Raw genomic sequence first — 110,820 nt, 5'->3', positions numbered from 1 at the left:
CGCCGGGACGCGGCCCGCCTTGCGGATCAGGTCGATGATCTCCAGGCGGTTGGAGCGGTGCTTGGCACCGGCCGAGGAGACCACGTTCTCCTCCAGCATGATCGAGCCGAGGTCGTCCGCGCCGTAGTGCAGCGAGAGCTGGCCGACCTCCTTGCCCGTGGTGAGCCAGGAGCCCTGGATGTGCTGGATGTTGTCCATGAACAGCCGGGCGATCGCGATCATCCGCAGGTACTCGAAGAGGGTCGCCTGGGTACGGCCCTTCAGATGGTTGTTCTCCGGCTGGTAGGTGTACGGGATGAAGGCCCGGAAGCCGCCCGTGCGGTCCTGTACGTCACGGATCATCCGCAGGTGCTCGATGCGCTCGGCGTTCGTCTCGCCGGTGCCCATGAGCATCGTGGACGTCGACTCCACACCCAGCTTGTGCGCGGTCTCCATGATCTCCAGCCAGCGCTCGCCGCTCTCCTTCAGCGGGGCGATGGCCTTGCGCGGCCGCTCGGGGAGCAGTTCGGCGCCGGCGCCCGCGAAGGAGTCCAGGCCCGCCTCGTGGATGCGGGTGATGGCCTCCTCGACCGACACCCCGCTGATCCGGGCCATGTGCTCGACCTCGGAGGCGCCCAGCGAGTGGATCACCAGCTGCGGGAAGGCGTCCTTGATGGCCTTGAAGTGCTTCTCGTAGTACTCGACGCCGTAGTCCGGGTGGTGGCCGCCCTGGAACATGATCTGGGTGCCGCCCAGTTCGACGGTCTCCGCGCAGCGGCGCAGGATGTCGTCGAGGTCGCGGGTCCAGCCCTTCTCCGTGTCCTTGGGGGCCGCGTAGAAGGCGCAGAACTTGCACGCCGTGACACACACGTTCGTGTAGTTGATGTTGCGCTCGATGATGTACGTGGCGATGTGCTCGATGCCGGCGTACCTGCGGCGGCGTACGGCGTCGGCGGCGGCGCCCAGTGCGTGCAGCGGGGCGTCGCGGTAGAGGTCGAGCGCCTCTTCCGGGGTGATCCGCCCACCGGCGGCGGCACGGTCGAGGACAGACTGGAGGTCGGCCTTCTCGGTCACCAGGGCGTCCCTTTCGTCAAGACAAGTAAAAGGTGCGCGCGAAGCGCTCAGTTCAAGGGTGATGGTGGGAGACGGGTGGGCGGACCGACTCAGCCTACGCCAGCCGGTTTCCGAGGCAGACCTCAGGCCGCGTACGCGCCGATCAGCAGCCCGGTGAAGGCTCCGGCCATGAGGAACGGGCCGAACGGGATCGCCGTCTTGCGCCCCGCCCGCCGGGCCACGACGAGCGCGCCGCCGTAGAGCGCGCCGAACAGGAACCCGGCGAAGCTGCCGAGCAGGACCGTGGACCAGCCGTACCAGCCGAGTACGGCGCCCATCCCCACGGCCAGCTTCACATCGCCGAAGCCCATGCCGGCCGGGTTGACGAGGTACAGCAGGTAGTAGCCGGCGCCGAGCGCGAGCGCGCCGTACAGCGCGGTGGGCCAGTGGCCGGCGTGCTCGGGCAGCAGGGCGGCCGGGCCGAGCAGGGCGAGGGCGGCGACGGCGAGCGGCAGGGTCAGCGGGTCGGGCAGCCGCCGTACCCGGAAGTCCACCACGGCCAGCAGCACGCCGACGGGGGCGAGCAGCAGCCAGACCGCCAGCTCGGGCCGGGTACCGGTGGCGGCGGCGAGGGCCGCGCAGGTCAGGGCGGTGGCGGCGGCGAGGAGGGGAACGGAGGGGGTGGACGACGCCTCGGGGGCGTCCGCGTCGCCTCGCGGGCACCGGTCGCAGCGCGCCGGGCCGAGCCAGCCCCGGAGGGCATGTCCCCGCGGGCACCGGTCCCGCCACTCCTCCCCCTCCGGGACGGCGAAGCGGTACGCGGCCCTGGGGAGCAGCACGCCCGCCGTCGCGCCCCACAGCGCGGCAACGGCCCACAGCAGCACGTCACTCATGGTGGGGAGAGCCTACCGAGCGCGGGGCCGGGCGGAGGACCGAACCGGCGTCCGCAGGCGTCGGCCACCGCCGTATCGTTACGGCGCATGTGGCCAGGAGAGCAGCCGCCGGGGGGCGGACAGAACCCGCAGCAGCCCCCGGTCGGGAACCAGCCGAACCCGTACCGGCAGCCCGGGTATCACCAGCCGAACCCCTACCAGCAGCCTCAGCCGTGGGGCACGCCCACGCAGCCGGTCGGCGCTCCCGTGCCGCCGCCGGGGGGTGGCGGCCCGAACCGGACGAAGCTCGCCGCCGTGATCGCCGCGGCGACGGTGGTGCTGGCCGCGGTGGTCACCGGGATCGTGATGCTCGGGGACACCCGGCACGACGGGCCCGGCCCCGGGCCCACCGGCACCGCGTCCCCCTCGCCGAGTTCGACCGACGCGCGGAACTCCGGCACCGAGACCGCCACCGTCAAGGGCTGGAAGGTCGTGGCGAACCCGGGCGAGGGCATCGAGTTCGACGTCCCGCCGGGCTGGGAGATCCAGTCCTCCAACTGGGTCACGTGGGTCTCCAGGAGCGGGGACCCGGACGACAAGCCGCTCATCGCCATGCGCGCGCCCGCCTTCCTGAAGAAGACGTGGTGCGCCTCGGACGACGACAAGAACGGCACGCTGGACTACTCACCGCTGGCCGCGGTGGGCAGCAGGGGCAACGAGAGCGGCCTGAGCACCCAGGAGGTCGCCGGCGCCGATCCGAAGACCTGGGTGTACGGGCAGTACACCCAGCCGGACAGGAGCAAGGTGAAGACGGGCCCCGTCGAGTCGTTCACGTCGGTCTCCGGGCTCAAGGGCAGTCTGGGCAGCGCCTGGTCGGTGGGCGTGAAGAAGTCGACGAAGTGCGCGTCGGACGGCAAGGCGTGGACGTTCGCCTTCGAGGGCACCGACGGGAAGGTGGCCTCCTGGTCGTTCTTCGGCGCCAGGAACGTGGCCGGGGAGGTGCCGGACGCGACGATACGGAAGATCGCCGGGACGGTACGGAAGTACAAGGTCCCCTCGGACTCCTAGAGCCCGCTCCCGAGGACGGGCTCCTGGGAACGGAAACGGATTCCTGGGAACGGACTCCTGAGAACAGGCTCCCGGAACCGGCCGTGTCTAGCCGACCTTCGACATGCGCGCGACCGGGTTGCCCTCGTCGGAACTGTCCGACGTGAACCTCAGATCGTCGCCGACCGGGGTCAGCTCCACCTGGTGCGGGGTCGGTACGCAGTGCCCGGGGTTGTCCTCGGCGCCCACGGAGGTCGCGAGAATCTGGGTCTTCGTCACCTTCTTCAGGGTGAGGACGTCGGTGCAGACGCCGCCGATCTGGTCGGTCTGACGGAGCCGTCCCAGCTCCGCGCCGACCGCGGCCTGACGGACGGTGAGCCTGAAGGTGCCCATGGGCAGGTTGCCGTCGAGGCCGGTGGCCCGGCCCTCCCAGGTCCCGAGGTAGCGGGCCGGGACGGCACCCTTGCCGGTGCCGGTACCGGGGCTGCCGGTGGTCGGGCCGGGCGCCGGGGAGTTCACCTTGGCACCGCCTGCGCTGTCACCGTCGCTCTGCCCGAACCAGGGCCGCAGGATGCCGGCCCCCAGGGAGACGGCGGCCAGCGCGCCGGCGACGGCCAGCACCACCGTGCAGCTCACCCGGCGCCCACGGCCGCCCGGTGCCGGTGCGGAGTCCGCCGCCACGGTCACGGAGACCCGGCCGGGTGACGGGACGTCCCGCTGCGCGGGCACGACGGCAGGCGGGGCGGGCAGGTCGTTCGGGGCGCCGAGCGACACGGCGGGTGGGCGGGCGGGCGGAGCTTCCCCCGGTGTCATCACGGGAGCCGGGCCGAACGCTCCGACGCCGGGGGGCGGGGTCGGCCGGGGCAGGACCGACGGTCCGTCCACCGTGGGGTCGGTGAAGGGGACGGGGCCCGAGGGGGCCGTCTCTCCCGTGTCCAGGTTGAGCAGGCTCACGGCGCTGCGGCTGACCTGTTCCACCAGGGGCCCCGGCAGCCAGCCGCCGGCGACCAGACGGGCGGCGCCTTCGGGGGCGAGCCGTCGGCCGGCCTCGGCGGGGGCGGGACGGGCCGCCGGGTCCTTGGCCAGGCAGGCCGCCGCCACCTCCCGAAGCTCGCCGCCGAGGGAGCCGAGTTCGGGTTCCTCGTGCACGACCTTGTAGAGCAGGGCGGCCGAGGAGTCGCCGCGGAAGGGCGGTTCACCGGTGGCCGCGTGGACGAGGACGGCACCGAGCGAGAAGACGTCGGCGGCGCCCGTGACGCCCTTGCCGAGGATCTGCTCGGGCGACATGTAGCCCGGGGAGCCGATCGACACACCGGTGGAGGTCAGGGACGCCGTGCCGTCCATGGCCCGGGCGATGCCGAAGTCGATCAGCAGCGGCCCGTCCAGGGTCAGCAGGACGTTGGACGGCTTCACGTCCCGGTGGACCAGGCCCCGTTCGTGCACGGCCGTCAGCGCCTCGGCGAGGCCCGCGCCCAGGGCCCGTACGGTGTGCGCGGGCAGCGGGCCGCCGTCGGCGACGGCCGCCGCGAGGGACGGGCCGGCCGCGTAGGCGGTGGCGACCCAGGGCACCCGGGCGTCCGGGTCCGCGTCCAGGACGGGCGCGGTCCAGGCGCCGCCGACCCGGCGGGCGGCCTCCACCTCACGCCGGAAGCGGGCGCGGAACTCCTCGTCCAGCGCGAAGTGCGGGTGGACGATCTTCACGGCGACCGTACGGCCGCCCGTGCTGCGGCCGAGATAGACCCGGCCCATGCCACCCGAGCCGAGCCGGCCGAGCAGCCGGTAGGGCCCGACGGTGGCCGGCTCGTCGACTTCCAGCGGCTGCATGGCGCACTCTCCCCCCAACGCCTTCCGTGCAGCAGGGTAGTGACGTGTGCCTACGGCTGCAGCAGGTCCACCTTCACGTCCGCGGGGAAGCCGGTCGTCGGGCCCACGCGGCGGGCGAACTCGGCGACGGCCGCCAGCTGCGGGGTGCCGAAGCTGAAGTCGAGGGTGGTGAAGTACTGCTCCAGGGTGGCCTCGTCGAAGTCCTCCCAGCGGGAGGCCTGTTCGGCGACCTTGCCGACCTCCTCCAGGGAGAGGTTGCGGGAGGCGAGGAAGGCCTCGTGGACCTGGCGGGTGAGGGACGGCTCGCGCTCGGCGTAGTCCCGGCGGGCGGCCCACACCGCGAAGACGAACGGCAGGCCGGTCCATTCCTTCCAGAGCGCGCCGAGGTCGTGCACCTGGAGGCCGAAGCGCGGGCCGTCGAGGAGGTTGGCGCGCAGGGCCGCGTCGCCGATGAGGACGGCGGCGTCCGCCTCCTGCATCATCAGGCTGAGGTCGGGCGGGCAGGTGTAGTAGTCGGGCCGTACGCCGTACCGCTCCTCCAGCAGGAGCTGGGCGAGCCGGACCGAGGTGCGTGAGGTGGAGCCGAGGGCGACCCGGGCGCCGTCGAGGTTCTCCAGCGGGACCTGCGAGACGATCACGCAGGACATCACCGGGCCGTCGCAGCCGACGGCGATGTCCGGGAAGGCGACCAGGTCGTCGGAGTTCTTCAGGAACTCGACGAGGGTGACGGGGCCGATGTCGAGGTCGCCGCGCACGAGCTGCTCGCTGAGCTTCTCCGGGGTGTCCTTGGTCAGCTCGAAGTCGAGGAGCGTGCCGGTTCTCGCGAGCCCCCAGTAGAGGGGCAGGCAGTTCAGGAACTGGATGTGGCCGACGCGCGGCCGGGTGCGAGAATTGTCCACATCGCGAGACTAGACCCCGTGCTGTACGGTGCTCGGACCGGCCCCGCCGTCAAACGGGTTACAGACTTTCAAACATCCGAGTGAAGTGATCTTGCCCTCTATTGCTTTCGGCTGCCCGCGTGCTAGGCTCGCCGCAAGTTGCAGTTTGGTTTCCCTTGCAGTACAGAGCCTGCGGAGCATGTGACCGCGGGCTCTCGTCGTTTTCAGACGTATGCAGTTGTGCAGCACCGTTTCGCACGTGCAGGTTCTGGAGCAGGGCAACCCTTTTGAGCCCAAGGAGGGCTTATGGCTACCGGAACCGTGAAGTGGTTCAACGCCGAAAAGGGCTTTGGCTTCATCGCCCAGGAGGGCGGCGGCCCCGACGTCTTCGTTCACTACTCCGCGATCAACGCCTCCGGCTTCCGCTCCCTCGAGGAGAACCAGCAGGTGAGCTTCGACGTGACGCAGGGCCCGAAGGGTCCGCAGGCGGAGAACGTCACCCCCGTCTGATCACTGCCTGATCGCAGAACCTGAGTGCAGTACCCAAGGAGCCCCGCGCCTTCCGGCGACGGGGCTCCTGCCTTTTCCCGTTCATTTCCGGTTCACATGTGCTGCATGACGAGCACGAATTTCGTTCCGGCGGCGAGCGCCTCGTAGGCGTGCGCGACGTCTCCCCGGTAGGACATGTAGTCACCGGGTCCCAGCTCCACCTCTTCCCCCCGTGGTCCCGCCTTCACCGCCCCTTCCGTGACCACGATGTGCTCCACCGTCCCGGGAATGTGCGGTTCGGAATCCCGGACGGTTCCGGGCTCCAGCCAGACGTGGTAGAGGTCCCGCCGCACGTTCGGCGGGCTCGCCGAGAGCAGTGCGGCCACGTAGCTGGACCGGTCCGAGCGGACCGTGGGGCCCTCGCCGGCCCGGATCACCTGGACGGCGGGCGCGGGCGACTCCACCAGCGCGCTGAACGGCACGCCGAGCGCCACCGCGAGCGCCCAGATCGTCTCCATGCTCGGATTGCCGCTCGCAGCCTCCAGCTGGGAGAGCGTGGACTTCGCGATCCCGGCGCGCTTGGCCAGCTCGGACAGGGACAGCCCGGCGCGACCGCGTTCGCGCTTGAGGGACGCGGCGATCCATTCCATGGGGAGCCGGGCGGGGACGTCGGCCATGTCGTTCGCTCCATCGGTACGATCGTTCGCCTTGACGGACAGGGCGCTCGCTGTCCATTGTAGAAAACATGCGTTCGCCACAACGAACACCCCGCGTTCCCTCTCCCGCCCTCTCCCACGACCGCTCGCTCGTCCGGGACAGCTCGCTCGTCTGGCTGGCCGGCGGGATCGTCGGCGTCTCCTTCGGTGCGGTCTCCGTGGCCGGGGGGCTGCCGGTGTGGGTGCCGGTGGTGATGTCCCTCGTGGTGTACGCGGGATCGGCCCAGTTCAGCGCGGTGGGTGTGCTGCTCGCCGGGGGCGGGCCGGTCGCCGCCGCGGCCACCGGTCTGCTCCTCAACACCCGGACCGCCGCCTTCAGCCTGGCCGTGGCCGGGATCATCGGCTCCGGGCGCGCGAGCCGGTTCCTCGGCGCGCATCTCGTCACCGACGAGACGGTGGCCTTCGCCCTCGCCCAGTCCGACCCGGTCCGGCGGCGGCGGGCGTTCTGGATCTCCGGGCTGGGCCTGTTCGCCGTGTGGAACGTCGGCGTGGCGGCGGGTGCGCTGGCCGGGAGCGCGCTGGGCGACACCGCGCGGTACGGGCTGGACGCGGCGTTCCCGGCCGTGCTGGTGGCACTGGTCCTGCCCGTCGTCCGTGCGGACACGCGGGTACGGCGCTGTGCCCTGGTCGGCGCGGCCGTCGCCCTCGCGGTCACGCCCGCCGTCCCGGCCGGGGTGCCGGTCCTGCTCGCCCTCGCCGGACTGTTCCTGCACCGCCGGCCGGCCGGGACGGGAGCCGCAGCATGAACGCGACACTCGCCATGGTTCTCGCCCTGGCCCTGGGCACGTACGCCTTCCGGCTGGTGGGGCCGGTACTGCACGGAAGGGTGACCGTCCCGCCCCGGGTGCAGGAGCTGGCGTCGGCCGGTGCGGTGGTGCTGCTCGTCGCGCTGCTGGCCACGGGCGCGCTGACCGAGGGAGGCGGCTTCGCGGGCTGGGCCCGCCCCGCCGGGGTCCTGGCCGGCGCCGTACTGGCCTGGCGCCGGGCCCCCTTCGTGGTCGTCGTCCTGGCCGCGGCGGCGACGACGTCGGCGCTGCGGCTGGCGGGGGTGGGCTAGGACGTCAGAGCGGCTGGATCCGGCTGCGCAGGAGGCAGAACTCGTTGCCCTCCGGGTCGGCCAGGACGTGCCAGCTCTCCCGGCCGGTCTGGCCGACGTCGGCGGTCCTGGCGCCGAGCGCGAACAGCCGCTCCAGCTCGGCGTCCTGGTCGCGGTCGGTGGCGTTGACGTCGAAGTGCAACCGGAGCTTCCTGGGCCGCGGGTCGCTGGTGGGGCCGATCACGAGAACGGGCTGCGGGCCGCCGAAGCCGGTGTCGGGCGGCCCGATCGCGATGCTGCCGTCGGCCTCCCGTTCGATCTCCACGTAGCCGAGGACCTCGCGCCAGAACGCGGCGAGACGCTCGGGGTCGGCGGCGTCGATGACCAACTCACTGATGCGGCAAGCCATGCGCGTCAGTCTACGGACCGGTCCGCCTTCCGCCAGACGGTCAGATCGCCGTCGAGGAAGGCGAGGTCCGCGATGGCGGTGGACTTCGTCTGGATCTGGTACAGCCCGATGTTCCCCTCCTCGTCCTTCATGCAGATCTCGGTGCCGGCCGCCGACGCGGCCAGCGACCAACTGTGTTTGTGGGCGCTTCTGAGGAAGAGCCGGCACTCGTCGAGGGTGGTGCCGTGCGCGCCCATCATCTGCATGAACACCGTGCCGTCGCTCTTCAGTTCGCAGCTGGGGTCCTGGCAGTCGAAGCGGATGTCGCCCTTGGTGTCCTCCCGTTGGGGGTTCTCGTCCTTGAGGCTGATCGAGCTCTTCGCGTCCAGGCGCACCTGGGGGAACCCCTCCGGCCACGGATCGCGGGGCGAGGCCGAGGGGGCACCGGTGCCGGTGCCGGCACCGAGGTCCGACGCGTCCGGCGAACCCGAGGAGTCCGGCGAGGAACCCGACGCGGAGCCCGAGCCTGACGCCGAGGAGGAGGAGCGTACGGCCGGTCCCGTCGAGGACGTGACGGAGCCCGCCCTGCCCAGGTCACCGAACGGGTTCTTCGCGTCCATGACCGTCCAGGCCAGGGCCGTCACCAGCACCGCTCCCCCCACCACACCGGCGGTCGTGAACAGCGCGGTGCGCCGTCCGCGGGCCTTGCGCTGCTCCGCCGTCGGCTGCGGCCACCCGGCCGTCGGCGGCGGCGCGTACGCGATCAGCGGCTGCGGGACGACCGGGGTGGGGTCGGGAACCGGTGCCGGCACCACGACCTCCGGCCCGGTGATCTCCCGCCACACGGCCGGCCCCCCGCCCGCGCCGGCGTCGGCCCCCAGCCGCTGCCGGCACCACTCCACGACCTCCGCCGGGGTGGCCCGCTCCGCCGGATCGGCGGCCAGGCACCGGGCGAGCAGCGGACGCAGTGGCTCGGGCAGGGCGGGGAGGTCGGGTGCGGAGTGCACGATCCGGTACAGCACGTTGAGGGCCGCGCCCTCGCCGTAGAGCGGCCTGCCCAGTGCGGCGAAGGCCGCGGTCTGGCCGAGTGCGAAGACGTCGGTCGCGGCCGTGATCTCGTCCCCGGACGCCTGCTCCGGAGCCATGAACGAGGGTGTGCCGATCGTGCCGCCCGTCGCAGTGTACGAGGTTCCGTCGGCGGCGAGCGCGATACCGAAGTCGATCACTCGTGGCCCGTCGGCGGCCAGCAGGACGTTCGACGGCTTCAGGTCCCGGTGCACGATGCCCTCGCCGTGGATGGCCTGGAGCGCCTCGGCCACCCCCGCCATCAGCCACAGCACCGCGGGCACCGGGAGCGGGCCGCGCCGGGCCACCGCCTCCGTCAGGGACGGACCGGGCACGTACAGCGTGGCCAGCCAGGGCGGTACGCCGTCCGCGTCCGCGTCGATCAGCTCGGCGGTGTACGCGCCCCGGACCCGCCGGGCCGCCTTGATCTCCCGGCCGAACCGCCGTCGGAAGTCCGGGTCGTCCGCCAGCTCCGGCCGCACCACCTTGATCGCGACCGGTCGTCCGCCCTGGGTGTGCGCGAGGTAGACCCGGCCCATGCCGCCCGCGCCCAGCCGCGCGGCGAGCCGGTAGCCCGCCACCACCGGCGGATCGTCCGCCTGGAGCGGTTGGAAGACCTCCGTCGCCCGGTTCATCGGCCACAACCCCCCACGTACATGCATTGGCCAAGGGCAGCAGCCTAAAGGGGGGTTGTCAGTGCCGCCCGCTACGGTCCCTCCCCGTGACCGACACCGAGGACTTCCTGACCGCCACCCGCACGTTCTACGACGCCATCGCCGAGGACTACGCCGACCGCTTCCGGGACCAGCTCGTCGACAGGCCGCTGGAGCGGGGGCTGTTGAGCGCCTACGCCGAGTCCGTCGGCCCTGGCGGCACGGTGGCCGACCTCGGCTGCGGCCCCGGCGTCGTCACCGCCCACCTCGCCTCCCTCGGCCTCTCCGTCTTCGGCCTCGACCTCTCGGAGTCCATGCTCGCCATCGCCCGCCGCGAGAACGCCGCGCTGCGCTTCGAGCAGGGCTCCATGCTGGACCTGGACCTGGCCGACGGCTCCCTCGCGGGAGTCGTCTCCTGGTACTCCAGCATCCACACGCCCCTGGACGAACTGCCCCGTCTGTTGACCGAGTTCCACCGTGTCCTCGCTCCGGGCGGCCATCTCCTGCTCGCCTTCCAGGCCGGTGACGTGCCGCGGCGCCACGAGCGCCCGTGGGGGCATGCGGTGACCCTGGACTTCCAGCGGCGCCGCCCCGAGTTCATGGCGGGGCTGCTCGCGGACGCCGGCTTCGCCCTCCGCTCCAGCACGGTGCGGGAACCGGCGGAGGAGCTGGCGGAGTCAGTGAGCCAGGCGTTCCTTCTCGCCCAGAAGAGAGGCTGACCAGGCGGCGGGGGCGACGGTGAGGTGAGGGGCGGTGGGCTGCTTCGAGTCCCGGACGTGCATGGCTGCGGGGCGGGCGGCCACCTCGACGCAGTCACCGCCTTCGCCGTCGCTGTAGCTGGACTTCCGCCCTGCGTATCGAGCTCAGTGCCCCGCGAGGAGACAGGGAGCCGCGGACGGCGGGCCGGCGGCGGAGGGCGGACGCGGACTCGTGGTCGTAGGCGTGCTGTCGTCCCGCTGGGGCGTGACGCGGCGCACCGTCGGCAGGACCGTCCGGGCCGAACTCCCGCTCAGCCCGCGGCAGCGACCCTGCGCTCCAGGACGATGTCCGCGAAGGCCCGGGCCGGAGGGCTGAGGGCGTCCCAGCGGCGGACGGCCCAGCCGACGGGGAGCGGGCGCAGCCCGGTGACCGGGACGAGGCGCAGGCCGCCCTCCCCGGGCACCGGAAGGCCGGGTACGGCGGGGACGACGGCCCGGCCCACACCCAGTTCGGCGAGGAGCAAAGCCGTGTCCCAGTCGGCGACGCTCGGCTCGTGGCGGAGGCGGACGCCCAGCTCGGTGCAGGCGGTGTCGAGGTGGACGGCGGAGGTGGAGTTCGGGGGGAGGCGGATGAGCGGGATGTCGGCCAGGTCGGCGGCGTCCAGGTGGGGCCGCGCGGCGAGCGGGTCGTCGGTGCGTACGGCGAGCAGCCAGGGCAGTTCCGCGACCGTCCGCTGCTCGATGCCCCGGACCGGCGACCCGATGGTGATCCAGGCCAGGTCGAGGGTGCCGTCGGTGAGCGCGTCGAAGCTGCCGCGGCCCGAACTGACCGTGCGGAACTCGAGGTTGACCTTGGGGTGGCGGCGGCGGAACGTGACGACGGCGTCGGACATGAAGTGGCGGACCGTGGTGGCTCCGGTGGCGACGCGGACCTGCCCGCTGTGGCCGTCGAGGAGGTCGTGGAGCTGCCGTACGGCGAGGTCCAGGCCGGAGATGCCCTCGGCCGCCGCCGCCTCCAGTATCCGGCCGGCCTGGGTGGGGACCACTCCGCGAGGCCGGCGCTCCAGCAGGGCGACTCCGGTCTCCTTCTCCAGCCGCTTGACGTGCTGGCTGACGGCGGACTGGGTGCAGCCCAGGTCCCGGGCGACGGAGCTGAGGCTGCCCGCGCGGCACACGGCCACGAACACGCGGAGGTCTTCGAGCGTCATAACCACCAAGTTAATACTTGGAGTTGGTGAGGAATCCCAAGGATTGACTGGCTCACGTGCCGGTACGAGGATTCTGGGCGGGCCGCGACCGACCCAGGCGGCAACCCGCTCCCCGCCCCCGCCGAGTCCGGACGACGCGAGGCAGCACGGGAGCGGGTGCCGACCCCTTCTCACGCCTTGGCGTAGAGCCCCTCCACCTCGCGGGCGAAGTCGGTCATGATCTGCTCGCGCCGCAGTTTCATGGACGGGGTCAGGTGGCCCGCCTCCTCGGTGAAGTCCACGGGCAGGACGGCGAATCGGCGGATGGACTCGGGCCGGGACACCAGCCGGTTGGCCTCGTCGATCGCGCGCTGCAGGAGGGCCCTCAACTCCTGGTCGTCGAGGAGCAGTTCCGGCGGGACGGGGTGCTTGCCGATCATCTGGCGCCAGTGGGTGACGCCGTCGGGGTCGAGGGTGATCAGGGCGGCGACGTAGGGGCGGGCGTCGCCGACCAGCATCACCTGGGAGATCAGCGGGTGCTGGCGCAGCCAGTTCTCCAGCGGGGCCGGTGCCACCGACTTGCCGCCCGCCGTGATCAGCAGCTCCTTCTTGCGGCCGGTGATGGTCAGATAGCCCTCGTCGTCCAGTTCACCGAGGTCGCCGGTGGGCAGCCAGCCGTCCCGGGTCGCGGGGACGACCCCGCCGGCCTGCGGGTCCCAGTAGCCGCGCAGCACATGGTCACCGGCGACGAGGATCTCGCCGTCGGCCGCGATCCGGACCCGGGTGCCGGGCAGCGGCCAGCCGACCGTGCCGAGGCGGGGCTTCAGGGGCGGGGTGACGGTGGAGGCGCCGGTCGTCTCCGTCAGACCGTAGCCCTCGAAGATCTCGATGCCGGCGCCGGCGTAGAAAGCGGCGAGGCGCCGGCCGAGCGGGGAGCCGCCGCAGATGGCGTACCGGACGCGCCCGCCCATGGCGGACCTGATCTTGCGGTAGACGAGCGGGTCGTAGAAGCCGCGCGCGGTCTTCAGGGCACGGTTCGGGCCGCTGCCGGTGCCGGTCCGGCGAACCTGCAGGGCCTCGCCGTAGCGCCGGGCCACGGCCGCCGCCCGGTCGAAGACCGCCACCCGGCCGCCCGCCTCCGCCTTGGCCCGTGCGGAGTTGTAGATCTTCTCCAGCATGTAGGGGATGGTGAGCAGAGCGGTCGGCCTGAAGGCTGCCAGGTCCGGCAGGAGGTCGTCGGGCTTCAGGCTGGGCGCGTGGCCGAGGCGTACCCGGGCGCGGACGCAGGCGATGGCCACCATGCGGCCGAAGACGTGGGACATCGGCAGGAAGAGCAGGACCGAGGGGTCCTCGTCCTTCGCCTTGAAGACCGGATGGAGCAGCTCGATGGCGTTGTCGACCTCGGCGAAGAAGTTGCCGTGCGAGAGGGCGCAGCCCTTGGGGCGACCCGTGGTGCCCGAGGTGTAGATGAGCGTGGCGAGGGTGTCGGGGCCGAGCATGCCCCGGCGTACGGCGACCTCGCCGTCCGGCACCGGGGCGCCGGCCTCGGCGAGCCGGTCCACGTGCTCCTTCTCCATCACCCACAGGTGGCGCAGGTCGGGCAGGTGCTGGAGTTCCGGGCCGATCGCGGAGGCCTGGGCGACGGTCTCGGTGATCAGGGCGACCGCGCCGGAGTCGTGCAGGATCCAGCGGGTCTGGAAGACCGAGGAGGTCGGGTAGACGGGCACGGTGACCAGGCCTGCGGCCCAGGCGGCGAAGTCGAGCAGCGTCCACTCGTAGGTGGTGCGGGCCATGACGGCGACGCGGTCGCCCGGGGTCAGCCCTTCGGCGATCAGCCCCTTGGCCACCGCCAGTACCCGCTCGGCGAACTGCGTGGCCGTCAGGTCCTGCCAACTGCCGTCGGGGAACCTGCGGCTGAGCACGGTCCGGCCGGGAACCGCCTCGGCGTTCTCGAACGGCAGGTCGGCGAGCGAGCCGTGCCGGACCGGGGGCGCGAAGGGGGGTACGGCGACCTCCCGTACGGCGCCGTCCAGCCGCTGGACGGCCGGTTCGACCAGGACCGGGCGGCCGTCGTAGTCGGTGGCGGAGACGGGGGCGCCCGAGGAGACGGGGGTCGGGTACGGGGTGGACACGGGCGACTCCTCTGGCGTTCGTGCACCTGCGGTGGGCCCCGGAGAAAGGGGTTACCGCTGGTTGGGCAGGTGATCGTACGGGTCCGCTGTGAGGGGGTTGTGCAAGTTCCGGGGGCGTTCGGGGCCGGGGATGTGCAGCCTCACGGGTTATGTGACAGAGGCTCACGTTGCGTGGATCACGCCCGCTCCAGGATCGCCGTCACACCCTGGCCGCCCGCCGCGCAGATCGAGATCAGGCCACGGGACGGGCCCTCCCGTTCCGAGAGCAGCTTGGACAGGGTGGCCACGATCCTCGCGCCGGTCGCGGCGAAGGGGTGGCCGGTGGCCAGGGAGGATCCCGTGACGTTCAGCCGGCTCCGGTCCACCGGCGGCAGCCCCCGCTCCTCCCAGGCGGCGAGCGTGGCCAGCACCTGGGAGGCGAAGGCCTCGTGGATCTCGATCAGGTCGAAGTCGGCCAGGTCCAGGCCGGTGCGCTCCAGCAGGCGCGGGACCGCGTGCACCGGGGCCATCAGCAGGCCGTCCTCACCGCCGGCCGCGCCCGCGTGCACGAAGTCCACGGCCGCCGTCTCGTACGCCGTCAGGTGGGCGAGCGGGGTGAGGCCGCGCGCCGACGCCCACTCCTCGCTCGCCAGGAGGACCAGGGCGGCGCCGTCGGTGAGGGGGGTCGAGTTGCCGGCCGTCATGGTGGGGTCCGGGTCCTTCAGGCCGAACACCGGCTTCAGGGCGGCCAGTTTCTCCGGGGTGGAGCCGGGCCGCAGGTTCTGGTCGCGCTCCAGGCCCCGGAAGGGAACCACCAGGTCGGCGAAGAAGCCGCGGTCGTAGGCGGCGGCGAGCCGCTGGTGGCCGGTCGCCGCCAGTGCGTCCTGCGCCTGCCGCGTGACGCCCCAGGCGCGGGCGGTCACGGCCGCGTGCTCGCCCATCGACAGTCCGGTGCGCGGCTCGGCGTTGCGCGGGACGTCCGGGACGAGGTGGGAGGGGCGGATCCTCGCCAGGACCTTCAGGCGGGCGCCGGGCGACTTCGCCCGGCGGGCCTCCAACAGGATGCGGCGCAGCGCGTCGTTGACGCCGAGGGGTGCGTCGCTCGCGGTGTCCGCGCCGCCCGCGACGGCCGACTCGGTCTGACCGAGGGCGATCTTGTTGGCGGCGGCGACGACCGCTTGGAGGCCGGTGCCGCAGGCCTGCTGGATGTCGAAGGCGGGGGTGCGCGCGTCGAGCCGGGAGGCGAGGACCGTCTCGCGCGCGAGGCTGAAGTCCCGGCTGTGCTTGAGGACGGCCCCGGCGACGAACTCGCCCACCACACCGGGCCCTTGGAGCCCGTAGCGCTCGGCCAGGCCGTCGAGGGCCGCGGTGAGCATCTCCTGGCTGGAGGCCGTGGCGTACGGCCCGTCGGAGCGGGCGAAGGGGATACGGGTGCCGCCGAGCACCGCAATCCGGCGAGGGAACTGAGCAGCGGACCTCAGGGGGCTCATCTCGACCTCTCCTCACCCGGTGACGTAGGCTTACCACCGGTAACCTTACTCCAGAGTAAGCAGTGAGGGCAGGACATGGCAGACCGCTGTCTCAGCTTCACCGGCACGACGCCCGGCCGTTTCCTCACCCGGCGCCTGGGCCTGCCGCAGCCGGCCGAGCTGCGGCGGTGGACGCGCGAACGGCCCCTGCTGGGCGGCCCGCTGCTGCACCGCACGGCCGGCACGTCCGCCCTGGACCTGACGCCCGTGCTCGCCCGTACCGGCCTCACGCCCGGCGACCGGGACCCGGCCGCCGTCGTCCTGGACGCCACCGGCGTACGGGACGTCGACGCGCTCGCCGAGGTGCACGCGGCCCTCCACCCCGTCGTCCGGTCCGTCGCCCCGAGCGGCCGGATCCTGGTGCTGGGCGCCCCGCTCGACCCCGCCGACCACCACCAGTCGGCCGCCCAGCAGGCCCTGGAGGGCTTCACCCGCTCGCTCGGCAAGGAGATCGGCCGGGGCAGGACCGTCAACCTGGTCCGGCTGACCGACGCCACCGCCGCCGAGTCCACCCTGCGCTTCCTGCTCTCCCCCAGGTCCGCCTACGTCAGCGGCCAGGTCGTCGAGGTCGGCGCCGGGGAGGTGACCGTCCCCGCCGACGGGGACGAGCCGCTCGCCGGGCGGACCGCGCTGGTCACGGGGGCCGCGCGCGGGATCGGCGAGGCGGTCGCCGGAACCCTCGCGCGGGACGGCGCCCATGTCGTCGTCCTCGACGTGCCCGCCGCCGAGGCCGACGCCCGCCGGGTCGCCGAACGGCTCGGCGGCACCGCCGTCGCCCTCGACATCACCGCCGAGGACGCCGGCGAGCGGATCTCCGCCGCCCTCCCCGACGGCCTGGACGTGCTCGTCCACAACGCGGGCATCACCCGGGACCGGCGGCTGGTCAACATGCCCGCCGAGCGGTGGAGTCCGGTCCTGGAGGTCAACCTGGGCAGCGTGCTGCGCACCACGGACGCCCTGCTCGCCCGGGGCACCCTGCGCCCCGGCGGCCGGATCGTGGCCACCGCCTCCATCGCCGGGCTCGCGGGCAACGCGGGGCAGACCAACTACGGCGCGAGCAAGGCCGGGGTCGTGGGGCTCGTACGGTCCCTGGCGCCGCGCGCGCTCGCCGAGCACGGAGTGACCGTGAACGCGGTGGCGCCCGGGTTCATCGAGACGAGGATGACCGCCTCGATCCCGTTGTTCATCCGGGAGGCCGGGCGCCGGATGAACTCCCTCGCGCAAGGAGGGCTGCCGGCCGACGTCGCCGAGACCACCGCCTGGCTCGCCCACCCGGCCTCCGGCACGGTCAACGGCCAGGTCGTCCGCGTCTGCGGCCAGAGCCTGCTGGGGGCCTGATGACCGGCGCCGTCACCCTCACCCGCCCGCCCGCGCTCGGGCCCGTGCTGGCGCGGGGCGCCCTGCGCTCCCCGTTCAAGCGGCCCGCCCCGGACGCCGGCTTCCCGCGCACCCGGCTGGTACTGCCCGGCCTCCGCGTCGACCTGGCGGAACTGGCCGCCTACGAGCGGGTGTGCGGGTTCCCCGGGGAGACCGACCTCCCCGTCACCTACCCGCACGTCCTCGGCTTCCCGCTGGCCATGCGCCTGATGAGCGGCCGGGACTTCCCGCTGCCGCTGCTGGGCCTGGTGCACACCTCGATCGAGATCGTCCGGCGCACCGGCCTGCCCGCCACCGGGGAGTACGAACTCTCCGTCCACATCGGCGGCCTGGCCCCGCACCGGCGCGGGACCGAGGCCACGGTGGTGACCGAGCTGCGGGCCGACGGCGAGCCGGTGTGGGAGTCGCGGAGCACCTATCTCGCCCGGCACCGGGTCGAGGGCTCGCAGTCAGTACAGGCGGCCCGCGCGTCCGCGTCCGAGAACGCCCAGCTGCCCGTCGTCGCCGAGTGGCGGCTCGCGGGGGACGTGGGCCGGCGGTACGGCGCCGCGTCCGGTGACCGCAACCCCATCCACCTGTACCCCCTCACCGCCCGCCTCTTCGGCTTCCCGCGCGCCGTCGCCCACGGCATGTGGACCGTGGCCCGCTGCCTGGCCGCCCACGGCACGGGGGCGTCCGCCGGGGTGCGGGCGGAGTTCCGGGCGCCGGTGTTCCTGCCCGGGACGGTGACGTACGGGGCGGATGAGGGCGGGCGCTTCGAGATACGGGGCGCGGGGGGCCGGCTGCACCTGTCCGGCGAGGTGCGGTCGCTGGAGGGCTAGGCGGGTTCCATCGGCGGGGTCCACGGGTTGCCGCTCATCAGATTGCCCAGGCCCGACCAGGCGAAGTTCATCAACGTGGCTGCCGCCTGGCGGGCGGTGATACCGGGTGTGGCGTTGGCCCACGCGGCCAGGGACTCGGCGGCACCCACCAGTGCCTCCGCCAGCCCGGCGACCTCGTGCTCCGGCAGGTCCGGATCCCTGTGCGCATCACGCGCGGCGACGGCGACCAGGCGGGTGACGAAGGCGACGATCTCCTCCCGCATCGCGGCGACCTCGGCCGCGAAGGGATCGCCGTGGGTGCGGGCCTGGAGGTGCAGTACGGACCAGGCGTCGGGATGTGCGGCGGTGTGGGCGAAGAACGCCTGGAGGCCGGCCCAGAGCCGGCGGTCGGCGGGCAGGTCCGGGCGGACGGCGGCGCGAACGGCCGCCGTGAGGGCGGTGGCCTCACGGCGGATGCAGGCGGTGAAGAGGTCTTCCTTGGAGTTGAGGTACAGGTACACCAACGGCTTGGAGACACCCGCGAGTTCGGCTATCTCGTCCATGGAGGCGGCCATGTACCCGCGTTGGCCGAAGATCTGTACGGCGGCGTCGAGCATCTGCTGCTCACGGACCGCCCTCGGCATCCGTTTGGTCTTCACGGCACCCATGGGGCAAGCCTATGGCGCCCCGGGGCGGCCCCGGGTCAGGAAGGCTGGCCCTGCGCTCGCGCGGTCTCGTCGGCGCCGTCCTCCTGGCTGCGGTTCGCCTCCAGGTTGGCCTTCATCCGGTCGACCTTGGTCACGATCTGCACCGAGGCGCGGTCCCGCTCCTTGCGCAGCACCACCCAACTGATCGGAGCCGACAGCACCAGGGCGAGCAGCAGCACCCACAGGCCGTTGGAGTTGCCGAAGCCGCGCGGGAAGAGGCCGGCGTAGACGGCTCCCCAGACGACGGCGAGGCAGCCGGCGAAGACGCCGAGGCGCATCAGCGTGTAGCGGAGCATCTCAATCCACTCGTCCGATTCCAAAAGGGGTCATCGCCCAGTGAAGCACGAGCGCGCGGAGATCTTGCACGGGGGTCAGCCGAGCGGCAGGAGCATGGTGATGTCGTCGCGGTCGTCCCCCGGGGCGACACGTATCGCGCCGGGCACCCGGCCCACCTCCTTGTAGCCGCAGGAGGCGTAGAACCGCTCCAGGCCGAGGCCGCCCCGGCAGCCGAGCCGGATCGCGTCGATGCCCTCGAAGGTGCGGGCCGCGTCCGCGGCGGCGGCCAGCAGGTCGCGGCCGTACCCCTTGCCCTGGTGCCGGGGGTGCACCATCACCGTGTAGAGCCACAGCCAGTGGCGCTGCAGACGGTGGGTGTTGAAGGAGAAGAAGGTGGTCGCGGCCACCTCGCCCGCCTCGTCGTACCCGACGAGCAGCCGGTGGCGCCCCTCGGCCATGGCCACGAAGTGCCTCACCAGGTCCGGCCGGATCTCCTCGCGCGTCACCGGGGCCACGAAGCCGACGGCTCCGCCCGCGTTGGAGACGTCCGTCCACAGGTCGAGGATGCCGTCGCGCAGGGCAGGGGTGACGGCCGGATCCAGAGTGAAGGTAAGGGGCATGCGGGGATGGTATCTATTACCCAAGGGTGCGTGCAGCCACTTTCAGATCGGCGACGAGTCCCTCGTAGGCGGCCTTGCGGTCCGCGTCGTCCTGCGACCGCAGCACCGACGAGGGGTGCACGGTCGGCACCAATCGCTCGGGCCGGCCGTGGATCTCCCGCTCCAGCACCGTGCCGCGCACCTCGCCGACCCGGAACGACGAGCCGAGCAGGGCCTTGCCGGCCGTGGCACCGAGGATCACGATCAGCTCGGGCTCGACGATCGCCAGTTCCGCGGCGAGCCAGGGCCCGCACGCCGTCATCTCGCGCAGGCTCGGCGCCTTGTGGATCCGGCGCTTGCGGGGTTCGGCCCGGGTGAACTTGAAGTGCTTCACCGCGTTCGTCACGTAGGCCTCGCCGGGGTCGATGCCGGCCTCGGCGAGCGCCTTGTCCAGGAGCTTGCCGGCCGGGCCGACGAACGGCCTGCCCTGCCGGTCCTCCTGGTCGCCGGGCTGCTCCCCCACGAGCATCACGCGCGCGTGCGCGTCCCCGGCACCGAAGACCGTCTGCGTGGCGTCCCGGTGCAGGGGGCAGCCACGGCAGCCGGCAGCGGCTTTCCGGAGGGCGGTGAGATCAGCACCCTCCGGAACGAACGGCTCCGCGGTGTAGGCGTCCTCAGGGGCTTTCGTGCCGGCCATGCCGGCCGGGTACCCCCGGAGGTCCCTCAGACCCGCATCGCCTGCGGGGACTCCCTGCGGGCCGGGTCGGGGCCCTCGTACTCGCGGATGATCTCGTAGCGCGTGTTCCGCTCCACCGGGCGGAAGCCGGCGTCGCGGATCAGGTCGAGCAGGTCCTCGCGGGTCAGCTTGTTCGGCGTGCCGTAGTTGTCCGCGTCGTGCGTGATCTTGTACTCGACGACCGAGCCGTCCATGTCGTCGGCGCCGTGCTGAAGGGCCAGCTGAGCGGTCTGCACGCCGTGCATCACCCAGAAGACCTTCACGTGCGGGACGTTGTCGAAGAGCAGGCGGGAGACGGCGAAGGTCTTGAGGGCCTCGGCGCCGGTCGCCATCTGGGTGCGGGCCTGAAGACGGTTGCGGATCTTGCCGTCCTGCATGTCCACGAAGTCGTGCTGGTAGCGCAGCGGGATGAAGACCTGGAAGCCGTTCGTCTCGTCCTGCAGCTCGCGCAGGCGCAGGACGTGGTCGACGCGGTGCCGGGGCTCCTCGATGTGGCCGTAGAGCATGGTGCACGGGGTCTTCAGACCCTTCTCGTGCGCCAGGCGGTGGATGCGGGACCAGTCCTCCCAGTGGGTCTTGTGGTCCACGATGTGCTGCCGGACCTCCCAGTCGAAGATCTCCGCGCCGCCACCGGTGAGCGACTCCAGGCCCGCGTCGATCAGCTCGTCCAGGATCTCGGAGGCCGAGAGACCGGAGATCGTCTCGAAGTGGTGGATCTCCGTCGCCGTGAAGGCCTTGAGGGAGACGTTCGGGAGGGCGGCCTTCAGTTCCCTGAGCGAGCGGGGGTAGTAGCGCCACGGCAGGTTCGGGTGCAGGCCGTTGACGATGTGCAGCTCGGTGAGGTTCTCCGACTCCATCGCCTTGGCGAGCTTGACGGCCTCCTCGATGCGCATCGTGTACGCGTCCTTCTCCCCCGGCTTGCGCTGGAAGGAGCAGTAGGCGCAGGAGGCCGTGCACACGTTGGTCATGTTGAGGTGGCGGTTCACGTTGAAGTGGACGACGTCACCGTTCTTGCGGGTCCGCACCTCGTGCGCGAGGCCGCCCAGCCAGGCCAGGTCGTCCGACTCGTACAGCGCGATGCCGTCCTCGCGGGTCAGCCGCTCACCGGAGCGGACCTTCTCCTCCAGCTCGCGCTTGAGCCCGACGTCCATGCCAACACCTTTCTACGACAGCCCGACCAACGGTATCCCTAGACCTCTTCGGGCAGCTCTCCGACCCGGTTCTCCCACTTCGTGGACAGCACGATGGTGGTACGGGTGCGGGAGACGCCCTTGGTGCCGCTGAGCCGGCGGATGGTCCGCTCCAGGCCGTCGACGTCCGTCGAGCGCACCTTGAGCATGTACGAGTCGTCGCCGGCGATGAACCAGCAGTCCTCGATCTCCGGCAGGTCCCTGAGCCGCTGGGCGACGTCCTCGTGGTCGGCCGCGTCGGAGAGCGAGATGCCGATCAGCGCGGTGACGCCGAGGCCGAGGGAGGCCGCGTTCACCGTGGCGCGGTAGCCGGTGATGACACCGGCCGCCTCCAGCCGGTTGATGCGGTCGGTGACGCTGGGTCCCGACAGGCCGACGAGGCGCCCCAGCTCCGCGTAGGAGGCCCGGCCGTTCTCCCTCAGGGCCTGGATGAGCTGCCTGTCCACCGCGTCCATGCGATCGAAGCCTTCCGGTGAAAGTTCTCGAAGTGATGAGAGGTACTGCTAGTTGCCCGCCGCGCCGCCGCCCAGCTCACCCTGCCAGCGCCGGTACAGGCCGTGCTCGACGCCCGCCGCGTCCAGCACCCGCCCCGCGACGAAGTCCACCAGGTCCTGGATGTGGGTGGCACCGGCGTAGAAGGCGGGCGAGGCCGGTACGACGCTCGCGCCGGCGTCGTCCAGGGCGACCAGGTGCCGGAGTGTCTGGCCGTTCAGCGGGGTCTCCCGTACGGCCACCACCAGCGTGCGGCGCTCCTTGAGGGTGACGCTCGCCGTGCGCTGGAGCAGGTCCTTGGACAGGCCGAGCGCCACGCCGGCCACACAGGCCGTGGAGGCGGGCACGATGAGCATGCCTTTCGCCGGGTACGACCCCGAGGACGGCCCGGCCGCGAGGTCGCCCGCGCTCCAGTGCCGTACCCCGCTGATGTCCACGTCGAAGGTCCCGGGCTTGCCGTCGGCCCCCCGGGCCAGCCATTCCCGCAGGTCGTCCCGCCAGTGGGCGTCCCGGAACGAGATCCCGGTCTCGTCCAGCAGCGTCAGCCGCGAGGCCCGGCTGACCACGAGGTCGACCGCCTCCCCCGCCCCCAGCAGCGCCCGCAGCACAGCAGCCGCGTACGGCGTCCCGGAAGCTCCGGACACCCCCACGATCCAAGGCACGCGCTGCCTTTCTCCTGCGTTCACACCTTGAGCGTACCGGCGCGCGGCCCACAGCTCAGGCCGGGTGGGGGGCCTTCGGGCCGACCGGGAGGCGGGAGGTGTCGACGGTGAGGCTTCCGAGCTTCGTCTCGACGGTCAGCTTGCCCCCTTACGCGAGCGTGTCCCGGCCCAGGTGGCCGTCCGGGCCGGGATTCCAGAGCGTGACCAGGTGCCCGGTACGGGGATCGAAGACCGGGTGGTTCGGGATACCGCGAGCGGCGTACTGCTTGTTCTTGACCTCGCAGTCGTCACGATGTTGCCTTCGACAATCTCCATCCGGTACCCGCGGAACATGTCCTCGTACCGGGCGAGCTGCGAGTGCAGGCGGTCGCTGTCCGAGACGGTCACGTCGGCCTCCCCCTCTCTGCACTCGATGGGAGGCCGCACCGTATTCAGACAGTCAGACCCCGAACCAACAGATCCAGCAAGGCACACACGAACAGGGCAATCCCGATGAAGCCGTTGACCGAGAAGAACGCCCTGTTCAGGCGGGACAGGTCGTGGGGGCGGACGATGCGGTGCTCGTAGACGAAGGCACCGGCGACGATCACCAGGCCCAGCCAGAAGAAGGCGCCGGCGTGGGTGGCCAGGGCGTACCAGACGAACAGGGCCGTCGTGACGGCGTGGCAGGCGCGGGCGCCCCGGATCGCGGCCGGGACGCCGAAGCGGGCCGGGACCGACATGACGCCGATCTCGCGGTCGGTCTCGACGTCCTGGCAGGCGTAGATCAGGTCGAAGCCGCCGATCCAGACGCCGACGGCGAGGCCGAGGACGACCGCCTTCCACGACCACTCGCCGCTGATCGCCAGCCAGCCGCCGATCGGGCCCATCGCCTGGGCGAGACCCAGGATGGCCTGCGGGAAGTTCGTGAACCGCTTGCCGTAGGGGTAGACCACCATCGGGATCACCGCGACGGGTGCCAGGGCCAGGCACAGGGGGTTCAGGAGGGCCGCGGCCCCGAGGAAGACCACCAGGGCGATCAGGGCGCCGGTCCAGGCGTGGCGGACGGACATCGCGCCGGTGACGAGCTCCCGGTGGGCGGTGCGCGGGTTCCGGGCGTCGATCTCGCGGTCGATGATCCGGTTCACGGCCATCGCGAAGGTGCGCAGGCCGACCATGCAGACCGTGACCAGCAGCAGCCGGCCCCAGTGGATGTTCCTGTCCCCCTCGTACATCGCGGTGAGGGAGGCGATGTAGGCGAAGGGGAGCGCGAACACCGAGTGCTCGATCATCACCAGCCGGAGGAAGGCTTTGGTCCGTCCCGGCCGGGGGATCGCTGCCGACGCGCTGCTCACAGGCCGTACTCCTTCCAGCGGCGGTCCACCAGGGCCGCCGTATCGGGGTCGGAGAGGACCATGTCCGGCCAGCCCCCGTCCCGGGTGTAGCCCTCCTCGGGCCACTTCTTCGTGGCGTCGATGCCTGCCTTGCCGCCCCAGAACTGCTGGTAGGAGGCGTGGTCGAGGTGGTCGACAGGGCCTTCGACGACCGTGAGGTCACGGGCGTAGTCGGTGTTGCCGAGGGCGCGCCAGGCGACCTCGTGCAGGTCGTGGACGTCGCAGTCGGCGTCCACGACCACGATCAGCTTGGTCAGGGACATCATGTGCGCCCCCCAGATCGCGTGCATCACCTTCTGCGCGTGCTTGGGGTACTTCTTGTCGATCGAGACGATCGCGCAGTTGTGGAAGCCGCCGGCCTCGGGCAGGTGGTAGTCCACGATGTCCGGGACGATGATCTTCAGGAGCGGGAGGAAGAAACGCTCCGTGGCGCGGCCCAGCGGGCCGTCCTCCGTGGGCGGGCGGCCGACGACGATCGACTGCAGCAGCGGTCGCCTGCGCATCGTCACGCAGTCGATCTTCAGCGCGGGGAACGGCTCCTGCGGGGTGTAGAAGCCGGTGTGGTCGCCGAAGGGGCCCTCCGGCAACATCTCGCCCGGCTCCAGCCAGCCCTCCAGCACGACCTCGGCGTTGGCCGGTACCTGGAGCGGGACCGTCTTGCAGTCGACCATCTCGATCCGCTTGCCCGCGATGAACCCGGCGAACAGGTACTCGTCGATGTCGCCGGGCAGGGGCGCGGTGGAGGCGTACGTCACCGCCGGGGGGCAGCCGAAGGCGATCGCGACGGGCAGCCGCTCACCTCGCCTCGCCGCGACCTGGTAGTGGTTGCGGCTGTCCTTGTGGATCTGCCAGTGCATGCCGATGGTGCGCTTGTCGTGGCGCTGGAGGCGGTACAGGCCCAGGTTGCGGATGCCCGTCTCGGGGTCCTTGGTGTGGGTCAGGCCCAGGTTGAAGAAGGAGCCGCCGTCCTGCGGCCAGGTGAACAGGGCGGGCAGCCGGTCGAGGTCGACCTCGTCGCCGTGCAGGACGACCTCCTGCACGGGCGCGCTGTCCGACTTCACCTTCTTCGGCGGCACGTGCGTCATCGCGCCGAGCTTGCCGAACGCCTCGCGCACGCCGACGAAGCCGTGCGGCAGCTCGGGCCGCAGCAGGCCGCCGATCTTCTCGGAGATCGCGCCGTAGGACTTCAGGCCGAGCGCCTTCAGCAGCCGCCGGTCGGTGCCGAAGACGTTCATCGCGAGGGGCATGGCGGAGCCCTTCACGTTCTCGAAGAGCAGGGCCGGACCGCCGGACTTCTGCACCCGGTCGACGATCTCCCCGACTTCCAGGTAGGGGTCGACCTCGGCCTTGATGCGCTTGAGGTCTCCCTCGCGCTCCAGCGCCCGCAGCAGGGAGCGAAGATCGTCGTAAGCCATGCGTCCCAGTATCGGCCACCTGGGGGCCCGGACCGGTCACCGGGGGCCGCTCCACACGGGCGGCGGCGGGCTGGGATACTCGTCGATCATGAGACGTCACCGTCGGCTGCCGGTCCTCGCCCTGCTGCTCGCGGTCGCCGCGTGCACGCCCGCGCAGGAGTCGGCCGACACGCCGGCCGACTCGCTGCCGAGCCCCGCCCCGGCCGCGGACCGGCCCGTCGCGCCCGACCTCACCGGACCGGGCCTGGACGGCCGGCAGGTCCGGCTCTCCGACTACCGCGGCAAGGTCGTCGTGCTCAACGTGTGGGCCGCCTACTGCGGCCCCTGCCGCGCCGAGGCCCCCGAACTCGCCCGCGTCCACAGGGCCCTGGCGGGCAAGGGGCTGCAGGTGCTGGGCGTCGACACGGACGCCGACCGCGCCCAGGGCCGGGCGTTCCAGAAGGAGCACGACCTGCCCTACCCCAGCCTGCACGACCCCAGCAGCAGGCAACTCCTCCGGCTGCCCAGGAAGTACCTGACACAGGCGCTGCCGTACACGCTGTTCCTCGACCGGGACGGCCGGATAGCCGCCCGCTCCCTCGGCGGGCTCACGGAGGCGGACGTCCGCAGCGTCACGCGCACGCTGCTGGAGGAGAAGGCGGGCTGAGCGCGTCAGCCGCCGTCCAGGCAGTGGTCGTGCTGCGGCAGCGGCGCGACCAGCCGGCTCAGCTCGGTCAGCACGGTGTCGGGCTGCCGTACCGAGTCCGCGAGGGACACCTCCACGGCGGGGCTGCGGCCGTAGGTGACGAGGACTTTCCGCCCGTGGCGCCAGCCGGCCTCGTGCAGCACCCAGTCCACGCCGTTCACGGCGACGCACCGGTCCTTCTGCACGGCCGGCGGGGTCAGTCCGCAGCGCAGCTCCACCTGACCGTGCCCCCACGCCGCGAGCCCCTCGAAGCCGGCCCGGTCGCGGCGGTCGCCGGCCAGGCGGTCGGGGTAGCGGTCGGCGATCCGCGCGCACTCGGGGGACCGGGCCAGCGGGCCCTGCCGCATCCCGAACACCGGCGAGTCCAGCTCCCGTGCCACCAGCACCCCGGCGACCAGCAGGCCCCCGACGGCCACCCCGGTCGCCGCCCACCTCCTGCGAGACCTGTCCCCCACCGCGGTCACCCCTCCCCCGCTTCCCCAGAACCCGGCACCGTCCATCATGGCCACCCGCTACCCTGGCCGCGTCACCGGGGCCGCCCGCACCGATCGTCGGGAGATCGCACGACCATGCTCAGGTATCTGCCCTTCCTGCTGGTCCTGGCGCTGTGGATCTACGCCTTCGTGGACTGCCTGAACACCCCCGAGGAAGAGGTGCGCCACCTGCCGAAGGTGGTGTGGGTGATCATCATCCTGCTGTTCGGCGAGGTCCTGGTCGGGCCGCTCGCCTGGCTGATCACCGGCAAGGTGCGGCACGCCCCGGCGAACGGCTCCACCCCGGCGGAGCGGCACCGTGACGCCGCCGAGCGCTGGGTCGCCCCGGACGACAACCCCGAGTTCCTCAAGTCCCTGGAGCGGGACGACCCCAGGAGCGACGGCTGACCGGCGCCGCCGCGCTCAGCGGAAGACGGCCACCGGGTACTGCAGGACGATCTCCCGGGCCTCGGGGTCCCAGCTGGTCACCTTGCCCAGGCAGTGCGCCTGGAACTGGCCCTCGGGCAGGGCCCGGTCCGGGGTGAGCAGCCCGTCGCCGCGCAGGACGACCCGGAGATGGGCGGCCGGGCCGCCGTCGCCGTAGGGCGCCCGCATCACCAGCGTGTCGCCGCGCGGGCCACGGCGCTCGAACCGGCCGGTGACCATGACGAACTCCCCTATCTCGCTGAGCGGAACGGCCGGCGCGGGTACGCCGCCCGCACTGCCACGGGCCAGCTCCCGCACGAGCGCCCGGTTCGGGGTGACCGTCCCGGCGTCCGGCCGCAGCCGCACCTCGACCAGGGCGTCGCCCCGTCTCAGCACCGACAGCAGCAGGCCGATCACCGAGATCGGCTCGCTCTTCTCCACGTACTTGGCGACCACCTCGGTGCTGCTGCCCCCGGTCACCTTGAACAGCAGGGACACCAACGGGATCACCGCCAGGCACCCGGCGTTGCGGATGCGCCGCTCCTCGACCTCCTTGCGCAGCGCCGTCCGGTAGTTGCCCATCTTGAACAGGCCCATGACGGCGTCGTTGTCCAAATACAGCGGAAGGTAGTTGGGGTCCTGGGGGCCCTTCCTGAGCTGGGCGATCCCACGCCGCAGCGCGTAGCCGGCCAGTACGAGCAGGCCGGCGAGTGCGGCCAGCCACCATGTCATCGCGCCCCACCAGGCGCTCCACCAGGTGCCGTCAAGAACAGCCACGGATCTCCTTGAACGCGGTGGACAGGGACGAGGACTCGGCATCGACCATGCGGCCGCCGGTCACCGAGGCGACCTGGCGCAGTTCGGCGGCGTCGGCGTCGCCGAAGTGGAGGGGGTAGGTGGGCACGGCGCGCACGTCGGCGGGGCGGGCCCGGTAGCGGCTGACGAAGCCGGCGCGGTCGAGGCCCGCGTTGTTCTCGCCGTCGGTCATCAGCACCACGGACACCGCGCCGCCCGGGGTGTCCCGCAGGGCCCGCTCGGCGATGCCGTAACCGTCGTCCAGGGCCGACCAGACGGCGGTGGAGCCGTCGTAGCCGCCGTGGGCGACGAAGTCCTGCAGGGCGGTGAGGTCGGCGGGGCCGCGCACGGTGACCGTGCGCCGGTCCAGCGGCCGGCCGCCGAAGCGGACCACGGTCAGCCGCTCGCCCTGGTAGAAGCGGACGAACTTGGCCGTGGCGGAGGAGTCCGCGCCGCTGAGACCGGCGAACGCGGCCCGCAGCGCCGTCGTGCGGGCACCGCGCATCGAGGTGGAGAAGTCGAGCAGGAAGATCACCTGGTCGGCGATGCGGCGCCGGGGGTCGCCGTAGTCGTCGAGGAGCCGGTCGAGGACGGCCGGGTCGTCGGGGAAGTACAGCGCGTTGTCCAGCGGTGCCCTGAGCCGGGCGTCACGGGTGACCGCCGTGCTGACCGGGCGGCGCAGCGTGCGCCGCATGATGTCCCGCTGGTGGCCGGCCTCGGTGAGCCAGGTCACGACGCGGTCGTAGGCGTCCCGGCGGGCCGGGTCGAGCAGGAGCAGCGGGTAGTCGGACAGCACCATGCCGTCGGCGGGGTGGACGATCTCCAGAGGCTGCTTCAGCCGGCCGGAGGCGTTCAGGGTGAGCAGTTCGGACTCGTAGGTGATCAGGGCGTCGGTACGGCCGGGACGGGCGGCGAAGTCGTCCAGCAGGGCGTGCGAGCTGTCGGCGGTGAGGGTCTGGCCGGAGCGGAAGCCGCGCAGCCGGTCGCAGCTGACGTCCGAGGGCCGCAGCGCCCCTCCGGTGCCGGCCGCCGCGGTGGCGACGCCGACCAGCGCGGCGAGGCCGCTGTTGCTGTGCCGGGGGTCGGCCATGCCGAAGTGCACGGTGCCGGAGGCGGCGGCGTCGGCGATGTCCGCCCAGGACAGGCGGCCGCCCGGGGCCCGGGCGCGCAGGCGCCGGGCGACGTCCGGGGTGAGGCCGACGACGACCGGGGAGCGCATGATCGAGGTGCTCTGCACTCCGGTGGCGGGGTGGGTCCCGGCGGGCGCCTGCTTGGCCCTCAGGCGCAGATAGCGGTCCGAGGAGAGCCAGGCCAGGTCGTAGGAGCGGCGACCGGTCAGCAGGGTGTCACTGGCGTCGTTGGTCGCCCTGTAGTCCATGTCCAGGCGGACCCCGGTGTCCTCGCGGAGCTGGTCCAGCAGGGGTTTCATGTCGGTGAGTTCGTCGCTGGCGAGGACGTGCAGGGTGGTGTCGGGGCCGCCGTCCTTCCCGGAGCAGGAGACCAGGCCGCCGAGCGTGGCGAGCAGGACGAGGCACAGGGCCGCCCTCAGGCCGCGGGTGTTCACGGCGCCTCCCCGCCGGCCGCCGACCGTGCGACCGGGTCGCAGTCGCCGACCACCTCGATCATCCGCTCCAGCAGGTCGAGCCGGGGCAGCACGGCCTTGGTGTCGTCGTCGGACAGGACGGGTGCCTGGATGCCGCGCTCGTGCAGGAAGCGGGTCAGCGCGTCGCTGGTGGCCGAGGCGCCCTCGGCGTCCCGGACCCGGAAGCCCAGTTCCATCGCGCGTCTCTGCAGCGCCGGGTCGGTGCTGATCAGCTCGCCGAGCCGGTCGCCCTGCGGGGTGAGGGCGATGAGCTGGGGCTCGGTGACGAACCGGGCCGACGGGTAGAGCAGAACGCGTTCGCCGTCGACGTGCCCGGTGTCGGCCCGGGTGGCGATCTGATGGGTCAGGAACTGGTGCTCGTAGATCACGGCGATCGGCGCGATGCCCTTGCCCTCGGCGGAGACGTAGGTCTCGTTCTTCTCCGAGGACGGCATGCCCTGGTCGTTGAGGAGGAGCCGGATCCGTTCGGCGAACCGGGTGGCCTCGGCCGTGTCCTGCGGGATGTTGTCGTGGTTCCAGACGTAGGAGACCAGTCCCAGATAGGTGCCGGCCGAGTTGGCCTCGCAGAGGTCGGAGGTCTGGGCGAGCACCTTGTTGCCGTTGTGGATGCCGTGCCGGCCGATGCCGAGGCCGTCCCAGCGGCGTCCGTCGGCGGTCGCCCGCAGGAACTTCCCCATGTCGAGCGAGTAGTAGAGCGGCCGCTGCCCGGCGGGCACGCCGGGCAGCGGGGTGGCGATCCCGGCCTCCTGGAGCGTCTCGGCGTACTCGCGGTAGGTGCCGAGGACGATGGGGCTGACGAAGGGGCGGTACGTCGTCGCCGGGTGGCCCTCGGCCGCGCGCTTCTTGGTGATCAGGTCGGCGGCGGGCTGTCCGGACGGGAAGACGACGTCGTAGCCGTCGTAGCTCTGGGCGGCGATCCCCCGCGATCCCATGCGGGTGATGTGCACGCGGAAGCCGTGCCGCACCAGCAGCCGCTGGACCTCGGGATCCTCGAAGTAGTCGGCCTTGGAAGCCATCTTGGCCTCGATCGTGACGATGCGCGTGAAGGGCAGCGCCGCGTGGCCCTGGGCGAGGACGACGATCGCGCAGAGCGCGGTGGCGGCCGCGACGACGCGCGGGATCAGCCTGCGCGCCCTGGAGCGCGGCGGCGGTACGACCGTCGGGGCGCCGACCCTCAGGCGCGGCTCGCCGGTCTGACGGGGTCGGTCGGTCTCGGCTCTGTATGTGGCCACCCGTGTCTCCTGCGTCAGCGGGGGCAGGATCGTGCTCCTCCCGGACGGCGCCACAGGGAACGCCCAGCCACCGTTGCACCAACACGATGTGAAGGTCCGTCAGCGAAAAGCGGAATACCGGATGCCCGGGGTCAGCGGTCCGTGCCGCCCTCGCGCAGCACCAGGGCGAGGAGCCCGGGGAAGCGGGCGTCGAACTCGGTCCGGCGCAGCCGGTTGACCCGCCGGGGCCCCTCGTCGCGCTGCTCCACCAGCCCGGCCGCGCGCAGCACCGAGAAGTGATGGCTGAGGGCGGCCTTGCCGACCGGCACGTCGAAGCTGCCGCAGCTGCGGGCCCAGTCGGCGGAGCCGGCCAGTTCGCGGACCAGGGTGAGGCGCACCGGGTCGGCGAGGGCGGCGAGTGCGGCCTCCACGGGCACGTCGTCGGGGTGGGTGTGCTCGGGGGCGGCTCGGTGTCTGGCGCCGGTCACGCTGCCTCCTCGATCCTGTGGTCCGCTTGCCGACTGTTCGATGAAAACCATACACTCACGAGTGTTCGCATCCGATTGAACACGTGGTCCGAGCCGGAGGTACGGCATGCGCGCGGTGGAGTTCCAGCAGTACGGCGAACCCGAGGTGCTGACGGTGGTGACGGCCGAGGTGCCCGAGCCCGGACCCGGGCAGGTGAGCATCGACGTGGCCTGGACGGGCGTGAACTTCGCCGACCTCAAGGCCCGTGCGGAGGGGTACCGGGTGCCCGCGCTGCCGTACGTCCCCGGGCTGGAGGTGTCCGGGCGCGTCCGGGCGCTCGGCGACGGGGTCACGGACCTCGCCGTCGGCCAGGAGGTCGTGGCGCTGACCGAGGGCGGCGCCTACGCGGAGGTGGTGGCGGCCGACGCGGCGACCGTCTTCCCGCTCCCCGCCGGCCTGGACCTGCGCACCGCGGCGGCCCTGCCGACGGTCCTGCCCACGGCCTACGCGCTCGTCCACACCGTCGGCCGGCTCCAGCCCGGCGAGTCGGTCCTCGTCCAGGGCGCGGCGGGCGGTGTCGGCACCGCGGTCGGCCGGCTCGCGCGGGCGGCCGGCGCCGGGGCGGTGTACGGCGTGGTGTCCTCGGCCGCCAAGGCCGCCCACGCCAAGGAGCACGGCTACGACGAGGTGTTCGTCGGCGCCTTCGAGGACCCGGTGCGGCAGGCGACCGGCGGGCGCGGGCTCGACCTGGTCCTGGACCCCGTCGGCGGTGACACCCTGCGCGCCGGCCTCGCCTCGCTGGCCGTCTTCGGGCGCCTGGTCTCCTTCGGCAACGCGAGCGGGGCCGCGCCGTGGAGCGTCGGCCAGCCCGAGCTGTACCCGCTCGGCGTCTCCGTCTCCGGCTTCTCCATCCTCACCCTGGCCGGCACCGCCCCGGACGCCCTGCGCCGGCTCACGGAGCAGGCGTTCGCGAAGGTGACCGACGGGACGGTGACGCTGCCGGTGACGGCCGAGTTCCCCCTGGAGGACGCGGCGGAGGCACACCGGCTGATGGGAGGGCGGACGAGCACGGGGAAGCTGCTGTTGCGCGTCGGCGGCTGATTTTCCGTCAGTTCCACTCCGCGCTCCGGGACTTCGTCGCACCCACCGACTTGCCATCACCCAGCCACGATGGGGTTAATGGTCGTCACTGAGCTTCGAGGGACACCTGACCTGTGGGGGACGGAGAAAGATGCAGAACGGCCAGCCACCCGAGCACCCGGCCCAGGATCCGCCGGCCGCCCCGGCCGCCCCGGCCGCCCCGGCCGCCCCGCCGGCGGGACCGGCCGCCCCGCCGCCCGCGCCGGCCTCGGCACCGTCCATGCCGGACGTTCCCGCACCGCCGGCGCACCCGGCGCCGGCCGCCGTCGAGATACGGGTGAGCAAGCGGATCCTGTGGATCGGCGCGGCGGTCTACCCGCTGCACAACATCGCCCGCGTCTACAGCTTCGTCCTGCGCCCCAAGCGCAAGGAGGCGGTGCTGCGGTTCCTGCGGTACACCGCAGGAACGCTGGCCGTCGGGTTCATCGCGATGCTGCCGGGGCTGCCGTCCCTGGCGCTGGGAGGCGCGGAGCAGAACTCCGGCGCCGCCGGCTACGTCACGTTCGTCTGGCTGGTGGCCGTCTGCGCCGAGATCTTCTTCCTCATCGACATGATCTCCGTCCTCGGGGCGGCTCCCCATCACGTCCTCGCCGTGGAGACCTCGGGCGCGTCCACCGCGCTGGTGACCAGCCGGGACCCGCGGTACCTGGACCAGCTCGTCGGCCAGATCTCCTACGCCATCGACCACCCGGACACCGAGTTCAAGGTGACGGTGGAGAGCCTCACCTTCTCCCCGAAGAACTACTACTTCGGTGACAACGTGAACATGTACGGCGGCAACGGAAACGTGGGGATCGCGGCATGAGCGGCAACAACTACTACTACGGCGACAACGTCACCATGTACGGCGGCCAGGGCAACCAGGGCATCGTCAAGAACCTGGGCGGCGCGGGCGCGGACCGGCAGGACCCGGCCCTGGTCGCGGCCCTCGCCGAACTGCAGCGGCTGGTCGCCGAGCTGCGCGCCCAGGTGCCGGCGGTCAGCGCCCAGCTCCTCGACGAGTCCCTGCCCGCCGTCAGCGCCGACGCGACCGTGCCCCAGCAGGAGCGGCACCGTGCGCTGATGGCGATCGCCGGCATCGCCGCCACCGTCGGCGCGGTCGGCCAGCCGGTGGCCCAGGCGGTGCAGGCGATCATCGGCATGCTGGGCGGCTAGGGCTCCTCCCCCGGATCTTGCCGGGCCGGCCGGTGGCGGCGCGCGAGCGAGCGCGGTGCCGCGCCCCGGGAGCCACGGACCCCCGCCGAGCCGCGGTGCCCCCCGGCGGGTCCGTTGCCGTGGGGGCGCCGGTGCCGCACAGTGAAGCCATGGATCAGCAGCAGGCCCGGGGCTGGCTCGGTACCGCGCTCGCCGAGGCCCGGTCGGGGCTGGCCGAGGGCGGTGTACCGATCGGCGCCGCCCTCTACGGCTGCGACGGCGCCCTGCTGGGCCGCGGGCACAACCGCCGCGTCCAGGACGGCGACCCCTCGATGCACGCCGAGACGGCCGCGTTCCGGGCGGCGGGGCGGCAGCGGTCGTACCGGGGCACCACCATGGTCACCACGCTCTCCCCGTGCTGGTACTGCAGCGGCCTGGTCCGCCAGTTCGGCATCTCCCGGGTGGTGATCGGCGAGGCCACCACCTTCCACGGCGGCCACGACTGGCTGGCCGAGCACGGTGTGGAGGTCGTAGTGCTGGACGATCCCGAGTGCGTGGCCCTGATGAGCGGCTTCATCGCGGAGAACCCCGCCCTGTGGAACGAGGACATCGGTGAGTGAGTCAGGAACGCCCCGTACGCCCCGTGTCCCGACCATCGATCTGCAGGCCTGGACCGAAGGGGACGCCGAGGCGCGCGCCGCGCTGGCCCACACCGTCGACCAGGCCCTCGAGCGGGCCGGGTTCCTGCTGGTCAGGGGGCATGGGGTGGACCCGGGGCTGCGGGCCGGGATCCGCGAGGCCGCCCGGCGGTTCTTCCTGCTCCCCGCCGCTGTCAAGCAGCCGTACGCGGCCAGGGTCGGGGGGCGGGGGTGGCTCGGACCGGGGGCCGAGGCCAACGGGTACGCCGAGGGCACCGAGACACCGCCGGACCTGAAGGAGTCGCTGACCTTCGCCACCCGGGAACCCTTCGACGACCCGGCCGTCGACGCCGAGTGGTACGCGCCCAACGTGTGGCCCGCCGAAGTCCCCGGCCTGCGGCCGCTGTGCGAGGAGTACCTCGACCGGATGGCCGGGCTGACGGACCGGCTGCTGACCCTGCTGGGGTACGCGCTGCAGGGCGAACCCGCCTTCTTCACCCGGCACATGGGTCATCCGACGTACGGCTTCAACATCAACTGGTACCCGGGCACCGAACGCGTCGGCAGCCCCGAGCCGGGGCAGTTCCGCATCGGTCCGCACACCGACTTCGGCACCGTCACCGTCCTGGACCGGCAGGCCGGGAAGGGCGGGTTGCAGGTGTGGACCGAGGAGGGCGGCTGGGAGGACGCGCCGTTCGACCCCAACGCGTTCACGGTCAACCTCGGCGATCTCATGGCCCGCTGGACCGGCGACCGCTGGCGGTCGGGCCGGCACCGGGTGCTGCCGCCGCCCGTCGACGCGCCCCACGAGGAACTGATGTCGCTCGTCTACTTCGGCGAGTGCACCCCGGGCACCCGGGTGGAGTCCGTCCCGGCGCCGGTGGGCCGGGTGGCCTACCCGCCCGTCGACTCGCACGTCTACCTGCGCGCCAAGCTCGACTCGATCACCGTCGGTTAATCACTTCCGCGTTCGGCCCACCACCCGTTCCGACGAAATGAACGGCACGGGCATGTCCCGGCCGCGTCCCACGGCATTTGCGCTGAGGGGGCCCGTATCCAAGGGCCCCCTTCTGCGATGGGAGACGCGTGCGAATCACTGACATCCAGCGCTGCGAGGTCCGGCCGGGACGGCTCGTCGAGTGGACGCTGAGCCCGGCGACCGTCGCGGCGGCCACGGCACTGCCGGAGGACTCCCGGCCCCCCGCCTACATCCAGGAGTCGCACATCAGGACGGCCAAGTGCGTCCGCGACGGCGGGCTGTTCGTGCCGACCTGGCTCGGCACCGCCTTCGACATCCCGGGCCCGGTCGACCTCGACGTGCTGCAGGAGGCGCTGCGCGCCTGGACCGTGCGGCACGAGACGCTGCGCAGCGGCTTCCGCTGGGCGGGCGCCTCGGGCGACGAGCTGCGCCGCTTCACGCTGGACCCTGCCGACGTGTCCCTGCGCCGGGAGGAGGTCGGCGACTTCCCCGACGCCGACGCGCTCGTCCGGCACCTGCAGGACCGCTTCGACGCCGTAGCGGACGCCCTGCGCTGGCCCAACCTCATCTACACGGCGGTCGTCCGGGACGACGGCGCGAGCGTGTACCTGGCCTTCGACCACAGCAACGTCGACGCCTACTCCGTGCACCGGATCGCCGCCGAGGTGCACGAGCTGTACGCGGCCGGCCTCTCCGGGCGCCCCGCCGACTCCCGCACCCCGGCCGCCAGTTACGTCGACTTCTGTGAGATCGAGCGGGCCGACGCGGACGGCATCGACAGCGGGCACGAGATCGTCGCCCGCTGGCGGGAGTTCATCCGGCGCTGCGACGGCACCCTGCCCGGCTTCCCCGTCGACCTCGGCCTGCCGCCCGGCGGTCCGCTGCCCCCGCAGCGGATGCTGAGCGAGCCGCTGGCGGACGCGGACGAGGCCGCCGCGTTCGAGGCCTACTGCAGGCCGTACGGCGGCAGCCTGGTCGGACTGCTGGCCGCGACCGGGCTCATCGTCCACGAGCTCGGCGGGCAGCCGGTGTACCGGACGGTGGTGCCGTTCCACACCCGGGTGAAGTCGCGCTGGAGCGAGTCGGTGGGCTGGTACGTGGGCGCCGCCCCGATCGAGGTGCCCGTGGACCGCACCCCAGGCTTCCCCTACGCCCTGCGGGCCGTCCGCGCCGAGCTGCAGGCCAACCGGTCGCTGGCCCGGATGCCGCTGGCCCGGGTGCTGCGGCTGCTGGGCGCGGAGTTCCGTCCCACCTCGCCCGACCTGTACTCGATCGTGTCGTACGTCGACACCCGGGACATCCCCGGCGCCGCGCACTGGGCCGAGCAGCGGGCGTACGGACTGCTGCGGGTGTCGTACGGCGACCAGGTGTGCGTGTGGGTGAACCGGCTGCCCGAGGGGCTGTGGCTGGCGAGCCGCCACCCGGACACGGACGTGGCGGCGAAGACCATGCGGCTGTACGTCGAACGGTTGCGGGACCGGATCGCCGCGGTGGCCCACGGCAGCCTCCCGGCGGTCTGCTGACGGGCGGCCGCATGCGGAACGCAGCCCCGCAGAATTCGTAACCCAACGGACATCACTGACCCTGGTCCGAATCAACTCGCCCTTTCTAAACTGCTGTTGAGGGGGGCGATGCGGTGCACAGACGGTTGCACGGGCGCGGGGCGCTGTTCGACGTCGATCCGGCCGGTCTCGCGCCGCGGCTCATCGGCCTGCGCCCCTACCACCATCGCGCCCATCCCTACGAGCATCCGCACGAGCCGCCGTTCGTGCTGCTGACCGGGGCCCGGGGGCTGGGCAAGAGCGCCGTCCTCGCCGAACTGCGCGACGCCTACCAGGGGCACACCCCGGTCGCGCTGATCGACTGCGCGGAGCGGCAGCTCGCCGGACCGCCCCCGGACCGGCCCGCCGAGTCGTGGTCCCCGCTCGCGCAGGCGCTGCTGATGATCGCCGAGCGGCTCGCGGAACCGGTGACCGGCGCCGGCCGGATCACCTTCCCGCGGCTGATGTCAGGTCTGGTCGCGGTGGCCGCGGGCGGCTGGGGCGACGCCGACTCGGAGCGGATCCGCCGCGAGGTCGAGCGGATCCTGCTGCTGAACGAGAGCGGGTCGTGGATCAGCGGGTTCGCCGGACGCTGGGCCGGGAAGGTGGCGGCCAAGGTGGTCGCCGCGGCCACCGGCACCGGACCGCTGGTCTCGGGCGCCATCGAGGCGACCCTGGAGTCGGTCGCCGAGGGCTTCTCCAGCCGCCGGCACCAGAAGGCGTCGGTGTGGTACCGGACGTACCCGAACGCGGGCGGGCACGCGCAGCGCGGACTGATCCTGCTGTCCGGGCACTTCCGCGCGGGCGGCGGCTCCCGGGAGCACGCCGAGCGGTACCTGGTGCGGGCGCTGCTGGCCGACCTGACGGAGGCGTACGCCGGGATGCTGCCCCGGATGCAGCGGCTCGGCCGCCCCCTGGTGCTGGTCGACAACGCGCAGTCCGCCCCCGGCCCGGGACTGGTGGCGGCGGTGCTGCGCGAGCGGGCCGAGGGCATCGCCGACCAGGTCGCGTTCGTCGCGGCCCGGCGCGGCGAGGCCCGCGAGGAGCTGCGCAGCGCGGTGCGGCGGGAGCTGCCGGAGGTGGCCCGGCGCACCGACTGGGCGCCGGACGCGACGCCGTCCTCGCGAGCACTGCTGATCGCGCTGCCCCCGCTGAGCCCGGACGACACCCTGCACATCGTCGGCGCGGTCTGCGCGGACACCGCCGTACCGCCCCCGCTGCCGCCCGCCGCCCACCGGCTGACCGGCGGCAACCCGCTGGGCATCGAGCTGCTCGCCGGGTCGGCCGCGCAGCACCTGCCCGGGGTGTCCTCGCTGGGCGAGCTGCTCACCGCCGGGATACGGCCCGCCGAGGACCTGCCCGAACTGCCCGCCTACCAGGCGCTGCTGGACCGGCTGGTGCCGGCCGAGCGGCTGGAGGAGCTGACCGTGCTGGCCGCCGCCCACGACCACGGCTCGGCCTGTGCGCTGGCCGCGGAGCTGCTCCCGGACACCTTCGGACCGGCGAGCGTACGGGCCCTGCAGTCGCTGCTCGTCGAGGAGGGGCTGCCGGCCGTGCCGGGGCAGTTCGTCGGCGACCCGTTCGTGCGCACCCTGCTGCTGCTCCGGCTGCACCTGCGCGACGCGGACCACACGGCGTGGCGTACCGCGCACGAGACGCTGGCCGCGCACTACGCGACGCCGGAGGACGCCCGCTACCGGCTGCACCACGAACTCGCCCTCGGCGTCACCGAGCCGGCGGTCGCCCACCTCCGGGACACCTTCCCCACCACGGACACCCGTGTCTGGCTGCGCACCCTGCGGTTCGTCGCCTCCGCCCCGTACTTCCACGCGCACGACGCCGAGGGCCGTGACTTCACCGGCCGCGACGACCGGCGGGCGGCCGTCGCGCTCGGCCGTGACGACGCCGGCCACCCGGTGCCGGAGGGCGCGGACGCCGTGCTCCACCTGCGGATACGGCGGCTGCTGCACGCGGTGTGGCTGCTGACGGATCCGCTGGTGCTGCCCGACCCGACGGTGTGCGACCGGCTCCGCTTCGAGCTGGAGCAGCTGTCCAACCTGCAGCTGGCGGGCAACGCGCTGCTGTGGGCGGCCTCCCGGGACTGGCCGGCGGCGGCGCTCGCCGGGCGCCCGCCGGCCGGCCCGCAGGACGCGGACGACGGCGCGGACGACGACCGGAGCGGGGTGGCGTGATGGCGCGCAGGGCTGCGGGGACATGGGTGCGCGAGCACGTGTGGGAGATCCCGCTGCGCCGGTATCTGTCCCTGCTGGTGGCGGCGGCCGTGGTGGCCGGGCTGGTGTTCGCCGTAGGGACTCTGATGCACGACGACCGGTCGTGCGCGCCCGGAGTGGCCCGCCCTGAGGGCAGCGGCGAGTGCGTGGGCGTGGCGAGCGGCCCGTACGACTTCGGGCAGGCCCAGCTGCGGGACACGGTCCGGGCGATCGGCCGGGAGAACGACCGTCTGAAGCCGGGCAGCTATGTGACGGTGGCGCTGATGCTGCCCTACACCTCCACCACACCGACCAACCTGAACGACATCCAGCACCAGCTGCAGGGCGCCTATCTGGCCCAGTACCAGGCCAACCACGACGCCAACGGCGAGTCCCCGCAGATCCGGCTGGTGCTGGCCAACCCGGGCGCGACGGGCCAGTACTGGCGGCGGACCGTGGACCGGCTGACCGCGATGACGACGAGCGCGGACCGGCTGCGCGCGGTGGCGGGCGTCGGGCAGAGCACCGACAACAACAAGAAGGCCGTCCAAGCGCTCACCAGCCGCCACATCCCGGTGATCGGCTCCTCGATCACCGCCGACGACCTCGCCAACGGCCTGCACGGCAAGGACCCCTACCCAGGGCTCGCCCGGGTCTCACCGACCAACACCGACGAGGCTCGCGCGCTGACCTCCTTCGCCAAGGTGAGCGCGGGCAAGGCGCTGCTGGTGTACGACAAGCCCGGCGACCCGTACACGCGCACGCTCCAGGAGTCGTTCGCGGCGCTGATCAAGGGCTCGCCGTACGAGCCGCAGCCCTTCACCCCGCCCGCCGACCGCAGCCAGGAGGGGACGACCGCGAACACCTTCCGGCAGATCACCCACCTGGTGTGCGACACCTCCCGGGAGACCGACACCATCCTGTTCGCGGGCCGGCACACCCAGCTGCGGCAGTTCATCAACGCGCTCGGCGGGCGCGGCTGCCAGGACCGCGGATTCACCGTGCTGACCGGTGACGAGGCCTCCTACCTGACCCACGAGAAGGAGCTCGACCGCAGCGCCCTGCGGCACCACCTGTCCGTGCGCTACACCTCGCTCGCCCACCCGGACGCCTTCACCGGGGATCCGGCGCGGACGGGCGGCTCGGCGGCGGACTTCCAGGCGCTGAGCGGGCTGCTGACGGCCGCCGCGCGGGAGCCGGTCGGCCCGATCGGGCCGGTCGCCCTGGACGACGGCCAGCTGATCATCGGCTACGACACCCTGCGCCTGGCGGTGCACGGCATCCGCGAGGCGGTGCCGGACGGGCGGAAGGTCCCGGCGCTCGGGGACGTCGGACTGCAGTGGCCGCAGGTCAAGGGCTCGCTGCGGGTGGACGGGGCGAGCGGCTGGATCTGCCTGGACGTGCACGGCAACCCGTACGACAAGGCCGTGCCGATCGTGGAGCTGACCCCGCAGGGCGGCTCGCGGTTCGTGCGGATCGCCTGGCCGGAAGGGAAACCGCCGGGCAAGGAGTGCCTGCCGCCGTCCTAGGCGACCGTCCTGGGTGACCGTCCCGGGTGAGCCGGCCTAGGTGAGCTGGCCGGGGAGGGGCTCGACGGGCTCCTGCCCGGGGGCGCCGGAGGCGGGCTGCGCGGGCTCCGGCCCGGTCGGGGGTTCCCCTGACTCCAGGACCTCGATCAGGCGCTCGAATCTGGTGCGCCAGCGCTGCTCCGACTCCGCCTCGCCCTGGAACTCGTGCGTGAACCGCAGCGCGCTGCTGTCCTCCCCGTCCCGCTCCAGGTGGAACCGGATCCGGCCGCCGCCCCCGACCGTGTACTCCGCGACCCGGTCCACGTCCCATGCGGTGACCTGACCGCTGCCCAGGTCACCGAACATGACCGCGCCGCCGAGCCGGGGCTCCAGTACGCCGACGGCGGTGCACCACGCCCCGAGCCCCTCGGGGGTGGCCACCGCCGGCCAGACGTCCTCCATGCGCCTCGGGATCCGCACCACGAAGTGGAGGATGTGCGTGTTCCCGTGGGTCTGACTGATGCCCTGTGCGATGGAACCGCTCATGACACCAGTGTGGGCGACCCCGGGCTCAGACGCCCGCGTAGGAGTGCTTGCCGCTGACGAAGATGTTGACGCCGTAGTAGTTGAACAGCCAGCAACCGAAGGCGATCATCGCCAGGTAGGCGGCCTTGCGGCCCTTCCAGCCGGCGGTCGCGCGCGCGTGCAGGTAGCAGGCGTAGGCGACCCAGGTGATGAAGGACCAGGTCTCCTTCGGGTCCCAGTTCCAGTAGCGGCCCCAGGCGTCGCCCGCCCAGATCGCGCCCGCGATGATCGTGAACGTCCACAGCGGGAAGACGGCCGCGTTCACCCGGTAGGCGAACTTGTCCAGGGACGCCGAGGCGGGCAGCCGCTCCAGCACCGAGGTCGCGAAGGCGCCGGGCTTGCCACCGGTCTGCAGCTTGTTCTCGTAGGAGTCCTTGAACAGGTACAGGATCGTGGCGACCGCGCCGACGTAGAACACCGCGCCGCAGAAGATCGCGGTGGAGACGTGGATGTACAGCCAGTACGAGTGCAGCGCGGGAACCAGCTGGTCGCTCGCGGTGTACAGGACGGTGACGGCGAGACCGAGGTCGAGGAGGACCGTGGTGATCAGGAACAGCCCGAGCCAGCGCACGTTCTTCTTCAGCGCCAGCAGCGCGAGGTACACGCCGACGGCCACCGTGGAGAAGGTGATGTTGAACTCGTACATGTTGCCCCACGGCGCCCGCTGCACGGAGGCCGCGCGGGCCACGACCCCGCACAGCTCCACCAGGAAGGCGAGCACGGTGAGCGAGACGGCGATACGGCCGTAGAGGTCGCCCTGGACGTCACCGCCGTGCGCGCCGGGCCCGTCCGGCACGTCCCGGGCGCCCGACGCCGACCGCACCACGACCTTGGGCCGCTCCAGCACGGCGGTGCCCCCGCCGGCCTGCTTGACGGTGACGGCCGGGCCCTTGGCGGCCCCGGTCTCCGCCGTGAGCGCGGCGGCCGTACGGGCCACCTTGCTGCGGCTGCCGAAGAGCCACTCGGCGATGTAGGCGAAGAAGGCCAGGGTGTAGACGGCCATCGACGAGTAGATCAGCGTGTTGCTGATGCTCGCGAGGTGTTCGTTGGTTGCGGCGGCGAGAGTCACTTCTCAGCCCCTTCGGCAGGTACGACGGGAGATTCGGTGGAGTCGTCGTCGGGTTCGGGTGCCCCCGGCGCCTGGTCGTAGAGGGTTCCGGCGAGATGGCCGAGTTCCTCGGGCACCTTGGCGGACTCGCTGCGGCCGAGCCCGGCCATCTCGACCACCGTCACGCCGTCGGCACCGCGCACCGCCCGCACCCACACGCGGCGGCGCTGGATGAACAGGGAGCCGGCGAGACCGAAGATCGCCACGACGGCACCGCCGAGCGCCCAGCCGCCGCCCGGCTCCTGGACGATCTCGAAGCCGGCCCACTCCTTGATGTCCTTCTCGAAGGTGATGGACCCGGCGCCGTTCGGCAGCTTCAGGGTGTCGCCCGGCTGCAGCAGCTTCTTCAGCAGCTGCCCCTTGCCGTCCTTGAACGCCTTCATGTGCGTCTTGTCCAGCTGGTACACGTTCTGGCTGCTCGTGTCGACCCCGAGGTCGCCGTGGTAGGCGTTCACCGCGAGCAGCGGGCTCACCAGCGCCGGGAACTGCGAGAGCATCGTGCCGCTCTTCGGGTCGAAGGTCGGCACGAAGAAGGCCTGGAAGCCGAGCTGCTCCTTCTTGCCCTGCCCGTCGCGGTAGCCGTCCATCACCTTGATCACGCCGTTCGACGTCTCGTTGCCGTCGAGCGGAAGCAGCGGCACGGCGTCGTGGTAGACGACCGTTCCCTTGCCGTCGCGGACGGTGATGACGGGGGCGTAGCCGTGGCTGACGAGGTAGACCTTGGCGTCGTCGATCTTCAGCGGCTGGTTGACCTTGACGGTGGTCGACCGCTCCTTGCCGTACGCGCCCTCGCTGTACTTGATCTTCGCCTCGAAGGTGCGCGGAGTGCCCTTGTTCGGACCGCTCACCTCATAGGTGGCCTTGAAGTCCTTGAGGTCGAAGCTGAACGGCACGAGGTCGTCGTTGTGGAACATGCTGCCGGACTTGAAGTCGTCGTACATGAGCAGCGTGTTGGAGAAGCCGTCGCCCTCGACCATCAGCTTGGTGCCGTCCGACTTGAACATCTGGCCGGAGGCGAAGGCGACGAGCAGCACGATCAGCGCGATGTGGAAGGCCAGGTTGCCGACCTCCCGCAGATAGCCCTTCTCGGCGGCGACGGCGTCACCGGCGAGGTGGGCGCGGAAGCGGCGCTTCTTCAGCAGGGCGAGCGCGGCCTCACGGACCTCCTCCGGGTCCGCCGTGGTGCGCCAGGTCGTGTACGCGGGCAACCGGGTCAGCCGCTTGGGCGCGCCCGGCGGCCGGCCGCGCAGCTGGCCGACGAACTGCCAGGTGCGCGGGACGATGCAGCCGATGAGGGAGACGAACAGCAGGATGTAGATCGCGGAGAACCACACCGAGCTGTAGACGTGGAACAGGCCGAGCTTGTCGTAGACCGGCGCGAGCGTCCTGTGGGCCTTGCGGAACTCGTCGACCTTGTTGAGGTCGGCGCCGGTCTGCGGGATCAGCGAGCCCGGGATCGCGCCGAGCGAGAGCAGCAGGAGCAGCAGCAGCGCGACCCGCATCGAGGTCAGCTGCCGCCAGAACCAGCGGATCCAGCCGATCACGCCGAGGCCGGGGACGGAGGAGAGTTCCTCCCTGGGCGCGGTGGACAGCTGGGAGCCGGCCGCACCGAGGTCCTCCTGGCGGTCCTCCTGGTCCGGGTTCTTGTCGGTTTCGGTCTTGCTCATCGGTCAGATCCCCACATCGAAGCCACCGGACCAGGTCTGCATCTGCTGCACCAGACTGTCCCAGGCACCGGTCAGCAGCAGCACACCGGTCACGATCATCATCGTCCCGCCGATGCGCATCACCCAGACATAGTGGCGCTTGACCCAGGCGAAGGCGCCGAGGGCCTTGCGGAACGCCACGGCGGCGAGCACGAAGGGCAGGCCGAGCCCGATGCAGTAGACCACCATCAGCAGGGCACCGCGCTCGGCGTTGGACTCGCTCATGGCGAGCAGGTTCACCGACGACAGGGTCGGGCCCAGGCAGGGGGTCCAGCCGATCCCGAACAGCGCTCCCACTATCGGCGCGCCCACCAGGCCGGTCGTCGGCCGCCTGTGGAAGCGGAACTCGCGCTGGGTGAACCAGGGCAGCAGCCCCATGAAGAAGACGCCCATGAGGATCATGACCACGCCGAGCACCTTGGACAGCACGTCCTTGTGCGCCTGCAGGGTCCAGCCGAAGGAGCCGAACAGCGCTCCGGTGGAGACGAACACGGCGCTGAAGCCGAGCACGAACAGGGAGGCGCCGGTGACCATCCGGCCGCGCCTGGCCTCGCCCAGGTCCGTGCCGGCGACGCCGGTGACGTAGGAGAGATAGCCGGGGACGAGCGGCAGCACACAGGGCGAGAAGAAGGAGACGAGCCCGCCGATGAGGGCGATCGGCGCGGCCACGAGCAGGGCGCCGTGCAGCACGGTCTGGTTCTGGCCGACCGCCAGCGTCAGCATCGCGCTCACGTCACTTCTCCGCGAGGACCGGCTTGAGCATCTTCAGCAGGGTGCTGTCGTCCAGCGCCTCCAGGGCCCGCGCGGCGACCTTCCCGTGCTTGTCGATGACGAGCGTGGAGGGGATCAGCTGCGGGTTGAGTGTGCCCTTCTCGAAGCGGAGCATCAGCTTGCCGGTCGGGTCGTACAGGCTCGGGTAGGCGATCCCGTGCTCCTTCTCGAAGGCGAGCGCCGGGGTGGTGCTGGTGTCCCGGGTGTTGATGCCGACGAACTGCACGCCCTTGCCCTGGTACTGCTTCGACACCTTGGAGAAGTACTGCGCCTCCTCGCGGCACGGCCCGCACCACGAGCCCCAGACGTTGACGACGACGACCTGGCCCTTGTAGTCGGCGACGTCCAGGGTCTTGCCGTCGATGGTCTTGCCGGACAGGTCCGGGACCGTGGCGCGCTTGCCCGCGGGGGCCGTGTCGATGCCGTTGTGGCCGGTGACGAAGTTGGTGTTGCCACCGCCGCCGGAGGTGCCGCCGTTGCCGCACGCGGACAGGGTCAGGGCCGCGACGGCGGCCACGGCGCTGAGCAGGACGGCGCGGCTACGGGTACTCATGTGAAAAGTTTCGCATGCCTGTTCCGGGGATCTCGCGCACCCCCCTGCCGGGTGGAAAACCGCATTTCAGGGCGTATTTACACGGGACATTTCGGACGACTTGCCCCGAGCGGTCTCACGCGGCGTCCGAGGAGGCCGACTTGGTGCCCCGCAGGAACTCCTTCCAGCCGCCGGCCGGCCGCTGCCCGACCTCCAGGGTGCGCAGCTTGGCGAGCACCTCGGGCTTCTGCACGTCCATCCAGTCCACGAACTGCCGGAAGGAGACCATCCGCACATCGGCACCCTTCTCCTTCTCGCGCGCGATGTGCTTGAAGGCCTCCTCGACGGAGTCCATGTAGATGCCGCCGTTCCACTGCTCGAAGTGGTTGCCGACGAAGAACGGCGCCCGATTTGTCTCATATGCCCGCTGAAAGCCCGCTATGTACGCCTGCGCGGACTGCTTGCGCCAGCCCGGGTAGTTGTAGGCGGGCGCCTTGGTGGAGTTCACGGACTGGTTGGCGAGCATGTTGTAGTCCATCGAGAGGACCTCGAAGGAACGCCCGGGGAAAGGAATCTGCTGCAGGGGCAGGTCCCAGATGCCCAGCTTCTTCTCCGGCCACATCTGACGGCCGCCCGGCGAGGAGGCGTCGTAGCGCCAGCCCAGCTTCCGGGCGGTGGGCAGCAGCTGGTTCTGGCCGAGCAGGCACGGCGTACGGCCGCCGACCAGCTCCTTGTCGTAGTCGAAGGGCAGCGACGGCAGATCGGTCCAGCCGGTGTTGGTCCGCCACTCCTTCACGAACTTCTTGGCCTGCTGGATCTCGCTGAGCCACTGCTGGGACGTCCAGTTGGCCACCGTGCCGTGACCGGCGCAGAAGTGGCCGTTGAAGTGGGTGCCGATCTCGTGGCCCTCGAGCCAGGCGCGGTGGACGTTGGTGAGCGTCGCCTTGATGTGCTCGTCGGTGAGGTAGCCGATGTCGGAGGCGCCGACGGGGTTGTTCGGCGGGGCGTAGAGCCGCTTCTTGGACTCGGGCAGCAGATACAGCCCCGAGAGGAAGAAGGTCATGCTCGCGCCGTGCTGCTTGGCGAGGTCCAGGAAGCGCGGGAAGAGGCCGTTGCCGACCTCGCCCGCGCCGTCCCAGGAGAAGATGACGAACTGCGGCGGCGTCTGTCCCGGCTCCAGCGGCTCGGGCCGGGCGGGCTGGTGCGGCTGCTTGCCGGTGAAGGAGGTGGAGCCGTCGCCGATGGGCCGGGCCGGCTGCCGCGTGCGGCCCTTGCCGTCCTTGTCGGTGCCGGAACCGTTTGCGTGCCCCGCGCCGTCCGAAGTCGTGTGACTCCCGCAGCCGGCGAGAGTGGCGGCGGCCGCCGCGCCCGCGCCGAGGCCGAGCATTCCCCGGCGGGAAAAGTTCCGGGAGACGGTGCGCATGGAAATCCCCGATTCGTCGCGCCTGCTGGTGGTCACCCAGTCAGAGGGCGCGACGATCGGGGGGGTTCCTCAGATTTGTATGGTTTTCGTAACGGATTCCGCAAAAGCGCGCTAAGTCACTTCAAACGGACCGTCAGCAACTGCTGTCACCCGGGCGTTGAGGGCTTTCGGGACGTTCAGGCCCCGAAGGCCTTCCCCTGGGCCGTGCCCTTGCCCTTCTGCGGCTTGGCACCGGCACGCAGATGAGCCGGGACGAGATCGATGGCGGGCTCGCTGTACCCGACGGAGACGATCTTGTCACCCTGGTAGGTGAAGGTCGTCAGGGAGGCGAGCGTGCACTGGCGCTTGCGCGGGTCGTGCCACAGCCGCCGCCGCTCGACGTACGACCGCACGATCCAGATCGGCAGCTGATGGCTGACCAGCACCGCCTCGCGCCCGCGCGCCCGGTCCTTGGCCGCGTTCAGCGCGCCCATCATCCGCACGACCTGGTCGATGTACGGCTCGCCCCAGGACGGCCGGAACGGGTTGACGAGGTACTTCCAGTTCTCGGGCCGCTGCAGCGCGCCGTCGCCGACACCGAAGGTCTTGCCCTGGAAGACGTTGTCGGCCTCGATCAGCCGTCCGTCGGTGTCCAGGTCGAGACCGTGCGCCTTGGCGATCGGGGTGGCCGTCTCCTGCGCCCGCTCCAGCGGCGAGGCGCAGACATAGGTGACGTCCCGCGAGGTGAGGTGCTCGGCGACCCGGTCGGCCATCTTCCGGCCCAGCTCGGACAGGTGGTAGCCGGGCAGCCGCCCGTACAGGATGCCGTCCGGGTTCTCGACCTCGCCGTGCCGCATGAGGTGGACGACGGTGACGTCACTGTTCCCGCCGTTGCCGTTGCCCGTGGTGTTGTCGCTCACGCGGTGGCCTCCGCAGCCGCCCGGGCCGCCGCCGGAAGGGCGTCGGCGATCTTCTGGATGGCCCGCTCGTCGTGGGCCGTGGACACGAACCAGGACTCGAAGGACGACGGCGGCAGGTAGACGCCGTTCGACAGCAACGAGTGGAAGAACGCGGTGAAGCGGAAGGATTCCTGCCGCTTGGCGTCCTCGTAGTTCCGCACCTTCCGGTCGGTGAAGAACACGGAGAACATGTTGGACGCGGTCTGCAGCCGGTGCGCCACGCCCTCCTTGCTCAGCGCCTCCGTGACGAGGGACTGGATCTGCTGCGACACGGCGTCGACGGTGTCGTAGGCGGCGTCGTCGAGCAGCCGCAGCTGGGCGAGTCCGGCGGCGGTGGCGACCGGGTTCCCGGAGAGCGTGCCGGCCTGGTAGACGGGCCCGGCGGGAGCCAGGTGCGCCATCACATCGGCGCGCCCGCCGAAGGCGGCGGCGGGGAACCCACCGCCCATGACCTTGCCGAACGTCATCAGGTCCGGCTTGACCCCGTCGATCCCGAACCATCCGGCGCGGCTGGTGCGGAACCCGGTCATCACCTCGTCGGAGATGTACAGGGCGCCGTTCTTCCGGCAGGCGTCCTTCAGCCCCTGGTTGAAGCCGGCGTCCGGCGGGACCACGCCCATGTTGCCCGGGGAGGCCTCGGTGATCACGCACGCGATCTCACCGGGGTGCCGGTGGAAGGCCTCCTGCACGGCCTCCAGGTCGTTGTACGGCAGCACGATCGTGTCGCCGGCCTGCGCACCGGTGACGCCGGGCGTGTCGGGCAGCGCGAAGGTGGCGACCCCGGAGCCGGCGGCGGCCAGCAGCGCGTCCACGTGCCCGTGGTAGCAGCCCGCGAACTTGATCACCTTGGACCGCCCGGTGAACCCACGGGCGAGCCGGATGGCGGACATGGTCGCCTCGGTGCCGCTGCTGACGAGCCGCACCTGCTCGACGGGCTCGACCCGGGCGACGATCTCCTCGGCGAGCGCGACCTCGCCCTCACCGGGCGTGCCGAAGGACGTACCGCGCGCTACGGCCTCCTGCACGGCGGCGATGACCTCGGGGTGCGCGTGCCCGAGGATCATCGGACCCCAGGAGCACACCAGGTCGACGTACTCCCGTCCGTCGGCGTCGGTGAGGTACGGCCCACGGCCGGACACCATGAACCGGGGCGTGCCGCCGACGGCGCGGAAGGCGCGCACCGGGGAGTTCACGCCCCCGGGCGTGACGGCGGAGGCGCGGTCGAAGAGCGCCTGGGAGGCGGGCGCGTCGTAGGGATAGGGCGTTTCGCTCAGGGCACTCATGGTGTGCGACTTCTCCGACTTCTCGGACTCCGGTTGCGTGGTGACCTCCTCAGGGTAGGCCGCGCCCAGGCCGGAGAGCGGCCCGCCTCAAGATCAAAGCGTTGTCATCCGCCATCTGCGAGACTGACACCTGATACACACAGCTCGTACGCACGTAATGATCAGGGGCCGGGCTGATCCCCGTGGACTGTTGTTCCACCGCACGTTTCGGCGGGCGGCCGTGGGGGAGGTCACTGACACGATGATCGGGTTGCGCGGCGGGGGCCACGCGTCCTAGAAAAGCAGTCGGGTGGAGATATGCATCGCGGTGGCGGACTGGGCGAGGGGACTGATGACCTGGGTCCTCGACGTGCCCGGCGGGGAAGGCACCGGCGCGACGCGGAGGAAACGACCGAAGCACGTCAGACACGGAGTGGACCCGGTGAGCCCGCGCGGGACGACCGCGACCGGGCGGGGAGCAGGAATGGTGGTCGGGTGGGGGTGACATACAAATACTTCGGCGCGCCGGACGGAGCGACCGCGGCCCGCGTCCCCATCTCGATGCGCCCCGAGGAACTCGGCGGCGACGAGCTGGGCATGAACGGCATGTTCACCAAGATCAAGCCGGAGACGATGGCGGCCATGGTCCTGACCGGCATCGAAGGCGTCCCCCTGCACAAGGTGCCGCCCCTGGAACTGGTCGTCCTGCACCCCGACTACGCGGTCGTCAAACTCCCCATGACGGTCGTCGACCCCCTGCGCGGCATCGGCGAGGAAGCGGTCGGCGCGGCAGCCTTCATCTGGTCGACGGTCCCGGACCGGGGCGGCCCGCGGGACGCGTTCAACGTGTACCAGCTGCTGCACGAGTGGCAGGACTTCTCGCACCGGCTGCATGAGGCGGGGCATCAGCCTTACTGCCTTGTCTGGCCTTGAGCCTCAGTCGCGGTGGCGGGGACGGGGAACAGTCGCTGAGCGGCTACGGCTCCCCCACCCTGAGCTGACCCCACGCGACATGTCCGGCGCCCCGCACCAGGCCGCAGAGGCGCAACAGTGAGCACGGCTTCGACGGGGCAGGCGGCGCCGGCCCGGCACATGTGGCCGCTGTACGCCGCCGGGTTCACCACCGCTTTCGGTGCGCACGGGATCGCCGCCAACCTCGGCGGCCACACCAGGGGTGCGGTCACCTCGCTGCTCATGCTCGGCGGTCTGCTCGCCCTGTACGACGGTGCCGAGGTACTGCTCAAGCCGGTCTTCGGCACCCTCGCCGACCGGATCGGTGCCCGGCCCGTACTGCTCGGCGGGCTCGTCGCCTTCGCCGCCGCATCCGCCCTGTACGTCGTCGTGGACAGCCCCGGCTGGCTGTGGGGCGCGCGGCTGGGCCAGGGCGCGGCGGCCTCCGCGTTCTCTCCGTCGGCCTCCGCACTGGTCGCCCGCCTCAACCCGGCGGCCAAGCGCGGCCGGGCCTTCGGCAGTTACGGCTTCTACAAGTCGATCGGCTACACCCTGGGGCCGCTGCTGGGCGGGGTGCTGGTGTGGGCCGGGGGTCTGCGGCTGCTGTTCGCCGTCCTGGCCGTGCTCGGTGCGGCGGTCGCCGTGTGGGCCGTGATCGCCGTCCCGGTCGTACCCCCGCTGCCCAGGACCCGGCAGACCGTGCTGGATCTGGCCCGGCGGCTGGCCGATCCGGCGTTTCTCGCACCGACGTCGGCGCTGGCCGCGGCGACCGCCGCCCTGTCGGTCGGGGTGGGCTTCCTGCCGGTGTCCGGGCGGGCGGCCGGTCTGGGCACGGTGGCCACCGGTGCCGCCGTGTCGGTGCTGGCCGCCTGCGCGGCCGTGGTCCAGCCGAAGGCCGGACGGGCACTGGACCACCGGCGGCTCACGGCCCGTACGGGCATCATGGCGGGACTGCTGCTCGCCGCCGCCGGACTGGGGTGCGCCATGCTGCCGGGCCTGGCCGGCGTCCTCGTCGGCGCCGCCCTGATCGGTGCCGGGACCGGTCTGATCACCCCGCTCGGCTTCGCCGCCCTGGCCTCGGGCACTCCCGCCGAGCGGCTCGGGCAGACGATGGGGGCCGCCGAACTCGGCCGCGAACTCGGCGACGCGGGCGGCCCGCTGCTCGTCGCGACGGTCGCCTCCCTCACCACCCTCACCCACGGCTACGCCGTCCTCGGCGCCATCCTCGCCCTCGGTCCGTTCTCCACGGTCGTACGGCGCCGTCGCGTCGCAGGGTGAGAGCCGCACGGCGGCAGGCGCCGAGCACGACGGCAGGCGTCAACGCCCGCTGGTCGTGAGTTCGTAGTCGCCGATCAGGTCGCCGCCGAGAAGGGTGCCGGCGGTGCCGGCGCCGATTGCCTCGGCCGCGTTCAGTGCGGCCTCGAGCTCTGCCTTCTCGGTCCTGCCCTGCCGGGCGGGGACCAGTTCGCGCTGGTCGTGGAGGCGAAAGCTGCCAGATGTCCGGCGAGCGCAGTCGGATCGCGACGAGCCTCGCGACGGGCCGGGGGCGCCGCGCACCCGCGCCCGCGACCCCGCTTCGAGATGCGGTCATCCGCACCTGCTGGATACGCTCGCTGAGTGGTCGGGTGCTTCCTTTCCCAGGCCGGGCACAGCAGTCGCCCCACCCCGACCAGCGGAAACGAAGACTTTCGCACTCCCAACCTCTGCAGGGTTCACGCCTCCACGGGAGGAAGGTTGCGATGAGGTTCACCCGTATGCGTACAGCAAAGGCTGCCGCGGCAGTTGTGGTCGCCGTCCCGCTCGCGCTGGGAGGTCTGGCGTCCCAGAGCCACGCACAGGACGCGTCTCCCAGCCCCTCGGGGACGTTCGGTCCCGGCTGTTCGGGGCTCGCTCAGAAGGCCGACACGGCCAAGGACAAGGTCGTCGAGGCTGCGTCTGCGTACCCGCAGCTCAGCCAGCTGGTGTCAGCCGTGGTCAGGGCAAAGCTGAGCGACGCCCTCGACGGGAAGCCCGACATCACCGTCTTCGCCCCCAACCAACAGGCCTTCCAGAACATGACGACGTCGCAGCTGATTTCCCTGCTCGGCAACGAGGGGCAGCTGAAGAAGGTGCTGACCTACCACGTCGTGGACAAGCAGATCACCCCGGACCAACTGTCCGACGGTTCCTTCACGACGCTGGGAGGCAGCAAGCTGACCACGTCGGGCTCGGGCACCGACTTCAAGGTCAACGGCAAGGCGAACATCGTCTGCGGCAACATCAAGGCCGCGAACGCCACCATCTACGTCGTCGACTCGGTCCTCCAGCCTCCGTCCTGAGACTCGACAGGCCGGGTACGCACACCACTTCATCGGTCTCCAGGGCGGCGAGGGAGGCGGTGACGACGTCGGCGGCAGGCATGCCGCCGACGTCGTGCGTGCGGGCCTCCCCGGGCACGGGCTCCTCGCCCGTGCCGAGGTGGAACTCGGTGTGGAACTCGGTACCGGTGAGGCACGGCAGAGGGGTTGTTCACCAGCAGCGCCCCGTCGTCCGCGGCGACCCGCTCCGCGCCCCGGGCGAGGGCCGGGGGCCGGGCGAGGTCGCACACCATCGCCTCCGCCGAGACCCCGGTCTCCGCCGCAGCCGGTCCCGCCAGAGCGCCGTCCGGACACGCGGGTCCAGGAGCCGGGGACGGGTGCGCTGCCACCGTGGGCGCGCGTCGCCGCCGCGGCGTCCGGCGACGGAGGCGCAGCGTCGGCACACGCGCCGACACGGCGGCAGGCACCGGGTGCGCCCGGTCCGCCGCGCCTGCGGACGCCGGGAGGATGTCCGGCCGGCCCTCGTCGGTCCACTGCCCGAAGGCGGCGACGACGTATGGCGTGCCGCGTCTCATGGCATGCGGGAGGACTCGTCCGCGGTCATCGGGGCGCCGTCCTCGACTCGGGACGCAGGACTTCAGCCATCGGTCGCACGAGGCGGGGCATCGGCCTCGTCACCCGGTTTCGCCCAGAGCCGGGGCCGGTGCCGGGGCCGGGTGCGGTCCGCCGCAGCCCGGCCGGATGCCCTGCACTCGGGGTTCCGGCACGGCCCGGGGCTGTGCACCGGCACCCAGACGCCCAGGGTCTTGTGCCGCCGGACGACCGACTCCAGGGACTGACCGCAGACGGGGCAGACGTGTCGTTCACCGTCCATGCCCTCAGGCTAGGACCGGCGGGAGGTCCGCGCCATCGCCCGCCGCCCCGCTCTCGGCCGTCGGCCCGTCGAGACGCCCGGCTCGCCCCGGGCCGGGCCGCCCGGCTCGCGGTGTGAGCGCTCCCGGTGTCCGCGCCCCACGTGCTCCGGGGTACGCGCCCCCTCGTGTCACCGAGCGCCCGGGGTCGCACCGATGATTCGCGCGTGCCGCATCCGGTAAAGCTCCGGGATACGCACAGCCCGTGCGCCAGGCGCATGCGGTTCGTACGCTGGGTCATTGGTGGAGCCGTCCGTCGACGGATCCACGCGGGGGAAGGGACGTGACAGGTGGGGAACGGGGACACGGCGGAGGCGTCGGCGTTAGGGAGGGTGCGCATCCTGTCATCGGGTGGGGTCCTGCGGGGCGCCGGCATCCTGGTGCTGCCCGGAACGGTGCTGACCTGCGCGCACGTCGTGGCGGCGGCCGTCGGTCCGGGCGACGGCGGTGCGGCGGGGGGCCCGGCACGGTCCGTGCTGGTCGACGTGCCGGGCCGGCCGGACGTACCGGCCGGTGAGGCGACCGTCGTACCGGGCGGCTGGTTCCCGGGGCCGCTCGCCGGCGGTTCCGGCGGTGATCTCGCCGTGCTGCGCACGGCGTGGTCGCCGCCCGACGGGACGGCCGTGGCGCGGCTCGGGCCGTGCGGTGAGCCGGACCGGCGCGAGGTGGCCATGTACGGCCATCCCGCCGGGTCGCCCGACGGGCTGTGGTCCAGCGGGCGGCTGGTGGGCCGCGGTGGTCCGCACCCGGACTGGGTCCAGCTGGACGGGCTCGGCGCCACCGGTGCGCGGGTCAGCCAGGGATTCAGTGGTGCCGGGGTGTGGGACCCGGTGGCCCGCCGCGTCGTCGGCATGGTCACCGCCGCGTACACCGACCAACAGGCCAAGGTGGCCTGGATGCTTCCCCTGGAGGCCGCGGCGCGCATGTGGCCGGAACTGGCCCCCGCGATGGGGACGCCGGCGGAAGAACCGGTGCCGGGAGCTGTGGCGGGGCCGTGGGCCGGACCGCCCTCCGACCAGGACCAGTTCACCCTGGCGGAAGCCCTGCTGAACGTCCCTCAGATCGAGGACGACGGCGGGGCCGCGCTGCGCGGCCTGCTGCCGGCCCGCGTCCGGCGCACCATCCGCACCCACCCCCGGCCCCGGCTCCAGCTCTTCTTCCTCGTCCAGGCCTGCGCCGAGCACCCGTACGGCAGGCAGGCCCTGGTCGAGGCGCTGCGGCTGCTGGACGACGAGTCGCGGCCCGCCCGGACCGCCCTCGAACTCCTCGACAGGCTGTGGCCGGCCGCCCCGGGGGGCGGGTCGTCGTGACGCTCTCCCCGGGGTCCTGGGGGCCGCCCAAAGTGCTGCTCGACGCGCTGGACGCCGTCCCGTGCTTCGAGGAGCCGGCGCTGCTGCACGAGTGCGCGCGCCAGGTGGGCCGGATGCTCGGCACCAGGGTCGAGCTGCCCGAGACCAGCCGCCGGCGGTTCGCGCTGCTGTCCCTGCTGCGCGCCGTGATGCCGTATCCGGAGGGCCTGCAGGTGCTGGGCGGCGTGGTCTCGATGCTGGAGGGGGAGACCCGCGACATGGCGCGGCTGCGCACGGCCATCGCCCTCGCCGAGGTGCCGCTCTTCCCGGCCGGCACCTGGGAGCGGCTGATGACGCTTCTCGGCGGCCTGGAGGTGCTCGACATCGCCGGGGCCTACCGCGAGGCCCTGGGCGACCGCCCCGATCCGATGCCCGCGCACTGCGTGGAACCGTGGTCGGCGGTGCTGCACGCCGCGACCCTCAACGCCCGCCCCGGCGAGCCGCTGCCCTGTGTCCTGCTGGTCGAGCACCTCGCCCGCTATGCGAAGGGGCAACAGCAGCAGGACCTGCTCGAATGGGCGGGAAAGCAGCGCAGTTGCCCGCAGGCGTACCCGCTCGTCGCCGCCGCCGACAGCGGCACGGCCACCGCCCTGCCCGCTGCCGCCGGCGCGGAGGCCGACCCCGCACCCGGCCGTCCGGTGCAGGACTTCGGCCCGGTGCGCAGTCCCGCGCCGCCGGTGCCGCTGCCGGGCATCGACAGGAGCGGTGTCTGGGCGCCGTCCACCTGGCTGCTGATCCGGTTGCGCCCGCTGTTCTACTCCGAGCACGAGGGCGTACGGCAGTTGACGTACTGGTGCCAGAACGGCAGCAGCCCGGACCCCTATCCGGTGAAGGGCGGGGATCTGGAGGTCGACGTGTCCGAGCTGCCGGAGCGGGTCAAGTCGCTGGTGCAGGACGCCGAGACCGGGTGGGCCTATCTGTGCAAGGACGACCTCGCCCTGGAGTTCGTGCTGCCGAGGGACCTGTTGGACCTGCCGGTCGAGACGTGGGCGAAGGAGGGCTTCGGGAGCGCGGACGCCACCCTCGGCAAGGACCACCCGGTCGTCCTGCGCAGTCTCGAAAGAGTGGAAGGCAGGGCGACGCATGGACGCTGGGCCAGACGCTGGGACGCGCTGAAGCCCGGGTGCCGGGGGCCGGTCCACCTGTTCCCGGACGCGCACGCCGACCGTCTGCTGTCGGAACCGCACCCGGTCATGGTCGTCCTGAGCGAACCGCCCGGCAGCCAGGAGAACGTGAGCTCAGGGGTGGACGAGCTGGATGCGTCGCTCCGGGCGGGCGTGCCGATCGTGATCTGGGATCGTCGTGGGGGCGTGGATCCAGTCTTTCGTAACGAATTGCTGGAACTGGCCTCGAGCAAGGGCATACACCGGTTACCTGACGAAGTCAGGTCGTTGCGCATAGCGGCCGGGGGCGGGGATCCTGACGGGGGTGGCTTCTCTACGCTCGGTCGCCACGCGGCATTGCTCTGGGACGACCCCGACCGCCTTCCGGGCGGACGGGGAGAGGCGGCGGATTCATCCGCGCAGCGGGAAGGGTAGGACGAGATGCTTCCAGGGGACGGTGCGTCCGGGGGGACGCGTCCGGCCGGAGACCCGCAGGCGGGCGGCCCCACGGCCGCCACGGACACGGACGGTCTCACGGCCGCCTCGGACCGGGACGGCGCCACGGCCACCGCGGGTGCGAACGGCTCCGGCGGTGCGGGACGCAGTGCCTCGGACAACCGGTGGTGGATCTACCGGGGCACGGGGCAGCCCCTGTACGACACCAGCCTCGCCGACCTGCTGCCGCCCCCGCCGCCCTGGCGCCGCTTCACCGGTGGCCCGGTCGTGGCCCCGCCCCCCTCGGACGACGAGGAGATCGAGCGCCGGCTGGGGCGGGTCGGGGTGTCGTCGGGCGGCTCCGAGCAGCTCAGACGAGAGGCCGACATGGTGAACGCGGCCCTGCTGCTGCGCCGGCCGCTGCTGGTCACGGGGCGCCCGGGGACCGGGAAGTCCTCCCTCGCCTACCGCATCAGCCGGGAGTTGAAGCTGGGGCGCGTGCTGCGCTGGCACATCACCAGCCGCACCACGCTGCGCGGAGGGCTGTACGAGTACGACGCGATCGGGCGGGTCCAGGACTCGGCGGCGTTACGCACCCTGCGGCAGACGGACGGCGGGGAAGCACCCGAGGACGGTGCCGCGGCGGGTGCGGAGCAGCTTCCCGGGATCGGGGACTACCTCCAACTGGGCCCGCTCGGAACGGCGTTGCTGCCCTATGCGACGCCCAGGGTGCTGCTCGTCGACGAGCTGGACAAGAGTGACCAGGACCTGGCGAACGACCTGCTCAGCGTGTTCGAGGAGGGGCAGTACCCGATCGCCGAGCTGGTGCGGGCCCGGCGGCTGCATCCCCGGGTGACCGTGATGACCGACGACCCGGGCGGCACGGCCGAGATCGTCGACGGTGTCGTCAAGTGCCGGGCGTTCCCGATCGTGGTGATCACCTCCAACGGGGAGCGGGAGTTCCCGCCGGCCTTCCTGCGCCGCTGTCTGCGGCTGCAGATGCCGGACCCCGACCGGCCGCTCCTCGTGGACATGGTCATGGCCCACTTGCGGGAGACGGCGGGCGGACCGTCGGGCGCCGTGTGGGCCGACGGCCTGATCGACCGGTTCCTGCGCAACAGCCGGGAGCGGGGCGGCCTCGCGGTGGACCAGCTGCTCAACGCGGTGTTCCTGGCGACCTCGGGTCGCTTCCCCGGTGACGACGAGGAAGCGCTGGAACACCTCGTGGACGCGCTGTGGCACCGGCTCGACGGAGCGGGGACGGAATCGAGGACCGGATGACCGCGGCGTCCTCCGCACCCCCTCCCCCGGCCGACCCGCCGGAGGGAGGGCGCAGCCGTGCCCCGGACCAGGACCTGCCGGCCTGGACGGAGCTGGCGGACGCCCTGTATCTGGCGGCGTACCAGGACGCCGCCGTACCGCTGTTCGACGTCCCCGGGCGGGCCGCCCTGCAACGGGGGGAACGGCCCCGGCGGGCCGGACGCCGCCCCGACGCGCGGCCGCAGCCGGCGGGACAGGGCAGCGGCCGGCCGGAGGACGCGACACCCCCCGAGGGGCAGGCCGGCGACTCGCCCGCGGGGCGGGACGGTGACCACCCGGACGACCGGACACCTCCCGAGGGGCCGGACAGCGGTCGCCCGGACGCCCCGTCGCCATCAGACGGCCGGGACGACGGCCGACCCGACGACTCCGCGACGGCAGGGGACCGGCGGGCCGTCGAAGTCCTCCCCGCGCTCGGTGTGCTCCCGTCGGGGCGCGTGTCCCGGCCGGGCGCCCTCGGCTCCGGCGGCGAGCCGGAGCCGGAGCAGACCGGATGGCCGGCGTCGCCACGGCTGGCCGACGCCCTCGCGCTCGGCCGGTCACTGCGCCCGCTGCGGCTGTTCCGCGACTCGCCCCACGACGTGGAGCTGGACGAGGAGGCGACCGCCGAACAGACGGCGATGGCCGGGGTGTGGACGCCGGTGTGCCGGTCGCTCCCGGAACGCCGGCTGGACCTGCTGCTGCTGGTGGACGAGAGCCCCTCGATGGCCCTGTGGTCGCACACGACGCGCCAGGTCGCCGAACTGCTGGAGCAGACGGCGGCGTTCCGCACCGTACGGCTGGTCCGCTGGGACCTGGACGACGGCACCTCGACGGGTCTGCGGGCGGCCGGGATCCGGTCGAGCGAGCGGCAACTGCTGCTGGCGGTCACGGACGGCGGCCACGGCGCCTGGCGTACCGGCCGTGCGGCGGCGGCGCTCCACCGGCTGGCCCGGTTCTCACCGGTCGCCGTACTGAGCCTGCTGCCGCAGCAGTTGTGGGACCTCACCCTGCCCACGGTCGTCCGCACCCGGTTACGGGCTCCGGCCCCCGCCGCGCCCAACCGTGCCTACGACGCCGACGGCAAACACCCGCACACCGACCCCCTGGGCCTCCAGCCGCCCTCCGCCCCGGAGGCCGGCCGGGACGCGATCCCGGTGCCCGTCGTCGAGCTCCGGCCGACCTCGCTGGGCCGCTGGGCCCGCCTGGTGGCCGCGGCGGGCGGCGGCGAGTGGCACGCGCTGGCGGCCCTGTGGACCGCCCCCGGCCGGGACCTGCGCTCGGTGGCGGTCGGTCCGGTGGCCGAGGAGCTGGCCGATCTCGTGGCCGAACCGGTGGGCGGCGAGGCGGACGGCTCCGGCCGGGTCGAGTCGACCGCGGTGCGGCGGGCCAAGCGCGCCGCGGCCGTGGTCCGCCGCTTCCGGGCCACCGCCTCCCCCGCCGCCTACGTCCTCGCCCAGCGGCTCGCGGCGGCCCCGCTCAACCTCCCCGTGATGCGGCTGCTGCAACAGGCGCTGCCGAACACGCAGTTCTGGAACCTCGCCGAGATCATGCTGCTGGGCCTGGTGCGCCGCAGCGACGACACGGCCGACGCCGAGGACGCCCACCGCGTGTCCTTCGACTTCCAGGAGGGGGTGCGGGAGGAACTGCTCGCCCTCGGCTCCCGGGCCGAGACCATCCGCGCCCTGCGCCAGGTCGAGCGTCATCTCGGCCCGCGGCTGGAGGCGCTGTGGGGCGAGGGCGGAGGTGCGCTCGTGGCACCGGAGGGCGATGCCGTGGACCCGCCGATGACGGAACAGACCCGCCCCTTCGTGGCTCACCTGTACACGGCGCTGTGCGCGGTGTCGGGACCCTACCTCGCGCACGCCAACCACCTGGGCCGGCTGCTGCAGCGCACCGGCTCCCGGCAGGCCAGGCAGCTCACCACGGCCGGCGGCGGAACACCCCCGCCGGGGCACAGGCGTCCATCAGGCTACACATCCCCTGAAAAGGGGTCAAAGTTGGATATTCCTCCCGCGAACGCGCTACATTACCCGCGCCCCGCGGCTTCACCCACGGCGCCGCCCCCCGCCGCCGTCCCACCCACTCCGCCCGCCCCCTCCCCCGCGCCAGTGCCTGCGCATCCACGACAAGGAGGCACCCCCGTGTCTGCCGGTCTGCCCGTTGCCACGGGTCCGCGAAGCCCGCACGACCCACCCCGCATCTGGGGGAACGTCCCGCAACGGAACCGGAACTTCACGGGCCGGGAAGCGTTGCTCGAACGGCTCCAGGAACGGCTGCGCAGCGGTGTCACCGCGGTCCTGCCGGAGGCCCTGCACGGCATGGGCGGTGTGGGCAAGTCCCAGATCGCCATCGAATACGTCTACCGGCACAGCCGCGAGTACCGGCTGATCTGGTGGATCCCGTCCGAGCAGGAGAGCCAGATCGTCCAGTCGCTCATCGAGCTGGGCGACCACATGGGCCTCCAGGCGGGCTCCGAGATGAGCGCCGTACCGACCGTCCTGGACGCCCTGCGCCGGGGCGAGCCGTACAGCGACTGGCTGCTGGTCTTCGACAACGCGGAGAACCCGCGGGAGGTGCGCAAGTACTTCCCCGTCGACGGACCGGGACGCATCGTGGTGACCTCGCGCAACTCCCAGTGGGCCACCGACGTCCGCTCGCTGGAGGTGGACGTCTTCGCCCGTGAGGAGAGCGTCGCCCTGCTGCGCCGCCGCAGCCAGCACCTCCCGGACGACGCCGTGGACCACCTCGCCGCCGCGCTCGGCGACCTGCCGCTGGCGGTCGAACAGGCCGCGGTCTGGCTGGCCGAGACGGGCATGCCGGTGCAGCAGTACCTCGAGGTGTACGAGCGCAACTTCACCGAACTCATGCAGTCCGACCCGCCCGGCGACTACAACCACTCGGTGGCCGCCGCCTGGAACGTGTCGCTGGGCCGGCTGAGGGAGACCCGTCCGGACGCGCTCCAGCTGCTGCAGGTCTGCGCGTTCTTCGCCCCCGAGCCCATCGAGTGGGACCTGTTCTCCGCGGTGCGCGGCATCTCGGTGCCGCAGGAACTGCAGTCCGCGCTGGACGACCCGGTCAAACTCGGCCGTGCGGTGCGCGAGATCGGCCGGTACGCCCTGGCCCGCATCGACCACCGCCAGAACACGGTGCAGATGCACCGACTGGTGCAGCGCGTGCTGATCGAGCAGATGAACCCGCAGGAACGGGCCACGATGCGGCACGCGGCGCATCAGCTGCTGTCCCACGCGGACCCGCGCAACCCCCGGCGGGCCGTGTACTGGCAGCGCTACTCCTCCCTGCTGAGCCATCTGCGGGCCTCCAACGCGGTGGAGTGCGAGGACCCCTGGGTCCGCCGGCTCGTCCTGAACCAGGTGCAGTTCCTGCGCGCCCGGGGCCAGCACCCGGAAGCCCTGGAGCTGGGGGAGCGCGCCGCGGAGATCTGGCGTGCGCGCCTGGGCGAGGACCATGAAGAGGTCCTCGCCATCGATCAGCAGATCGCCGAGGGACTTCGTGAGCAGGGAGTCGATCTCCCGCGCGCCTACACCCTGCAGTCCGGGCTCGTCGAGCGGTACCGCAGGGTCCTCGGCGAAGGGCATGAGGACACCCTGCAGGCCCAGAGCTTCCTGGCCATCCACCACCGCAACCGCGGCCACTTCGAAGAGGCCCGGGAGATGGACCAGCGAGTCTACGAGACCAGCCTGCGGGAGTTCGGCAGGGACGACCCGGCCACCCTCCTCGCCGCGCACAACTACGCGGTGAGCCTGCGCCTGGCAGGCTCCTCGGACCAGGCCCGGGAACTCGACTACGACACCTGGCAGCGCAGGATCGAGGTCCTGGGCGAGGACAACCTCTCCACGCTGGCCACCCGGGAGGCCTACCTGCTCGACCTCCAGGAGGTCGGCCGGTACGAGGAAGCGCTCGAGGGCTACGAACTGCTGGCCGAGGAGATCACCGACAAGCTCGGCGATCAGCATCCCTTCACCGCGCTGACGAACCGCAACCGCTGCGTGACCCGCCGCAAGATGGGCGATCACGAGGGCGCGTACGCGCTGTCGCGCCGGTACATCGAGCTGGTGAGCGAGACCTTCGGCAGTGACAGCCGCAACTACCTGCTGATGGCGGTCAGTCACGCCAACGACCTGCGCCAGGTCGGCAAGCTCCAGGAGGCGCGCGCACTGAGCGAGCAGGCATGGCAGCAGCACAGCAACAGGTACGGCCGGGAGCATCCGCACACGTATGCCTGCGCCATGAACCTCGCCGTGACCCTCCGGCTGCTGCAGCAGCCCGAGGCCGCGATGGAACTGGACCGTGAGGCGGTCGAGGGCCTGACCCGCTCGCTCGGTCCGGGACACCCCCGTACGCTGCTGGCCCGGATGAACCTGGCCAGCAACCACTTCGCGCTCGGTCGCCCCGAGGAGGCCTACGCCATCGACGAGGCCGTGGCCGAGGAGTCGGCCCGGCTGCGCGAGTACCACCCGGCGAACCTGGCCGTCCAGCTCAACCTGAGCCACGACCTGAAGGCGCTGCGCAGGACCGAGGAGAGCGAACAGCTGTACGCCGGGGCCCTGGAGCGGTACCGGGACGTCCTGGGCCCCTCCCACCCCGCGACGCTGGACGCCGAGAAGGGACTCCGCGCCAACGCCGACATCGACCTGATCTCGCTCTAGGTCCTGTCGTCAAACGCCCGTCGCGGGAGTTTGACGACAGGGCCTGGTCCCCGATCCGCACGCCTACACGGTCCAGGCGGGGCCGGACACGGCCCCGCCGAGCCAAGCGGCGACCCGGAACGGGTCGGGGAAGCGGCCTGCCGCCGAGGCGACGGCCCGGCAGACGCCGGCGACCGCCTCGGGCCGGTCCAGCACGACGGCGGCACCCGCCGTCCGGGCGGTCTCCGGACACGACAGCGCGGTGCCGATCCACGCCTCGACATCCTGCGGGTCCCGGGCCGTCCACTCGGCGCAGCGGAGCGCGGCCTGCTCGGTGTCCCCCACGATCATGGCGTACTCGGCTCGGCGTGCCGGGTCACCGCCGTCCTCCGCCTGCCGGCGGCGCCGGGTGAAGCGGTCCGGTGTCGACAAGTGGTACCTGGCCAGCGGCCCGAACGTGTCGAGGCGGACCAGATCCAGGCGGGGACGCAGGGCCGAGGGCGGCACCGGAGGAGCCGGCTGTGCCGCCACCCACGCCGCGGCGAACCGCTTCGCCACGGCCGGCTCCATCTCCAGGTGCCGCGCCCGCCACACGGCACGCCGCAGCAGGCCGTAGTGGTCGGCCAGCCGCCCCGGAACAGCCGGTACGTCTTCCACCAGCCACTTCCGGACGTGCTCCGCGATCTCGTCGACGAACAACCGGCCCGCTTCGGTCAGGCAGCCGGCGCTCGTCAGCGCGGCGACAGCCTCGTGCAGTTGGTCCCTGAGCACGGCGAACTCGAAGGCGGCACGCTGGGCTTCGGGCCCTGTCACATGCCCGCGGTGCGCCCGCCAGAACCGGGCCACCCCCGAGAAGGCGAACAGGCCGTGCAACAGCCCCAGCGCCGGCCGAGGGTCGCTGCGCCACGGGGCGTAGTAGAGCCGCTGCGCCGGCGGCTCACCGGGCCGCTCCTCGGGATCCTCGATCAGGGGCACCAGGTTGAGAAGCGCGTTCAGCTGCTGGTGCCGGGTCTCGTGCACGAGGACGGCGGCCGTCTGCGTCGCGTCGTACGGCAGGGACATCGTGATCGCACCGAAGGAGTCGACGGAGGACGCGCTGGCCACCAGGCCGCCCCTCGCCGTCTGGAAGGGCCGCGGTACGAGCACCTTCACCAGCGTCCGCACCGCCGAGGCATCCGCCGTGGACTCCCGCTCCAGCAGCGCGTACGCGTCGGCCAGGCGGTCCTCCCACAGTCGTAATCGACGTTCGCCCAGCCGGCCGGGGGACTTCGGGTACCGCGCGAAGTCGCGGTAGGGCGTCACCGTGTCCAGCCACGGCCCGGCCGCGACCGTGGCGCCGCCGGTGCGGGGCGTACGGCCGTGCACCGTCCGCAGGGGGCGCCATCCGGGCGCCGCCTCCTCCGTGCGGCGCGGCAGCCGTACGCGCGCGAGTTCTCCCCGTACGACGGCGTCGCCCCGGCCCACGCGGATCTCCGCCTCGCTCCAGCGGCGTCGTGCCACCGGGCCCGCCACTCCCACACCGGGCAGCCAGACCAGGCCACGATGGGCGGGCACCCGCAGCACGGCGGGGATCCGGGCCTGCAGGGCGGCCGCCGCGGCCACCGCCTGGAAGTGTCCGAGGTCGGCCCACAGAGGCACGGTGGACGCTGCCTCGGACGATCCACCGAGGCGTCTCAGCAGACGCAGGGCCCACGCCATGACGGCAGGATCGGTGAGCACGATCTCGACCGCCTCGGGGACCAGCCGCTGCGCCGTGCAGAGCAACCGCCAGGCCTCCTCCACCGACGGCACGCCGTCGGGGCGCCGGGCACGCCGGGCCGCGTCGTCCTCGTGGTCCAGCACGGCGCGCAGCACCAGCAGGAGTTGGCTGCGCTGGGCGGAGCACAGCAGGCGCAGGTCGGCCTCATCGGCGTCGCCCGCGGCAATGGCTCTGAGCGACTCACGCGACACCCGGTGCACGTCCAGCGACGGCGCCGTCATCGTCGTCGCTGACCCGGCCGGTGCCCGCGCAGGAACCGCATTTCCTCACTGTTGGATTCGTTGAGCGTCCCGAAGGCGAGGCTGACCCTGTGCTCCGCTCGGCGCAACGCGCGTCGCAACAACGGATCGTCACTCGAGTACAGCTCCGCCAGAGAGATCCCGGACAGATCGAGCAGGTCGGAACAGAAGTCCTTCGCAGACTCTGCCATACCGTGGTTCCCCCTGACGTGGTGGTTCGGCGGCTCGGGGTGCGCTTCCATGGTGGCTGCAATGGCTCGCCAGTGGAAGACGGCCGCAGGTCATAGAGCGTGGGGCCGTTCCTGGCTCGGAACAGGCGCCCGAGCAGGCGTCAGGAGGGGGAGGACATGACGCGGTTACTGCGGTTCCCGTCGCAGGACGGCGACGGTTTCCTGGTCGTGGAGGTGGCGGAGGACGAACCGGGGGTCATCGAGGTCTCCCGCCTGGGCAACGCGGTGGCGGAGGCCACCGCTTCCTTCGAGGAGGGCGTCGACCGCATCCGGAACGCGGCGGCCTCCGCGCTGCGGCGGCTGCGGGACATGCCGAGCCCTCCGAGCGAGGTCAGCCTGGAGTTCGGGATGCGGCTGAACGCCGAACTCGGCGCCGTCATCGCCAGGACGGAGGGCGAGGCCCACCTGAAGGTGACGATGACATGGCGCGCGGACGACACGAGCTGACCGGTTCACGCCGGCGGGGGGCTCGTCGCGGTGGACCACCGTGAGGTGGCGTTCGGCACCGGGGTTCTCGAGCTCGTCGACGACGGCGACGCCCGGGTCCTCGGCGCTGATCCACCAGCGCCCGTCGGCGGCGGTGGGCAGGGTGCCGGTGCCGCGCCGGTGGTGGCCGGTTCGCGCTCCGGACTCCAGCAGGGCCGGCGGGCGCTCGCCGGGTCGGGCCGGGGACATCGCCGGGAAGACGTTCGTGGACCTCGTGGCCGGGCTCGGGGTCCGGTCACCGACGCGGCCCCGCATCGGCCGTGCTCGGCATCGGCACGGTCGTCGGCGGTGCGCTCGCCCCGCGGATCATCGGCAGGACCGGGGCCACCCCGGCGCTCGTGGCGGGCGGCCTGGTGCAGGCCCAGTTCACGGCGGCCCTGCTCGGTCTCGGCCCCGACCGGTCCTCGCTCTGGCTCCTGCTGGCCGCCACCTTCGCCGGCGGGGTCGGCAACATGCTGGTCATCGTCGGTTTCATGGCACCGCCACGTCGGGCCTGGCCGACGAGGAGCAGGCTCTGGCGACCGGGCCGGCCACGATGACCCAGACACCGCCTGCGGCTCCGCCCCCTGCAACCGCTATCTGCTGCGCCACGGCCGCCGCCACCGGTGCTCCACCCGCCGCGGCGACCGCGCGCGGCCCGCGCCTACGCTCGCCACACCGCGACGGCCGACGCGGACGCCGGCGCAGGGGACGACTGAACGGGGACGGGGACCGCCCGAACGGAACGCGAAGACCGACGCGTCAACCGGAGATCCCCGGGGCATCCGCGCGGGAGTGACACCCGACACACATGTCCGCCGCGCCGACCGGCGGGCCGCACGACAGGGACGCCCTCGGACCCTACGTATTGTAGGTTCCCAACCGCCACGGCCACACGTCTGTTCATCGGGGGACGCATGCAGGACACGGAAACGGCACCCAGCGGGACGGCCGACGTCTGCGTACGCAGCCTCGCACCGACGCTGACCCTGCTGGTCGTCAGCCTCGTCATCGCCGCCGTCGGCGTGTACGAGCTGTGCGGATTCGGGCTGCACAGCCTCGACCGGCGCCCCCATCTGTTCAGCGACGGCCTCGCGACCGGCGGGGTCATCGTCGCCGCGGTGGCGGCCGGAGCGGCGGTGGGGAACCTGGCGTGGACCCTTGCGGCGGCCCGGCGCGGAGCGGGCCGCTCGGGATGAGACCCTGTGCTGCGGCTGTGCGGATCCCCGCACCGGCGCTACCCTACAAGCTGTAGGGTCAGCGTTGCCCCGTCCCCCTCCCCCAAGGTGACCAGTCACCATGCCCGCTCGACAGTCGACCCTGATCTCCCCACAGGTTCCGGCCCAGCGCAACCCCCGGCGTGTCATCCCGCTCCCGCCGGGCGGCGACGACCGGCTGCGCAAGCGCGCCGCCACGGCCACCGTCTGGTACCTGCGCCTGCTGGCCGTCCTCAACATCGTCGCGGTCATGTCGCTGCCCTTCCGCGAGGAGGTGCACGAGCACAACGCGGGCGAGTTCTTCACCCCCTACCTGGCCACCGCCGGTCTGGTCTCGGCCGCACTCGCCCTGTTCCTCGCGGTGGTGATGCGCCGCCGCAAACGCGCCGCCTGGGTCTTCAACCTCCTCCTGGCAGGCCCCCTGTTCTGCCTCTACGTCCTCGCGCTGACCCGCGACCCGTTCGGCGACCACGTCTTCAACTGGATCTCCGCCGGCCTCACCGGCCTGTTCGTCGTCGCCCTGCTGATCGGCCGCCGCGAGTTCGACGCCATCGGCGACCGCTCCAACCCGCGTCTGGCCCTCGTCGCCGGCGTCGGCGGCAACCTGGCCGCCGGCACGCTCGGCACCCTCCTCGTGCACGCGACCAACAAGCTGCCCGGCGCCTCCCTCAAGGAGGAGATCGCCTACACGCTCCTGCGGGGCGTCAGCGTCGGCCCGCTCGCCGACCGTGTGGACGCCGTACACGCCCCCCGCTGGGCCGACGTCACCGTCAACATCCTGATGGCGGCGGCCTTCCTGCTGACCCTCTACGCCTGCTTCCGCGCCCCGCGCGGGCAGAGCCTGCTGGGCGCCGAGGACGAGAGCCGGCTGCGTGCCCTGCTGGACCGGCACGGCGACCGTGACTCCCTCGGCTACTTCGCGCTCCGCCGCGACAAGGCCGTGATCTTCTCCCCGAGCGGCAAGGCCGCCGTCGCCTACCGTGTCGTCGGCGGGGTCAGCCTCGCCTCCGGCGACCCGATCGGCGACCCCGAGGCCTGGCCCGGCGCCATCGACGCCTGGCTCGCCGAGGCCCGCCGGCACGCCTGGACCCCCGCGGTGATGGGCGCGAGCGAGGAGGCCGGCACGATCTACGCCCGGCACGGCCTGGACGCCCTGGAACTCGGCGACGAGGCGATCGTCGACCTCGCCGACTTCACCCTCGAGGGCCGCGCCATGCGCGTGGTCCGCCAGGCCCACAACCGGGTCAAGCGGGCCGGCTACACCGTCCGCATCCGCCGTCACGAGGACATCCCCGCCGACGAGATGGCCGTCCTCGTCGACCGTGCCGACCACTGGCGCGACGGCGCCACCGAACGCGGCTTCTCCATGGCCCTCGGCCGCCTCGGCGACCCGGCCGACGGCCGCTGCGTGATGCTGGAGTGCCGCGACGCGGACGGCGAACCGCGCGCCCTGCTCAGCTTCGTCCCCTGGGGCGAGCACGGCCTCTCCCTGGACCTGATGCGCCGCGACCGCGCCTGCGAGAACGGCCTGATGGAGTACATGGTCGTGGAGCTCCTCGTACAGGCCGAGGCGCTGGGCATCCAGCGGGTCTCCCTGAACTTCGCGATGTTCCGCTCGGTGTTCGAACGCGGCTCCCGGCTCGGCGCCGGTCCCGTCCTCCGTGTCTGGCGCTCCACCCTCACCTTCTTCTCCCGGTGGTGGCAGATCGAGTCCCTGTACCGCGCCAACGCCAAGTACCGCCCGGTGTGGGAGCCCCGGTTCCTGCTGTTCGCCAAGAGCAGCGACATCCCGCGGATCGGTCTGGCCAGCGCCCAGGCGGAGGGCTTCCTCACCCTGCCGAGGCTGGGCGGCCGGCCCTGATCAGCCGCCGCCCCGCGCGCTCGTGCTCGCCACGATCCCGCCGCCCACGGTGAACCCGATGACCGCCCCGCCGCCCTCGCGCCGGAAGGCGAACGGCGCTCCGCCGTGGGCCATGGCGACCTCGCGCACGATGGAGAGCCCGAGGCCCGACCCCGGCAGGGAGCGGGCGTCGGCGGCCCGGTAGAAGCGGTCGAAGATACGGATCAGATCGCCCTCGGCGATCCCGGGCCCCCGGTCCAGCACCTCCACCCGTACCGTGCCCGCCCGGTCCGGCCCGGTGATGTCGAGCTCGATCGGCGCCTTCCCGTCCCGGTCGAACTTCGCCGCGTTCTCCACCAGGTTGGACATGGCCCGCTGGAGCATCCCGGGCCGCCCCTCGGTCGTCGTGTCACCGCTCACGCGCAGCACGATCTCGCGCCCGGTACGGCGTCTGGCGAGCCCCACGACGTCCTCGCCGATGTCAGCGAGGTCCACGCGCTGCGGCGGCTCGGCGTCGGACTGCCCGGCGGCGAGGTCGACCAGCTCATTGACCAGGTCGGTCAGCTCACGGGCCTCCTGACCGAGGTCGGCGACCAGCTCCTCGCGGGTCGCGGGCGGGAGTTCGTCGATCCGCCGCAACAGGGAGATGTTCGTACGCAACGATGTCAGCGGCGTCCGCAGCTCGTGCCCCGCGTCCTGCACCAGCCTGCGCTGGTCCTCCTCCGACTGGGCGAGTCGGCCCAGCATCCGGTCGAAGGCGCGGCCGAGCCGGCCCACCTCGTCCAGACCCGCCACCGGCACCTCGATCCCCAGCTGCCGGGTGCGGGCCACGTTCTCCGCGGCCGAGGTGAGGATCACCAGCCGGCGGGTGATCCGCCGGGCCAGCCACCACCCGAACAGACCGGCCGCCACCACGACCGCCGCCATCAGGATCAGCGTCCGCTGCTGCAGCGTGCGCAGCAGGTCCTCGGTGTCGCTGAACTCCTGCGCCACCTGCACCGCGCCCCTCCCGTCACCGAGCGAGACGGTGGCGATGCGGAACAGGTCCTCGCCCACCCGGACGTCCTTGTACTCGACCGCCCTCCCGGCCGTCTCCGCCAGGGCCATGGCCCGGTCGCGGGAGGTCACGGGCAGCACCGGGCTGCCGTGGTCCATGATCTGGCCCTGCGCGCCCAGCACCTGCACATCGGTCCGGGCGGGCCGCACCAGGTCGTGCCCCGGCCGCGAGGAGGAGAAGTCCTCCGGGACCATCTCGTGCTGCCGCACCTCGTCCCGTACGTCCTGCACGACCTGCGCGAACACCGACTGCTCGTCGACGCGGACCAGCCGGGCGGCGGAACCGTACGACAGGATGCCGACGAGGATCGTGACGGCGGCGGTGACGGCCGCGAAGGACACCGCGAAGGTGGTGCGCAGCGAGACCAGCTTGGGCCGGCCCGGCGCCAGCAGCCGCCGCAGGCGGCCCACCTAGTCCTCCCGGAGCACGTAACCCACGCCCCGCACGGTGTGGATCAGCTGCGGGGAACCGGGCTCGTCGAGCTTGCGGCGCAGGTAGCCGACGTAGACGGCGAGGTTCTTGGAGCCGGGGCCGAAGTCGTAGCCCCAGATCCGGTCGTAGATCGTGGAGTGGTCCAGCACGATCCCGGCGTTGCGCACGAGCAGTTCCAGCAGCTCGAACTCGGTCCGGGTCAGCTCCAGCTCGCGCGGGCCGCGCCAGGCCCGGCGGGCCTGCAGGTCCATCCGGATGCCGGCGGCCTCCACCTGCCGGTCGGAGACCTGGGCCTCGCCCCGGACGGCCTCACCGGCGCCGCCCGCGCCGCCGGCGGCGGGCACCGGGCTGGTGCGGCGCAGCAGCGCGCGCAGCCGGGCGAAGACCTCTTCCACGTCGAACGGCTTGACCACGTAGTCGTCGGCGCCCGCGTCCAGGCCCGCGATGCGGTCGGCGGTCTCCACCAGGGCGGTGAGCATGAGGATCGGGGTGCGATCGCCCTCGGCGCGCAGCACCCGGCAGACCTGGAGCCCGTCGATGCCCGGCATCATCACGTCGAGGACGAGGACGTCCGGCGGGGTCTTGTGGGCCTGCGCCAGCGCTTCCACGCCGTCGGCGACCGCCGTCACCTCGTACCCTTCCAGGGCCAGGGCACGCTCCAGGGCATGACGGATGGCACGGTCGTCTTCGGCGAGCAGCACAGTCTGGGGCACGCACCCAGTCTGCCAAGGCGAGGGGGCCTTCGGCCGGGGCGGGCGGGCCTACGATCACCCTTTTTACCCGCCTCTCACCGTCACCCGGACAACCCGGCCCGGGGCTCCACCGTCCTCTCACCCCGCCTGAGCACCGAGCCGGGCGAGCTGTTCCTCGAACGGCACGACGTGCAGCCTCGCCGGGGTGTCCGCGCGGGCCGACGACAGCCCGGTCATCAGGGCGGCCAGCTCCTGCGCCGCCCGCTCGATCCGGCCCGGGAGTCCTTCCTCGCCCCAGTCCTCCGAGGCGGCGTACACCCCGGTCGGCACGACCACGGCCCGCAGGTGGGCGAAGAGGGGCCGCAGCGCGTGCTCCAGCACCAGCGAGTGCCGGGCCGTACCGCCGGTCGCCGCGATCAGCACGGGCATGCCGACCAGCGCGTCCTTCTCCAGCACGTCGAAGAACGACTTGAACAGCCCGCTGTAGGAGGCGCTGAACACCGGGGTGACGACGATCAGGCCGTCGGCCCCCGCCACCGCCTCCTGCGCGGCGGCGAGGTGCTTGCCTGCGAACCCGTTGGTGAAGTTGTGCGCGATCTCCACGGCGAGGTCCCGCAACTCCACCACCTCGATGTCCACCGGCGTCCGCCGGTCCACCGCGGCGGCCAGCCGGTCGGCCAGCAGCCGGGTGGAGGACGGGACGCTCAGCCCCGCCGAGACGACTACGAGCTTCATACGGCGGTCGCCTCCTTCGCGGCGAGCAGGGACTGGTGGGTCGGCGCCTCGGGCACGTCGGCCGGGCGCCCCTTCGCGAACTCCTCGCGCAGCACGGGCACGACCTCCTCGCCGAGCATGTCGAGCTGCTCCAGCACGGTCTTCAGCGGCAGCCCCGCGTGGTCCATCAGGAACAGCTGGCGCTGGTAGTCACCGGCGTACTCGCGGAAGGACAGGGTCTTCTCGATCACCTGCTGCGGCGAGCCGACGGTGAGCGGGGTCTGCTCGGTGAACTCCTCCAGCGACGGCCCGTGGCCGTACACCGGCGCGTCGTCGAAGTACGGGCGGAACTCGCGCACCGCGTCCTGCGAGTTCTTCCGCATGAAGACCTGGCCGCCGAGCCCGACGATCGCCTGCTCGGGCGTGCCGTGCCCGTAGTGGGCGTACCGCTTCCGGTAGAACTCGACCATCCGCCTGGTGTGGTCGGCCGGCCAGAAGATGTTGTTGTGGAAGAAGCCGTCGCCGTAGTACGCGGCCTGCTCGGCGATCTCCGGGGAGCGGATGGAGCCGTGCCAGACGAACGGCGCCACGTCGTCCATCGGGCGGGGCGTCGAGGTGAAGCCCTGGAGCGGCGTGCGGAACTTGCCCTCCCAGTCCACGACGTCCTCGTTCCACAGGCGGCGCAGCAGGGCGTAGTTCTCGACGGCGAGGTTGATGCCGTCCCGGATGTCCTTGCCGAACCAGGGGTAGACCGGACCGGTGTTGCCGCGGCCCATCATCAGGTCGACGCGCCCGTCGGCCAGGTGCTGGAGCATCGCGTAGTCCTCGGCGATCTTCACCGGGTCGTTGGTGGTGATCAGCGTGGTGGACGTGGAGAGGATCAGCTTCTCCGTCCGGGCCGCTATGTAGCCGAGCATGGTGGTCGGCGAGGACGGCACGAACGGCGGGTTGTGGTGCTCGCCGGTCGCGAAGACGTCCAGGCCGACCTCCTCGGCCTTCAGCGCGATGGCGACCATGGCCTTGATCCGCTCGCGCTCGGTCGGGGTACGCCCCGTGGTCGGGTCCGGCGTGACGTCGCCGACCGTGAAGATCCCGAACTGCATGGCCGCTCATCCTCCAGGTGGTTGACCATTCAACTACATCCCGTCGAACGGTACCCGGTCCCGGACTATTCCCGGCTACGGCACCAGCACCAGCCGCCCCCGCACCCCGCCCTCCGCCAGCCGGGCATGCGCCTTCGCGGACTCCTCCAGGGCGTACGTCCGAGCCACCCGCAGCGTCAGCACCCCCTCGTCCACCAGCCGGACCAGCTCCGCCAGCTGCGCCGCGTCCGGCCGCACCGACACGGAGGCGGTCCGCACCCCGCGCACCGGCCCAGGATGCCCACCGGGCCGTACCCCCATGAACGCACCGCCGTCCCGCACCCACTCCAGAGCCGGCTCCCCGAGCACCGCCGCGTCCAGCACCGCGTCCACACCGCCCGGCTCGACCCCGTCGGCCGTGAAGCGCGCGGCCCCCAGCGACCGCACCAGCTCCTCGTCACCCGCGCGGGCCTGCCCCACGACCTCGATCCCGCGCCGCGCTGCGAGCTGCACCGCGAACCCGCCGACCGCGCCCGCCGCCCCCGTCACCAGCAGCGACGCACCCGGCGCCAGCTCCAGCTGGTCCAGGGCCTGCAGCGCGGTCAGCCCGTTCAGCGGCAGGGTGCCCGCGTGCACCGCGTCCACCGAGACCGGCGCCTTCGCCACCGCGTCCGCGTCCACGACGACGTACTCGGCGTGCGCACCCAGCGGGTCGGTCACGCCGGGCACCAGCGCCACCACCGCGTCCCCCACCTCCCACGCCGTGGGTGCCCCGACCGCGTCCACCGTCCCGGCCACGTCCCAGCCGAGCCCCAGCACCTTGCCGGCCCCACCGAAGAAGCCGGCCCGCACGGCCACGTCCACCGGGTTGAGCGCACCGGCCGCGACCTTGATCCGCACCTGCCGCGGCCCCGGCTCGGGCACCGCCACGTCCGCGACCTCCACGACCTCCGGCCCACCGAACGTCCGCACCACCACAGCACGCATGACAACTCTCCTGATGTGTAAGGGATTTGATGCTCTCCGCAGCGGTTTCCCGCCCGCAGCACCAACCCTAGGAGAGGTACTATCCATCAGTAAGTAGTTACCTCTGAGTGCGTAGGTGACCCGAAGGAGAGCCCATGGCGACCATGACGGCGGCCCAGCGCCGCGAACAGGCGCGGATCGAGTACGACGCCTTCCTGCGCAGCTGCCCCAGCCACCAGCTGCTCGGCCGCCTCAGCGACAAGTGGGTCGGCCTAGTCATCGCCGCCCTGTCCTCCGGAACCATGCGCTACAGCGACCTCGGCCGCAGGATCCCGGGCGTCAGCCCCAAGATGCTCACCCAGACCCTGCGCGCCCTCGAACGGGACGGCATCATCAGCCGCACGGTCACCCCGTCCGTGCCCGTCCGCGTCGACTACGCCCTCACCCCGCTCGGCATCGGCCTCGCCGCCCTGCTCACCGCCGTGAAGGACTGGGCGGAGACCCACTTCGACGAGGTCCGCACGGCCCGCGAACGCTATGACGCGGAGAACGCCGAGGACGCCGAGAACGCGGAAGGCGCGTAGGGCGCGCAGGGCGCGGGAATCGCATGCCGGCACCCGCGTGCGAAGCTGCGTCCATGCCCGTCCTCCGCTCCGCCGCCCTGTTCGTCGTCGCCGCTCTCTTCGAGATCGGCGGCGCCTGGCTGGTCTGGCAGTGCGTACGGGAACACCGCGGCTGGCTCTGGGCGGCGGGTGGAGTCCTCGCCCTGGGCGCGTACGGCTTCGTCGCCACCTTCCAGCCCGACGCCCACTTCGGCCGCATCCTCGCCGCCTACGGCGGGATCTTCGTCGCCGGCTCGATCGTCTGGGGCGTGATCGCCGACGGCTACCGCCCCGACCGCTGGGACATCACCGGGGCGCTCATCTGCCTCGCCGGGATGGCCGTGATCATGTGGGCGCCGAGGAACGGCGGCTGAGACTCACTTAGGCTGGACGAAGCCGCAGACCTTCCTCCCAGGAGCAGCCCATGGCCCCCGCCGCCCCGTCCGCCGCCTCCCGCATCGCCGTCGTCACGGGCGCGAGCAGCGGCATCGGCGCCGCCACGGCCCGGCAGCTCGCCGAGGCCGGCTACCGGGTCGTCCTCACGGCCCGCCGCAAGGACCGAATCGAGGCGCTGGCCGAGGAACTCACCGCGGCGGGCCTCGCCGCGACGGCGTACCAGCTGGACGTGACGGACCGCGCGGCCGTCGACGAGTTCGCGACCGCCTTCAAGACCATCGGCGTCCTGGTCAACAACGCGGGCGGAGCCCTCGGCGCCGATCCCGTGGCCACCGGCGACCCGGCGGACTGGCGCAGCATGTACGAGACGAACGTCATCGGCACCCTCAACCTCACCCAGGCCCTGCTGCCCAAGCTGGAGGCGAGCGGGGACGGCGTGGTCGTGGTCGTCTCCTCCACCGCCGGCCACGGCACGTACGAAGGCGGCGGGGGTTACGTCGCCGCCAAGCACGGAGCCCACGTCCTCGCCGAGACCCTGCGCCTCGAGATCGTCGGCCGGCCGGTCCGCGTGATCGAGGTCGCCCCCGGCCTGGTCAAGACCGACGAGTTCGCCCTGACCCGCTTCGGCGGCGACGCGGCGAAGGCCGCCAAGGTCTACGAGGGCGTGGCCGCGCCCCTCACCGCGGACGACGTGGCCGAGACGATCACCTGGGCGGTCACCCGCCCCAGCCACGTCAACGTCGACCTCCTGGTCCTGCGCCCCCGCGCCCAGGCGTCCAACACCAAGCTCCACCGGGAGCCCTGATGCCGCAGGACGGCCCCGACGACTCCCTGGAACAACGCCGCCTGGCCCAGGAGACCAAGGACGAGCGCAAGGTCTGGTACTTCCTGGGCTACTTCCTCTTCGGCATCCACTTCGTGGCGTTCGTCATGATCTACGCGGTGCGCCACGCGAAGTGATCAGCGGGAGCGGCAGGACGGGTCGTCGACGATGACGGCGTTGGCGGGAACGATCTTCACGTCGTCCTCGTCCTCGGCCCGCACGAACTTGGTGGTGGCGTAGCCCCGCTTCCCCTCCCCCACACACTTGGTGGCGAGATTCCCGAACCCGTCGGGGAAGTTGTAGACCTCGGCGGGCGAGTCCTCCCCGGCTCGTCCCGCCACCGGAGCGTCGGCCTTGCCCCGCTCCTCGTAGTGCTGCCGGGAGCACCCGCCGACCAGCAGCAGGACACAGACGGCCACCGCGGCGTTCAGCCGGCGCACGCCTTGTCCTCCACGATCTGCACATTGGAGGGCCCGCTGGCGTTGGTCGTCACATACGCCCGGAACCCGTGCCCGACGCACTTGGTGGCGAGGTTCCCGAACCCGTCGGGCATGTTGTAGACCTCGGCGGGCGTGTTGTCCCCGGCCTTCCCCCTGACCGGCGCGTCCCCCTTCCCCCGCTCGTCGTCGTACTTCTGCGAACACCCCGCGACGAGACTCCCCACGACGACCACCCCGACGGCCCATGTCCCCAGCCGCGTACGCCTGCGCTTCATCACGTGACCCCCCTCGACGCCGCTCCGGTGCCCGGAAGGACACCGTGAAGGCCCGGTCCAGTTCCGGCCGCCGCGTCATCGGGGTCCCGCGGCGGCTCGTCCACCCCCTGGAGGAGGACGAACAGGAGCTGCTGTGCGTGCTCCTGGAGCGCTTCGTCTCGGGGCCGGGGGCCTAGCCCTTCACGCAGACGACCTGCTTCAGCTTGGCCACGACCTGCACCAGGTCCCTCTGCTGGTCGATGACCTGGTCGATCGACTTGTAGGCGCCCGGGATCTCGTCCACGACGCCGGAGTCCTTGCGGCACTCCACGCCCCGGGTCTGATCCTCCAGGTCCTTGGTCGAGAACCGACGCTTGGCCGCGTTACGGCTCATCCGCCGACCTGCACCGTGGGAGGCCGAGTTGAAGGCGTTCTCGTTGCCGAGGCCCTTGACGATGTACGAACCGGTGCCCATGGAGCCGGGGATGATGCCGTACTCGCCGGTGCCGGCCCGGATCGCACCCTTGCGCGTCACGAGCAGGTCCATGCCCTCGTACCGCTCCTCCGCCACATAGTTGTGGTGGCAGGAGATCTCCTGCTCGAAGGCCGGCTTCGCCTTCTTGAACTCCTTGCGGATCACGTCCTTCAGGAGCGCCATCATCAGCGTGCGGTTGTACTTGGCGTACTCCTGCGCCCAGAACAGGTCGTTGCGGTAGGCGGCCATCTGCGGGGTGTCCGCGACGAAGACGGCCAGGTCACGGTCGACCAGCCCCTGGTTGTGCGGGAGCGTCTGGGCCACGCCGATGTGGTGCTCGGCGAGTTCCTTGCCGATGTTGCGGGAGCCGGAGTGGAGCATGAGCCACACAGAACCGGTCACATCCGTGCATATCTCAATGAAGTGATTGCCACCGCCGAGCGTTCCCATCTGCTTCCAGGCCCGCTCCTGCCGGAACTTGACCGCTTCGGCCACCCCGTCGAACCGGCCCCAGAACCCCTCCCACCCGGCCGTGGCCAGACCGTGGAAGTCCCCCGGCTCGACCGGGTCCTCATGCATCCCCCGCCCCACCGGGATCGCGGCCTCGATCTTCGACCGCAGCCGCGACAGGTCCCCCGGGAGGTCATCGGCGGTCAGCGACGTCTTCACCGCCGACATCCCGCACCCGATGTCCACGCCCACCGCGGCCGGGCACACCGCGCCCTGCATCGCGATGACCGAGCCGACCGTCGCGCCCTTGCCGTAGTGGACGTCCGGCATGACCGCGAGGCCCTTGATCCACGGCAGGGTCGCCACGTTCTGGAGCTGGCGCAGGGCCACGTCCTCGACCGTCGCCGGGTCCGTCCACATCCGGATCGGGACCTTCGCACCCGGCATTTCTACGTACGACATAGCGTCCTCATTCCCCCGAAAACATGACAGAAGTCTTAGATCGCAAAACCGGTGCCAAGGTCGACGAAAGGTACAGCGGACCGGCGTTCACGGCAGTGCGTGCGATACACATTGTCTCCAGGGGGCGCCCCCGCGCGGCAAGCGAATAACCAGCGGGGACACTGGCCCATCGAGCGAGCGCACACCGTCGAGAGGAGCCTGACCGTGCAGCGGAAGGCGTACGTAACCGGCACCGCCGCCCTCCTCGCGGCGCTGCTGGCCGGCTGCACGAGCGGCTCGGGGGACAAGAGCCCGGCGGACAACGCCAACCCGGGCGACGCCGGCACGGCCACCGTCGCCGCGCAGCCCGGCAAGTACCAGACCCTCCCCGAGCCGTGCGGCGCGGTCGGTCATGACGCCCTCGACTCGCTGCTGCCCGGGATCAAGCAGATCACGGACCCGGACCAGCGCGACAAGGCCTACCAGGGCGAGGCGGCGCTCACCTACGACACGGAGCGCAAGGTCGGCTGCCACTGGAAGGTGGAGTCCGCGGACGCCACCGACCGGCTCTCGATCGACTTCGAGCGCGTCGTGTCGTACGACAACACGGTCAGTGACGACGCCCAGGCGCAGAAGCTGTTCGAGGAGAAGGAGACGGCCGCCGATCTCCCCGAGCCGGCCGGCACCGCGACGGCGAGCGGGTCCGCGACGCCGACCCCCACCCCGTCGGGGTCCGCCACCGGTTCCCCGTCCGGCTCGCCGAGTGACGGGGCGTCCCCCTCGGACGGGACGTCGTCTCCCGTCGGGGCGTCGTCCCCGGCCGGTACGCCGAGTGATCTTCAGCCTCGTACGCTCTCCGATCTCGGTGACGAGGCGTACATCGACGACCAGCTGAGCACGTCCGGTTCGACGGCCGAGCAGCGGACGGTGACTGTGGTGTTCCGCACGTCCAACGTCGTCGTCACCCTGGAGTACGAGGAGCAGCCGACGGCCACCGGAACGGTTCCGGACAGCAAGGAAATGCAGGACAGGGCCCAGAAACTGGCCTCTCAACTGGCCGACGCGCTCAATGGATGACGGCCTCCCCGGCCCCGTCCGTCGTGTTCGGCAAAGCACTCGAAGGGAAACCGCACGGCTCCTTCACCGCGTACCGTGGCCCCGCAGGAACCCGCACGAACACCGAGCGTCATGAGTGAAGGAACCATGCAGCGAGCAGCCCAGCGAGACGACCGTGCCCAGCAAGAGAAGCGCAGCCGGCGCCTGAGCCGTGTTCTGGTCTGCGCGGCAGCCGTGCCCGCGGTGCTGATCACCGCGGCCTGCTCCTCGGACTCGGGTGATGCCAAGAGCAAGGGCGTCGACAGCGGTCAGCAGCAGTCGGCGAGCAGCGCCGCGCCCTCGGCGAGCGCTTCCCCGACCGTGCAGGCGGCCGCTTACCGGAAGCTTCCGGACTCCTGCGCGGTGCTGACGAAGAAGACGCTGGGCGATCTGGTGCCCAAGGGTGTCTCGTCGGCCAAGAAGGGCAGCTCGGACGACCCGTCGTCGCGCTCTTCCTGCTCCTGGAACAGCCTGGACAACAACGGTGTCAAGGGTTCGCAGTTCCGCTGGCTGAACGTCTCCCTGCTGCGCTTCGACTCGGACGCCACGCGTGGCACGGGTGAGGCGCAGGCGCATGCGTACTACGGCCGGCAGATCAAGGACGCCCAGGCGGTGGAGGGCGCGAAGAACGCGTCGTCGCAGCCGGTGTCCGGGGTGGGCGCCGAGGCGACGGCCGTGCGCTACGACCTGAAGAAGAAGGAAGGTCTGTTCAAGCAGCAGACGGTGGTCGCGCGGGTCGAGAACGTGGTCGTCACGCTCGACTACAACGGCGCCGGTCTGGCCGGTGAGAAGACTCCGGACGCCGGCGATCTGGCGAAGGCCGCGGAGAAGGCGGTGAAGGAGGCGGTGGCGTCGGTGTCGTCCGCCAACGGCGAAGGCTCCGGGTCGGGTTCGTCGACGTCCTCCGCGTCGCCCTCGAAGTCGGCGTCGGCGTCCCCGTCGAAGTCTCCGTCCACGTCCCCGTCGAAGTCCGCTTCTTCGAGCGCTTCCCCGTCCAAGTCGGCCGCGCAGAAGCGCTGACGGGGCACCCCGCCACAGCAGGCCGGGGCGCCGTCCGTGCTGGGATCCTTCACCCCTGACACCACCTCTCCCCACCCTCTCCCGACCGGAACGACCGACCGCTGCCGCGTTCGCCGGACACATGTGCCACTCTGTTGCGCGCAAGAACAGGCAAGGGGAGGGGAGTACGAGTGGCCGCGCCACTGCAGCTGACTCGGATGCACCGCGTACTCATCGGCGTGGTCGTGACCGGCGCTTTGATCATCGCCGGCATCGGCTTCGCCGGCTCGTACGCGGCGGTCCGCGCGCTGGCCTTGAAGAAGGGCTTCGGGAACTTCTCCTACGTGTTCCCGGTGGGTATCGACGCAGGTATCTGTGTCCTGCTGTCCCTGGACCTGCTGCTGACCTGGATCCGCATCCCCTTCCCGCTGCTGCGCCAGACGGCCTGGCTGCTGACGGCGGCGACCATCGCCTTCAACGGTGCCGCCGCCTGGCCGGACCCGCTGGGCGTGGGCATGCACGCGGTGATCCCGATCCTGTTCGTGGTCGCGGTCGAGGCCGCCCGCCACGCGATCGGCCGCATCGCCGACATCACGGCCGACAAGCACATGGAGGGCGTCCGCCTCACCCGCTGGCTGCTCTCCCCGGTCCCGACGTTCCTGCTCTGGCGCCGCATGAAGCTGTGGGAGCTCCGCTCCTACGACCAGGTCATCAAGCTGGAGCAGGAACGTCTCGTCTACCAGGCGAGGCTCCGTTCCCGCTTCGGCCGGGCCTGGCGCCGCAAGGCTCCGGTGGAGTCCCTGATGCCGCTGCGGCTGGCGCGGTACGGCGTACCGCTGGCGGAGACGGCCCCGGCGGGCCTGGCGGCGGCGGGTATCGAGCCGAGCCTGATCCCCGCCGTGGCCGCGGGCGGTCGTGCCGCCGGTCCGGCACGCATGGGCGCGGCACCGCACAGCGAGCGGCGCCCCCAGTTGCCCGGCCAGCCCGCCGGTCAGCCGGACCACGCCGCCGTGGACGAACAGAGCCCCTGGTTCCAGGCGCAGCGGGAGATCGAGTACCACGGCGGCTACGACCCCGCCTACGACCCGATGATGCAAGAGCCTCAGTACGCCCCCGAAGAGGAGTACGAGGAGTGGTACGAGGACCAGCCGCCCGAGCAGTTCCAGCAGCCCTCCCCCGAGGAGACCGGCAGCTTCCCCATTCCGGTGGGCCCGAACCGCACCCGTGAGCTCGGCGAGGGCGGCGGCGTCCCCGAACCGGAGCCGACGGAGGACGACTACTACCAGGTCTTCCGCAAGTCGATCGACGGCAGCTATCCCACGGCCGCCCAGCTGAGGGACGACGTGGAGGCGACCTTCGGCGTGGCACTCCCCCAGCCGGAAGCCGAACGCATGGTCAAGGTCTTCGCCGACCGCCACTCCCGGGAACTCCAGGAAGAACCGCACATCGCATGACGGCATGAAAAAAGGGGCCCTCGATCCGAGGGCCCCTTTTCCATGAGCGCTTACTCCCCGAGCAGCGCCCGCACCCGCTCCTGACCCACGGCCAGCAGCAGCGTGGGCAGCCGCGGCCCGGTGTCCCGCCCGACCAGCAGGTGGTACAGCAGCGCGAAGAACGACCGCTGAGCCGTCTTGATCTCCGGCGGCAGCTCCTTCGGCGTCGCGTCCGCCGAGAACCCGGCCTGCACCTTGGGCACGCCGTAGACGAGGTGGGTCAGCCCGTCCAGCGACCAGTTCTCGGCGAGCCCGTCGAGCAGCAGCCGCACCGACTGCTGGGACGCATCGTCGAGCGACTTCAGCAGCTCGGCGTCGGGCTCGTCGCGCACGATGGTCCGCTGGTCGGCGGGGACGTGCGTGTTGATCCACGCCTCGGCCCGGTCGTAGCGCGGCCTGGCCTCCTCCAGGGAGGCCAGCGGCTGCTCCGGGTCCAGCTCGGACAGGATCCGCAGCGCCTGGTCCTCGTGCCCGGCGGTGATGTCGGCGACGGACGCGAGCGTGCGGTACGGCAGCGGGCGCGGCGTCTTCGGCAGCTCGGCGGCGGCCGTGCCGACGGCGCGGGTGTAAGCCGCCACGTCCGCCGGCAGGGCGGAGCCGTCGGCGACCTTCCCGGCGAGCTTGTCCCACTCGTCGTACAGCCGCTGGATCTCCTGGTCGAAGGCGATCTTGAAGGACTGGTTGGGCCTGCGGCGGGCGTAGAGCCAGCGCAGGATCTGCGGCTCCATGATCTTCAGCGCGTCGGCCGGGGTCGGCACCCCGCCGCGCGAGGAGGACATCTTCGCCATGCCGCTGATCCCCACGAACGCGTACATGGGCCCGATGGGCTGCTTCCCGCCGAAGATCCCGACGATCTGACCGCCCACCTGGAACGACGAACCCGGCGAGGAGTGGTCGACACCGCTCGGCTCGAAGATCACGCCCTCGTACGCCCAGCGCATCGGCCAGTCGACCTTCCACACCAGCTTGCCGCGGTTGAACTCGCTCAGCCGGACGGTCTCCGTGAAGCCGCACGCGGTGCACGTGTACGCCAGCTCGGTGCTGTCGTCGTCGTAGGAGGTGACGGTCGTCAGGTCCTTCTCGCAGTTGCCGCAGTACGGCTTGTACGGGAAGTACCCGGCGGAGCCGGAGCTGCCGTCGTCCTCGGACGCGGCGCCCGAGCCCTCCTCGGCCTCCAGCTCGGCCTCGTCGACGGCCTTCTGCTGCTGCTTCTTCGGAGCCTTCTTCGTGCGGTACTGCGCGAGGATCGCGTCGATGTCACCGCGGTGCTTCATGGCGTGCAGGATCTGCTCGCGGTAGACACCGGAGGTGTACTGCGCGGTCTGGCTGATCCCGTCGAACTCGACGCCCAGCTCGGCCAGCGACTCGACCATCGCGGCCTTGAAGTGCTCGGCCCAGTTCGGGTACGACGACCCGCGCGGCGCCGGGACCGAGGTCAGCGGCTTGCCGATGTGCTCCGCCCACGACTCGTCGATCCCCGCGATGCCCGCCGGGACCTTCCGGTACCGGTCGTAGTCGTCCCAGGAGATCAGGTGGCGGACCTGGTACCCGCGGCGGCGGATCTCGTCGGCGACCAGGTGCGGGGTCATGACCTCACGGAGATTGCCCAGGTGAATGGGCCCGGAGGGAGAGAGTCCGGACGCGACGACGACGGGTTTGCCCGGGGCTCGGCGCTCCGACTCCTCGATGACCTCATCCGCGAAACGGGAGACCCAGTCGGTGGTCTCGGTGCTCTGAGCCACGATCGGCACGTCCTTCTTTCTGAACGGGGTGACACCCCATTCTCACAGACCGGCTCGCGCCCGCGAAAACGGCTTTACCTCCCATGGGATACTGGCTGGGACTATCCATCCCCACGAGGAGAACGGCACCCATTCCTATGGCCTCGGTCACGTCCCTCAGCGACAACGTCCAGCAGCACCTCGCGTCCGCCCTCTCGGCCACCCTGCCGGAGGCCGCAGGCGCGGACCCGCTGCTGCGACGAAGCGACCGGGCCGACTTCCAGGCCAACGGCATCCTGGCGCTCGCGAAGAAGGCGAAGGCGAACCCTCGGGAGCTGGCGACGCAGGTCGTGTCCCAGGTGGTCACCGGGGACGAGCTGATCAAGGACGTCGAGGTCTCGGGTCCCGGCTTCCTCAACATCACGATCGCGGACAAGGCGATCACCGGGACCCTGGCCGCCCGGTACGCGGACGAGACGGGCCGCCTCGGCGTGCCGACCGCCGCGCAGCCGGGCACGACGGTGATCGACTACGCGCAGCCGAACGTGGCGAAGGAGATGCACGTCGGCCACCTGCGGTCGGCGGTGATCGGCGACTCGGCCGTCCAGCTCCTCGAGTTCACCGGCGAGAACGTGATCCGCCGTCACCACATCGGCGACTGGGGCACCCAGTTCGGCATGCTCATCCAGTACCTGGACGAGCACCCGCACGAGCTGGACCACAAGGCGTCCGCCGGGGACACCGCGACTTCGGGCGAGGAGGCGATGTCGAACCTCGACCGTCTCTACAAGTCCGCGCGCAAGTTCTTCGACTCCGACGAGGAGTTCAAGACCCGGGCCCGCCGCCGGGTGGTCGACCTCCAGGCCGGTGACCCGCAGACGCTCGCCATGTGGCAGAAGTTCGTGGACGAGTCGAAGATCTACTTCTTCTCCGTCTTCGAGAAGCTGGACATGGAGATCCGCGACCCCGACATCGTCGGCGAGTCGGGGTACAACGACATGCTGGCGGAGACCTGCCGCCTCCTGGAGGAGTCGGGCGTCGCGGTCCGCTCCGAGGGCGCCCTCTGCGTCTTCTTCGACGACGTCAAGGGCCCGGACGGCAACCCGGTCCCGCTGATCGTGCAGAAGTCGGACGGCGGCTACGGCTACGCGGCCACCGACCTCTCCGCGATCCGCGACCGCGTCTTCAACCTGAAGGCGAACACCCTGCTGTACGTGGTGGACGCCCGCCAGGCCCTGCACTTCAAGATGGTCTTCGAGACCGCGCGCCGGGCCGGCTGGCTGAACGACGACGTCAAGGCGCACCAGCTGGCCTTCGGCACGGTGCTGGGCAAGGACGGCAAGCCGTTCAAGACGCGTGAGGGCGAGACCGTCCGCCTGGTGGATCTGCTGGACGAGGCGATCGACCGCGCGTCGGCGGTCGTCCGCGAGAAGGCCCAGGACCTCTCCGAGGAGGAGATCGCCGAGCGGGGCGCCCAGGTGGGCATCGGCGCGGTGAAGTACGCGGACCTGTCGACGTCGGCGAACCGCGACTACAAGTTCGACCTGGACCAGATGGTCTCCCTCAACGGCGACACGTCCGTGTACCTGCAGTACGCGTACGCCCGTATCCAGTCCATCCTCCGCAAGGCCGGCGAGACCCGTCCGGCCGCGCACCCGGAGCTGGAGCTGGCGGACGCGGAGCGCGCCCTGGGCCTGCACCTGGACTCCTTCGCGGAGACGGTGACGGAGGCGGCGGCGGAGTACGCCCCCCACAAGCTGGCGGCCTACCTCTACCAGCTGGCGTCCCACTACACGACCTTCTACGACAAGTGCCCGGTCCTGAAGGCCGAGACGCCCCAGCAGGTGGAGAACCGCCTCTTCCTGTGCGACATCACGGCCCGCACCCTGCACCAGGGCATGGCCCTGCTGGGTATCCGGACGCCTGAGAAGCTCTGACGACGACAGAGCGCGGCTCGGGGTGGGTCTCGCCCGCTATCCCTGAGCCGCGTTCTCGTCGGCGAGCTCCCGGGACCGCCGCACCAGAGCTTCCCGTACGGCGTCCGGGGCGAGGACCCGCAGCGGCGTCCCCAGGCCGATGAGATAGCGATGGGCCGGTCGGAGTGGCCCAGGGGCAGATTCGTTCCAGGCGGGCTGGAGGGTGGGGGGACTTTCCTCGAGCTTCGACGCCGGGGTGTCTCGGCGGGGGTGGAACATAGCTGCCCATCACGCCCTCCGTGTGACGGGAGAGGCCGCTCCCAAGCCGCGCCGCCCACTCGTCGTGCGTGCGGCACGCGGCCGCGCGCCCCGGCCGCCGCGAGGTGCCCTCTGTGGCCAGAGCAGGACGTATGCCGCCGAGCCGACTCCGAATGCGAGGCGGATGAAGCCCTGGGCGGAGTCCGACGGGACCAGGAGGGCGCTGCCGTAGAGGGAGATCAACGCGACCCAGCTCACCCACGGCACCAGGCGGCGTTGGCCTATCGAGTCCCAGAGCAGGGTGCCCAGGAGGACCGAGGCGTTGTAGTACGTGTAGACGCTCGGGTCCAGCAGGATGCGCGCGTCGGCGGCGAGGAAGACCACCGCGGGCCAGCGGTGCCGGCGTACCGCGAGCGCGCCCAGGGCGATGCCGAGAGCCATCTGCGCGGGCCGGTCCCACCACGGCGTCGCGGGGTCGTGGACGCCGAACCAGCGCAGTGAGGAAGCCGGTTGGTTGGGGATGGTGAAGCGGGCCGCGGCCAGGGTGTCCAGATGGGTGAGGTAGAAGGGGAGCCAGGCGATCGCCACCAGGCCGACGGCCCACGCCACCGAGCGGAGACGGGACGGGCGGGGTAACGCCAGCAGCAGGGGCAGGAAGCCCACCGCCCAGGGTTTGGAGTCGACCGCCAGGGCCAGGAACACACCCACCGCCGTGGCCTGGCCGCGGACCAGTGCGCGGACCGCGAGGGTGGTGAAGAACAGGGCCAGGACGTCGTCGAGGTGGGCGAAGCGGACCGAGACCTCGACCCACATGGGGATGAAGGCGGCCCCGGCGATCAGGACGCGCTGCTGAAGGCGTTTGTGATTGAGGCCGGTGCCCCGGTTGTGGTCGGCGGCGGCTCTGCCGATCAGGACCAGCATGTACAGGCCCAGGCCGGACATGAAGGCGTCGGCCAGCTTTTCGCCGACGTCGGCGGAGAACGGGGCGAACAGGCCCGCGACCAGGAAGCTGACGGGGCCGATCTGGAGCTCGGGGTGGTTGGCGTAGAGGGCCAGTCCACCGCCGGGAACCTCGTTGAACAGAAGCTGCTGGCCGGTCCTCAGGTAGTGCCAGGAGATCGCGGCGTGACGTTCGGCCACCACGAACCAGACGGCCGTCCACAGGCTGAGCGACACGATGTGCCACCGCACGGGAGAACGCCCGGACCGCCCGTACCGACCGGATCGATCGGTTCGGTCGCTCGGTTCGGTTCGGTCGGTCCGATCGATCCCCCCGAACCGATCGGACCGACCGCCCGAACCGGACCGATCGGTCCCCCCGAACCGATCGATCCCGTCCAATGGCCCCGCTTCCCCCGCTCCCCCTATCCGCCCACGCCGCACGCTCCGTCCTTTCCCACCCGCCCCCGACACCTCAGCACCACCCATGAAGAGGGCTTGCAGCCGCCTCGGGTTCATCGGGAAGGGCCGTCAACGGCGTTGTCAGTGGAGCGGTTTACAGTCACCGGCATGGCGACTCTTCCCAACCCGCTGCCCAGGCTGGCCACCGATCCGAGTGGACGTTCCCTGGGGCTGCAACTGCCGCCCGGCAGGCTGTTCGACCTGGCCCACGACGGCCCGTGGCACGAGCCTCTGCTGTGGTACGCGGAGAAGCCGGCCGCGCCCGGCACCTGGAAGGCCCTGGGTGCCCGGGCGTCCCGGGTCGGTCTGCTGCCGGTGCTCCTGGACCTGGGCGGTTCGCCGGGCAGCCCGCAGGACTGGGTGTTCCTGCCCGGCGAGACGTCGTACCCGGGGGACCACGACGCCGAGGAGGTCCTGGAGGAGTACTGGGAGGCGGAGACCGAGGACGGTGAAGTCACCGAGGAGATCCAGCCGTTCGGGGACGACTGGCCCGGGCTCGCGTCGGCCCTCGCCCTCTCCGCCGACCCGGACACCCGTGCCGCCCAGGTCGCCGACGCGCTGGCCGGCGACCCGGACGCGGAGGTCGAGGAGCCGCACCTCGCCCTGGTCCCGGCCCGCCGGTCCGCCGACATCCCGGCGGCACTGGGCTGGACCGGCGCGGTCGACTACGAGGGGGACGCGGCCCGGCTCTGCGCGGTGCTGCGCTCATGGGAGGACCGCTTCGGCATACGGGTCGTGGCCCTCGGCCTGGACACCCTGATCGTGTCCGTCGCGGCCCCGCCGGCCACCCGGGAGGACGCCGAGGCGGTGGCGGCGGAGCACTTCGCGTTCTGCCCGGACACCGTCCTCCAGAGCGACCAGGACACCCTCGGCGCCTACGCCAAGGACCTCGTCGGCTCCCCCACCTGGACGTTCTGGTGGGACTGAAGCCCTCGTAGCGCGCGGCAGGGCAGGCCCCGGGCCGGCCGGCAGACGGCGTATGCGTCCCTCAGCCGCCGAGCCCCCGGCCCAGCCTGCGCAGCCCCTCCGCGATCTCCTCCGGTGTCTGTGTGACGAAGCAGAGCCGGAGGGTGGAGCGGTCGGGTTCGCCCGCGTAGAAGGGCGCGCCGGGGACGTAGGCGACGTTCTGCTCGACGACGCGCGGCAGCAGCGCGAGGGTGTCGTACGACTCCGGCAGGCGGACCCAGAGGAACATGCCGCCCTCGGGCCGGCTCCACACCGAGCCGGCCGGGAGGGCGTCCGGCAGCCCGGCCAGCATGGCGTCACGGCGTGCGCCGTACACCGCCCGCACCCGCGCCACATGTGCGTCCAGGACGTCCAGGTAGCGGGCGGCGGCGAGTTGGTTGACGGTCGGGGTGTGCAGGTCGACCGCCTGCTTGGCGACCGCGCAGGCGCGCCGCAGTTCCGCCGGTGCCCGCAGCCAGCCCAGGCGCAGGCCGGGGGCCATCACCTTGGAGAAGGAGCCGAGGAGGACGGTCCGGTCCTCGGCGCCGGGGCAGGAGGCGATCCAGGGGACGGTCCGGCCGTCGTAGCGGAGTTCGCCGTACGGGTCGTCCTCGACGATCCACAGTCCGCTGCGGGCGGCGACGGCGGCGATCTCCTCGCGGCGCGGCGCGGGCATGGTGCGGCCGGTGGGGTTCTGGAAGGTGGGGACGAGGTAGAGCAGCTTGGGGCGTTCGCGCCGGACCGCCTCCTCCAGGGCCGCCGGGTCCACGCCGTCCGCGTCGCCGGGCACGGGCACCACGCGCGCGCCCGCGAGCCCGAAGACCTGAAGTGCCGCAAGATAGCAGGGGCTTTCGACGAGGACCGTGTCGCCGGGTTCCAGCAGGGCCGTCGCCAGCAGGGACAGGGCCTGCTGGGAGCCGGTGGTGACGAGGAGGTCGTCGGGGTCGGTGGGCAGTCCCCGCCCGGTCACCCTGGCCGCGATCCCCGCCCGGAGCGCCGGTTCGCCCTCGGTGGTGGAGTACTGGAGCGCCTGTGCCGCGGACTCCGCCAGCACCGCGTGGAAGGCGGCGGCTATGCCCTCGCGGTCGAAGAGTTCCGGTGCCGGCAGTCCGCCCGCGAAGTTGATCATCTCGGGGCGTGCGGTGACCGCGAGGATGTCCCGGACGGGCGACCCGCCCACCGACCGGGCACGGACGGCGAGGGGCGGAACGGGGGCGCGGGGCGGAGCGGGCTCGGCGACGGTCATGGCACGGCTCTCCTTCGGCTCGGGGAATCGTCAGGCTAGAGAAGTACGTGCCGTCTACACCGGTGATTCCGCGATCCGGACGCTCAGCCGGCGTCCGTCCCCGACGTCGGCTGCCACTTCTCGCCGCCCAGCGGGAAGGCGTACGCGGGCCGTCCGTTGTTGCCGCTGGTGCGGAACGGGTGGCCGTTGTCGTCGATGCGCAGCGTGCCGTGGCGCGTTCCGCTGGACCACGCCAGCTCCAGGTACCAGCTGACGTCGTACGCGGAGGCGTCGGCCGTGATGTGGAACTCCTCGGGGTCGGACCGGCTCACCTTGAACGGGAAGCCGGGCTGCCCGGACTCCGGCACGACCTGGGGACGCAGCGCGTCCAGGGCGAGCGTGAAGGACCGGGGCCGCATACCGCCGCCGCAGCCCACGCCCGGGTAGCCCATGGCGTAGTCGTTCCACGCGAGCGGCGTGCGGCGGCCCGCCATGCGCACGGACAGCTGCTCCAGCACGACGGTGGCCGAGCCGGTTCCCTGCACGGTGAACGTGACGTACTGCTCCCCCGCCGACACCGCCTTGTGCACGGCCACGTAGGCGGGCGCGTCCTGCTCAAGCGGGGGCGGGGAGACCTCGGTCGGGGGGCGGTCGATCAGGTAGTGCTGATGGCAGGGGTCCGGCCAGGCGTAGGGGTGGGTGGTGATCGCGAGGGGCGGGGCGGTGGAGGTGACGGTGTCGCCGCGGTCGGGCGTACGAGCGGTGTGCGGCGCGCTCGGCCTGTGCCCGGGCCGCGTACCGGCGGGCGGTGACGAGGAGCGGGACGGGCCGGCCGAGCGGGTGGCGTCGGTCGGGTGCGCGGCGTCGGGCGCCGGCGCCCGGTCGCCCGGTGCGTCCGTACGGGCGGCCGTGGCCGAGCCGGCCTGGCTGCCCTCGCTGTTCCGGTCGCTCGGGGACAGGTGTACGGCGACCGCCGCCGTGCCGAGCAGCGCGGTGACGGTGAGGGCGGCGAGCAGGACGGTGCGGACGCGTCGACGGGGTCGGCGGTCCGACACCGGTTCCCGGGCGGGCGTGGGCGTGACCGACTCACCGGGCGCCGGACCGACCGCCTCGGCGGGCGCCGACGCGACCGCCTCATCGGCCACCGGCCACGCAGCAACCGCCCCCGTCTCCTTCCGCCCCCTCCCCGCATCCGCCAGCACCCACCTGCGGTGCAGTTCCACGAGTTCCTCGGGCGTGGCCCTGCACAGGCGGGCCAGCCGTTCCACGGGGGCGTAGTCGGTGGGTACGGCGTCCCCGTTGCAGTAGCGGTGAAGCGTCGACGTACTCATGTGCAGCCGTTTGGCGAGCGTGCCGTAGCTGTGCCCGGAGCGGTTCTTCAACTCCCGCAGGAATTCCGCGAAATCGCTTCCCCTGGTGGTGTCCGCCACCGTTCCTCCATCCCCCCGCATCCCACCCCGGCGTTCCAGGGATGAGGCGTATGCCCTGGTCAGCGCCTGTGTGAGCGTTCCAGCGTCCCGGATCGTCCGCTGGTCATGGCGGACGGGACGACCTGCCCCGCAGGCTGTTGGTCATCCAAGCACGCCAAGGGGCCCGGCCCGAAAGAGGACTTGCCATGCGTTTGCGCCACATCCGTCTGTACGCCGCGACCGGTACCGCCCTGACCGCTCTCGCCCTCACGGCCTGCGCGGGCGGCGGAACCGGCACGAAGGACGAGGGCGCTGCCCGGCCGGAGCCCGCGGCGACGGCCACGACCACGGCCGACAGGACCACCGCACCCAGCGCCTCCGCCGCGCCCGGCGCCCCGGGCGCGACGAGCACCGCGGGCGTCCCCGACGCCACCACCGTCTCCGCCCGCACCGCCAAGCCGCGCACACGCACTCCCGGCGCCGCGGTCCACCCCTGCAACGGCTCGAACACGAAGGTGACCGCCACGCCGGTGTCCCGTCCGCTTAACCACCTGCTGCTCACCGCGACGAACACGAGCGGCGCGCGCTGCGACCTGATGTACTGGCCGACCCCGCGCTTCGACGACGCTCAGTGGGCACCGGAGGTGATCAACGACAGCCGGCCGCAGGCGGTGGTGAGCCTGGCGCCGGGCGAGTCCGGGTACGCGGGCGTGCGGCTGTCGGCCGCGGACGGCAGCGGCGAGCACGGCACCACGGCCCACAGGCTGGAGGTGTTCTTCCAGGGCCGCGTGCCGAACACCGGCAGCGGCCCCTCCGCGCACCCGTCGCTGCCCGCGAAGGGCGTGTACTACGACTCCACGCTGGCGATGACGTACTGGCAGCGGGAGAAGTCGGACGCGCTCGCCTGGTAGCCGGCCGAGCGGAACGCGTCCGCGTTCAGTCGAACCGCCTCATCTTCTGGGCCGCCTCGGTCGCCCAGTAGGTGAGGATGTTCCGCGCTCCGGCCCGCTTGATGCCGGTCAGGGTCTCGAAGATGGCGCGGTCCCGCTCCACCCAGCCCTTCTCGGCGGCGGCCTCGATCATCGCGTACTCGCCGGAGATCTGGTAGGCGGCGACGGGCACGTCCACGGCGTCCGCGACCCGGGCGAGGATGTCCAGGTACGGCCCGGCCGGCTTGACCATCACCATGTCGGCGCCCTCGGCCAGGTCCAGCTCCAGCTCGCGCAGGGACTCGCGCCAGTTGGCGGGGTCCTGCTGGTAGGTCTTGCGGTCGCCCTGCAGCGAGGAGGCGACGGCCTCGCGGAAGGGGCCGTAGAAGGCGGAGGAGTACTTGGCGGTGTAGGCGAGGATCGCCACGTCCTCGCGGCCGATCTGGTCGAGCGCGTCCCGGACGACACCGATCTGGCCGTCCATCATCCCGCTGGGCCCGACGACATGGGCGCCGGCGTCGGCCTGCACCTGGGCCATCTCGGCGTACCGCTCCAGGGTGGCGTCGTTGTCGACCCGGCCCTCGGCGTCCAGCACCCCGCAGTGCCCGTGGTCGGTGAACTCGTCCAGGCACAGGTCCGACATGACGAGCAGGTCGTCGCCGACCTCGGCCCGCACATCGCGGAGTGCGACCTGGAGGATCCCGTCGGGGTCGGTGCCGACCGTCCCCTGGGCGTCCTTCTTGGAGTCCTCCGGCACGCCGAACAGCATGATCCCGGAGATCCCCGCCTCCACGGCCTCCAGCGCGGCCTTCTTCAGGCTGTCGCGGGTGTGCTGGACGACACCGGGCATCGAGGCGATCGGCACGGGCTCGCTGACGCCCTCCCTGATGAACGCCGGGAGGATGAAGTCGGCGGGGTGCAGCCGTGTCTCGGCGACCATCCGCCGCATGACCGGCGAGGTCCGCAGCCGCCGGGGACGGGTACCGGGGAAGGATCCGTACTTCGTCATGCCTTCTACGCTACGCCCGCCCGGGGCGCGCCTTTGCCAACACCGTGTCGGCCCGGTGAGTGGCCCACGGGCGGCCCACAGACACCGCATTCGAGGGCATGGCGGTGCCGTCATACGAAGTCTTTGCGCTCCCCTGGGCATCCCTGGATCCGCCGGCCTCCCCAGCGTTCTACGCGCGTGGTGTCATGCACGCGCCACCCCCTCCCACGGCTTCCCCCTAGGAGTCACGCATGCTGCGGAAGGCCCTCACCCGCGCGGCCGTCGCCCTCGCCGCCGGCACCGCCGTCGTCGTCACGGCCGTTCCCGCGAACGCGGCGAGCTACTCGGCGTTCGCCTTCTCCCGGACCGGCAGCCAGCCCACGATCTACGACTTCATCAACTCGGCCACCAGCACACTCGACATGACGATGTACGAGCTGGAGGACACCACGGCCGTCAACGACCTCATAGCCCTGAAGAACAAGGGCGTCAGGGTCCGGGTCATCCTCGACCGCCGGCACAAGACCGCCGACAACGCGGCGTACACCTCCCTGACCGACGCCGGCATAGGCGTGGTCTGGTCGTCCTCGGCGTTCGTCTACACCCACCAGAAGACGATCACGGTCGACGGCACCAAGTCCCTGATCCTGACCGGCAACCTCACCGCGCAGTACTACACGACCAGCCGCGACTACGGCGTCTTCACCGACGACACGCGCGACGTCGCCGCCGTCGAGAAGGTCTTCGACGCCGACTACACGGCCACCTCGGTCACCCCCACCGACGGGGACCACCTGCTCTGGTCCCCCACCGACTCCCGCAACCGCCTGGTGTCCTTCGTCAACTCCGCGACCAAGACCCTCGACGTGGAGGAGCTGGAGTTCAGCGACAGCACGGTGGTCAACGCGATCGTGGCCCGCGCCAAGGCCGGCGTGAAGGTCCGCGTGGTCCTGGAGAACCCGTCCGGCTACTCGAGCCAGGTCTCCGCCGTCAAGGCGGCCGGCGGCACGGTCGTCGGCTACTCCGACCCCAACGGCTTCTACATCCACGCCAAGGCGATGGTCGCCGACTACGGCCTGACCACCCAGGAGGTCGAGGCCGGCTCCATGAACCTCAGCAGCAACTCACTCGCCGACAACCGCGAACTGGGCATCATCCTCACCGGCACGGGCGTGACCCAGCCGGTGGCCCAGACGATCGAGACAACGTTCAGCAGCGACTACGCGGGAGGTACCGCGGCCTGACCGGCACCGAGCGGCAGACGGGCAACACCGCCCCGTCTGCCGCTCAGCCCGCGCCGAACCGCACGAGTACGCGGTCGGCCGATGATCAGCCGGCGGGGTCCCGCGACAGCCCCCTATGCCTCCGGTCGCCGACGCCGGCGCGGGGTCGGACGGGCATGTGGTCGATGCCGGCGAGCAGGGTGCGCAGGGGTGCGGTGTCAGGTGTGTCGGCGACGGCCGCGTCGAGGGCCTCGTCCATGGACTTCTCCCACTCCTCGGGCAGGGCGAGTCCGGGACGCCCCGACCACGCGATGTCGGGGCGGGCGAGTCCGGCGTCGGTGAGGCGCAGATGGACCATGCCCGCGAGCCCGTCGAAGACCTTGGGCCGGATGAAGTTGCGGGCGGACGCCCCGACCAGTCGCGCCGCCTGCGGCGGCTTGGGCATGCGGTCGGCGACCTCCATCCACAGCAGGCCCCGGTCGAAGGCGTCGAGCACCTCCTCCAGGCCGGGCAACTCGGTGCCCACCGGTTCGCCGGCGCCTCGGGCCTGAGCACGCAGCGCCCTGACGACGGCGAGCCGCAGCGGCCGGGACCAGCCCTCCGCGTCGGCGACCGCGCGGGCCATGACGAGGTCGTCCCAGCTCATGCGCCGCAGCCCGGCCGCCTCGTGCGGCAGCGTGCACGCCTCCAGTTCGGCGAACACCTTGCCCGGATCGCGCAGCAGGCCGAGCGCGGTCGGCGCGTCGGCCGAGTCGTCGTCCCGCCCGTCGGCGGGCAGTTCCTCGACCAGGGCGATCCGTTCGGCGGTCGGCGGGTGCGAGTCGTACGGGTGCGGCCTGCGCGCACGGCACCCGGCGGAAAGGGTGGCGAGGTGCTCCCCGGGCCGGGCGGCGAGCAGCCGCACGAAGCCGCCGTGCACTTCGCCCACCGGGGGCAGGGCCCCGAGCGGCGTTCCCATCTCGGCGTACGTCCGCCGGTAGTGGGTGTGTGCGGCGTCGAGTACCGGGAGGGCGCGCAGCGCGGCGACCGTCGCGCCACGGCCCGCGTGCCGGGCGGCCACCTGGTCTGCGGCACGTTCCTGCCGGCGGGCCACGGACTGCGAGGTCCGCAGGAACACGCGGGCGTAACCGAGGTACAGCGCGCCGATCGTGCGGTGCAGCGGGGTACTCCCCCGGCCGAACACAGCCACCGTGTGCAGCACTGCGTTCCGGCCGCGCATGACGACTCCGCCGAGCCGGGTGTCCAGGTGAGCGAAGTGCCCGAACTCGTGGGCGAGGACGGCACGCAGCTGTGGGACGGTCAGCCCGGCGAGCAGCGGCAGACCCAGGAGCATACGGCGCCGTCCGGGCAACAGCCCCAGCAGACGGCTGTGCTCGGCGACGCCCGCGTTCACCTCGGCGACCAGGTGGAGCTCGTCCGGCGGCCGTTCTCCTGCCACCTGTGCGGCAACGCGCACCTGTTCCCACAGCTCGGGCTGGTCCCGCGGCGCGACCGCCACCGCATGCGGCACCGGCCCCAGGCGCCCGGCCCGCACGAAGACGAACATGCCCCGCACGATCGCCAGCGCCAGCAGGACGGTGACGGTCAGGACCATGCCCTCGAGCCAAGCCGCCCGGGCGGTGAGCAGCCGGGTCACCAGCAGCCAGTCGAGCACGGCCATGGCCACCAGCATGGCCAGGCCCATCAGCCAGAAGCCGACCAGCAGCACGAGCGCGCGGACAACGCGCGGCCGGTAGCCCATCCGGAGGTCCCCTATACCACTCGGCCGTCCCGGGCGGGGCGGCGACGCGCGGATCGTACCCCAGCTCTCCGGCTGCCCCGGCTCCCGTCGGGGAGGAGCAGCGGACGGCGGACGGCGGCGCCCCGCCGTCCGCAGTGGACGGCGGGGCGCGCAAGGTCCCGCGAGGGGCTGTGGCTACGTCGTCGAGCGGCGCCTGCGCGCCCCCGGCCGCCGTTCGCTCGGCCGAGTCACCGGATCCCCGGCCTCCACCGCCGCAGCCCGGCGCTTCATGCCGAAGTCCGCCAGCGCCTCCGCCAGCTTGTGCACCGACGGCTCCGGAGCCATGACGTCCACCCGGAGACCGTGCTCCTCGGCCGTCTTGGCCGTGGCCGGGCCGATGCAGGCGATCACCGTCACGTTGTGCGGCTTGCCCGCGATGCCGACCAGGTTCCGGACCGTCGACGAGGACGTGAAGAGGACCGCGTCGAAGCCACCGCCCTTGATGGCCTCGCGGGTCTCCGCCGGCGGCGGCGAGGCGCGGACGGTCCGGTAGGCCGTGACGTCGTCGACCTCCCAGCCGAGCTCGATCAGACCGGCCACCAGGGTCTCGGTGGCGATGTCGGCGCGGGGCAGGAAGACACGGTCGATCGGGTCGAAGACCGGGTCGTAGGGGGGCCAGTCCTCCAGGAGGCCCGCCGCGGACTGCTCACCGCTCGGCACCAGGTCGGGCTTCACGCCGAAGGCGACGAGCGCCTTGGCCGTCTGCTCGCCCACCGCAGCCACCTTGATACCCGCAAAAGCCCGAGCGTCAAGGCCGTACTCCTCGAACTTCTCCCGTACCGCCTTCACCGCGTTGACCGACGTGAAGGCGATCCACTCGTAGCGGCCGGTGACCAGGCCCTTGACGGCACGTTCCATCTGCTGGGGCGTGCGCGGCGGTTCCACCGCGATCGTCGGGACCTCGTGCGGCACGGCGCCGTAGGACCGCAGCTGGTCGGAGAGCGACGCCGCCTGCTCCTTCGTCCGCGGCACGAGCACCTTCCAGCCGAACAGCGGCTTGGACTCGAACCACGACAACCGGTCGCGCTGGGCGGCTGCGGAACGCTCGCCGACCACGGCTATCACCGGCCGGCCGCCGTCCGGGGACGGCAGCACCTTCGCCTGCTTCAGCGTCTGCGCGATCGTGCCGAGCGTCGCCGTCCAGGTGCGCTGGCGGGTCGTCGTACCGGCGATCGTCACCGTCAGCGGGGTGTCCGGCTTGCGGCCCGCCGAGACCAGTTCGCCCGCGGCAGCGGCCACCGAGTCGAGCGTCGTCGACACGACGACCGTGCCGTCCGACGCGCCCACCTCGGTCCAGCAGCGGTCGGAGGCGGTCCGGGCGTCGACGAACCGGACGTCCGCGCCCTGACCGTCGCGCAGCGGCACACCGGCGTACGCCGGCACACCGACCGCCGCGGCCACGCCCGGTACGACCTCGAAGGGCACCCCGGCGGCGGCGCAGGCGAGCATTTCCTCGGCCGCGTCCGTATCCAGTCCCGGGTCCCCGGACACCGCACGGACGACCCGCCTGCCGCCCCGCGCGGCCTCCATGACAAGATGAGCGGCATCCCGGGCAGCAGCCGGGGCAGCGGCGGGTGTTGACGTGCCGTCAACGACCGTCAGCTGGGGCGTGCCCGTGCCCGGCGGCGAGACCGAAGAGGGATCGGCGTCGGTCTGCACGACGGAGACGCCCTGTCGGGCGTGCGTCCGGATCACGTCGAGCACCTCGTGCTCGGCGACCAGGACGTCCGCGCTCGACAGCGCCTCCACGGCGCGCAGGGTCAGCAGTCCCGGATCTCCGGGTCCGGCACCGAGGAAGGTGACGTGCCCGTGTTCAGGACCGGCGGCAGGAAGGGCGGTGGGGCTCAATGTGCTCGCTCCCCCATCAGACCGGCCGCGCCCTGGGCGAGCATCTCGGTGGCGAGTTCGCGACCGAGTGCCCACGCCTGGTCGTGCGTCTGGGGCACGGGACCGGTGGTGGACAACTGCACCATGCGGGTGCCGTCGATCGTGGCGACGACGCCGCGCAGGCGCATTTCCTTGACAAACTGTTCGTCGGCGTGGGGGTCCCCCCGCTCGAGCGGAGCCGAGAGTGGGGGAAGGTCGGCGAGCGCGCCCACGGGGGCGCTGCAACCGGCCTCCAGGGCGGCGAGCAGTGACCGTTCGGCGGTCACGGCGACCCGCGTGAACGGGTCGTCGAGCTCGCCGAGCGCCGCGATCAGGTCCGCGTCGTCCGCGGCACACTCGATCGCCAGGGCCCCCTGGCCGGGGGCGGGCAGAACCGTGTCGACCGACAGGAAGTCGGTCACCTCGTCGATCCGGCCGATCCGGTTCAGTCCGGCGGCGGCCAGCACGACCGCGTCGAGCTCCCCGTCCTGGACGTACCGGATGCGGGTGTCCACGTTGCCGCGGATCGGGACCGTCTCCATGTCCAGGCCGTGGGCGCGGGCGTACGCGTTCAGCTGCGCCATGCGGCGGGGCGCGCCGGTGCCGATGCGCGCGCCGCGCGGCAGGTCGGTGAACTTCAGCGCGTCCCGGGCGACGATCACGTCCCGCGGGTCCTCGCGCACCGGTACGGCGGCCAGGACCAGTTCCTCGGGCTGCGCCGTCGGGAGGTCCTTGAGCGAATGAACCGCGAAGTCGACCTCGCCCCGCGCCAGCGCGTCGCGCAGCGCCGTCACGAAGACGCCGGTGCCGCCGATCTGCGCCAGATGCTCGCGGGAGGTGTCGCCGTACGTGGTGATCTCGACCAGCTCGACGGGCCGGCCGGTCACCCGGTGGACGGCCTCCGCCACCTGCCCGGACTGGGACATGGCGAGCTTGCTCCGCCTGGTCCCCAGTCTCAGTGCCTTGTCAGTCATGCCGGTCGGTCCTTCTCGTCTGTGCTGTCCCCGGCCCGGGAGACGGCGGCGACCGTCTCGGGGTCGAGGTCGAACAGGGTGCGCAGCGCGTCCGCGTACCCGGCGCCGCCGGGCTCGGCCGCGAGCTGCTTGACCCGTACGGTGGGCGCGTGCAGCAGCTTGTCGACGACCCGGTGCACGGCCTGCCGGATCTCGCCGCGCTGGCGTTCGTCCAGGTCGGGCAGGCGGCCGTCGAGCCGCGCGATCTCACTGGCGACGACGTCGGCGGCCATGGTGCGCAGTGCGACCACGGTCGGCGTGATGTGCGCCGCCCGCTGGGCCGCCCCGAAGGCCGCGACCTCGTCGGAGACGATACGCCGGACCTGGTCCACGTCGGCCGCCATCGGCGCGTCGGCGGAGGCTTCCGCGAGCGACTCGATGTCGACCAGCCGTACCCCGGCCAGCCGGTGCACGGCCGCGTCGATGTCGCGGGGCATGGCCAGGTCGAGGAGGAAGAAAAAGGGCGCCGGACGCTCGGCGACCGGCTCCGGCCTGCGCCGCTCGGGGATCCGGCCGACGATGGCGGCGGTCGCGGCGAGCGCGGTGATCAGCTCGGCGTCCGCCTCGGGCGTACGGCGCTCGCGGCGGTCCACGACCCCGCCCGCGGCCCAGGCCGCGTGCTGCTCCAGGGTGGCCGCGTCCATGCCGGCCACGGCGGCCTCACCCATGACGGAGAAGCCGGGCTGTGCGGCGGCCAGGTCCAGCGGGCAGTTCTCGTCGGTGCCGACACTGGTGGGCGGCAGCGGCGCCTTGGCCTTCACGGCCGTACGGCCGCTGCTGTCATCCAGGGCGACGGGCTGCCCGGTGCGGCCCTCGACCGCGTGGGCGACCGCTTCCGCCGTGAGGACGAGCCCTGTCGCCCCGGTACAGGAGACGACGACGTCGGCACGTGTCAGTTCGTCCGGTACGGCGTCCATCGCGACCGCGCGGGCGGTCACGGCGTTGTCGTCCGCCTCGGCCAGTATCTCCGCCAGCCGTTCGGCGCGGTCGAAGGTGCGGTTGGCGACGACGACCTCGGTGACCCCGGCACGCGCGAGCGTGGCGGCTGCCAGGGAGGACATCGATCCGGCGCCGATGACCAGCGCCCTGCGGCCCGCGGCCCATTCCTGGACGTCGCCGCCCGCGGCCAGCTGCTCCAGGCCGAAGGTGACCAGGGACTGCCCGGCGCGGTCGATGCCGGTCTCGGAGTGGGCGCGCTTGCCGACCCGCAGGGCCTGCTGGAACAGGTCGTTCAGCAGCCTGCCGGCGGTGTGCAGGTCCTGGGCGCGGGCCAGGGAGTCCTTGATCTGGCCGAGGATCTGCCCCTCGCCGACGACCATCGAGTCCAGGCCGCAGGCCACCGAGAACAGGTGGTGGACGGCCCGGTCCTCGTAGTGCACGTAGAGGTAGGGGGTCAGCTCTTCCAGGCCGACGCCGCTGTGCTGGGCGAGCAGCGTGGACAGCTCGGCGACACCGGCGTGGAACTTGTCGACGTCGGCGTACAGCTCGATGCGATTGCAGGTGGCGAGCACCGCGGCCTCGGTGGCGGGCTCGGCGGCGACCGTGTCCTGCAGCAGCTTGGTCTGGGCGTCCACGGTGAGCGCGGCCCGCTCCAGCACGCTGACCGGTGCGCTGCGGTGGCTCAGCCCCACGACGAGGAGACTCATGCCGGCATCACGGCGGGGACGTCCCCGTCGGGCCCCTGGTCGGCGGAGTCGCCACGGGTGGTGGCGGCGGGCAGCGCGCCGTCGCCCGCGGCGGTCTCCTCGCCGGCCTTGCGCTGCTCGTGGAAGGCGAGGATCTGCAGCTCGATGGAGAGGTCGACCTTGCGCACGTCGACGCCGTCCGGGACGGACAGCACGGTCGGCGCGAAGTTCAGGATGGACGTGACACCGGCGGCCACGAGCCGGTCGCAGACCTGCTGGGCGGCACCGGCGGGCGTGGCGATGACACCGATCGACACGCCGTTGTCCTTGATGATCTTTTCGAGGTCGTCGGTGTGCTGCACCGGGATGCCGGCGACGGGCTTCCCGGCCATCGCGGGATCTGCGTCGATGAGGGCGGCCACGCGGAAGCCACGGGAGGCGAACCCCCCGTAGTTGGCAAGGGCGGCGCCGAGGTTACCGATACCGACGATCACAACCGGCCAGTCCTGGGTCAGGCCGAGTTCACGGGAGATCTGGTAGACGAGATACTCCACGTCGTAGCCGACACCGCGCGTTCCGTAGGAGCCCAGGTACGAGAAGTCCTTGCGCAGCTTGGCGGAGTTGACCCCCGCCGCCGCGGCCAGCTCCTCGGAGGAGACCGTGGGTACCGAGCGCTCGGACAGTGCCGTCAGGGCTCGGAGGTACAGCGGAAGCCTGGCGACGGTGGCCTCGGGAATCCCTCGGCTACGGGTCGCCGGTCGGTGTGTTCGGCCAGTTGCCACGGTGCTCCTGCGGGTAGAGCGGGGCTGCAGGCGGTCATACGTCCCCAGACCGCCCCGTCGACAGCAGGCTATGTCTTTGTGAACGCGTGCACAAAGATGGTGTCCGATTTGCCCGGCAGAAGTGACCGGGGTCACGCGACTTTCGCGCCCTCGCCAGGAACCGCCGCATACACAGCGGCGTTCCTTCATTACTGGGGGCAAAACCGCACACTCTCCTCACGAATCCCGCCCCCGAGATCAAACCGCCGTCGATCCTAAGCGACTTTCCCGACCGGTTTGTACTAGTCGGTCAGTGCGCGGCGCAGTCGGTCCTCGTTCACGCGCCAGAAGGTGTGCTGTTCACCGTCGACCAGTACGACCGGGATCTGCTCCCAGTACTGGTCGTGGAGGGCCTGGTCACGGGTGATGTCCTTCAGCTCGAACGGCACACCGAGATCTCCGCTGACCTTCTCGACCACCGCCTGCGCGTCGTCGCAGAGGTGGCAGCCGGGCTTGCGGATGAGCGTGATCAGCCGCGCGCGGGGGGCGGCCTTGCGTCGGAAGAGGGCACTCATACCGGCCATTCTCGCGCGCCGGACGCCGTTCCTCGATCGGTTCTTTAACGACGCGGTCGCGGAGAGTTCACACCCTTCCAACCTCCGGTCGCCGGAAGCACCGAACAGACTGGCTATGCTCACGACATGGCCGCTCTCGGATGGCTCACTCCCCGTAGGCGCTCCGCCACGGCGCGGAGCGTGTTGGCAGGCGAGGCCTCGGCGGAGGCTGCCCGCAAGACCTCGCAGGAGGCTCCGCAGGTCACCGCGGAGGAACCGCAGTTCCCGGTGATCGGTGACGACAAGGCGGCTGCCTTCTTCGATCTCGACAACACGGTGATGCAGGGCGCCGCGCTGTTCCACTTCGGCCGGGGCCTGTACAAGCGGAAGTTCTTCGAGACCCGCGACCTCGCCAGGTTCGCCTGGCAGCAGGCGTGGTTCCGGCTGGCCGGCGTCGAGGACCCCGAGCACATGCAGGACGCCCGCGACTCCGCGCTGTCGATCGTCAAGGGCCACCGGGTGGCCGAGCTGGAGACGATCGGCGAGGAGATCTACGACGAGTACATGGCCGACCGCATCTGGCCCGGCACCCGCGCCCTGGCCCAGGCCCACCTGGACGCGGGCCAGAAGGTGTGGCTGGTCACCGCGGCCCCGGTGGAGATCGCCCAGGTCATCGCCCGCCGCCTCGGCCTGACCGGCGCGCTGGGCACGGTCGCGGAGTCGGTGGACGGCGTCTACACGGGCAAGCTGGTCGGCGAGCCGCTGCACGGCCCGGCGAAGGCGGAGGCGGTCCGCGCCCTGGCCGCGGCGGAGGGACTGGACCTCTCCCGCTGCGCGGCGTACAGCGACAGCCACAACGACATCCCGATGCTCTCCCTGGTCGGCCACCCCTACGCCATCAACCCGGACACCAAGCTCCGCAAGCACGCCCGCGAGAAGGACTGGCGCCTGCGGGACTACCGCACGGGCCGCAAGGCGGCCAAGGTGGGCATTCCGGCCGCGGCGGGCGTCGGCGCGGTCGCCGGTGGCACCGCGGCGGCGATCGCCCTGAGCCGGCGTCGCCGGTAACCACCCCCCTGCCCTCGCCGTACCGTCCCTCGTCTTCGCCACACCGCCACCCGCCCTCGCCACGCCGTAGCGGGCCGCGCTGCAGCATGCGCCCGAATTATGCCGCGGCCACTTCAACACGCCCCGGACTTCGCCGAAACACGTCCCTTTCCGATCAACAACCGATCAATCTGCGGCACTCGATAAGGCGCCAATCGGCAACAGAAGCGACGCAATCGGTGATTTGAGCAACTCGGTGTAGCAGTGCCTGCACGAAGCGTTATTCTCCTCAGACGCAATTCGGTACCTCTCCGTCGCTACGACGGGTGAACGGTTCCGCACTGCACGTGATGGAAGCTCTGCCTCTGGGAGTCCCGTGTACCCACACGTCGGGGTTGACGCCTCGGGCCTGGCTACGCTGCGCGCAACGATCGCAACGGTCAAAGAGACGCTGCGCGGCCTCGTCCCCACCGCGTACGCCGTCCCCGCCCTCGCCGCCACCGCCGCGCCCGTCGGCCCGTGCTACGCACTGGCCGACGGCGGCGCCGCGGTCGGCAGACGCGGGCGCTCCAGCGGCCCCGCGACCACCCGCCGCCCGGCCGCGGACAGCGACAGCGCCCGGATGATGGACCTCGTCGAGCGGGCCCAGGCCGGCGAGGCCGAGGCCTTCGGCCGGCTCTACGACCAGTACAGCGACACCGTCTACCGGTACATCTATTACCGCGTCGGCGGCCGGGCCACCGCCGAGGACCTCACCAGCGAGACCTTTCTGCGGGCGCTCAGAAGGATCGGCACCTTCACCTGGCAGGGCCGGGACTTCGGGGCGTGGCTGGTGACCATCGCCCGCAACCTCGTCGCCGACCACTTCAAGTCCAGCCGCTTCCGGCTGGAGGTCACCACCGGCGAGATGCTCGACGCCAACGAGGTCGAGCGCTCCCCGGAGGACTCCGTCCTGGAGTCCCTGTCCAACGCCGCCCTGCTGGACGCCGTACGCCGGCTCAACCCGCAGCAGCAGGAGTGCGTGACCCTCCGCTTCCTCCAGGGGCTCTCGGTCGCCGAGACCGCCCGGGTGATGGGCAAGAACGAGGGCGCCATCAAGACCCTCCAGTACCGCGCCGTCCGCACCCTCGCCCGGCTCCTGCCGGACGACGCCCGCTGAACCGGACACGGTGAGCGACGGTCAACTCACGGTCGGTGAAAGAGTGTTGTCTTTCCGAACCGTTCCCCAGCCGTCCGTAACCCAAGTGCCGCGCCAGTCGTTGTGCGGGATACAGGCTCCCTGTGGTCACGTCCTGGCCGACCCTGATCACTCGATCGTGTGGAAGTGGTCGTGGCGTGCAACCCTCAGGACCCCCTGGGGAGTCGACCGTCATGACGAGAGGAGGTGCCGCCAGTGATCGCGAACGTATCGGCGCACCGGCGGGCGAACGCCTTCGCCCAGGCCCTGGAGGAGCAGTCCGACCAGGACACGGCGGCCGAGCAGTCCGTAAGCCCGGCGAGTTCCCCGCCGACCACCGAGGAGCAGCCCGAGCAGGGTGCGTTGCTGGCCCTCGCCACGGGTCTCGGCGCGCTGCCCAAGCCGCAGCTCGACCCCGAGGTCAAGGTCGTGCAGCGTGCCCAGCTGGTGGCCGCGATGGAGGCCATGCTCCAGGAGGGAACAGGGGCGGCGGATGCGTCGGTACCGGAACAGCGCTCCCACCGGGCCAAGGGCGCGCACCGGGCGGGCCCACTGGGCAAGCTCCGCCCGCGTTCCAGGCTGACCAAGGGGCTCGCCGCGGGCGGGCTCAGCGTCGGCGTGGCCGCCGGGGCCTTCGGCGGGGTCGCCGCCGCGAGCTCCGACGCCCTGCCCGGAGACTCGCTCTACGGCCTCAAACGCGGCATCGAGGACTTCAAGCTCAACTACCTGGACGACAGCGACGACCAACGCGGCCAGACCTACCTCGACCAGGCCTCCACCCGGCTCAACGAGGCCCGGCGGCTGCTGGACCGCGGCCGGGGCGGCCATCTCGACCACGAGTCCATCGGTCAGATCCGCCGCACCCTGTCCGGCATGCAGCACGACGTGACCGAGGGCCACCGCCTGCTGCACGAGGCCTATGAGGCCGACCCCGACTCGCTCGGTCCCATCCAGACCCTGTCCACGTTCTCCCAGTCCCACCGCGAGGTGTGGACGGCGCTCAGCGACAAGCTGCCCGTGCAGCTCGGGGACGTCAAACAGCAGGTGTCGTCGGTCTTCGACGCCATAGACCAGGAGGTCGCCCCGCTGCAGTCCCTGCTTCCGCAGACCCCCGTCCACGGCGGCGACGGCAAGCGGCAGGGTGGCTCCGGCTCGGCGTCCACCGGCTCCTCCGGCACCCACCGGTCGACGGCGCCCAGCACCTCGGGCGGCACCCCCTCCACCGGCCGGCACGCGAGTCCCGGGAGCCCGAGCGGCTCGGCCACCGGCGACAGTGGCGACGGCCTGCTCGGCGGCAACACGGGCGGCCTGCTCGACCCGCCGAAGACCGGCACCGGCAGCGGCACCCCCTCCACCAGCAAGCCCCCGACCACCGCCCCCGACGTCACCCTGCCCCCGCTCCTCCCCGGCCTCCTGCCGGGCCTGGGCATCGACAGCGAGGACACGAACTAACCCCCCACGGCAGTACGACGATGGGGGCGCCCTTCCCGAGCCGGGCGCCCCCATCGTCGTACTCGTCGCCGCACACGAGCCGGCGTCAGAAGAACACCGACCTGCGCTGCTACCAACAGCTTGGCCCCTCCTGTCTGCTGCCCTCGCACTGCTTCGCAGGCATCGGACAGCTGCACCGGCCCCCGACCGGCGGCGAGGTGCCCCTTCCTCAGAAGAACACCGACCTCCGCTGCACCAGCAGCTTGTACAGCGTGTGCTGGATCTGCTCGCGTACCTGGTCCGTCAGGTTGAACATCAGCATCGGGTCCTCCGCCGCCTCCGGCGGATACCCGTCCGTGGCGATCGGCTCCCCGAACTGGATCGTCCACTTCGTCGGCAGCGGAATCGCGCCCAGCGGGCCCAGCCAGGGGAAGGTCGGCGTCAGCGGGAAGTACGGGAAGCCCAGGAGCCGAGCGAGCGTCTTCGCGTTGCCGAGCATCGGGTAGATCTCCTCGGCCCCGACGATCGAGCACGGGATGATCGGCGCCCCCTGCCGCAGAGCCGTCGAGACGAAGCCGCCGCGGCCGAACCGCTGGAGCTTGTACCGCTCGCTGAAAGGTTTCCCGATGCCCTTGAAGCCCTCCGGCATCACCCCGACCAGCTCGCCCTGACCCAGCAGCCGCTCGGCGTCCTCCGAGCAGGCCAGCGTGTGCCCGAGCTTGCGGGCGAGCTCGTTGACCACCGGCAGCACGAACACCAGGTCCGCCGCCAGCAGCCGCAGGTGCCGGTCCGCGGGGTGGTGGTCGTGCACGGCGACCTGCATCATCAGGCCGTCCAGCGGCAGCGTCCCGGAGTGGTTGGCGACGATCAGCGCCCCGCCCTCGGCCGGGATGTTCTCGACGCCCTTCACCTCGACCCGGAAGTACTTCTCGTACACCGGCCGCAGCAGCGACATCAGGACCTGGTCGGTCAGCTCCTCGTCGTAACCGAAGTCGTCGACGTCGTACTCCCCGGTCAGCCGGCGCCGCAGGAAGGACAGCCCGGCCGCCACCCGCCGCTCCAGGCCACCGTCCCGCCCGTCGCCCCCCGGCGGCTTCTCCAGCGGCTTCTCCTCGCGGCCCACAGGCCCATCCTCTTGCGCCTGCGCCCGTCCCGGCAGAGGCTGGACCTCACCCATCTCACCCGCCTCGCCCAGGGCGCCGCGCCTGCTGCCCGCGCCCCGGCGCCGCGCCGGGCGCTGCGTGGCGCTCCCGCGGGACCGGTCGTCGTCGAACGGAATGACCTTGGCGTCCGCCATCGTTGCTGCGCTCCTCAGTTGGCGCTGTCGGCGCTGTGCGTCGTGGGCCGGCCCTCGCCCGGCGCGGCCAGCGCGGCGATCCGGTCGACGGCCCCTGCGAGGGCCTCCGGCGGCACCAGCCCCGGACCCTGGCCGCGGGCGAAGTCCGCGAACGCCTCCGCCGTCGTGTACCTGGGCGTGAAGCCCAGCGTCTCGCGCATCTGGACGGTGTCCACCACCCGCCCGTGCGTGAGCAGCCGGATCTGCTCCGGCGAGAAGTCCGTCATCCCCAGCGTACGGACCAGGGACCCGGCCCAGGTGACCGCCGGCAGCAGCAGCGGCACGGTGGGCCGCCCGAGCCGCCGCGAGCACTGCGAGAGCAGCAGTGCCCCGTCCCCGGCGACGTTGAAGGTGCCGCTGTTCAGGGTGCCCCGGCGCGGCTCGTGCGAGGCGATCCTGAGCACCTCGATGACGTCGTCCTCGTGCACGAACTGCAGCCGCGGGTCGTACCCGAACACGGTCGGCAGGACGGGCAGCGCGAAGTACGAGGCGAGCGGGGTCTCCGCGGTCGGCCCGAGGATGTTCGCGAACCGCAGCACGCACACGGCGACGTCCGGCCGCCGCCGGGCGAAGCCGCGCACGTATCCCTCGACCTCGACGGCGTCCTTGGCGAAGCCACCGCTGGGCAGCGACTTCGGCGGGGTGGTCTCGGTGAACACGGCCGGATCGCGCGGTGCGGACCCGTACACGTTGGTACTGGACTTGACGACCAGGCGCTGCACGCTCGGCGACTTCTGGCAGGCGCCGAGCAGCTGCATGGTGCCGATGACGTTGGTCTCCTTGACCGTGGCCCGGTTGCCGCCGCCCAGCGCCGTGCCCGTCACATCGAGGTGGACGACCGTGTCGGCGCCCGTCTCGGCCAGCACCCGGGCGATCGTCGGCTGCCGGATGTCGGCCTGGATGAAGTCGGCCCCGCCCAGATGGTGAGCCGGCGGCACCGCGTCCACGGCGATCACCCGCTCCACGTCCGGGTCCCGCTGGATCCGCCGTACGAACCGGCCGCCCAGCTGCCGGGCGACTCCGGTGACGAGCACGACCTTCGCCAAGATCTGCGCCTTCCTTCCCGCGATACCCGTGTCCGCGTTCCCCGTGTGCGGCCAACTTAGCGGGTTGACGTTGCACTGTGATGACCGCCCGATGCACGAGGTGACGGAATTTCCCCCATCGGAATATGCCGGGTACCCCGGGAGTGTCCGGGCAGCAGCCCCCGGACATGCCGATGGCCCCCCGCCATTGCTGGCGGGGGGCCATCGGGGCCACGCTCTCGCGGCGCCGCTTACTTCTTGTTGCGACGCTGAACGCGCGTGCGCTTGAGCAGCTTGCGGTGCTTCTTCTTGGCCATCCGCTTGCGCCGCTTCTTGATAACAGAGCCCACGACTACCCTCGCTCACTTCTCATCACTCGGTTGTTTGGGCGCCATGGGCCCACACGACCTACGAGGGGCCAGCCTACCCAACCAAGCGCTCAGGTCGTAATCGAGGGGATGTCCCCAGGTCACTCGTGGTCACCCGGGGACGCCGTCAGGCCGTCTCCACCCCCACATAGCTGTCGCGGAGGTACTCGTGTACCGCCTGTTCCGGGACGCGGAAGGACCGCCCCACCCGGATCGCGGGCAGATGACCGCTGTGCACCAGCCGGTACACGGTCATCTTCGACACTCGCATCACCGAGGCGACCTCCGCCACGGTAAGGAACTGAACCTCGTTCAGAGGCCTCTCGCCAGCTGCACCCATGACACACCTGAACCTTCCGCACTCGACGGCCACCGGCTTCCCCTTCCGGTGACTCTTCGTCGTTGCGTGCTCACTCCCCAATGTAGGGGCGGGTGATGCAAGTGGGGAAGAGGTGCACCCATCAACCGCCTACTGTGACAGACACGCTCGTTTGAGTACGTAGCGGGTAAGCGGGCGGTAGTACGCGGGGCGCACACCGTCATCAAGTGGAACGACGACGGACACGCGCCCCTCGGCCTGCCCCACGAACAGCGCGGGATCGTCCGTATCGGCCGGCCCGATGGTCTCGAACCCGAGCTGACCTGCACCGCAGACCCAGCCGTGATCCCCCACGACCAGCTCGGGCAGTGGTCCACCGGCCTCGGCCGCGGCACCGAGCACCACCCGAACCGGGAGGGGCGAGTGGCTGTGCACGCCCGGCTCACAACCGGGGCGCCCGGCCTCGGGCGCTCGCACCAACGCGACACCTCGTACGTAGTCGAGCCGGAGCGTACGTAGACCGAACTGGGTCAATATGTCGATACAGCGACCCTGCGCAGGGGTGAGCACCTCACACCCCGCCGCCGAGAGCGCGTCCGCCAAGCCTGCGTAGAACCCGAGCAGCCGATGCGGATGGCCGGTACCGAACAGCACCGGCGCGCCACGCCGGGCGACCTCCCGGATCCGGTCCGCGAAGGCGTCCAGCCCGGCCAGCGTCAGCTCCGGATCGATCACGTCCGGCCCCGAGGTGTGCCGGGGGTCGTCCGAGACCCCGCACTTCTGCGCCATCAGGGCCAGCAGGTCCCGCTGCCCCCAGGCACCTTCGGGATCGATCCCGATCACCACACGCGGGTCCCGCGCGGCGAACAACCGGTAACTGCGCAGACTGTCCTCCCGCGACGTCGCGACGACACCGGCCAGCCGGGCGGCCAACAGGTGCGCACGCAGATCAGCGAGGGGCGACACGGGTGCGATGGTGAGGCACGGAGGACGGAGCCCGGGTGGGAACGCGGGAAGTACGCACGGTTGGCGTAACCGATGCCCGGCCGGCACCCGCGCCGGCGCTACGGCAGCAACCCCCGCAGCGGAAACGCCGCCCGCCGAGTCGCCAGCACAGCCTGGTCGAGCCGGTCCCCGGGGTCGTACCCCGACTCCCACGAAGCCCAACTCACCGGCCACCGCCCGTCAGTCATCCGCTGCGGCCCCAACTGCCGGGTCCGGGCGAACACTTCCTGCCGCCACCCCTCGGGGATCAACGTCTCAGGAGCCACCGGCCTCCCCGCGGCGATACCCACCAGATGCGTCCAGGACCGCGGCACCACCTCCACCACCGCGTAGCCGCCCCCACCGAGCGCGACCCACTTCCCGCCCGCGTACTCGTGCGCCAGCTCATGACACGCCACCTGCACCGCCCGCTGCGCATCCAGCGAGACGGCGAGATGCGCCAGCGGATCCTCGAAGTGCGTGTCGGCCCCGTGCTGCGTCACCAGCACCTGCGGCCGGAAGTCCGCGAGCAGCTCCGGCACCACCGCGTGGAACGCCCGTACCCAGCCCGCGTCGCCGGTCCCCGCCGGCAGCGCCACGTTCACCGCGGCACCCTCCCCCGCCCCGGCGCCCGTCTCCTGCGGCCACCCGGTCTGCGGGAACAAGGTCTGCGGATGCTCGTGCAACGAGATGGTCAGCACCCGCGGGTCCTCCCAGAACGCGGCCTGCACCCCGTCCCCGTGATGCACGTCGACGTCCACATAGGCGACCCGCTCGGCCCCCAGCTCCAGCAGCCGGGCGACGGCGAGCGCGGCGTCGTTGTAGATGCAGAACCCGGACGCGCCCCCGGGCATCGCATGGTGCAGCCCGCCCGCGAAGTTCACGGCATGATCCGCGTCCCCCCGCCACACCGCCTCCGCGGCGCCCACCGACTGCCCCGCGATCAGCGCGGACACCTCGTGCATCCCCGCGAAGGCGGGATCGTCGATGGTCCCGAGCCCGTACGCCCCGCCCGCCCCCGACGGATGTGCCGACGCGACCTTCACGGCGTCGATGTAGTCCGCCCGGTGGACCAGCCGCAGCGTCGACTCCCCGGCCGGTTTCGCCGCGACGACCTCCATCTCCCGGTCGAGCCCGAAGGCACCCACCAGTTTCCGGGTCAGTGCCAGCCGGACCGGATCCATCGGATGGTCCGGGCCGAAGTCATAGCCCGTTACTGCCTCGTCCCACATCAGCTGTGCGCGGCCGCTCATGCCCGCCACCGTATCGGTCCGGTTGAGCGGCGAACGACCTGGCGTACACCAACGTCACCAGCACCAACACCATCGGCACGAACATGGCCCCCCGATAGCTCCACGCGTCACCCAGAGCGCCCACCAACGGGGAACCGACCAGAAAACCCACGTAATTGAAGATGTTCAGCCGCGCGATCGCCGCGTCCGAAGCACCCGGGAACAACCGTCCCGCCGCCGCGAACGTCTGCGGCACCAGCACACACAGCCCCAAGCCCAACAGCGTGAACCCGAGCATCCCCACCCACGCCCCGGGCGCCGAGGCCACCACCGCGAACCCACCGGCCGCGACCAGCGCCCCGAGCCTCACGACCGCCGCCGCCCCGAACCGCCGCACTCCGAAGTCCCCCAGGGCCCGCCCCACCAGCGTGGTCACCATGTACACGTTGTACGGCACGGTCGCCAGCTGCTCCGAGCTGCCCAGCACGTCCTTCAGGTACTTCGCGCTCCAGTTGGAGACGGTCGAGTCCCCGACGTAGGCGAAGGTCATCACCAGACAGAGCGGCAGCAGCAGCTTGAAGACGACGCCCCCGCCCGTGGCGCCCTGATCCTCGAGGGGCGCCGCATCCCCGTCGACGTACCACCGGCTCCCCACCAGGGCCGCCGGCAGCAGCACCGCCACGACCGGCAGGTACGACACCCACAGCGGGAGCTGCCAGTGCGCCCCCACCCAGGCCAGCGAGGCCCCGACGATCCCGCCCAGGCTGTACGCGGCGTGGAAGCTGAGCATGATGCTGCGCCCGTACGACCGCTGCAGGCTCACCCCGAGCATGTTCATGGACGCGTCCAGCGCGCCCACGGCCAGCCCGAACACCCCCAGCGCCACGGCCAGCTCCGCGATGCCCCCGCCCGCCCCGGCGCCGAGCAGCGCCAGCAGCACCACCGGCTGGGACCAGCGCAGCAGCCGACTGGGCGGTATCCGCTTCACCAGCTGCTCGGTGGTCACGCTGCCGACACCGGCGAGGACGGGTACGGCGGCCAGGAAGACCGGCAGCAGCGCGTCGGAGATGCCGTAACGGTCCTGGACGGCGGGGATGCGCGTCACCAGCAGGGCGAAGGCGGCGCCCTGGGCGAAGAAGCTGAACGCCAACGAGGCCCTACCGCGCCGCAGCACATCAGTCATGGCGGCGAGCGTAGGGCCCGGGGCTACCCCTGGGTAGATCCAGCCAAAGGTGAATTTCCTTCAGCTTCACCAGTACGCGCAGGCGGCGGGCTCAGACAGCGACGGCCAGCCCGGCCCGCCGGGCCTCCGTGGCCCTCACCTCGTCGCTGACCATGGCCTCGATGGGGCCGGCGGCCAGCGGACCGCAGAGCACCGAGCCCAGCACGATGGAACCGATCATGATGACCGTGCCGAGCCAGACCATGGTGTCCACCGGGATCGTGTACGCCCCGACGACCCGCGCGACGCACTCGGCGAGCAGTACCACGCCCCAGACCACCGAGAAGACCTTCTCCCGGCTCCGGAAGTCCCGGGAGCCGGCCGCGGCCCCGGACACGAGCCGGTCCCAGGCGGCCTCCCTGGCCTCGTCCCCCTTCACCATGAACGGCTTGAGGCCGGCGGTCATCATCGGCTTCCCGAGCGCCACGGAGACCAGGATCCCGATCCCGACGGTGCTGCTGATCCCGCTGTCCTTGGCGAGCATCAGCCGCGGGTCACCGGAGACGAAGCTCAAGCCCAGACCCACCACGTTCACGACCAGGATGAGCATCGCCAGCCCGTTGGCCGCACGGTCCTTGACCAGACTCCACACGGTCCGCAGCGCCGGCCCCACGCTGCTCCAGGCGAGCGCGGCGAAGGTGCTCATCCCGAAGGCGTCCTTGAAGACGTAGTACGAGCCGAGCGGCACGGCCACGTCGACCAGCAGCGGCTTGAAGTTGTCCAGCACGCTCGGGTTCTGCTTCTGCTGCTCGTTCCGGCCCTGGGCCCCCGCGTTCTTCGTCATGCCCTCAGCTTCGCCGCCGCGGGGGGTCCGCCGGTAGAAACGATCGTCCGGACGTCCGCATGACAATTGTCAGGTCCGTGGCGAGCTCAGGTCATACCAGCAGGTCAGCCAACTCACCTATGGAGGAGAAGAGTTCGGTGGCATCGGCGAGCCGTGCCGCCGGTGTCATGGCGGTGAACCCGTACACGTCCATCCCGGCCGCCACGGCCGCCTGGACGCCCAGCGGCGAGTCCTCCACGACGACGCACCGCTCCGGGGCCACTCCCATGCGCTCAGCCGCGTACAGGAAGAGGTCGGGCGCCGGCTTGCCCCGCCCCACATCCTGCGAACTGAAGATGCGCTCCTCCTGGAACCACCGGTCCAGCCCCGTGGTCCGGTGCCCCACCCGGATCCGCTCGTGGCTTCCGGAGGAAGCCACGCAGTACGGCACCGCGTCCGCGGCCAGCTTCTCCAGCACGCCGGCCACACCGGGCACGGGCTGCAACTCCCGCTCGAACGCGGCGAAGACCCGCGCGTGGAACACGTCGTCGAATTCGTCCGGGAGCCGCTGCCCCGTCCGCTCCAGAACCAGATCGTGGATCCTGTGCATCGCCGACCCCATGTAGTCCCGCAAGGAGTCCTCGTACGACGTCGGGTGCCCCAACTCGGTGAGATAGGCCGCCAGGTGCCGGTTGGAGATCGGCTCACTGTCGACGAGGACACCGTCGTTGTCGAAGATGATCAGGTCGTAGCGCATGGGCCAACCCTAAATGCAGAAAACCCCCGCATCTTTCGATGCGGGGGTTTTCCCAAAGATTGTTCGGCGGCGTCCTACTCTCCCACAGGGTCCCCCCTGCAG

107 protein-coding genes (1 of these 107 only partly in view) are annotated in these 110,820 nt (G+C 71.9%); 43 read left to right on the top strand and 64 right to left on the bottom strand.

What is annotated here, in order from left to right; all coding sequences use genetic code 11:
• Together mqnC and ACIHEJ_RS34130 are read right to left on the bottom strand one after the other, a co-directional pair.
• A protein-coding gene (gene mqnC, locus ACIHEJ_RS34135) for a cyclic dehypoxanthinyl futalosine synthase (protein WP_400141431.1) crosses the window boundary here: on the bottom strand, positions 1 to 1,053 show its 5' portion. Its footprint begins 147 nt before the window's first position; the window shows 1,053 of its 1,200 coding nt (coding positions 1-1,053); it begins with the start codon at positions 1,051 to 1,053; its stop codon lies off the left edge, out of view.
• Positions 1,054 to 1,175: 122 nt separating this feature from the next.
• Positions 1,176 to 1,925 (bottom strand): prepilin peptidase, encoded by a 750-nt coding sequence (locus ACIHEJ_RS34130; RefSeq protein ID WP_400141430.1) that lies wholly within the window; start codon positions 1,923 to 1,925, stop codon positions 1,176 to 1,178.
• A gap of 87 nt (positions 1,926 to 2,012) precedes the next feature.
• Between ACIHEJ_RS34130 and ACIHEJ_RS34125 the strand changes: the two genes are divergently transcribed.
• Entirely contained in the window at positions 2,013 to 2,972 is a 960-nt protein-coding gene (locus tag ACIHEJ_RS34125; RefSeq protein WP_400141428.1) for a hypothetical protein, read from the top strand.
• A gap of 87 nt (positions 2,973 to 3,059) precedes the next feature.
• Here the strand turns inward: ACIHEJ_RS34125 and ACIHEJ_RS34120 are convergent, their stop codons facing one another.
• Both ACIHEJ_RS34120 and ACIHEJ_RS34115 read right to left on the bottom strand, forming a co-directional pair.
• Positions 3,060 to 4,775 (bottom strand): protein kinase, encoded by a 1,716-nt coding sequence (locus ACIHEJ_RS34120; RefSeq protein ID WP_400141426.1) that lies wholly within the window; start codon positions 4,773 to 4,775, stop codon positions 3,060 to 3,062.
• Between the two features lie 50 nt (positions 4,776 to 4,825).
• Positions 4,826 to 5,674, bottom strand: coding sequence for a menaquinone biosynthetic enzyme MqnA/MqnD family protein (locus tag ACIHEJ_RS34115; protein ID WP_400141425.1), 849 nt, complete (start codon positions 5,672 to 5,674; stop codon positions 4,826 to 4,828).
• Positions 5,675 to 5,959: 285 nt separating this feature from the next.
• Here ACIHEJ_RS34115 and ACIHEJ_RS34110 point away from each other — a divergent pair, with 285 nt between their 5' ends.
• Complete coding sequence (locus ACIHEJ_RS34110) at positions 5,960 to 6,163, top strand: cold-shock protein (protein ID WP_003992177.1); 204 nt, start codon at positions 5,960 to 5,962, stop codon at positions 6,161 to 6,163.
• Between the two features lie 92 nt (positions 6,164 to 6,255).
• Here the strand turns inward: ACIHEJ_RS34110 and ACIHEJ_RS34105 are convergent, their stop codons facing one another.
• Positions 6,256 to 6,819 (bottom strand): helix-turn-helix domain-containing protein, encoded by a 564-nt coding sequence (locus ACIHEJ_RS34105; RefSeq protein ID WP_400141424.1) that lies wholly within the window; start codon positions 6,817 to 6,819, stop codon positions 6,256 to 6,258.
• Between the two features lie 68 nt (positions 6,820 to 6,887).
• Between ACIHEJ_RS34105 and ACIHEJ_RS34100 the strand changes: the two genes are divergently transcribed.
• Positions 6,888 to 7,604 (top strand): AzlC family ABC transporter permease, encoded by a 717-nt coding sequence (locus tag ACIHEJ_RS34100; protein WP_400141422.1) that lies wholly within the window; start codon positions 6,888 to 6,890, stop codon positions 7,602 to 7,604.
• On the top strand, positions 7,601 to 7,915 hold the full coding sequence (locus ACIHEJ_RS34095) for an AzlD domain-containing protein (RefSeq protein ID WP_400141421.1): 315 nt from the start codon (positions 7,601 to 7,603) through the stop codon (positions 7,913 to 7,915). Before ACIHEJ_RS34100 ends, ACIHEJ_RS34095 begins: the two co-directional genes overlap by 4 nt.
• 4 nt (positions 7,916 to 7,919) lie before the next feature.
• On the opposite strand, the gene ACIHEJ_RS34090 is transcribed toward ACIHEJ_RS34095, so the two are convergent.
• Both ACIHEJ_RS34090 and ACIHEJ_RS34085 read right to left on the bottom strand, forming a co-directional pair.
• A complete protein-coding gene (locus ACIHEJ_RS34090) occupies positions 7,920 to 8,303 on the bottom strand; it encodes a VOC family protein (protein ID WP_400141419.1) in 384 nt (127 codons plus the stop codon).
• A gap of 5 nt (positions 8,304 to 8,308) precedes the next feature.
• Positions 8,309 to 9,982 carry a serine/threonine-protein kinase gene (locus ACIHEJ_RS34085; RefSeq protein WP_400141418.1) on the bottom strand — a complete coding sequence of 558 codons (1,674 nt, stop codon included), beginning with the start codon at positions 9,980 to 9,982 and terminating at the stop codon, positions 8,309 to 8,311.
• An 86-nt stretch (positions 9,983 to 10,068) separates the two neighbouring features.
• Between ACIHEJ_RS34085 and ACIHEJ_RS34080 the strand changes: the two genes are divergently transcribed.
• Positions 10,069 to 10,719 carry a class I SAM-dependent methyltransferase gene (locus ACIHEJ_RS34080; protein WP_400141417.1) on the top strand — a complete coding sequence of 217 codons (651 nt, stop codon included), beginning with the start codon at positions 10,069 to 10,071 and terminating at the stop codon, positions 10,717 to 10,719.
• Here ACIHEJ_RS34080 and ACIHEJ_RS34075 read toward each other — a convergent pair.
• The 4 genes from ACIHEJ_RS34075 to ACIHEJ_RS34060 form a co-directional block, all read right to left on the bottom strand.
• On the bottom strand, positions 10,678 to 10,803 hold the full coding sequence (locus tag ACIHEJ_RS34075; RefSeq protein ID WP_400141416.1) for a DUF397 domain-containing protein: 126 nt from the start codon (positions 10,801 to 10,803) through the stop codon (positions 10,678 to 10,680). The two genes, ACIHEJ_RS34080 and ACIHEJ_RS34075, sit on opposite strands and share 42 nt — an antisense overlap.
• A 206-nt stretch (positions 10,804 to 11,009) precedes the next feature.
• A complete protein-coding gene (locus ACIHEJ_RS34070; RefSeq protein ID WP_400141414.1) occupies positions 11,010 to 11,906 on the bottom strand; it encodes a LysR family transcriptional regulator in 897 nt (298 codons plus the stop codon).
• Between the two features lie 170 nt (positions 11,907 to 12,076).
• The gene (locus ACIHEJ_RS34065; RefSeq protein WP_400141412.1) at positions 12,077 to 14,017 is read right to left on the bottom strand and encodes an AMP-dependent synthetase/ligase; all 1,941 of its coding nucleotides are present in this window, start codon (positions 14,015 to 14,017) and stop codon (positions 12,077 to 12,079) included.
• Between the two features lie 176 nt (positions 14,018 to 14,193).
• Complete coding sequence (locus ACIHEJ_RS34060; RefSeq protein ID WP_400141411.1) at positions 14,194 to 15,486, bottom strand: acetyl-CoA C-acetyltransferase; 1,293 nt, start codon at positions 15,484 to 15,486, stop codon at positions 14,194 to 14,196.
• A 75-nt stretch (positions 15,487 to 15,561) separates the two neighbouring features.
• On the opposite strand from ACIHEJ_RS34060, the gene ACIHEJ_RS34055 reads away from it, so the two are divergent.
• Entirely contained in the window at positions 15,562 to 16,863 is a 1,302-nt protein-coding gene (locus ACIHEJ_RS34055; protein ID WP_400141409.1) for a 3-oxoacyl-ACP reductase, read from the top strand.
• Positions 16,863 to 17,723: a MaoC family dehydratase gene (locus ACIHEJ_RS34050; protein WP_400141408.1), complete on the top strand. Its 861-nt coding sequence runs from the start codon at positions 16,863 to 16,865 to the stop codon at positions 17,721 to 17,723. Before ACIHEJ_RS34055 ends, ACIHEJ_RS34050 begins: the two co-directional genes overlap by 1 nt.
• Here ACIHEJ_RS34050 and ACIHEJ_RS34045 read toward each other — a convergent pair.
• The 9 genes from ACIHEJ_RS34045 to ACIHEJ_RS34005 form a co-directional block, all read right to left on the bottom strand.
• Positions 17,720 to 18,370, bottom strand: coding sequence for a TetR/AcrR family transcriptional regulator (locus ACIHEJ_RS34045; RefSeq protein ID WP_400141407.1), 651 nt, complete (start codon positions 18,368 to 18,370; stop codon positions 17,720 to 17,722). The genes ACIHEJ_RS34050 and ACIHEJ_RS34045 overlap by 4 nt on opposite strands.
• Before the next feature lie 35 nt (positions 18,371 to 18,405).
• Positions 18,406 to 18,705: a DUF4229 domain-containing protein gene (locus tag ACIHEJ_RS34040; protein ID WP_400141406.1), complete on the bottom strand. Its 300-nt coding sequence runs from the start codon at positions 18,703 to 18,705 to the stop codon at positions 18,406 to 18,408.
• A gap of 75 nt (positions 18,706 to 18,780) precedes the next feature.
• Positions 18,781 to 19,305 carry a GNAT family N-acetyltransferase gene (locus ACIHEJ_RS34035; RefSeq protein WP_400141405.1) on the bottom strand — a complete coding sequence of 175 codons (525 nt, stop codon included), beginning with the start codon at positions 19,303 to 19,305 and terminating at the stop codon, positions 18,781 to 18,783.
• A gap of 16 nt (positions 19,306 to 19,321) precedes the next feature.
• A complete protein-coding gene (locus tag ACIHEJ_RS34030) occupies positions 19,322 to 19,981 on the bottom strand; it encodes a UdgX family uracil-DNA binding protein (protein ID WP_400141404.1) in 660 nt (219 codons plus the stop codon).
• A 26-nt stretch (positions 19,982 to 20,007) separates the two neighbouring features.
• Positions 20,008 to 21,171 (bottom strand): aminofutalosine synthase MqnE, encoded by a 1,164-nt coding sequence (mqnE, locus tag ACIHEJ_RS34025; protein ID WP_400141403.1) that lies wholly within the window; start codon positions 21,169 to 21,171, stop codon positions 20,008 to 20,010.
• A gap of 38 nt (positions 21,172 to 21,209) precedes the next feature.
• On the bottom strand, positions 21,210 to 21,665 hold the full coding sequence (locus ACIHEJ_RS34020; protein WP_061928809.1) for an Lrp/AsnC family transcriptional regulator: 456 nt from the start codon (positions 21,663 to 21,665) through the stop codon (positions 21,210 to 21,212).
• A gap of 48 nt (positions 21,666 to 21,713) precedes the next feature.
• The gene (locus ACIHEJ_RS34015) at positions 21,714 to 22,364 is read right to left on the bottom strand and encodes a UbiX family flavin prenyltransferase (RefSeq protein ID WP_400141576.1); all 651 of its coding nucleotides are present in this window, start codon (positions 22,362 to 22,364) and stop codon (positions 21,714 to 21,716) included.
• A 431-nt stretch (positions 22,365 to 22,795) separates the two neighbouring features.
• Complete coding sequence (mqnP, locus tag ACIHEJ_RS34010; RefSeq protein WP_400141402.1) at positions 22,796 to 23,698, bottom strand: menaquinone biosynthesis prenyltransferase MqnP; 903 nt, start codon at positions 23,696 to 23,698, stop codon at positions 22,796 to 22,798.
• The gene (locus ACIHEJ_RS34005) at positions 23,695 to 25,152 is read right to left on the bottom strand and encodes a menaquinone biosynthesis decarboxylase (RefSeq protein WP_400141401.1); all 1,458 of its coding nucleotides are present in this window, start codon (positions 25,150 to 25,152) and stop codon (positions 23,695 to 23,697) included. Before ACIHEJ_RS34005 ends, mqnP begins: the two co-directional genes overlap by 4 nt.
• Before the next feature lie 88 nt (positions 25,153 to 25,240).
• On the opposite strand from ACIHEJ_RS34005, the gene ACIHEJ_RS34000 reads away from it, so the two are divergent.
• Complete coding sequence (locus ACIHEJ_RS34000) at positions 25,241 to 25,798, top strand: TlpA family protein disulfide reductase (protein WP_400141399.1); 558 nt, start codon at positions 25,241 to 25,243, stop codon at positions 25,796 to 25,798.
• Between the two features lie 5 nt (positions 25,799 to 25,803).
• On the opposite strand, the gene ACIHEJ_RS33995 is transcribed toward ACIHEJ_RS34000, so the two are convergent.
• Positions 25,804 to 26,292: a DUF3515 family protein gene (locus ACIHEJ_RS33995; protein ID WP_400141398.1), complete on the bottom strand. Its 489-nt coding sequence runs from the start codon at positions 26,290 to 26,292 to the stop codon at positions 25,804 to 25,806.
• Between the two features lie 114 nt (positions 26,293 to 26,406).
• Between ACIHEJ_RS33995 and ACIHEJ_RS33990 the strand changes: the two genes are divergently transcribed.
• Positions 26,407 to 26,718, top strand: a complete 312-nt coding sequence (locus ACIHEJ_RS33990) for a PLD nuclease N-terminal domain-containing protein (RefSeq protein ID WP_400141397.1) — start codon at positions 26,407 to 26,409, stop codon at positions 26,716 to 26,718.
• Between the two features lie 15 nt (positions 26,719 to 26,733).
• Here the strand turns inward: ACIHEJ_RS33990 and ACIHEJ_RS33985 are convergent, their stop codons facing one another.
• From ACIHEJ_RS33985 to ACIHEJ_RS33970, 4 genes are all read right to left on the bottom strand, one after another.
• Complete coding sequence (locus ACIHEJ_RS33985; protein WP_400141395.1) at positions 26,734 to 27,513, bottom strand: hypothetical protein; 780 nt, start codon at positions 27,511 to 27,513, stop codon at positions 26,734 to 26,736.
• Positions 27,500 to 29,095, bottom strand: coding sequence for a substrate-binding domain-containing protein (locus ACIHEJ_RS33980; protein WP_400141394.1), 1,596 nt, complete (start codon positions 29,093 to 29,095; stop codon positions 27,500 to 27,502). Before ACIHEJ_RS33980 ends, ACIHEJ_RS33985 begins: the two co-directional genes overlap by 14 nt.
• Positions 29,092 to 30,366, bottom strand: coding sequence for a hypothetical protein (locus ACIHEJ_RS33975; protein ID WP_400141393.1), 1,275 nt, complete (start codon positions 30,364 to 30,366; stop codon positions 29,092 to 29,094). Before ACIHEJ_RS33975 ends, ACIHEJ_RS33980 begins: the two co-directional genes overlap by 4 nt.
• Before the next feature lie 131 nt (positions 30,367 to 30,497).
• Positions 30,498 to 30,833, bottom strand: a complete 336-nt coding sequence (locus ACIHEJ_RS33970; protein ID WP_400141391.1) for an ArsR/SmtB family transcription factor — start codon at positions 30,831 to 30,833, stop codon at positions 30,498 to 30,500.
• A gap of 106 nt (positions 30,834 to 30,939) precedes the next feature.
• Here ACIHEJ_RS33970 and ACIHEJ_RS33965 point away from each other — a divergent pair, with 106 nt between their 5' ends.
• From ACIHEJ_RS33965 to ACIHEJ_RS33930, 8 genes are all read left to right on the top strand, one after another.
• Positions 30,940 to 31,914, top strand: coding sequence for a zinc-binding alcohol dehydrogenase family protein (locus ACIHEJ_RS33965; protein ID WP_400141390.1), 975 nt, complete (start codon positions 30,940 to 30,942; stop codon positions 31,912 to 31,914).
• Positions 31,915 to 32,044: 130 nt separating this feature from the next.
• Positions 32,045 to 32,758, top strand: coding sequence for a DUF6232 family protein (locus ACIHEJ_RS33960; protein WP_400141389.1), 714 nt, complete (start codon positions 32,045 to 32,047; stop codon positions 32,756 to 32,758).
• Complete coding sequence (locus ACIHEJ_RS33955; protein ID WP_400141386.1) at positions 32,755 to 33,108, top strand: hypothetical protein; 354 nt, start codon at positions 32,755 to 32,757, stop codon at positions 33,106 to 33,108. The genes ACIHEJ_RS33960 and ACIHEJ_RS33955 overlap by 4 nt, the downstream gene beginning before the upstream one ends.
• A 149-nt stretch (positions 33,109 to 33,257) precedes the next feature.
• Positions 33,258 to 33,707 (top strand): nucleoside deaminase, encoded by a 450-nt coding sequence (locus tag ACIHEJ_RS33950; protein WP_400141384.1) that lies wholly within the window; start codon positions 33,258 to 33,260, stop codon positions 33,705 to 33,707.
• Positions 33,700 to 34,683: an isopenicillin N synthase family dioxygenase gene (locus tag ACIHEJ_RS33945; protein WP_400141381.1), complete on the top strand. Its 984-nt coding sequence runs from the start codon at positions 33,700 to 33,702 to the stop codon at positions 34,681 to 34,683. The genes ACIHEJ_RS33950 and ACIHEJ_RS33945 overlap by 8 nt, the downstream gene beginning before the upstream one ends.
• A 128-nt stretch (positions 34,684 to 34,811) precedes the next feature.
• Positions 34,812 to 36,227, top strand: coding sequence for a condensation domain-containing protein (locus ACIHEJ_RS33940; protein ID WP_400141379.1), 1,416 nt, complete (start codon positions 34,812 to 34,814; stop codon positions 36,225 to 36,227).
• A gap of 113 nt (positions 36,228 to 36,340) precedes the next feature.
• Entirely contained in the window at positions 36,341 to 38,437 is a 2,097-nt protein-coding gene (locus ACIHEJ_RS33935) for a hypothetical protein (RefSeq protein WP_400141377.1), read from the top strand.
• Positions 38,437 to 39,984 carry a hypothetical protein gene (locus tag ACIHEJ_RS33930; RefSeq protein WP_400141375.1) on the top strand — a complete coding sequence of 516 codons (1,548 nt, stop codon included), beginning with the start codon at positions 38,437 to 38,439 and terminating at the stop codon, positions 39,982 to 39,984. Before ACIHEJ_RS33935 ends, ACIHEJ_RS33930 begins: the two co-directional genes overlap by 1 nt.
• Positions 39,985 to 40,020: 36 nt before the next feature.
• On the opposite strand, the gene ACIHEJ_RS33925 is transcribed toward ACIHEJ_RS33930, so the two are convergent.
• The 8 genes from ACIHEJ_RS33925 to hemL form a co-directional block, all read right to left on the bottom strand.
• The gene (locus tag ACIHEJ_RS33925) at positions 40,021 to 40,509 is read right to left on the bottom strand and encodes a hypothetical protein (RefSeq protein ID WP_400141373.1); all 489 of its coding nucleotides are present in this window, start codon (positions 40,507 to 40,509) and stop codon (positions 40,021 to 40,023) included.
• A gap of 25 nt (positions 40,510 to 40,534) precedes the next feature.
• Positions 40,535 to 41,617: a c-type cytochrome biogenesis protein CcsB gene (ccsB, locus tag ACIHEJ_RS33920; protein ID WP_400141372.1), complete on the bottom strand. Its 1,083-nt coding sequence runs from the start codon at positions 41,615 to 41,617 to the stop codon at positions 40,535 to 40,537.
• The gene (locus ACIHEJ_RS33915) at positions 41,614 to 43,323 is read right to left on the bottom strand and encodes a cytochrome c biogenesis protein ResB (protein ID WP_400141370.1); all 1,710 of its coding nucleotides are present in this window, start codon (positions 43,321 to 43,323) and stop codon (positions 41,614 to 41,616) included. The genes ccsB and ACIHEJ_RS33915 overlap by 4 nt, the downstream gene beginning before the upstream one ends.
• A 3-nt stretch (positions 43,324 to 43,326) precedes the next feature.
• On the bottom strand, positions 43,327 to 44,094 hold the full coding sequence (locus ACIHEJ_RS33910) for a cytochrome c biogenesis CcdA family protein (protein ID WP_400141368.1): 768 nt from the start codon (positions 44,092 to 44,094) through the stop codon (positions 43,327 to 43,329).
• Between the two features lies 1 nt (position 44,095).
• Complete coding sequence (locus ACIHEJ_RS33905) at positions 44,096 to 44,686, bottom strand: TlpA family protein disulfide reductase (protein ID WP_400141366.1); 591 nt, start codon at positions 44,684 to 44,686, stop codon at positions 44,096 to 44,098.
• A 115-nt stretch (positions 44,687 to 44,801) separates the two neighbouring features.
• Complete coding sequence (locus tag ACIHEJ_RS33900; protein ID WP_400141364.1) at positions 44,802 to 46,088, bottom strand: hypothetical protein; 1,287 nt, start codon at positions 46,086 to 46,088, stop codon at positions 44,802 to 44,804.
• 176 nt (positions 46,089 to 46,264) lie between these two features.
• Positions 46,265 to 46,924, bottom strand: coding sequence for a histidine phosphatase family protein (locus tag ACIHEJ_RS33895; RefSeq protein ID WP_400141575.1), 660 nt, complete (start codon positions 46,922 to 46,924; stop codon positions 46,265 to 46,267).
• 59 nt (positions 46,925 to 46,983) lie between these two features.
• Positions 46,984 to 48,300, bottom strand: coding sequence for a glutamate-1-semialdehyde 2,1-aminomutase (gene hemL / locus ACIHEJ_RS33890; protein WP_400141574.1), 1,317 nt, complete (start codon positions 48,298 to 48,300; stop codon positions 46,984 to 46,986).
• A 306-nt stretch (positions 48,301 to 48,606) separates the two neighbouring features.
• Here hemL and ACIHEJ_RS33885 point away from each other — a divergent pair, with 306 nt between their 5' ends.
• From ACIHEJ_RS33885 to ACIHEJ_RS33875, 3 genes are all read left to right on the top strand, one after another.
• Positions 48,607 to 49,221: a hypothetical protein gene (locus ACIHEJ_RS33885; RefSeq protein WP_400141362.1), complete on the top strand. Its 615-nt coding sequence runs from the start codon at positions 48,607 to 48,609 to the stop codon at positions 49,219 to 49,221.
• 159 nt (positions 49,222 to 49,380) lie between these two features.
• Entirely contained in the window at positions 49,381 to 50,517 is a 1,137-nt protein-coding gene (locus ACIHEJ_RS33880; protein ID WP_400141573.1) for an MFS transporter, read from the top strand.
• Between the two features lie 461 nt (positions 50,518 to 50,978).
• Positions 50,979 to 51,557: a fasciclin domain-containing protein gene (locus tag ACIHEJ_RS33875; protein ID WP_400141360.1), complete on the top strand. Its 579-nt coding sequence runs from the start codon at positions 50,979 to 50,981 to the stop codon at positions 51,555 to 51,557.
• Between the two features lie 616 nt (positions 51,558 to 52,173).
• Here the strand turns inward: ACIHEJ_RS33875 and ACIHEJ_RS33870 are convergent.
• On the bottom strand, positions 52,174 to 52,410 hold the full coding sequence (locus tag ACIHEJ_RS33870) for a hypothetical protein (RefSeq protein ID WP_400141358.1): 237 nt from the start codon (positions 52,408 to 52,410) through the stop codon (positions 52,174 to 52,176).
• A gap of 369 nt (positions 52,411 to 52,779) precedes the next feature.
• Between ACIHEJ_RS33870 and ACIHEJ_RS33865 the strand changes: the two genes are divergently transcribed.
• From ACIHEJ_RS33865 to fxsT, 4 genes are read left to right on the top strand one after another with little or no spacing between them, the layout of a single operon-like run.
• On the top strand, positions 52,780 to 53,757 hold the full coding sequence (locus ACIHEJ_RS33865) for a trypsin-like peptidase domain-containing protein (protein WP_400141356.1): 978 nt from the start codon (positions 52,780 to 52,782) through the stop codon (positions 53,755 to 53,757).
• Positions 53,754 to 55,334, top strand: a complete 1,581-nt coding sequence (locus ACIHEJ_RS33860; protein ID WP_400141354.1) for a hypothetical protein — start codon at positions 53,754 to 53,756, stop codon at positions 55,332 to 55,334. Before ACIHEJ_RS33865 ends, ACIHEJ_RS33860 begins: the two co-directional genes overlap by 4 nt.
• 6 nt (positions 55,335 to 55,340) lie before the next feature.
• Positions 55,341 to 56,615, top strand: coding sequence for an AAA family ATPase (locus ACIHEJ_RS33855; protein ID WP_400141352.1), 1,275 nt, complete (start codon positions 55,341 to 55,343; stop codon positions 56,613 to 56,615).
• Positions 56,612 to 61,303, top strand: a complete 4,692-nt coding sequence (gene fxsT / locus ACIHEJ_RS33850; RefSeq protein WP_400141350.1) for an FxSxx-COOH system tetratricopeptide repeat protein — start codon at positions 56,612 to 56,614, stop codon at positions 61,301 to 61,303. The genes ACIHEJ_RS33855 and fxsT overlap by 4 nt, the downstream gene beginning before the upstream one ends.
• Before the next feature lie 63 nt (positions 61,304 to 61,366).
• On the opposite strand, the gene ACIHEJ_RS33845 is transcribed toward fxsT, so the two are convergent.
• Both ACIHEJ_RS33845 and ACIHEJ_RS33840 read right to left on the bottom strand, forming a co-directional pair.
• Positions 61,367 to 63,262, bottom strand: a complete 1,896-nt coding sequence (locus ACIHEJ_RS33845; protein WP_400141348.1) for an HEXXH motif domain-containing protein — start codon at positions 63,260 to 63,262, stop codon at positions 61,367 to 61,369.
• Positions 63,259 to 63,471: a hypothetical protein gene (locus ACIHEJ_RS33840; RefSeq protein ID WP_400141346.1), complete on the bottom strand. Its 213-nt coding sequence runs from the start codon at positions 63,469 to 63,471 to the stop codon at positions 63,259 to 63,261. The genes ACIHEJ_RS33845 and ACIHEJ_RS33840 overlap by 4 nt, the downstream gene beginning before the upstream one ends.
• 156 nt (positions 63,472 to 63,627) lie before the next feature.
• On the opposite strand from ACIHEJ_RS33840, the gene ACIHEJ_RS33835 reads away from it, so the two are divergent.
• The 4 genes from ACIHEJ_RS33835 to ACIHEJ_RS33820 all read left to right on the top strand — a co-directional run bounded on the left by ACIHEJ_RS33835 (position 63,628) and on the right by ACIHEJ_RS33820 (position 67,053).
• Positions 63,628 to 63,957 carry a CU044_2847 family protein gene (locus ACIHEJ_RS33835; RefSeq protein WP_400141344.1) on the top strand — a complete coding sequence of 110 codons (330 nt, stop codon included), beginning with the start codon at positions 63,628 to 63,630 and terminating at the stop codon, positions 63,955 to 63,957.
• Positions 63,958 to 64,256: 299 nt separating this feature from the next.
• Positions 64,257 to 64,535 (top strand): hypothetical protein, encoded by a 279-nt coding sequence (locus ACIHEJ_RS33830; RefSeq protein ID WP_400141342.1) that lies wholly within the window; start codon positions 64,257 to 64,259, stop codon positions 64,533 to 64,535.
• A gap of 357 nt (positions 64,536 to 64,892) precedes the next feature.
• Complete coding sequence (locus ACIHEJ_RS33825) at positions 64,893 to 65,174, top strand: hypothetical protein (RefSeq protein ID WP_400141340.1); 282 nt, start codon at positions 64,893 to 64,895, stop codon at positions 65,172 to 65,174.
• Between the two features lie 100 nt (positions 65,175 to 65,274).
• Positions 65,275 to 67,053, top strand: coding sequence for a phosphatidylglycerol lysyltransferase domain-containing protein (locus ACIHEJ_RS33820; protein ID WP_400141338.1), 1,779 nt, complete (start codon positions 65,275 to 65,277; stop codon positions 67,051 to 67,053).
• On the opposite strand, the gene ACIHEJ_RS33815 is transcribed toward ACIHEJ_RS33820, so the two are convergent.
• The 5 genes from ACIHEJ_RS33815 to ACIHEJ_RS33795 all read right to left on the bottom strand — a co-directional run bounded on the left by ACIHEJ_RS33815 (position 67,054) and on the right by ACIHEJ_RS33795 (position 71,996).
• Positions 67,054 to 68,499, bottom strand: coding sequence for an ATP-binding protein (locus tag ACIHEJ_RS33815; RefSeq protein ID WP_400141336.1), 1,446 nt, complete (start codon positions 68,497 to 68,499; stop codon positions 67,054 to 67,056).
• On the bottom strand, positions 68,500 to 69,222 hold the full coding sequence (locus ACIHEJ_RS33810) for a response regulator transcription factor (protein ID WP_400141572.1): 723 nt from the start codon (positions 69,220 to 69,222) through the stop codon (positions 68,500 to 68,502). It abuts the gene before it with no gap.
• A gap of 129 nt (positions 69,223 to 69,351) precedes the next feature.
• The gene (locus tag ACIHEJ_RS33805; protein WP_400141334.1) at positions 69,352 to 69,948 is read right to left on the bottom strand and encodes an FMN reductase; all 597 of its coding nucleotides are present in this window, start codon (positions 69,946 to 69,948) and stop codon (positions 69,352 to 69,354) included.
• Entirely contained in the window at positions 69,945 to 71,030 is a 1,086-nt protein-coding gene (locus ACIHEJ_RS33800) for an LLM class flavin-dependent oxidoreductase (RefSeq protein ID WP_400141332.1), read from the bottom strand. The genes ACIHEJ_RS33805 and ACIHEJ_RS33800 overlap by 4 nt, the downstream gene beginning before the upstream one ends.
• Before the next feature lie 75 nt (positions 71,031 to 71,105).
• Positions 71,106 to 71,996: an NADP-dependent oxidoreductase gene (locus tag ACIHEJ_RS33795; protein WP_400141330.1), complete on the bottom strand. Its 891-nt coding sequence runs from the start codon at positions 71,994 to 71,996 to the stop codon at positions 71,106 to 71,108.
• 134 nt (positions 71,997 to 72,130) lie between these two features.
• On the opposite strand from ACIHEJ_RS33795, the gene ACIHEJ_RS33790 reads away from it, so the two are divergent.
• Genes ACIHEJ_RS33790 through ACIHEJ_RS33775 form a run of 4 tightly spaced genes read left to right on the top strand, consistent with a single transcriptional unit; the run spans position 72,131 to position 73,933 of the window.
• Complete coding sequence (locus ACIHEJ_RS33790) at positions 72,131 to 72,559, top strand: winged helix-turn-helix transcriptional regulator (protein WP_400141328.1); 429 nt, start codon at positions 72,131 to 72,133, stop codon at positions 72,557 to 72,559.
• Between the two features lie 53 nt (positions 72,560 to 72,612).
• A complete protein-coding gene (locus ACIHEJ_RS33785; RefSeq protein WP_400141326.1) occupies positions 72,613 to 72,951 on the top strand; it encodes a YnfA family protein in 339 nt (112 codons plus the stop codon).
• 50 nt (positions 72,952 to 73,001) lie between these two features.
• On the top strand, positions 73,002 to 73,778 hold the full coding sequence (locus ACIHEJ_RS33780) for an SDR family NAD(P)-dependent oxidoreductase (protein ID WP_400141324.1): 777 nt from the start codon (positions 73,002 to 73,004) through the stop codon (positions 73,776 to 73,778).
• A complete protein-coding gene (locus ACIHEJ_RS33775) occupies positions 73,778 to 73,933 on the top strand; it encodes a hypothetical protein (protein ID WP_400141322.1) in 156 nt (51 codons plus the stop codon). The genes ACIHEJ_RS33780 and ACIHEJ_RS33775 overlap by 1 nt, the downstream gene beginning before the upstream one ends.
• On the opposite strand, the gene ACIHEJ_RS33770 is transcribed toward ACIHEJ_RS33775, so the two are convergent.
• Both ACIHEJ_RS33770 and ACIHEJ_RS33765 read right to left on the bottom strand, forming a co-directional pair.
• Positions 73,934 to 74,236: a hypothetical protein gene (locus tag ACIHEJ_RS33770; protein ID WP_400141321.1), complete on the bottom strand. Its 303-nt coding sequence runs from the start codon at positions 74,234 to 74,236 to the stop codon at positions 73,934 to 73,936.
• Positions 74,224 to 74,511 carry a hypothetical protein gene (locus ACIHEJ_RS33765; protein WP_400141320.1) on the bottom strand — a complete coding sequence of 96 codons (288 nt, stop codon included), beginning with the start codon at positions 74,509 to 74,511 and terminating at the stop codon, positions 74,224 to 74,226. The genes ACIHEJ_RS33770 and ACIHEJ_RS33765 overlap by 13 nt, the downstream gene beginning before the upstream one ends.
• A gap of 44 nt (positions 74,512 to 74,555) precedes the next feature.
• Between ACIHEJ_RS33765 and ACIHEJ_RS33760 the strand changes: the two genes are divergently transcribed.
• The gene (locus ACIHEJ_RS33760; protein ID WP_400141318.1) at positions 74,556 to 74,687 is read left to right on the top strand and encodes a hypothetical protein; all 132 of its coding nucleotides are present in this window, start codon (positions 74,556 to 74,558) and stop codon (positions 74,685 to 74,687) included.
• On the opposite strand, the gene ACIHEJ_RS33755 is transcribed toward ACIHEJ_RS33760, so the two are convergent.
• On the bottom strand, positions 74,684 to 75,877 hold the full coding sequence (locus ACIHEJ_RS33755) for an RtcB family protein (protein ID WP_400141316.1): 1,194 nt from the start codon (positions 75,875 to 75,877) through the stop codon (positions 74,684 to 74,686). The genes ACIHEJ_RS33760 and ACIHEJ_RS33755 overlap by 4 nt on opposite strands.
• Before the next feature lie 204 nt (positions 75,878 to 76,081).
• On the opposite strand from ACIHEJ_RS33755, the gene ACIHEJ_RS33750 reads away from it, so the two are divergent.
• The 3 genes from ACIHEJ_RS33750 to ACIHEJ_RS33740 all read left to right on the top strand — a co-directional run bounded on the left by ACIHEJ_RS33750 (position 76,082) and on the right by ACIHEJ_RS33740 (position 79,404).
• On the top strand, positions 76,082 to 76,933 hold the full coding sequence (locus ACIHEJ_RS33750; RefSeq protein WP_400141314.1) for a DUF3558 domain-containing protein: 852 nt from the start codon (positions 76,082 to 76,084) through the stop codon (positions 76,931 to 76,933).
• Between the two features lie 126 nt (positions 76,934 to 77,059).
• Positions 77,060 to 77,971, top strand: coding sequence for a DUF3558 family protein (locus ACIHEJ_RS33745; protein WP_400141313.1), 912 nt, complete (start codon positions 77,060 to 77,062; stop codon positions 77,969 to 77,971).
• A gap of 197 nt (positions 77,972 to 78,168) precedes the next feature.
• Positions 78,169 to 79,404 carry a DUF2637 domain-containing protein gene (locus ACIHEJ_RS33740; protein WP_400141311.1) on the top strand — a complete coding sequence of 412 codons (1,236 nt, stop codon included), beginning with the start codon at positions 78,169 to 78,171 and terminating at the stop codon, positions 79,402 to 79,404.
• A gap of 50 nt (positions 79,405 to 79,454) precedes the next feature.
• On the opposite strand, the gene lysS is transcribed toward ACIHEJ_RS33740, so the two are convergent.
• Positions 79,455 to 81,194 carry a lysine--tRNA ligase gene (gene lysS, locus ACIHEJ_RS33735; protein WP_400141309.1) on the bottom strand — a complete coding sequence of 580 codons (1,740 nt, stop codon included), beginning with the start codon at positions 81,192 to 81,194 and terminating at the stop codon, positions 79,455 to 79,457.
• A 128-nt stretch (positions 81,195 to 81,322) separates the two neighbouring features.
• Between lysS and argS the strand changes: the two genes are divergently transcribed.
• Positions 81,323 to 83,101 carry an arginine--tRNA ligase gene (gene argS / locus ACIHEJ_RS33730; protein WP_400141307.1) on the top strand — a complete coding sequence of 593 codons (1,779 nt, stop codon included), beginning with the start codon at positions 81,323 to 81,325 and terminating at the stop codon, positions 83,099 to 83,101.
• A gap of 267 nt (positions 83,102 to 83,368) precedes the next feature.
• On the opposite strand, the gene ACIHEJ_RS33725 is transcribed toward argS, so the two are convergent.
• Positions 83,369 to 84,514 (bottom strand): hypothetical protein, encoded by a 1,146-nt coding sequence (locus ACIHEJ_RS33725; protein WP_400141305.1) that lies wholly within the window; start codon positions 84,512 to 84,514, stop codon positions 83,369 to 83,371.
• A gap of 333 nt (positions 84,515 to 84,847) precedes the next feature.
• On the opposite strand from ACIHEJ_RS33725, the gene ACIHEJ_RS33720 reads away from it, so the two are divergent.
• Positions 84,848 to 85,666 carry a DUF4253 domain-containing protein gene (locus ACIHEJ_RS33720; RefSeq protein WP_400141303.1) on the top strand — a complete coding sequence of 273 codons (819 nt, stop codon included), beginning with the start codon at positions 84,848 to 84,850 and terminating at the stop codon, positions 85,664 to 85,666.
• A 61-nt stretch (positions 85,667 to 85,727) separates the two neighbouring features.
• Here ACIHEJ_RS33720 and ACIHEJ_RS33715 read toward each other — a convergent pair whose 3' ends face one another.
• Both ACIHEJ_RS33715 and ACIHEJ_RS33710 read right to left on the bottom strand, forming a co-directional pair.
• Positions 85,728 to 86,930, bottom strand: coding sequence for a PLP-dependent aminotransferase family protein (locus ACIHEJ_RS33715; protein WP_400141301.1), 1,203 nt, complete (start codon positions 86,928 to 86,930; stop codon positions 85,728 to 85,730).
• An 83-nt stretch (positions 86,931 to 87,013) separates the two neighbouring features.
• Positions 87,014 to 88,360 carry a helix-turn-helix domain-containing protein gene (locus ACIHEJ_RS33710; protein WP_400141299.1) on the bottom strand — a complete coding sequence of 449 codons (1,347 nt, stop codon included), beginning with the start codon at positions 88,358 to 88,360 and terminating at the stop codon, positions 87,014 to 87,016.
• A gap of 164 nt (positions 88,361 to 88,524) precedes the next feature.
• On the opposite strand from ACIHEJ_RS33710, the gene ACIHEJ_RS33705 reads away from it, so the two are divergent.
• Entirely contained in the window at positions 88,525 to 89,229 is a 705-nt protein-coding gene (locus ACIHEJ_RS33705) for a DUF4232 domain-containing protein (protein ID WP_400141297.1), read from the top strand.
• A 25-nt stretch (positions 89,230 to 89,254) separates the two neighbouring features.
• Here ACIHEJ_RS33705 and hemB read toward each other — a convergent pair whose 3' ends face one another.
• Positions 89,255 to 90,256 (bottom strand): porphobilinogen synthase, encoded by a 1,002-nt coding sequence (hemB, locus tag ACIHEJ_RS33700; protein WP_400141295.1) that lies wholly within the window; start codon positions 90,254 to 90,256, stop codon positions 89,255 to 89,257.
• A gap of 230 nt (positions 90,257 to 90,486) precedes the next feature.
• On the opposite strand from hemB, the gene ACIHEJ_RS33695 reads away from it, so the two are divergent.
• Positions 90,487 to 91,479: a phospholipase D-like domain-containing protein gene (locus tag ACIHEJ_RS33695; RefSeq protein ID WP_400141293.1), complete on the top strand. Its 993-nt coding sequence runs from the start codon at positions 90,487 to 90,489 to the stop codon at positions 91,477 to 91,479.
• 85 nt (positions 91,480 to 91,564) lie between these two features.
• On the opposite strand, the gene ACIHEJ_RS33690 is transcribed toward ACIHEJ_RS33695, so the two are convergent.
• The 6 genes from ACIHEJ_RS33690 to ACIHEJ_RS33665 all read right to left on the bottom strand — a co-directional run bounded on the left by ACIHEJ_RS33690 (position 91,565) and on the right by ACIHEJ_RS33665 (position 99,087).
• Positions 91,565 to 93,199, bottom strand: coding sequence for a M48 family metallopeptidase (locus tag ACIHEJ_RS33690; RefSeq protein WP_400141291.1), 1,635 nt, complete (start codon positions 93,197 to 93,199; stop codon positions 91,565 to 91,567).
• A 174-nt stretch (positions 93,200 to 93,373) separates the two neighbouring features.
• Positions 93,374 to 95,086 (bottom strand): uroporphyrinogen-III synthase, encoded by a 1,713-nt coding sequence (locus ACIHEJ_RS33685; protein WP_400141289.1) that lies wholly within the window; start codon positions 95,084 to 95,086, stop codon positions 93,374 to 93,376.
• Positions 95,083 to 96,078, bottom strand: coding sequence for a hydroxymethylbilane synthase (gene hemC / locus ACIHEJ_RS33680; RefSeq protein ID WP_400141287.1), 996 nt, complete (start codon positions 96,076 to 96,078; stop codon positions 95,083 to 95,085). Before hemC ends, ACIHEJ_RS33685 begins: the two co-directional genes overlap by 4 nt.
• On the bottom strand, positions 96,075 to 97,763 hold the full coding sequence (locus ACIHEJ_RS33675) for a glutamyl-tRNA reductase (RefSeq protein WP_400141285.1): 1,689 nt from the start codon (positions 97,761 to 97,763) through the stop codon (positions 96,075 to 96,077). Before ACIHEJ_RS33675 ends, hemC begins: the two co-directional genes overlap by 4 nt.
• Complete coding sequence (locus ACIHEJ_RS33670) at positions 97,760 to 98,524, bottom strand: redox-sensing transcriptional repressor Rex (RefSeq protein ID WP_400141283.1); 765 nt, start codon at positions 98,522 to 98,524, stop codon at positions 97,760 to 97,762. Before ACIHEJ_RS33670 ends, ACIHEJ_RS33675 begins: the two co-directional genes overlap by 4 nt.
• Positions 98,525 to 98,805: 281 nt before the next feature.
• Positions 98,806 to 99,087 carry a glutaredoxin family protein gene (locus ACIHEJ_RS33665; RefSeq protein ID WP_400141282.1) on the bottom strand — a complete coding sequence of 94 codons (282 nt, stop codon included), beginning with the start codon at positions 99,085 to 99,087 and terminating at the stop codon, positions 98,806 to 98,808.
• A gap of 117 nt (positions 99,088 to 99,204) precedes the next feature.
• On the opposite strand from ACIHEJ_RS33665, the gene ACIHEJ_RS33660 reads away from it, so the two are divergent.
• From ACIHEJ_RS33660 to ACIHEJ_RS33650, 3 genes are all read left to right on the top strand, one after another.
• Positions 99,205 to 100,125, top strand: a complete 921-nt coding sequence (locus ACIHEJ_RS33660) for an HAD family hydrolase (RefSeq protein ID WP_400141281.1) — start codon at positions 99,205 to 99,207, stop codon at positions 100,123 to 100,125.
• A 355-nt stretch (positions 100,126 to 100,480) separates the two neighbouring features.
• Entirely contained in the window at positions 100,481 to 101,263 is a 783-nt protein-coding gene (locus tag ACIHEJ_RS33655; RefSeq protein WP_400141279.1) for an ECF subfamily RNA polymerase sigma factor, BldN family, read from the top strand.
• Between the two features lie 234 nt (positions 101,264 to 101,497).
• Complete coding sequence (locus ACIHEJ_RS33650) at positions 101,498 to 102,733, top strand: DUF5667 domain-containing protein (protein WP_400141277.1); 1,236 nt, start codon at positions 101,498 to 101,500, stop codon at positions 102,731 to 102,733.
• A 208-nt stretch (positions 102,734 to 102,941) separates the two neighbouring features.
• On the opposite strand, the gene ACIHEJ_RS33645 is transcribed toward ACIHEJ_RS33650, so the two are convergent.
• From ACIHEJ_RS33645 to ACIHEJ_RS33605, 9 genes are all read right to left on the bottom strand, one after another.
• Positions 102,942 to 104,009 (bottom strand): lysophospholipid acyltransferase family protein, encoded by a 1,068-nt coding sequence (locus ACIHEJ_RS33645; RefSeq protein WP_400141275.1) that lies wholly within the window; start codon positions 104,007 to 104,009, stop codon positions 102,942 to 102,944.
• 14 nt (positions 104,010 to 104,023) lie between these two features.
• Positions 104,024 to 105,094 (bottom strand): NAD-dependent epimerase/dehydratase family protein, encoded by a 1,071-nt coding sequence (locus ACIHEJ_RS33640; protein WP_400141273.1) that lies wholly within the window; start codon positions 105,092 to 105,094, stop codon positions 104,024 to 104,026.
• A 230-nt stretch (positions 105,095 to 105,324) separates the two neighbouring features.
• Positions 105,325 to 105,423, bottom strand: a complete 99-nt coding sequence (locus tag ACIHEJ_RS33635) for a 30S ribosomal protein bS22 (RefSeq protein ID WP_003948845.1) — start codon at positions 105,421 to 105,423, stop codon at positions 105,325 to 105,327.
• Between the two features lie 145 nt (positions 105,424 to 105,568).
• The gene (locus ACIHEJ_RS33630; RefSeq protein WP_158727370.1) at positions 105,569 to 105,781 is read right to left on the bottom strand and encodes a helix-turn-helix domain-containing protein; all 213 of its coding nucleotides are present in this window, start codon (positions 105,779 to 105,781) and stop codon (positions 105,569 to 105,571) included.
• A 129-nt stretch (positions 105,782 to 105,910) separates the two neighbouring features.
• A complete protein-coding gene (locus ACIHEJ_RS33625) occupies positions 105,911 to 106,726 on the bottom strand; it encodes a phosphatase (RefSeq protein ID WP_400141271.1) in 816 nt (271 codons plus the stop codon).
• Between the two features lie 98 nt (positions 106,727 to 106,824).
• Complete coding sequence (locus tag ACIHEJ_RS33620) at positions 106,825 to 107,997, bottom strand: acetoin utilization protein AcuC (RefSeq protein WP_400141269.1); 1,173 nt, start codon at positions 107,995 to 107,997, stop codon at positions 106,825 to 106,827.
• On the bottom strand, positions 107,948 to 109,159 hold the full coding sequence (locus ACIHEJ_RS33615; RefSeq protein WP_400141267.1) for an MFS transporter: 1,212 nt from the start codon (positions 109,157 to 109,159) through the stop codon (positions 107,948 to 107,950). The genes ACIHEJ_RS33620 and ACIHEJ_RS33615 overlap by 50 nt, the downstream gene beginning before the upstream one ends.
• Positions 109,160 to 109,250: 91 nt before the next feature.
• Positions 109,251 to 109,982: a VC0807 family protein gene (locus ACIHEJ_RS33610; RefSeq protein WP_400141265.1), complete on the bottom strand. Its 732-nt coding sequence runs from the start codon at positions 109,980 to 109,982 to the stop codon at positions 109,251 to 109,253.
• A gap of 91 nt (positions 109,983 to 110,073) precedes the next feature.
• Positions 110,074 to 110,718: an HAD family hydrolase gene (locus ACIHEJ_RS33605; protein WP_400141263.1), complete on the bottom strand. Its 645-nt coding sequence runs from the start codon at positions 110,716 to 110,718 to the stop codon at positions 110,074 to 110,076.
• Positions 110,719 to 110,820: the final 102 nt, after the last annotated feature.

Origin of the sequence: Streptomyces sp. NPDC052301, from assembly GCF_044593395.1 — a bacterium.
In the GTDB taxonomy this organism is placed as follows: Bacteria; Actinomycetota; Actinomycetes; order Streptomycetales; family Streptomycetaceae; genus Streptomyces.
The sequence above is the reverse complement of the archived record's forward strand: the minus strand, read 5'-3'. Positions and strand labels throughout refer to the sequence as shown.

Coding starts and splice junctions, on each gene's coding strand:
- argS (WP_400141307.1), top strand. CDS start 81,323: ATGGCCTCGGTCACGTCCCTCAGCGACAACGTCCAGCAGCACCTCGCG.
- ACIHEJ_RS33805 (WP_400141334.1), bottom strand. CDS start 69,948: ATGAAGCTCGTAGTCGTCTCGGCGGGGCTGAGCGTCCCGTCCTCCACC.
- ACIHEJ_RS33645 (WP_400141275.1), bottom strand. CDS start 104,009: ATGGCGGACGCCAAGGTCATTCCGTTCGACGACGACCGGTCCCGCGGG.
- ACIHEJ_RS33835 (WP_400141344.1), top strand. CDS start 63,628: ATGACGCGGTTACTGCGGTTCCCGTCGCAGGACGGCGACGGTTTCCTG.
- ACIHEJ_RS33925 (WP_400141373.1), bottom strand. CDS start 40,509: ATGAGCGGTTCCATCGCACAGGGCATCAGTCAGACCCACGGGAACACG.
- ACIHEJ_RS34125 (WP_400141428.1), top strand. CDS start 2,013: ATGTGGCCAGGAGAGCAGCCGCCGGGGGGCGGACAGAACCCGCAGCAG.
- ACIHEJ_RS33905 (WP_400141366.1), bottom strand. CDS start 44,686: ATGAGTACCCGTAGCCGCGCCGTCCTGCTCAGCGCCGTGGCCGCCGTC.
- ACIHEJ_RS33795 (WP_400141330.1), bottom strand. CDS start 71,996: ATGCGTGCTGTGGTGGTGCGGACGTTCGGTGGGCCGGAGGTCGTGGAG.
- ACIHEJ_RS33615 (WP_400141267.1), bottom strand. CDS start 109,159: ATGACTGATGTGCTGCGGCGCGGTAGGGCCTCGTTGGCGTTCAGCTTC.
- ACIHEJ_RS33755 (WP_400141316.1), bottom strand. CDS start 75,877: ATGTCGTACGTAGAAATGCCGGGTGCGAAGGTCCCGATCCGGATGTGG.
- ACIHEJ_RS33800 (WP_400141332.1), bottom strand. CDS start 71,030: ATGCAGTTCGGGATCTTCACGGTCGGCGACGTCACGCCGGACCCGACC.
- ACIHEJ_RS33845 (WP_400141348.1), bottom strand. CDS start 63,262: ATGACGGCGCCGTCGCTGGACGTGCACCGGGTGTCGCGTGAGTCGCTC.
- ACIHEJ_RS33695 (WP_400141293.1), top strand. CDS start 90,487: ATGCTGCGGAAGGCCCTCACCCGCGCGGCCGTCGCCCTCGCCGCCGGC.
- ACIHEJ_RS34030 (WP_400141404.1), bottom strand. CDS start 19,981: ATGGCCGGCACGAAAGCCCCTGAGGACGCCTACACCGCGGAGCCGTTC.
- ACIHEJ_RS33955 (WP_400141386.1), top strand. CDS start 32,755: ATGAGCGGCAACAACTACTACTACGGCGACAACGTCACCATGTACGGC.
- ACIHEJ_RS33715 (WP_400141301.1), bottom strand. CDS start 86,930: ATGACCGTCGCCGAGCCCGCTCCGCCCCGCGCCCCCGTTCCGCCCCTC.
- ACIHEJ_RS34120 (WP_400141426.1), bottom strand. CDS start 4,775: ATGCAGCCGCTGGAAGTCGACGAGCCGGCCACCGTCGGGCCCTACCGG.
- ACIHEJ_RS33965 (WP_400141390.1), top strand. CDS start 30,940: ATGCGCGCGGTGGAGTTCCAGCAGTACGGCGAACCCGAGGTGCTGACG.
- mqnE (WP_400141403.1), bottom strand. CDS start 21,171: ATGGACGTCGGGCTCAAGCGCGAGCTGGAGGAGAAGGTCCGCTCCGGT.
- ACIHEJ_RS34040 (WP_400141406.1), bottom strand. CDS start 18,705: ATGCTCCGCTACACGCTGATGCGCCTCGGCGTCTTCGCCGGCTGCCTC.
- ACIHEJ_RS33675 (WP_400141285.1), bottom strand. CDS start 97,763: ATGAGTCTCCTCGTCGTGGGGCTGAGCCACCGCAGCGCACCGGTCAGC.
- ACIHEJ_RS33900 (WP_400141364.1), bottom strand. CDS start 46,088: ATGCGCACCGTCTCCCGGAACTTTTCCCGCCGGGGAATGCTCGGCCTC.
- ACIHEJ_RS33720 (WP_400141303.1), top strand. CDS start 84,848: ATGGCGACTCTTCCCAACCCGCTGCCCAGGCTGGCCACCGATCCGAGT.
- ACIHEJ_RS34020 (WP_061928809.1), bottom strand. CDS start 21,665: ATGGACGCGGTGGACAGGCAGCTCATCCAGGCCCTGAGGGAGAACGGC.
- ACIHEJ_RS34005 (WP_400141401.1), bottom strand. CDS start 25,152: ATGGCTTACGACGATCTTCGCTCCCTGCTGCGGGCGCTGGAGCGCGAG.
- ACIHEJ_RS33885 (WP_400141362.1), top strand. CDS start 48,607: ATGCATCGCGGTGGCGGACTGGGCGAGGGGACTGATGACCTGGGTCCT.
- ACIHEJ_RS33950 (WP_400141384.1), top strand. CDS start 33,258: ATGGATCAGCAGCAGGCCCGGGGCTGGCTCGGTACCGCGCTCGCCGAG.
- ACIHEJ_RS34050 (WP_400141408.1), top strand. CDS start 16,863: ATGACCGGCGCCGTCACCCTCACCCGCCCGCCCGCGCTCGGGCCCGTG.
- ACIHEJ_RS34035 (WP_400141405.1), bottom strand. CDS start 19,305: ATGCCCCTTACCTTCACTCTGGATCCGGCCGTCACCCCTGCCCTGCGC.
- ACIHEJ_RS33855 (WP_400141352.1), top strand. CDS start 55,341: ATGCTTCCAGGGGACGGTGCGTCCGGGGGGACGCGTCCGGCCGGAGAC.
- ACIHEJ_RS33710 (WP_400141299.1), bottom strand. CDS start 88,360: ATGCGGGGGGATGGAGGAACGGTGGCGGACACCACCAGGGGAAGCGAT.
- ACIHEJ_RS33765 (WP_400141320.1), bottom strand. CDS start 74,511: ATGAAGCGCAGGCGTACGCGGCTGGGGACATGGGCCGTCGGGGTGGTC.
- ACIHEJ_RS33690 (WP_400141291.1), bottom strand. CDS start 93,199: ATGGGCTACCGGCCGCGCGTTGTCCGCGCGCTCGTGCTGCTGGTCGGC.
- ACIHEJ_RS33610 (WP_400141265.1), bottom strand. CDS start 109,982: ATGACGAAGAACGCGGGGGCCCAGGGCCGGAACGAGCAGCAGAAGCAG.
- ACIHEJ_RS33875 (WP_400141360.1), top strand. CDS start 50,979: ATGAGGTTCACCCGTATGCGTACAGCAAAGGCTGCCGCGGCAGTTGTG.
- hemB (WP_400141295.1), bottom strand. CDS start 90,256: ATGACGAAGTACGGATCCTTCCCCGGTACCCGTCCCCGGCGGCTGCGG.
- ACIHEJ_RS33630 (WP_158727370.1), bottom strand. CDS start 105,781: ATGGGTGCAGCTGGCGAGAGGCCTCTGAACGAGGTTCAGTTCCTTACC.
- ACIHEJ_RS34090 (WP_400141419.1), bottom strand. CDS start 8,303: ATGGCTTGCCGCATCAGTGAGTTGGTCATCGACGCCGCCGACCCCGAG.
- ACIHEJ_RS34045 (WP_400141407.1), bottom strand. CDS start 18,370: ATGGGTGCCGTGAAGACCAAACGGATGCCGAGGGCGGTCCGTGAGCAG.
- ACIHEJ_RS34095 (WP_400141421.1), top strand. CDS start 7,601: ATGAACGCGACACTCGCCATGGTTCTCGCCCTGGCCCTGGGCACGTAC.
- ACIHEJ_RS34000 (WP_400141399.1), top strand. CDS start 25,241: ATGAGACGTCACCGTCGGCTGCCGGTCCTCGCCCTGCTGCTCGCGGTC.
- ACIHEJ_RS33915 (WP_400141370.1), bottom strand. CDS start 43,323: ATGAGCAAGACCGAAACCGACAAGAACCCGGACCAGGAGGACCGCCAG.
- ACIHEJ_RS34105 (WP_400141424.1), bottom strand. CDS start 6,819: ATGGCCGACGTCCCCGCCCGGCTCCCCATGGAATGGATCGCCGCGTCC.
- ACIHEJ_RS34110 (WP_003992177.1), top strand. CDS start 5,960: ATGGCTACCGGAACCGTGAAGTGGTTCAACGCCGAAAAGGGCTTTGGC.
- ACIHEJ_RS33930 (WP_400141375.1), top strand. CDS start 38,437: ATGGCGCGCAGGGCTGCGGGGACATGGGTGCGCGAGCACGTGTGGGAG.
- ACIHEJ_RS33895 (WP_400141575.1), bottom strand. CDS start 46,924: ATGCGGCACGGCGAGGTCGAGAACCCGGACGGCATCCTGTACGGGCGG.
- fxsT (WP_400141350.1), top strand. CDS start 56,612: ATGACCGCGGCGTCCTCCGCACCCCCTCCCCCGGCCGACCCGCCGGAG.
- ACIHEJ_RS33740 (WP_400141311.1), top strand. CDS start 78,169: ATGCACCGCGTACTCATCGGCGTGGTCGTGACCGGCGCTTTGATCATC.
- ACIHEJ_RS33605 (WP_400141263.1), bottom strand. CDS start 110,718: ATGCGCTACGACCTGATCATCTTCGACAACGACGGTGTCCTCGTCGAC.
- ACIHEJ_RS33665 (WP_400141282.1), bottom strand. CDS start 99,087: ATGGCCGGTATGAGTGCCCTCTTCCGACGCAAGGCCGCCCCCCGCGCG.
- ACIHEJ_RS33825 (WP_400141340.1), top strand. CDS start 64,893: ATGCAGGACACGGAAACGGCACCCAGCGGGACGGCCGACGTCTGCGTA.
- ACIHEJ_RS33820 (WP_400141338.1), top strand. CDS start 65,275: ATGCCCGCTCGACAGTCGACCCTGATCTCCCCACAGGTTCCGGCCCAG.
- ACIHEJ_RS33775 (WP_400141322.1), top strand. CDS start 73,778: ATGCCGCAGGACGGCCCCGACGACTCCCTGGAACAACGCCGCCTGGCC.
- ACIHEJ_RS33990 (WP_400141397.1), top strand. CDS start 26,407: ATGCTCAGGTATCTGCCCTTCCTGCTGGTCCTGGCGCTGTGGATCTAC.
- ACIHEJ_RS33880 (WP_400141573.1), top strand. CDS start 49,381: ATGTGGCCGCTGTACGCCGCCGGGTTCACCACCGCTTTCGGTGCGCAC.
- ACIHEJ_RS34130 (WP_400141430.1), bottom strand. CDS start 1,925: ATGAGTGACGTGCTGCTGTGGGCCGTTGCCGCGCTGTGGGGCGCGACG.
- ACIHEJ_RS33705 (WP_400141297.1), top strand. CDS start 88,525: ATGCGTTTGCGCCACATCCGTCTGTACGCCGCGACCGGTACCGCCCTG.
- ACIHEJ_RS33745 (WP_400141313.1), top strand. CDS start 77,060: ATGCAGCGAGCAGCCCAGCGAGACGACCGTGCCCAGCAAGAGAAGCGC.
- ACIHEJ_RS33840 (WP_400141346.1), bottom strand. CDS start 63,471: ATGGCAGAGTCTGCGAAGGACTTCTGTTCCGACCTGCTCGATCTGTCC.
- ACIHEJ_RS33870 (WP_400141358.1), bottom strand. CDS start 52,410: ATGGACGGTGAACGACACGTCTGCCCCGTCTGCGGTCAGTCCCTGGAG.
- ACIHEJ_RS33785 (WP_400141326.1), top strand. CDS start 72,613: ATGCCCGTCCTCCGCTCCGCCGCCCTGTTCGTCGTCGCCGCTCTCTTC.
- ACIHEJ_RS34070 (WP_400141414.1), bottom strand. CDS start 11,906: ATGACGCTCGAAGACCTCCGCGTGTTCGTGGCCGTGTGCCGCGCGGGC.
- ACIHEJ_RS34085 (WP_400141418.1), bottom strand. CDS start 9,982: ATGAACCGGGCGACGGAGGTCTTCCAACCGCTCCAGGCGGACGATCCG.
- ACIHEJ_RS33780 (WP_400141324.1), top strand. CDS start 73,002: ATGGCCCCCGCCGCCCCGTCCGCCGCCTCCCGCATCGCCGTCGTCACG.
- ACIHEJ_RS33790 (WP_400141328.1), top strand. CDS start 72,131: ATGGCGACCATGACGGCGGCCCAGCGCCGCGAACAGGCGCGGATCGAG.
- ACIHEJ_RS34055 (WP_400141409.1), top strand. CDS start 15,562: ATGGCAGACCGCTGTCTCAGCTTCACCGGCACGACGCCCGGCCGTTTC.
- ACIHEJ_RS34060 (WP_400141411.1), bottom strand. CDS start 15,486: ATGAGCCCCCTGAGGTCCGCTGCTCAGTTCCCTCGCCGGATTGCGGTG.
- ACIHEJ_RS34100 (WP_400141422.1), top strand. CDS start 6,888: ATGCGTTCGCCACAACGAACACCCCGCGTTCCCTCTCCCGCCCTCTCC.
- ACIHEJ_RS33620 (WP_400141269.1), bottom strand. CDS start 107,997: ATGAGCGGCCGCGCACAGCTGATGTGGGACGAGGCAGTAACGGGCTAT.
- ACIHEJ_RS33660 (WP_400141281.1), top strand. CDS start 99,205: ATGGCCGCTCTCGGATGGCTCACTCCCCGTAGGCGCTCCGCCACGGCG.
- ACIHEJ_RS33960 (WP_400141389.1), top strand. CDS start 32,045: ATGCAGAACGGCCAGCCACCCGAGCACCCGGCCCAGGATCCGCCGGCC.
- hemC (WP_400141287.1), bottom strand. CDS start 96,078: ATGACTGACAAGGCACTGAGACTGGGGACCAGGCGGAGCAAGCTCGCC.